120 protein-coding genes, 3 tRNA genes and 1 pseudogene (2 of these 124 running past the window's edge) are annotated in these 113,669 nt (G+C 57.3%); 56 read left to right on the top strand and 68 right to left on the bottom strand.

Annotation, left to right across the window (positions count from 1 at the left end):
- Nucleotides 1-85, bottom strand: partial view of a DUF1439 domain-containing protein gene (locus tag BLV81_RS12590; RefSeq protein ID WP_092356511.1) — the beginning only. Its footprint begins 479 nt before the window's first position; 85 of the gene's 564 nt are visible here — the first part of the coding sequence; the start codon lies at nt 83-85; the stop codon falls past the left edge of the window.
- Nucleotides 86-426: 341 nt separating this feature from the next.
- The gene (locus BLV81_RS12595; RefSeq protein WP_092356975.1) at nt 427-732 is read right to left on the bottom strand and encodes an ArsR/SmtB family transcription factor; all 306 of its coding nucleotides are present in this window, start codon (nt 730-732) and stop codon (nt 427-429) included.
- Nucleotides 733-824: 92 nt separating this feature from the next.
- Between BLV81_RS12595 and BLV81_RS12600 the strand changes: the two genes are divergently transcribed.
- The gene (locus BLV81_RS12600; protein WP_092356514.1) at nt 825-1,913 is read left to right on the top strand and encodes an NADH:flavin oxidoreductase/NADH oxidase; all 1,089 of its coding nucleotides are present in this window, start codon (nt 825-827) and stop codon (nt 1,911-1,913) included.
- A 69-nt stretch (nt 1,914-1,982) separates the two neighbouring features.
- Here BLV81_RS12600 and yfcF read toward each other — a convergent pair whose 3' ends face one another.
- A complete protein-coding gene (yfcF, locus tag BLV81_RS12605; RefSeq protein ID WP_092356517.1) occupies nt 1,983-2,615 on the bottom strand; it encodes a glutathione transferase in 633 nt (210 codons plus the stop codon).
- A gap of 703 nt (nt 2,616-3,318) precedes the next feature.
- Between yfcF and BLV81_RS12615 the strand changes: the two genes are divergently transcribed.
- The 4 genes from BLV81_RS12615 (at nt 3,319) to BLV81_RS12630 (ending at nt 7,148) form a co-directional block, all read left to right on the top strand.
- On the top strand, nt 3,319-3,921 hold the full coding sequence (locus BLV81_RS12615) for a DUF1326 domain-containing protein (protein WP_092356520.1): 603 nt from the start codon (nt 3,319-3,321) through the stop codon (nt 3,919-3,921).
- Complete coding sequence (locus BLV81_RS12620) at nt 3,918-4,733, top strand: DUF2182 domain-containing protein (protein ID WP_092356523.1); 816 nt, start codon at nt 3,918-3,920, stop codon at nt 4,731-4,733. The genes BLV81_RS12615 and BLV81_RS12620 overlap by 4 nt, the downstream gene beginning before the upstream one ends.
- Nucleotides 4,726-5,601, top strand: a complete 876-nt coding sequence (locus tag BLV81_RS12625; RefSeq protein WP_092356526.1) for a DMT family transporter — start codon at nt 4,726-4,728, stop codon at nt 5,599-5,601. The genes BLV81_RS12620 and BLV81_RS12625 overlap by 8 nt, the downstream gene beginning before the upstream one ends.
- 305 nt (nt 5,602-5,906) lie before the next feature.
- Entirely contained in the window at nt 5,907-7,148 is a 1,242-nt protein-coding gene (locus BLV81_RS12630; RefSeq protein WP_092356529.1) for a glutamate carboxypeptidase, read from the top strand.
- Here BLV81_RS12630 and BLV81_RS12635 read toward each other — a convergent pair.
- Together BLV81_RS12635 and BLV81_RS12640 are read right to left on the bottom strand one after the other, a co-directional pair.
- A pseudogene (locus BLV81_RS12635) lies at nt 7,101-7,367 on the bottom strand (GNAT family N-acetyltransferase); the annotation flags it as partial. The gene BLV81_RS12630 and the pseudogene BLV81_RS12635 sit on opposite strands and share 48 nt — an antisense overlap.
- 13 nt (nt 7,368-7,380) lie before the next feature.
- Entirely contained in the window at nt 7,381-9,162 is a 1,782-nt protein-coding gene (locus tag BLV81_RS12640; RefSeq protein WP_255365168.1) for a DUF885 domain-containing protein, read from the bottom strand.
- Nucleotides 9,163-9,769: 607 nt separating this feature from the next.
- Between BLV81_RS12640 and BLV81_RS12645 the strand changes: the two genes are divergently transcribed.
- The 10 genes from BLV81_RS12645 to ampC all read left to right on the top strand — a co-directional run bounded on the left by BLV81_RS12645 (nt 9,770) and on the right by ampC (nt 17,957).
- Nucleotides 9,770-11,215 carry a DHA2 family efflux MFS transporter permease subunit gene (locus BLV81_RS12645; protein ID WP_092356535.1) on the top strand — a complete coding sequence of 482 codons (1,446 nt, stop codon included), beginning with the start codon at nt 9,770-9,772 and terminating at the stop codon, nt 11,213-11,215.
- Between the two features lie 43 nt (nt 11,216-11,258).
- The gene (locus BLV81_RS12650) at nt 11,259-11,450 is read left to right on the top strand and encodes a hypothetical protein (protein WP_092356538.1); all 192 of its coding nucleotides are present in this window, start codon (nt 11,259-11,261) and stop codon (nt 11,448-11,450) included.
- Nucleotides 11,451-11,546: 96 nt separating this feature from the next.
- Nucleotides 11,547-12,473 (top strand): ABC transporter ATP-binding protein, encoded by a 927-nt coding sequence (locus tag BLV81_RS12655; RefSeq protein WP_092356541.1) that lies wholly within the window; start codon nt 11,547-11,549, stop codon nt 12,471-12,473.
- Entirely contained in the window at nt 12,470-13,231 is a 762-nt protein-coding gene (locus BLV81_RS12660) for an ABC transporter permease (RefSeq protein ID WP_092356544.1), read from the top strand. Before BLV81_RS12655 ends, BLV81_RS12660 begins: the two co-directional genes overlap by 4 nt.
- A gap of 60 nt (nt 13,232-13,291) precedes the next feature.
- Nucleotides 13,292-13,675, top strand: coding sequence for a nuclear transport factor 2 family protein (locus BLV81_RS12665; protein WP_092356547.1), 384 nt, complete (start codon nt 13,292-13,294; stop codon nt 13,673-13,675).
- An 18-nt stretch (nt 13,676-13,693) separates the two neighbouring features.
- Nucleotides 13,694-14,161 (top strand): hypothetical protein, encoded by a 468-nt coding sequence (locus BLV81_RS12670; RefSeq protein WP_143036327.1) that lies wholly within the window; start codon nt 13,694-13,696, stop codon nt 14,159-14,161.
- A gap of 271 nt (nt 14,162-14,432) precedes the next feature.
- Entirely contained in the window at nt 14,433-15,488 is a 1,056-nt protein-coding gene (locus BLV81_RS12675; protein ID WP_092356552.1) for a permease, read from the top strand.
- A gap of 9 nt (nt 15,489-15,497) precedes the next feature.
- On the top strand, nt 15,498-15,875 hold the full coding sequence (locus BLV81_RS12680) for a GNAT family protein (RefSeq protein ID WP_143036328.1): 378 nt from the start codon (nt 15,498-15,500) through the stop codon (nt 15,873-15,875).
- Between the two features lie 396 nt (nt 15,876-16,271).
- Nucleotides 16,272-16,673: a cupin domain-containing protein gene (locus BLV81_RS12685; RefSeq protein WP_092356558.1), complete on the top strand. Its 402-nt coding sequence runs from the start codon at nt 16,272-16,274 to the stop codon at nt 16,671-16,673.
- 114 nt (nt 16,674-16,787) lie between these two features.
- The gene (gene ampC, locus BLV81_RS12690) at nt 16,788-17,957 is read left to right on the top strand and encodes a class C beta-lactamase (protein WP_092356561.1); all 1,170 of its coding nucleotides are present in this window, start codon (nt 16,788-16,790) and stop codon (nt 17,955-17,957) included.
- Nucleotides 17,958-18,323: 366 nt separating this feature from the next.
- On the opposite strand, the gene panB is transcribed toward ampC, so the two are convergent.
- A complete protein-coding gene (gene panB, locus BLV81_RS12695) occupies nt 18,324-19,154 on the bottom strand; it encodes a 3-methyl-2-oxobutanoate hydroxymethyltransferase (RefSeq protein WP_092356564.1) in 831 nt (276 codons plus the stop codon).
- A gap of 262 nt (nt 19,155-19,416) precedes the next feature.
- Between panB and BLV81_RS12700 the strand changes: the two genes are divergently transcribed.
- From BLV81_RS12700 to BLV81_RS12720, 6 genes are all read left to right on the top strand, one after another.
- A complete protein-coding gene (locus BLV81_RS12700) occupies nt 19,417-19,833 on the top strand; it encodes a PaaI family thioesterase (RefSeq protein ID WP_092356567.1) in 417 nt (138 codons plus the stop codon).
- Nucleotides 19,834-19,869: 36 nt separating this feature from the next.
- On the top strand, nt 19,870-21,078 hold the full coding sequence (locus tag BLV81_RS12705) for an MFS transporter (RefSeq protein WP_092356570.1): 1,209 nt from the start codon (nt 19,870-19,872) through the stop codon (nt 21,076-21,078).
- Nucleotides 21,079-21,398: 320 nt separating this feature from the next.
- Entirely contained in the window at nt 21,399-21,848 is a 450-nt protein-coding gene (locus BLV81_RS12710) for an SRPBCC family protein (RefSeq protein ID WP_092356573.1), read from the top strand.
- A gap of 100 nt (nt 21,849-21,948) precedes the next feature.
- Nucleotides 21,949-22,308, top strand: a complete 360-nt coding sequence (locus tag BLV81_RS23645) for a dihydrofolate reductase family protein (protein ID WP_255365169.1) — start codon at nt 21,949-21,951, stop codon at nt 22,306-22,308.
- Between the two features lie 111 nt (nt 22,309-22,419).
- Nucleotides 22,420-23,064 carry a thiopurine S-methyltransferase gene (gene tmpT / locus BLV81_RS12715; RefSeq protein WP_092356576.1) on the top strand — a complete coding sequence of 215 codons (645 nt, stop codon included), beginning with the start codon at nt 22,420-22,422 and terminating at the stop codon, nt 23,062-23,064.
- Between the two features lie 191 nt (nt 23,065-23,255).
- Entirely contained in the window at nt 23,256-24,110 is an 855-nt protein-coding gene (locus BLV81_RS12720) for an NAD(P)-dependent oxidoreductase (protein ID WP_092356579.1), read from the top strand.
- Between the two features lie 35 nt (nt 24,111-24,145).
- Here the strand turns inward: BLV81_RS12720 and BLV81_RS12725 are convergent, their stop codons facing one another.
- Nucleotides 24,146-24,961: a ParB N-terminal domain-containing protein gene (locus BLV81_RS12725; RefSeq protein WP_092356582.1), complete on the bottom strand. Its 816-nt coding sequence runs from the start codon at nt 24,959-24,961 to the stop codon at nt 24,146-24,148.
- A gap of 198 nt (nt 24,962-25,159) precedes the next feature.
- Here BLV81_RS12725 and BLV81_RS12730 point away from each other — a divergent pair, with 198 nt between their 5' ends.
- Nucleotides 25,160-25,909, top strand: a complete 750-nt coding sequence (locus tag BLV81_RS12730; RefSeq protein WP_092356585.1) for an MgtC/SapB family protein — start codon at nt 25,160-25,162, stop codon at nt 25,907-25,909.
- A gap of 91 nt (nt 25,910-26,000) precedes the next feature.
- Here BLV81_RS12730 and BLV81_RS12735 read toward each other — a convergent pair whose 3' ends face one another.
- Entirely contained in the window at nt 26,001-26,423 is a 423-nt protein-coding gene (locus BLV81_RS12735) for a universal stress protein (protein WP_092356588.1), read from the bottom strand.
- A 209-nt stretch (nt 26,424-26,632) separates the two neighbouring features.
- Nucleotides 26,633-27,274: a methyltransferase family protein gene (locus tag BLV81_RS12740; protein WP_255365174.1), complete on the bottom strand. Its 642-nt coding sequence runs from the start codon at nt 27,272-27,274 to the stop codon at nt 26,633-26,635.
- Between the two features lie 376 nt (nt 27,275-27,650).
- On the opposite strand from BLV81_RS12740, the gene BLV81_RS12745 reads away from it, so the two are divergent.
- The 4 genes from BLV81_RS12745 (at nt 27,651) to BLV81_RS12760 (ending at nt 30,897) form a co-directional block, all read left to right on the top strand.
- On the top strand, nt 27,651-28,184 hold the full coding sequence (locus tag BLV81_RS12745) for a GNAT family N-acetyltransferase (protein WP_092356594.1): 534 nt from the start codon (nt 27,651-27,653) through the stop codon (nt 28,182-28,184).
- On the top strand, nt 28,171-29,073 hold the full coding sequence (locus BLV81_RS12750; RefSeq protein ID WP_092356597.1) for a LysR family transcriptional regulator: 903 nt from the start codon (nt 28,171-28,173) through the stop codon (nt 29,071-29,073). Before BLV81_RS12745 ends, BLV81_RS12750 begins: the two co-directional genes overlap by 14 nt.
- 57 nt (nt 29,074-29,130) lie before the next feature.
- Nucleotides 29,131-29,475: a zinc ribbon domain-containing protein YjdM gene (locus BLV81_RS12755; protein ID WP_092356600.1), complete on the top strand. Its 345-nt coding sequence runs from the start codon at nt 29,131-29,133 to the stop codon at nt 29,473-29,475.
- Between the two features lie 123 nt (nt 29,476-29,598).
- Nucleotides 29,599-30,897: a TAXI family TRAP transporter solute-binding subunit gene (locus tag BLV81_RS12760; RefSeq protein ID WP_092356603.1), complete on the top strand. Its 1,299-nt coding sequence runs from the start codon at nt 29,599-29,601 to the stop codon at nt 30,895-30,897.
- 68 nt (nt 30,898-30,965) lie between these two features.
- Here the strand turns inward: BLV81_RS12760 and BLV81_RS12765 are convergent, their stop codons facing one another.
- The 9 genes from BLV81_RS12765 to BLV81_RS12805 form a co-directional block, all read right to left on the bottom strand.
- Nucleotides 30,966-31,625 (bottom strand): energy transducer TonB, encoded by a 660-nt coding sequence (locus BLV81_RS12765; protein ID WP_092356606.1) that lies wholly within the window; start codon nt 31,623-31,625, stop codon nt 30,966-30,968.
- A gap of 173 nt (nt 31,626-31,798) precedes the next feature.
- A complete protein-coding gene (locus BLV81_RS12770; protein WP_092356609.1) occupies nt 31,799-32,128 on the bottom strand; it encodes a DHCW motif cupin fold protein in 330 nt (109 codons plus the stop codon).
- Between the two features lie 46 nt (nt 32,129-32,174).
- Entirely contained in the window at nt 32,175-33,194 is a 1,020-nt protein-coding gene (locus tag BLV81_RS12775; protein WP_092356612.1) for an XdhC family protein, read from the bottom strand.
- A 76-nt stretch (nt 33,195-33,270) separates the two neighbouring features.
- Entirely contained in the window at nt 33,271-34,122 is an 852-nt protein-coding gene (locus tag BLV81_RS12780; RefSeq protein WP_092356615.1) for an ABC transporter permease, read from the bottom strand.
- A gap of 45 nt (nt 34,123-34,167) precedes the next feature.
- Nucleotides 34,168-34,977: an ABC transporter ATP-binding protein gene (locus tag BLV81_RS12785; RefSeq protein WP_092356618.1), complete on the bottom strand. Its 810-nt coding sequence runs from the start codon at nt 34,975-34,977 to the stop codon at nt 34,168-34,170.
- 65 nt (nt 34,978-35,042) lie between these two features.
- Nucleotides 35,043-36,080, bottom strand: a complete 1,038-nt coding sequence (locus BLV81_RS12790) for an ABC transporter substrate-binding protein (protein WP_092356621.1) — start codon at nt 36,078-36,080, stop codon at nt 35,043-35,045.
- Nucleotides 36,081-36,311: 231 nt separating this feature from the next.
- A complete protein-coding gene (gene recR / locus BLV81_RS12795) occupies nt 36,312-36,908 on the bottom strand; it encodes a recombination mediator RecR (protein WP_176992832.1) in 597 nt (198 codons plus the stop codon).
- Between the two features lie 40 nt (nt 36,909-36,948).
- Nucleotides 36,949-37,269: a YbaB/EbfC family nucleoid-associated protein gene (locus BLV81_RS12800; protein ID WP_092356624.1), complete on the bottom strand. Its 321-nt coding sequence runs from the start codon at nt 37,267-37,269 to the stop codon at nt 36,949-36,951.
- Nucleotides 37,270-37,316: 47 nt separating this feature from the next.
- Nucleotides 37,317-39,443, bottom strand: coding sequence for a DNA polymerase III subunit gamma/tau (locus BLV81_RS12805; protein WP_092356627.1), 2,127 nt, complete (start codon nt 39,441-39,443; stop codon nt 37,317-37,319).
- 270 nt (nt 39,444-39,713) lie between these two features.
- Here BLV81_RS12805 and BLV81_RS12810 point away from each other — a divergent pair, with 270 nt between their 5' ends.
- A complete protein-coding gene (locus BLV81_RS12810; protein WP_092356630.1) occupies nt 39,714-41,360 on the top strand; it encodes an isovaleryl-CoA dehydrogenase in 1,647 nt (548 codons plus the stop codon).
- A 388-nt stretch (nt 41,361-41,748) separates the two neighbouring features.
- On the opposite strand, the gene BLV81_RS23650 is transcribed toward BLV81_RS12810, so the two are convergent.
- The 8 genes from BLV81_RS23650 to BLV81_RS12850 all read right to left on the bottom strand — a co-directional run bounded on the left by BLV81_RS23650 (nt 41,749) and on the right by BLV81_RS12850 (nt 50,585).
- A complete protein-coding gene (locus BLV81_RS23650; protein ID WP_143036329.1) occupies nt 41,749-42,039 on the bottom strand; it encodes a hypothetical protein in 291 nt (96 codons plus the stop codon).
- 24 nt (nt 42,040-42,063) lie between these two features.
- The gene (locus tag BLV81_RS12820) at nt 42,064-42,342 is read right to left on the bottom strand and encodes a hypothetical protein (protein WP_092356636.1); all 279 of its coding nucleotides are present in this window, start codon (nt 42,340-42,342) and stop codon (nt 42,064-42,066) included.
- A gap of 39 nt (nt 42,343-42,381) precedes the next feature.
- Nucleotides 42,382-42,834, bottom strand: a complete 453-nt coding sequence (locus BLV81_RS12825) for a hypothetical protein (protein WP_092356639.1) — start codon at nt 42,832-42,834, stop codon at nt 42,382-42,384.
- A gap of 457 nt (nt 42,835-43,291) precedes the next feature.
- Nucleotides 43,292-43,552 (bottom strand): hypothetical protein, encoded by a 261-nt coding sequence (locus tag BLV81_RS12830; RefSeq protein ID WP_143036330.1) that lies wholly within the window; start codon nt 43,550-43,552, stop codon nt 43,292-43,294.
- Between the two features lie 170 nt (nt 43,553-43,722).
- A complete protein-coding gene (locus BLV81_RS12835) occupies nt 43,723-46,155 on the bottom strand; it encodes a penicillin-binding protein 1A (protein WP_092356645.1) in 2,433 nt (810 codons plus the stop codon).
- A gap of 115 nt (nt 46,156-46,270) precedes the next feature.
- On the bottom strand, nt 46,271-47,074 hold the full coding sequence (locus BLV81_RS12840; RefSeq protein ID WP_092356648.1) for an alpha/beta fold hydrolase: 804 nt from the start codon (nt 47,072-47,074) through the stop codon (nt 46,271-46,273).
- A 222-nt stretch (nt 47,075-47,296) separates the two neighbouring features.
- The gene (locus tag BLV81_RS12845; RefSeq protein ID WP_092356651.1) at nt 47,297-49,768 is read right to left on the bottom strand and encodes a DNA internalization-related competence protein ComEC/Rec2; all 2,472 of its coding nucleotides are present in this window, start codon (nt 49,766-49,768) and stop codon (nt 47,297-47,299) included.
- A gap of 19 nt (nt 49,769-49,787) precedes the next feature.
- Nucleotides 49,788-50,585, bottom strand: a complete 798-nt coding sequence (locus BLV81_RS12850) for a TatD family hydrolase (protein ID WP_092356654.1) — start codon at nt 50,583-50,585, stop codon at nt 49,788-49,790.
- Between the two features lie 162 nt (nt 50,586-50,747).
- On the opposite strand from BLV81_RS12850, the gene BLV81_RS12855 reads away from it, so the two are divergent.
- The 5 genes from BLV81_RS12855 (at nt 50,748) to BLV81_RS12875 (ending at nt 56,497) form a co-directional block, all read left to right on the top strand.
- On the top strand, nt 50,748-51,746 hold the full coding sequence (locus tag BLV81_RS12855; protein ID WP_176992833.1) for a flavin reductase: 999 nt from the start codon (nt 50,748-50,750) through the stop codon (nt 51,744-51,746).
- An 82-nt stretch (nt 51,747-51,828) separates the two neighbouring features.
- A complete protein-coding gene (locus BLV81_RS12860) occupies nt 51,829-52,779 on the top strand; it encodes a LysR family transcriptional regulator (RefSeq protein ID WP_092356660.1) in 951 nt (316 codons plus the stop codon).
- Between the two features lie 243 nt (nt 52,780-53,022).
- Complete coding sequence (locus BLV81_RS12865; RefSeq protein ID WP_092356662.1) at nt 53,023-54,309, top strand: MFS transporter; 1,287 nt, start codon at nt 53,023-53,025, stop codon at nt 54,307-54,309.
- 99 nt (nt 54,310-54,408) lie between these two features.
- Nucleotides 54,409-55,092 carry a DUF2848 domain-containing protein gene (locus BLV81_RS12870; protein WP_092356664.1) on the top strand — a complete coding sequence of 228 codons (684 nt, stop codon included), beginning with the start codon at nt 54,409-54,411 and terminating at the stop codon, nt 55,090-55,092.
- A 43-nt stretch (nt 55,093-55,135) separates the two neighbouring features.
- Nucleotides 55,136-56,497, top strand: a complete 1,362-nt coding sequence (locus BLV81_RS12875) for an amidase (protein ID WP_092356666.1) — start codon at nt 55,136-55,138, stop codon at nt 56,495-56,497.
- A gap of 32 nt (nt 56,498-56,529) precedes the next feature.
- On the opposite strand, the gene BLV81_RS12880 is transcribed toward BLV81_RS12875, so the two are convergent.
- From BLV81_RS12880 to BLV81_RS12890, 3 genes are all read right to left on the bottom strand, one after another.
- Nucleotides 56,530-57,327, bottom strand: coding sequence for a DUF1223 domain-containing protein (locus BLV81_RS12880; protein WP_092356669.1), 798 nt, complete (start codon nt 57,325-57,327; stop codon nt 56,530-56,532).
- Between the two features lie 89 nt (nt 57,328-57,416).
- Nucleotides 57,417-58,199, bottom strand: coding sequence for an SDR family oxidoreductase (locus BLV81_RS12885; RefSeq protein ID WP_176992836.1), 783 nt, complete (start codon nt 58,197-58,199; stop codon nt 57,417-57,419).
- Between the two features lie 41 nt (nt 58,200-58,240).
- Entirely contained in the window at nt 58,241-58,576 is a 336-nt protein-coding gene (locus tag BLV81_RS12890) for a 4a-hydroxytetrahydrobiopterin dehydratase (RefSeq protein WP_369823879.1), read from the bottom strand.
- A gap of 333 nt (nt 58,577-58,909) precedes the next feature.
- Here BLV81_RS12890 and BLV81_RS12895 point away from each other — a divergent pair, with 333 nt between their 5' ends.
- Together BLV81_RS12895 and BLV81_RS12900 are read left to right on the top strand one after the other, a co-directional pair.
- Nucleotides 58,910-59,164 (top strand): hypothetical protein, encoded by a 255-nt coding sequence (locus tag BLV81_RS12895; protein WP_092356678.1) that lies wholly within the window; start codon nt 58,910-58,912, stop codon nt 59,162-59,164.
- Between the two features lie 78 nt (nt 59,165-59,242).
- Nucleotides 59,243-59,782, top strand: a complete 540-nt coding sequence (locus tag BLV81_RS12900) for an NADPH-dependent FMN reductase (RefSeq protein WP_092356681.1) — start codon at nt 59,243-59,245, stop codon at nt 59,780-59,782.
- A 19-nt stretch (nt 59,783-59,801) separates the two neighbouring features.
- On the opposite strand, the gene BLV81_RS12905 is transcribed toward BLV81_RS12900, so the two are convergent.
- Complete coding sequence (locus BLV81_RS12905; RefSeq protein WP_218134275.1) at nt 59,802-60,161, bottom strand: DUF1304 domain-containing protein; 360 nt, start codon at nt 60,159-60,161, stop codon at nt 59,802-59,804.
- 88 nt (nt 60,162-60,249) lie between these two features.
- Nucleotides 60,250-60,900: a glutathione S-transferase family protein gene (locus BLV81_RS12910; RefSeq protein WP_092356684.1), complete on the bottom strand. Its 651-nt coding sequence runs from the start codon at nt 60,898-60,900 to the stop codon at nt 60,250-60,252.
- A 381-nt stretch (nt 60,901-61,281) separates the two neighbouring features.
- On the opposite strand from BLV81_RS12910, the gene BLV81_RS12915 reads away from it, so the two are divergent.
- Entirely contained in the window at nt 61,282-61,683 is a 402-nt protein-coding gene (locus BLV81_RS12915) for a hypothetical protein (protein WP_143036331.1), read from the top strand.
- Here BLV81_RS12915 and BLV81_RS12920 read toward each other — a convergent pair.
- The 5 genes from BLV81_RS12920 to BLV81_RS12940 form a co-directional block, all read right to left on the bottom strand.
- Nucleotides 61,680-61,904: a hypothetical protein gene (locus BLV81_RS12920; protein ID WP_143036332.1), complete on the bottom strand. Its 225-nt coding sequence runs from the start codon at nt 61,902-61,904 to the stop codon at nt 61,680-61,682. The genes BLV81_RS12915 and BLV81_RS12920 overlap by 4 nt on opposite strands.
- 54 nt (nt 61,905-61,958) lie before the next feature.
- Nucleotides 61,959-62,204 (bottom strand): hypothetical protein, encoded by a 246-nt coding sequence (locus tag BLV81_RS12925; RefSeq protein ID WP_092356693.1) that lies wholly within the window; start codon nt 62,202-62,204, stop codon nt 61,959-61,961.
- A gap of 121 nt (nt 62,205-62,325) precedes the next feature.
- Nucleotides 62,326-63,330 (bottom strand): DMT family transporter, encoded by a 1,005-nt coding sequence (locus BLV81_RS12930; protein ID WP_255365178.1) that lies wholly within the window; start codon nt 63,328-63,330, stop codon nt 62,326-62,328.
- A gap of 120 nt (nt 63,331-63,450) precedes the next feature.
- The gene (locus BLV81_RS12935; protein ID WP_092356696.1) at nt 63,451-64,203 is read right to left on the bottom strand and encodes a 2OG-Fe dioxygenase family protein; all 753 of its coding nucleotides are present in this window, start codon (nt 64,201-64,203) and stop codon (nt 63,451-63,453) included.
- Complete coding sequence (locus BLV81_RS12940; protein WP_092356698.1) at nt 64,204-65,442, bottom strand: argininosuccinate synthase-related protein; 1,239 nt, start codon at nt 65,440-65,442, stop codon at nt 64,204-64,206.
- A gap of 166 nt (nt 65,443-65,608) precedes the next feature.
- Here BLV81_RS12940 and BLV81_RS12945 point away from each other — a divergent pair, with 166 nt between their 5' ends.
- From BLV81_RS12945 to BLV81_RS13035, 19 genes are all read left to right on the top strand, one after another.
- Nucleotides 65,609-66,562: a LysR family transcriptional regulator gene (locus BLV81_RS12945; RefSeq protein WP_092356701.1), complete on the top strand. Its 954-nt coding sequence runs from the start codon at nt 65,609-65,611 to the stop codon at nt 66,560-66,562.
- A 336-nt stretch (nt 66,563-66,898) separates the two neighbouring features.
- A complete protein-coding gene (locus BLV81_RS12950; RefSeq protein WP_092356703.1) occupies nt 66,899-67,129 on the top strand; it encodes a hypothetical protein in 231 nt (76 codons plus the stop codon).
- A gap of 54 nt (nt 67,130-67,183) precedes the next feature.
- Nucleotides 67,184-68,128, top strand: a complete 945-nt coding sequence (dapA, locus tag BLV81_RS12955) for a 4-hydroxy-tetrahydrodipicolinate synthase (protein WP_092356706.1) — start codon at nt 67,184-67,186, stop codon at nt 68,126-68,128.
- 7 nt (nt 68,129-68,135) lie between these two features.
- Complete coding sequence (locus tag BLV81_RS12960) at nt 68,136-68,714, top strand: hypothetical protein (RefSeq protein WP_092356709.1); 579 nt, start codon at nt 68,136-68,138, stop codon at nt 68,712-68,714.
- A 116-nt stretch (nt 68,715-68,830) separates the two neighbouring features.
- On the top strand, nt 68,831-69,913 hold the full coding sequence (locus BLV81_RS12965; RefSeq protein ID WP_092356712.1) for a calcium:cation antiporter: 1,083 nt from the start codon (nt 68,831-68,833) through the stop codon (nt 69,911-69,913).
- A gap of 383 nt (nt 69,914-70,296) precedes the next feature.
- The gene (urtA, locus tag BLV81_RS12970; protein ID WP_092356715.1) at nt 70,297-71,550 is read left to right on the top strand and encodes an urea ABC transporter substrate-binding protein; all 1,254 of its coding nucleotides are present in this window, start codon (nt 70,297-70,299) and stop codon (nt 71,548-71,550) included.
- Between the two features lie 200 nt (nt 71,551-71,750).
- Entirely contained in the window at nt 71,751-73,355 is a 1,605-nt protein-coding gene (urtB, locus tag BLV81_RS12975; RefSeq protein WP_092356718.1) for an urea ABC transporter permease subunit UrtB, read from the top strand.
- Complete coding sequence (urtC, locus tag BLV81_RS12980) at nt 73,352-74,491, top strand: urea ABC transporter permease subunit UrtC (RefSeq protein ID WP_092356721.1); 1,140 nt, start codon at nt 73,352-73,354, stop codon at nt 74,489-74,491. The genes urtB and urtC overlap by 4 nt, the downstream gene beginning before the upstream one ends.
- A 59-nt stretch (nt 74,492-74,550) precedes the next feature.
- Nucleotides 74,551-75,354 carry an urea ABC transporter ATP-binding protein UrtD gene (urtD, locus tag BLV81_RS12985; RefSeq protein ID WP_255365200.1) on the top strand — a complete coding sequence of 268 codons (804 nt, stop codon included), beginning with the start codon at nt 74,551-74,553 and terminating at the stop codon, nt 75,352-75,354.
- Between the two features lie 6 nt (nt 75,355-75,360).
- A complete protein-coding gene (gene urtE / locus BLV81_RS12990) occupies nt 75,361-76,059 on the top strand; it encodes an urea ABC transporter ATP-binding subunit UrtE (protein WP_092356724.1) in 699 nt (232 codons plus the stop codon).
- Nucleotides 76,060-76,065: 6 nt separating this feature from the next.
- Nucleotides 76,066-76,983 carry an urease accessory protein UreD gene (locus tag BLV81_RS12995; RefSeq protein ID WP_092356727.1) on the top strand — a complete coding sequence of 306 codons (918 nt, stop codon included), beginning with the start codon at nt 76,066-76,068 and terminating at the stop codon, nt 76,981-76,983.
- A 78-nt stretch (nt 76,984-77,061) separates the two neighbouring features.
- The gene (locus BLV81_RS13000) at nt 77,062-77,364 is read left to right on the top strand and encodes an urease subunit gamma (RefSeq protein ID WP_092356730.1); all 303 of its coding nucleotides are present in this window, start codon (nt 77,062-77,064) and stop codon (nt 77,362-77,364) included.
- 12 nt (nt 77,365-77,376) lie between these two features.
- Nucleotides 77,377-77,700 (top strand): urease subunit beta, encoded by a 324-nt coding sequence (locus BLV81_RS13005; RefSeq protein ID WP_092356733.1) that lies wholly within the window; start codon nt 77,377-77,379, stop codon nt 77,698-77,700.
- Nucleotides 77,697-79,397, top strand: coding sequence for an urease subunit alpha (gene ureC / locus BLV81_RS13010; RefSeq protein WP_092356736.1), 1,701 nt, complete (start codon nt 77,697-77,699; stop codon nt 79,395-79,397). Before BLV81_RS13005 ends, ureC begins: the two co-directional genes overlap by 4 nt.
- Nucleotides 79,398-79,443: 46 nt before the next feature.
- The gene (gene ureE / locus BLV81_RS13015) at nt 79,444-79,971 is read left to right on the top strand and encodes an urease accessory protein UreE (RefSeq protein WP_092356739.1); all 528 of its coding nucleotides are present in this window, start codon (nt 79,444-79,446) and stop codon (nt 79,969-79,971) included.
- 23 nt (nt 79,972-79,994) lie between these two features.
- The gene (locus BLV81_RS13020; protein ID WP_092356742.1) at nt 79,995-80,675 is read left to right on the top strand and encodes an urease accessory protein UreF; all 681 of its coding nucleotides are present in this window, start codon (nt 79,995-79,997) and stop codon (nt 80,673-80,675) included.
- A 36-nt stretch (nt 80,676-80,711) separates the two neighbouring features.
- Nucleotides 80,712-81,341 carry an urease accessory protein UreG gene (ureG, locus tag BLV81_RS13025; RefSeq protein ID WP_092356745.1) on the top strand — a complete coding sequence of 210 codons (630 nt, stop codon included), beginning with the start codon at nt 80,712-80,714 and terminating at the stop codon, nt 81,339-81,341.
- A 187-nt stretch (nt 81,342-81,528) separates the two neighbouring features.
- Nucleotides 81,529-82,401: a pirin family protein gene (locus BLV81_RS13030; RefSeq protein WP_369823880.1), complete on the top strand. Its 873-nt coding sequence runs from the start codon at nt 81,529-81,531 to the stop codon at nt 82,399-82,401.
- Nucleotides 82,402-82,568: 167 nt separating this feature from the next.
- Complete coding sequence (locus BLV81_RS13035) at nt 82,569-84,002, top strand: catalase (protein WP_092356751.1); 1,434 nt, start codon at nt 82,569-82,571, stop codon at nt 84,000-84,002.
- A gap of 117 nt (nt 84,003-84,119) precedes the next feature.
- Here BLV81_RS13035 and BLV81_RS13040 read toward each other — a convergent pair whose 3' ends face one another.
- Nucleotides 84,120-85,031 carry a DMT family transporter gene (locus BLV81_RS13040; protein ID WP_092356754.1) on the bottom strand — a complete coding sequence of 304 codons (912 nt, stop codon included), beginning with the start codon at nt 85,029-85,031 and terminating at the stop codon, nt 84,120-84,122.
- A gap of 132 nt (nt 85,032-85,163) precedes the next feature.
- Here BLV81_RS13040 and BLV81_RS13045 point away from each other — a divergent pair, with 132 nt between their 5' ends.
- Nucleotides 85,164-85,607 (top strand): Lrp/AsnC family transcriptional regulator, encoded by a 444-nt coding sequence (locus BLV81_RS13045; protein WP_092356757.1) that lies wholly within the window; start codon nt 85,164-85,166, stop codon nt 85,605-85,607.
- A 36-nt stretch (nt 85,608-85,643) separates the two neighbouring features.
- On the opposite strand, the gene BLV81_RS13050 is transcribed toward BLV81_RS13045, so the two are convergent.
- The 7 genes from BLV81_RS13050 to BLV81_RS13080 all read right to left on the bottom strand — a co-directional run bounded on the left by BLV81_RS13050 (nt 85,644) and on the right by BLV81_RS13080 (nt 92,419).
- Nucleotides 85,644-86,690 carry an ABC transporter substrate-binding protein gene (locus tag BLV81_RS13050; protein ID WP_092356760.1) on the bottom strand — a complete coding sequence of 349 codons (1,047 nt, stop codon included), beginning with the start codon at nt 86,688-86,690 and terminating at the stop codon, nt 85,644-85,646.
- Nucleotides 86,691-86,788: 98 nt separating this feature from the next.
- Nucleotides 86,789-87,904, bottom strand: coding sequence for an NAD(P)/FAD-dependent oxidoreductase (locus tag BLV81_RS13055; RefSeq protein WP_092356763.1), 1,116 nt, complete (start codon nt 87,902-87,904; stop codon nt 86,789-86,791).
- On the bottom strand, nt 87,901-89,343 hold the full coding sequence (locus BLV81_RS13060) for an NAD(P)/FAD-dependent oxidoreductase (RefSeq protein WP_092356766.1): 1,443 nt from the start codon (nt 89,341-89,343) through the stop codon (nt 87,901-87,903). Before BLV81_RS13060 ends, BLV81_RS13055 begins: the two co-directional genes overlap by 4 nt.
- The gene (locus tag BLV81_RS13065; RefSeq protein WP_092356769.1) at nt 89,336-89,632 is read right to left on the bottom strand and encodes a (2Fe-2S)-binding protein; all 297 of its coding nucleotides are present in this window, start codon (nt 89,630-89,632) and stop codon (nt 89,336-89,338) included. Before BLV81_RS13065 ends, BLV81_RS13060 begins: the two co-directional genes overlap by 8 nt.
- A 28-nt stretch (nt 89,633-89,660) precedes the next feature.
- Entirely contained in the window at nt 89,661-90,458 is a 798-nt protein-coding gene (locus BLV81_RS13070) for an ABC transporter permease (RefSeq protein WP_092356772.1), read from the bottom strand.
- A 25-nt stretch (nt 90,459-90,483) separates the two neighbouring features.
- Entirely contained in the window at nt 90,484-91,350 is an 867-nt protein-coding gene (locus BLV81_RS13075) for an ABC transporter permease (RefSeq protein WP_092356775.1), read from the bottom strand.
- Nucleotides 91,343-92,419 (bottom strand): ABC transporter ATP-binding protein, encoded by a 1,077-nt coding sequence (locus BLV81_RS13080; RefSeq protein ID WP_092356778.1) that lies wholly within the window; start codon nt 92,417-92,419, stop codon nt 91,343-91,345. The genes BLV81_RS13075 and BLV81_RS13080 overlap by 8 nt, the downstream gene beginning before the upstream one ends.
- Before the next feature lie 195 nt (nt 92,420-92,614).
- On the opposite strand from BLV81_RS13080, the gene BLV81_RS13085 reads away from it, so the two are divergent.
- Nucleotides 92,615-93,451, top strand: a complete 837-nt coding sequence (locus BLV81_RS13085; RefSeq protein WP_092356781.1) for an IclR family transcriptional regulator — start codon at nt 92,615-92,617, stop codon at nt 93,449-93,451.
- 373 nt (nt 93,452-93,824) lie between these two features.
- Here BLV81_RS13085 and BLV81_RS13090 read toward each other — a convergent pair.
- The 24 genes from BLV81_RS13090 to fabD all read right to left on the bottom strand — a co-directional run.
- A tRNA-Gly gene (locus BLV81_RS13090) sits at nt 93,825-93,900 on the bottom strand.
- Between the two features lie 10 nt (nt 93,901-93,910).
- Nucleotides 93,911-93,984: transfer RNA gene (locus tag BLV81_RS13095), tRNA-Cys, on the bottom strand.
- Nucleotides 93,985-94,105: 121 nt separating this feature from the next.
- Nucleotides 94,106-94,181: transfer RNA gene (locus tag BLV81_RS13100), tRNA-Gly, on the bottom strand.
- A gap of 113 nt (nt 94,182-94,294) precedes the next feature.
- Complete coding sequence (pgsA, locus tag BLV81_RS13105; protein WP_092356784.1) at nt 94,295-94,897, bottom strand: CDP-diacylglycerol--glycerol-3-phosphate 3-phosphatidyltransferase; 603 nt, start codon at nt 94,895-94,897, stop codon at nt 94,295-94,297.
- A gap of 124 nt (nt 94,898-95,021) precedes the next feature.
- The gene (uvrC, locus tag BLV81_RS13110) at nt 95,022-96,908 is read right to left on the bottom strand and encodes an excinuclease ABC subunit UvrC (RefSeq protein ID WP_092356787.1); all 1,887 of its coding nucleotides are present in this window, start codon (nt 96,906-96,908) and stop codon (nt 95,022-95,024) included.
- 35 nt (nt 96,909-96,943) lie between these two features.
- Complete coding sequence (nagZ, locus tag BLV81_RS13115) at nt 96,944-97,948, bottom strand: beta-N-acetylhexosaminidase (RefSeq protein WP_092356790.1); 1,005 nt, start codon at nt 97,946-97,948, stop codon at nt 96,944-96,946.
- Between the two features lie 89 nt (nt 97,949-98,037).
- Nucleotides 98,038-98,430, bottom strand: a complete 393-nt coding sequence (gene acpS, locus BLV81_RS13120; protein WP_092356793.1) for a holo-ACP synthase — start codon at nt 98,428-98,430, stop codon at nt 98,038-98,040.
- A 7-nt stretch (nt 98,431-98,437) separates the two neighbouring features.
- Complete coding sequence (pdxJ, locus tag BLV81_RS13125) at nt 98,438-99,205, bottom strand: pyridoxine 5'-phosphate synthase (RefSeq protein ID WP_092356796.1); 768 nt, start codon at nt 99,203-99,205, stop codon at nt 98,438-98,440.
- A 115-nt stretch (nt 99,206-99,320) separates the two neighbouring features.
- Entirely contained in the window at nt 99,321-100,193 is an 873-nt protein-coding gene (gene recO, locus BLV81_RS13130; RefSeq protein WP_092356799.1) for a DNA repair protein RecO, read from the bottom strand.
- A 24-nt stretch (nt 100,194-100,217) separates the two neighbouring features.
- Nucleotides 100,218-101,138: a GTPase Era gene (gene era, locus BLV81_RS13135; protein ID WP_092356802.1), complete on the bottom strand. Its 921-nt coding sequence runs from the start codon at nt 101,136-101,138 to the stop codon at nt 100,218-100,220.
- Nucleotides 101,135-102,163 carry a ribonuclease III gene (gene rnc / locus BLV81_RS13140; RefSeq protein WP_092356805.1) on the bottom strand — a complete coding sequence of 343 codons (1,029 nt, stop codon included), beginning with the start codon at nt 102,161-102,163 and terminating at the stop codon, nt 101,135-101,137. Before rnc ends, era begins: the two co-directional genes overlap by 4 nt.
- 86 nt (nt 102,164-102,249) lie before the next feature.
- The gene (locus tag BLV81_RS13145; RefSeq protein WP_092356808.1) at nt 102,250-102,618 is read right to left on the bottom strand and encodes a DUF4845 domain-containing protein; all 369 of its coding nucleotides are present in this window, start codon (nt 102,616-102,618) and stop codon (nt 102,250-102,252) included.
- A gap of 18 nt (nt 102,619-102,636) precedes the next feature.
- The gene (gene lepB, locus BLV81_RS13150; RefSeq protein WP_092356811.1) at nt 102,637-103,554 is read right to left on the bottom strand and encodes a signal peptidase I; all 918 of its coding nucleotides are present in this window, start codon (nt 103,552-103,554) and stop codon (nt 102,637-102,639) included.
- Entirely contained in the window at nt 103,551-105,344 is a 1,794-nt protein-coding gene (lepA, locus tag BLV81_RS13155; RefSeq protein ID WP_092356814.1) for a translation elongation factor 4, read from the bottom strand. The genes lepB and lepA overlap by 4 nt, the downstream gene beginning before the upstream one ends.
- A 488-nt stretch (nt 105,345-105,832) precedes the next feature.
- A complete protein-coding gene (locus BLV81_RS13160) occupies nt 105,833-106,207 on the bottom strand; it encodes a glutaredoxin family protein (protein WP_369823876.1) in 375 nt (124 codons plus the stop codon).
- A 12-nt stretch (nt 106,208-106,219) separates the two neighbouring features.
- Nucleotides 106,220-107,704, bottom strand: a complete 1,485-nt coding sequence (locus tag BLV81_RS13165; protein WP_092356820.1) for a DegQ family serine endoprotease — start codon at nt 107,702-107,704, stop codon at nt 106,220-106,222.
- Between the two features lie 52 nt (nt 107,705-107,756).
- Entirely contained in the window at nt 107,757-108,800 is a 1,044-nt protein-coding gene (locus BLV81_RS13170) for a MucB/RseB C-terminal domain-containing protein (protein WP_255365188.1), read from the bottom strand.
- The gene (locus BLV81_RS13175; RefSeq protein WP_092356826.1) at nt 108,787-109,419 is read right to left on the bottom strand and encodes a sigma-E factor negative regulatory protein; all 633 of its coding nucleotides are present in this window, start codon (nt 109,417-109,419) and stop codon (nt 108,787-108,789) included. Before BLV81_RS13175 ends, BLV81_RS13170 begins: the two co-directional genes overlap by 14 nt.
- Before the next feature lie 67 nt (nt 109,420-109,486).
- A complete protein-coding gene (rpoE, locus tag BLV81_RS13180; RefSeq protein ID WP_014006857.1) occupies nt 109,487-110,089 on the bottom strand; it encodes an RNA polymerase sigma factor RpoE in 603 nt (200 codons plus the stop codon).
- 81 nt (nt 110,090-110,170) lie between these two features.
- On the bottom strand, nt 110,171-110,671 hold the full coding sequence (locus BLV81_RS13185) for a protein YgfX (RefSeq protein ID WP_092356829.1): 501 nt from the start codon (nt 110,669-110,671) through the stop codon (nt 110,171-110,173).
- A 67-nt stretch (nt 110,672-110,738) separates the two neighbouring features.
- A complete protein-coding gene (fabF, locus tag BLV81_RS13190) occupies nt 110,739-111,980 on the bottom strand; it encodes a beta-ketoacyl-ACP synthase II (RefSeq protein ID WP_092356832.1) in 1,242 nt (413 codons plus the stop codon).
- Between the two features lie 30 nt (nt 111,981-112,010).
- A complete protein-coding gene (gene acpP / locus BLV81_RS13195; RefSeq protein WP_038487422.1) occupies nt 112,011-112,253 on the bottom strand; it encodes an acyl carrier protein in 243 nt (80 codons plus the stop codon).
- Nucleotides 112,254-112,421: 168 nt separating this feature from the next.
- Nucleotides 112,422-113,192 carry a 3-oxoacyl-ACP reductase FabG gene (gene fabG / locus BLV81_RS13200; RefSeq protein ID WP_092356835.1) on the bottom strand — a complete coding sequence of 257 codons (771 nt, stop codon included), beginning with the start codon at nt 113,190-113,192 and terminating at the stop codon, nt 112,422-112,424.
- Nucleotides 113,189-113,669, bottom strand: partial view of an ACP S-malonyltransferase gene (gene fabD, locus BLV81_RS13205; RefSeq protein WP_092356838.1) — the 3' portion only. 452 nt of this gene lie beyond the right edge of the window; the window shows 481 of its 933 coding nt (coding positions 453-933); its start codon lies beyond the right edge, outside the window — the gene reads right to left on this strand; its stop codon occupies nt 113,189-113,191. Before fabD ends, fabG begins: the two co-directional genes overlap by 4 nt.

Below are 113,669 nucleotides of genomic sequence, written 5' to 3' on the forward strand. Positions count from 1 at the left end.
AGATGTTGTAACCAGCCCAGGCGGTAGTGGCAACAAGCAGCGCGCCCATGGCCAATAGGGACTTCATCAGTTTGCGTCGTTCCATATGCTTTATTTCCTGTCGCTTGCAGGCTGCGGCGATTACAGTTGCCCACAGACCAACAGCTGTTGAATTACTCAAGCTTGTAGTATAGATGGATATCTTCAGGTTCAAGCCGAACCAGTTCAGGACCAGGTTTATGCAACAACTTGCAGCCAAGCCGCAAGTAGAGGAATCCATAGTGTTACGCGAGTGCGTGGCGGATAGTTGGATTTCTTCTGCGCCCATTTCCCTGGCACGCTCTTGAATGGCCGGTTTCCACACTTTGGAAGACCGGACTCCCCAAGCGGACATTCAACCATCTACTTCTCTCTTCAAGACATTAGCCTTTTGTACGGCAATGGCCGTCAAGAAGTTTGCTGTGCCAAGATCGCCGACAACAGGCCTGGAAAGCGACTTTCAATGTCCGCACGTCGCAGTGTGTTCATATGATTCGTGCCGCTGCTCTCCGTGAACACCAAGCCAGCTTCACGCAACACCTTGAAATGATGAGAGACAGTGGACTTGGGACGTCCTCCGTCCAGCTCACCGCAGGTGGCAGCCTCAACGCGAGCAAGATGCCGAACGATGTCGAGCCGAATAGAGTCGCTCAATGCGTACAGCACGCGTTCGAGGGAAAACTCACTAGCGGCAGGATGTTTGAATGGGCGCATGAGCAGCATCATACACTTTGGATTATAATTATTCCATTGTTCGTACATATTCGAACTAACGAATAAATACTCCACTTTCGTAAAGGTCATCCATGTCTGCCCTGTTTCAATCATTCAAGCTTAAAGGCGTTACCCTGCGCAATCGTATTGCTGTCCCGCCAATGTGCCAGTACATGGCGGTCGATGGACGAATCAATGACTGGCATCAGTCGCACTACGTAAATATGGCGCGTGGCGGTGCCGGACTTGTCATCGTTGAAGCAACTGCCGTTGCTCCCGAAGGACGCATCACACCGGGTTGTAGCGGCATCTGGAACGATGATTTGGCACAAGCGTTTGTTCCTGTTGTGCAGGCCATCAAGGCAGCGGGCTCAGTACCTGGAATTCAAATTGCTCACGCGGGCAGAAAGGCGAGCGCCAACCGCCCTTGGGAAGGAGACGACCATATCGCTGAGAACGATGAGCGTGGCTGGCAGACGATTGCTCCCTCAGCAATTGCGTACGGAAAAGGCTTGCCCAAGCTCCCCCGTGCGATGACATTGGATGACATCGCACGCGTGCGTCAGAACTTTGTCGACGCAGCCAAGCGGGCGCGTGATGTCGGGTTTGAATGGCTGGAACTCCATTTCGCGCATGGCTATCTGGCACAGAGCTTCTTTTCCGCACATTCGAATCATCGTGGCGACATCTATGGCGGAAGCGTCGAGAACCGCGCCCGCTTCCTGCTCGAGACATTGAAGGCAGTACGTGAAGTGTGGCCGGAAAATCTGCCGCTAACTGTACGCTTTGGTGTTATTGAATACGATGGACGCGACGAGGAAACACTGCTCGAGTCGATTGGCCTTGTGCGCGATTTCAAAGCTGCTGGCATGGACATGATTAGCGTCAGCATCGGTTTTACAATTGCTGAAACCTCGATTCCGTGGGGGCCGGCTTTCTTGGGAGCGATTACTGAACGCGTTCGTCGCGAAGCGGACGTGCCTGTATCTTCAGCATGGGGCTTCGGCACACCGGAGATTGCCGAGCGCGTCGTCAAAGAGCAGCAACTCGACGTCGTCATGGTGGGAAGAAGCCATTTGGCCAATCCCCATTGGACCTATTCCGCTGCAAAGGAGCTGGGCGTTGAGCGTGCATCGTGGACGCTGCCGGCACCATACGCGCACTGGCTCGAACGTTATTAAATGAAAATGGCGAACCAGGGTTCGCCATTTCCTTATCCACTGGTGGCGCATGATTTACTCGTCATACGTTCAAAGCGGAGGACGATTCAATCCAACCCATCGCTGCACGGAGGGTCTTTCCCACTGACGCGCAGCGTAATCGATTAACTTGGCCGGTACCCGATCGCCATTCAGAATGAGGCGATTTAGCATTAACGCCAGATCCAAATCGGCGATGCACCACGTCCCGCATAGATTTTCTGTGTCGCCAGAAAGCAAAGCCTCAGCCGCAGAAAACAACTTCTGGACCGCTGCATCGGCTGCAGGGCTGAGCACTGCTCCAGGCGATCGGTAGAATACGACCTCCGTCGAGCGCTCCTGCCTAATGGGCATCAGGTCACTGCGGAGCCAGGCTTGCACCTGGCGTGCCCTCGCTCGAAGATATCTATCTTGCGGATATACCGGCGTTTCCGGAAAGGCATCGTCGAGATATTCAGTTATTGCCGACGACTCCGACAAAGTAAAGTCCCCATGCGTCAGCGTGGGCACGCGCTGCGTCAACGACTTGGCTGCATAGCTTGCCTCACGATTAGCATTACTCCCGAGATCCACGGTCGAAAGGTCAAACGGCAATCGCTTTTCGTCAAGAGCGACAAAAACCGACATGGCGTAGGGGCTGGCAAACTGAGCATCGGTATAGAGACGAAGACGGCTTTCCTGCAAGGTATTCTCCTCGGTGGTTGGGTTCGTGCGGAACCTTGATGATATTTGGCGAGCGACCGCTTTCGGCGGTCAATGCGGAGGACTGCTTCTGGCCGAGTTCCGTCGGCCGAACAGATACAGTCACCGCCCACTAGAGACTAATTATAGATAAGCCATTCAGTAGCGTAGCTCGAATGGCAGAACCCGGCGAGCGTACTCATTTGAGAATGAAGGATGTTTTGAGTGGCAGCACCGTATTTCTGAGGTTGTCTTTAAATGAGGCGCGAACCGTCCACGTACCGGCAGGGAAGCGGCCGATGCACGATCCGGGCATGCCACCGTGCGTTGGGTCTTTCGCTGCACGACCATCGCCGGGGTAAAATCTGATTGCCATGCGTGACATCGCGAACACTTAAATCGACGAGATCGCAGCCGCGCAACTTGCTATCGATTGCGAGCTTGAACGTCGCCAGGTCCCGAATCTGCCGGCTGTTTCGAAGGTGAATTCGGATTGCCGGAATCAGCCATGCGCCTTCTTTCGATGCCGTTGCTTAATGCCCCCCCTCTCGACATCAGGTTAAATGCCCCAACGACCTCGCACGACGATCCGCCTGGCCGTCATCGAACTTGAATTGCCCCATCACGCAGCCTAGAATAATTTATCCCTTGCCGCTGCGAGCTGCGGTGACAAGCCCGTGTTCGTATAGCGGCAATGGAGGTTCGTATGAGCTATCACCTGGAAGGTCGCCTGCTCGAGGTTTGCAATTGCAATGTCCTGTGCCCCTGCTGGATCGGCGAGGACCCTGACAACGGCACCTGCGACACTATCGTCGCGTGGCGCATAGACAGGGGAACAGTCGACGGCGTCGATGTGGGCGGCAACACCATCGCCGCCGTGGCGCACGTACCCGGCAATATTCTGCTAGGCAACTGGACTGCGGCGATCTATGTCGACGACCAGGCCACCAAGGCGCAGGAAGAGGCACTGCTGAAGGTCTACACCGGCCAGGCCGGCGGGCCGGTCGCCGAACTCGCCAAGCTGATCGGCGAGGTCGTGTCGGTAGAGCGGGCGCCGATACGTTTCACCGTGATTGCCGGTAAGGGCGAACTTCAGATCGGCAAGGATTACTATGCCGAACTTGAGCCCTATCTAGGTGCGACTGGCGGCCAGACCACCCTCTCCGACACCGTGTTCTCGACGGTGCCGGGAGCGCCGGTGTTTGTCGGCAAGGCTCCGACCTATCGATCCAAGAACGCTGCCCTTGGTATCGATCTAAGCATCAAGAACCACAACGCCTTGCAGAGCACCTTCGTCTTCGACGCATGAGCGCTTCGGCTGGTTCGCTGCCGCCCAGTAACTCCCGCCGCCATCGCGTGTTCCTGCCGCTCCTGGCTGCATTGATTGCGCTCGCGTGGCTGTCGCTATGGGCATGGGGGCGCAGTCCGTACGGCCGCTATCTCGAACATGGCGACTGGACTGCATCAGGACCGGCGGCGTTTCTGTGCCGTATCGTTCCCGCCGGCGCAGTGGTCCTGCCCATGCTGCTATACGCCGCCGCGTGGATACTCATGACGGCGGCCATGATGCTGCCGACCACCTTGCCGTTGTTTAACACGTTCGACCGGCTGACGGCCCAGCGTCCGGACCATGGGCGTCTCCTGACGCTGCTCGGCCTGGGATACATGACGGTGTGGGGGGCATTCGGGCTCCTGGCGCACGCACTGCATGGCGCCATACTGTCGCTGCTTGCCAGTGTGCCCACCTTGGCTTGGCATGGCTGGATGATCGGCGCCGCGACAATTGCGTTGGCCGGCGCCTTTCAGTTCAGCAAGCTCAAGTACCGATGCCTGGAAAAATGCCGTACGCCCTTGAGTTTCGTTATCCAACATTGGCGCGGGCAGGCGCAGGCGCGGCACGCGTTTGCGCTTGGCGTGCAGCACGGCCTGTTCTGTGTCGGATGCTGCTGGGCGCTGATGCTGTTGATGTTTGCGTTCGGCGCTGGCAGCCTTGGCTGGATGCTCGTGCTTGCGGCCGTGATGGCGATCGAAAAGAATGTGCGCTGGGGGCAGCGTATCAGCACGCCGCTCGGCCTCGCGCTGCTGTCCTGGGCTGTGGTCCTGGTGGCGATCCATGCATAAGGAGCGCAACGGCCTGCCCGGCTTGCAGGCGATCTTCCTTACAGCGGCCGCGATGCTCGCCTTCGCGGCCAATTCTCTGTTATGCCGGCTAGCGCTGCAGCAAAGGGGCATCGATCCGGCCAGTTTCGCCAGCATCAGACTGGTTTCCGGAGCGATCACGCTCGCCGTCATCGTGCGCTTCAGGGCGGCACGGCTTGCGCCCGGCCGTGCCGACTGGCTCGCTGCGGCCATGCTGTTTGCTTATGTCGCGTTCTTCTCGTTCGCGTATCTAACCTTGCCCGCAGGCACTGGCGCATTGATACTGTTCGGTGCGGTTCAACTGACCATGTTCATCGCAGGCTTGCGCTCGGGCGAGATGTTCGGACCGATCGCATGGTTAGGTCTCGCACTGGCTGTCACGGGGCTGGTCTACCTTGTGTCGCCCGGTATCGCTGCGCCGCCGCCCATCGGTGCTGCGTTGATGGCGGCCGCAGGCCTGGCGTGGGGCGTGTACTCGCTGCGCGGCCGTGGCGTGCTCGACCCGCTGGCGGCCACCGCGGGCAACTTCGCGCGGGCGGCGCCATTGGCCCTCGTGTTGAGCTTGCTGTCCGTCGCCAATGCTTACGCGGATGCGGCGGGGGTTGCACTGGCCATCGCCTCTGGCGCACTCACGTCCGGCATCGGGTACGTCATCTGGTATGCCGCGCTGAGCAAGCTTTCCGCCATGCGCGCAGCCACGGTACAGTTGTCGGTGCCGCTCATCGCCGCATTTGGCGGCGTGGCGTTCCTATCGGAGGCGATCACACCGCGCCTGGCTGCTGCCTCCGTGGCGATCCTTGGCGGCATCGCGTTGGTGCTGAGCAGCAGGTCGCACAAGCCGCGCCCGTAGCGTCTATCGTGGATCTGGCGCACCGTGCTCTCAGCGCAAAGAATATGGCTTGTGCACCTAAGAACCCCAATCGGGGAGCGCCTGGTTGTGGAAAGATCGCGCGTCGCTTAAAAGGCGGGGATTCAAGCGGCCGATGCATACGGACCTGTGGCTGAGCAGATTCTGCAGGTCATTGCACCGTCGACGACGCCCGGGCGGTGGCTCTCAGCGCAGTATTTTCGTCCGTCAATTTACTGCTATAGTGCCATGTTGCCATCATCGACCTGCCCCCTCCCCCCTTCAATCGACAATTCCACGAGAGCCCCATGAAGAAAAAACACCTGATAATGCTGCTTGTCGCCTTGGGCTGCACCGCTTCCGCCGCTTCCTTTGCTCAGACCGCCCAGGCTGACCAGGCCCTGCTACAGGCCGCGCAAAAGCGCAAGGACGTCATGGTCAAGGACCTGGCTACGCTGGTCAACATCGATTCCGGCACCGACGACGCCAAGGGGCTGACGCAGGTCGAAACCGTGCTGGCCCAGCGCCTGAAGGAAGTCGGCGCCAGCGTCGAGATCGTCGCCGCGCCGCCGGCCGCAGGCAAGATGGTGATCGGCAAGTTGCAAGGCACAGGCACCAAGAACATCATGCTGATGATCCATTACGACACCGTGTTCGGCGTCGGCGAAGCTGCCAAGCGCCCGTTCAAGATCAGCGGCAACAAGGCCTTCGGTCCGGGCGTGGCCGATGCCAAGGGCGGTGCGCTGTTAATCGTCTATGCGCTGGATATCGCGCGCGAACGGGGCTTCAAGGATTACAAGACGCTCACCGTGCTGTTCAATCCGGACGAAGAAAAAAGCTCGCTCGGTTCGCGCGGCATGATCGGCAAACTATCTTCCGGCCAAGACTACGTGCTGGTGTTTGAACCGCCTGAAGCCGACGTGGTGACGGTGGCCACCAACGGCATCGCTTACGTCCATCTCGACGTCAAGGGCCGCGCATCGCACGCCGGCTCGGCGCCGGAAGCCGGCCGCAACGCCGCCGTCGAATTGTCCAACCAGATTATCCAGCTCAAGGACCTGGGCAGCACGGCCAAGGGCACGACCGTCAACTGGACCGTGATCCAGGCCGGCGACCGCGTCAATATCATTCCTGAAAAAGCCAGCGCCACGGCCGACATGCGCATGTCCGACGTCAGCGAGATCCAGCGCGTGCAGGCCGATGCCGACAAGATCATCCGGAACAAGCTGATCCCCGAAACCGAGGTCAGCGTCAAGGTGGAAAACCGCCGTCCGCCGTTCAGCAAGAACGCCGACAGCGATCATCTGGCCGCCACCGCCGACAGCATCTACAAGGAACTCGGCAAGTCGATCACACCGGTCTCCATGCGCTACGGCACCGACGCCGGCTTCGCCTACAATCCCAAGACCGGCAAACCGGTGGTGCTGGACGGCATGGGTATCGTCGGCGACCGCATCCACTCGTCGGACGAATGGGCCGATCTGGACAGCGTGGTGCCGCGCCTATACCTGACGGTGCGCATGATGGAAGCGATGGGCAAAGGGAAATAGACAGTCGGCAACCGGCCATTCGGAATCGATGATGCTGAAGCGTACCGAGTTACGCTTCCGTCCATCCGGCATGATGGGCTCGTGCCGGACAATGCCCTCTTGTTTTGCACCGATGCGTAGAATCGCGGCGCGCGATTTTTCGTTAAGTTCGTCCGTAGTGAATTGCACGCGGACGAACTGCATGAGCTCGAATGCGCAAGTCAAAAGAAGGTACTTCGCTTAGATCGCATCACTAACTCTTTTGCCTATCAACCCAAGCATTGACGACGCGCTCCAAAATAGTGAGCGGTAATGCGCCGTGCGACAGTATCTCATTGTGGAATTTCTTTAGATCGAAATTGGGACCCAAGGTCTGTTTTGCGTGTTCTCTTAGCGCAAGAATTTTCAACATGCCCGCCTTGTATGCGAGCGCCTGTCCCGGATTGACAAAATAGCGCTCAACCTCTGCCGTGACGTCGCCTTCGGACATGCCGGTATTGTCGACCATGTAGCGGATCGCTTGCTCGCGAGTCCAGTGCTTGTAGTGAATCCCGGTATCGACCACCAGGCGTGAGGCGCGCATCATTTCGTCCCGCAGGCGGCCAAGGTTGTCGAGCGGATCGCTTTCGAAGCCGAGTTCACCGGCCAACCGTTCCGCGTACAACGCCCATCCTTCGACGTAGGCCGTGAACGGGATTACCGTGCGGAAGAATGGAACATCCTGTAACTCTTGCGCAATCGAGATCTGGAAATGGTGGCCTGGAATTCCTTCGTGGTACGCCAGTGTGCGCATCGCGAATTTCGGTGTTTCGCCGGGAACGCGCATGTTGGCGTAGAACACGCCTGGGCGTGAACCGTCCAGGGAGCCCGGCTGATAATACGCGCCGGGCGCTGTCGCCTGCGAGAATTCCGGCACAGCCTTTACTTCAACCCCGAGTTTAGGCCGGATGTCGAATGCGGACCCCAGACCCTGGTTGACCTCGTCGAGTATCGCCTGATATCGCGCCAGCATCGCCAGCTTTCCTTCAGGACTATTGGCATATTGCTGTTGCGGGTCGCGCGCCAGGTGCTGCACGCGCGCACCTATGGTGCCGTCAGTTAGATTCTGACCCTTTAACAAGGTATCCATTTCCGCGCCGACGCGGGCGACTTCCGCCAGGCCAAGCCGGTGGACTTGCTGCGGCGTCATATCGGTAGTTGTATGCATGCGCACACACCACGCGTAGTAACTGTCGCCATCCGGCAAGTGCCACGCACCGTAATTACCCTGGGCCTTCGGCTCCAGAGCGGCGAAGTAATCGATTAGTTTTCGATAAGCAGGGTAGACGCTATGCTGGATTGCTTGGTCGGCCTGCGCCAATAATTGTGCGCGGGTCGCGGCATCAAGCCGCTCCGCAGGAATCTTGTCCAGCTTGTCCTTGAAGCTGACAAACAAGGTATTCTCCGCGGATGGTTTGGCGATGAATCCCTTCATTTGTACGATGACTTTGTCCACGGTGAATTGGGGCGGCACTATGCCTTTGCTCTCACGCAGCTTCAGGCTTTCCAGCAATTGATCGAACTTGCGCGGGAACTTGTTCAGGCGTGCGATGTAGCTGTCCGCCTCGCGTTTGCTCGTCACCTGATGAATCTGCACCATGAAATCCGGCAGCCCGCTTTGCATACCTTGCATCTGGTTGACCGGAAAATCGTAGTCGCGGAAGCGCTCGCCATCTACCTGTATTTGCAGGAAGTAAGCCAGAGTGTCGTATGACAATTGACCCTCGCGGTCCAAGCCGGACCTGTCGTAGCTCTTCAGCGTCGCCAGGCTGCTTTTCAATTCATCTAGACTTTTCGTTTCGTGTGCCGGCGACACATCATCCAGATCCGAGCTATAGAAATCCGCCCAGCCCGGCACGATGCGCAGCGACGACAGCAGCTCGGGACTGTCCAGTGCAAACGACGCAAACACGCGGCCGTAGAACCAATCGATTTTCAAGGGCTTAAAATACCAGGTTTGGAACAGCATGATTGCCGCCAACAGAAAAATAGACATCAACCCTGCAAATAGCCACTTTGCTGCACGCTTCATCTGGAGTCTCCGGAAGTGTTCTTCGATGGCGGACGAGGACAGCCGCTCATGCGGTCCTCGATATGTGAAAGTCATCTACAGCGCTGGGTTTTACTGTCGCTTTGGCCGCGCTGTGAATAGCGGTAAATATTGCCACAAAACAATTGTCTGAGCAATATCGAAGTCCCTGATTACCGCCGGCAGCAATGGTTTAGGCGTTGCCTTCGCCCGGGCCAAGCATTTACTATCCAAAACGGACTATCGATCAGCCATAAGGCCATCCAATGCCGTGTAGCGAGAATGGCGAAGTTTCGTTAGCCTAAGAGAGAACGACAAACTTGCCTAACGCCTCGTTGCGCTCCATCAACTGATGGGCCTGAGACACCTCGGAAAATGTGAAAATACGCGACGGGCGCCAGTGCTTCAGCCAACGCACAGTTTGATATCATCACCTGATGTGTGGTCTTTGGCGCAGTCTTTGGCGGCATGTCGATTTAGACTATTCCCGTTCGACTAGATATCAAGAAATCCCTGAATCCTGCGACTCGACGATCTCTTCTTGTGGAGTCCATCATCTTTGGAAAGACCTGATATGACTGAACATTCCATCTCTACCGCAAACGGGCATCCCGACCGGCGCGGGCTAGCGCTAATCGTGCTGTGCCTGGGAGTACTGATGATCGTGCTCGACACCACGATCGTCAATGTGGCGCTGCCATCGATCAAGACGGATTTGCGGTTTTCCGACACCTCGCTGGCCTGGGTAGTGAACGCCTATATGCTGACTTTCGGCGGCTTCTTGCTACTGGGCGGCCGGCTGGGGGATTTGTACGGGCACCGGCGGCTGTTCCTGCTGGGTATCGCGCTATTTACATTGGCGTCCCTGGCTTGCGGCCTCTCCACCACGCAAGGCTTCCTGCTGGCGGCACGCGCTGTACAGGGGCTGGCCGGGGCCGTGGTGACAGCGGTGGCGCTGTCGCTGATCATGGATCTTTTCACTGAGCCGGCCGAGCGCGCCAAGGCAATGGGTGTCTACGGTTTTGTCTGCGCCGGCGGCGGCAGTCTCGGCGCGATGCTGGGCGGGCTGCTGACTGACAGCCTGAGCTGGCATTGGATTTTTCTGGTCAATCTGCCGATCGGCGGCGCCGTGATCGCGCTCTCGTTGCGATTGCTGCCGGCGCTGCACAGCCAGAAGCAATCCCGGCATCTGGATGTGTTCGGCGCCATCACTGTTACCGCCGCGTTGATGCTCGCCGTGTATGCGATCGTGAATGGCAACGAAGCCGGCTGGGCCGCGCCGCGCACGCTGAGCCAACTCGCCGTTGCAGCCGCATTGCTGGCGGCGTTCCTGGTGATCGAGACGCGGGTGCGGGCGCCGCTGATGCCGTTGCGGCTGTTCCAGTTGCGTAATGTCGCCGTCGCCAATATGGTGGGCGTGCTGTGGGCTGCGGCGATGTTCGCCTGGTTCTTTCTCTCCGCGCTCTATCTGCAACTGGTACTCGGCTACACGCCGCTGCAAGTCGGCCTGGCTTTCCTCCCGGCCAATCTGATCATGGCGCTCTTTTCGCTGGGGATCTCGGCCAAGCTGGTGATGCGTTTCGGTATTCGGCGGCCGCTGGCGGCGGGCTTGTTGCTGGCGGTATGGGGGCTGCTGCTGTTTGCCCGCGCACCGGTCGACGGCCGTTTTGTTGCCGACGTATTGCCCGGCATGGTCCTGCTCGGCCTGGGCGCGGGAATTGCGTTCAATCCGGTGCTGCTGGCCGCAATGAGCGATGTCGCGCCATCCGAATCCGGACTCGCCTCGGGCGTGGTCAACACCTCTTTCATGATGGGCGGCGCGCTCGGCCTTGCGGTACTCGCCAGCCTGGCGGCGTTGCATACCGAAAATCTGCTGGCTGCCGGCACGCAGCCGCTGGCCGCGCTCAACAGCGGTTATCAGGCAGCTTTCCTGGCGGGAGCCTGCTTTGCCGGTTCGGGAGCCGTACTTGGCGCCCTGCTCTTGCGTACCAGGACAATGGAGGGCGCCGTACCTGCCTGATCCGCAATCTCCCTGGTGTTATCTATTCTGTCGGGACAAGCCTATGTTTGAGAAAGAAATAGAGGAAGAAGCAGACACAAAACTGATCAGCAAGGCCGAGTACGATGCGATCGTGGCTGAATTCGATCTCATGTGGAATCGCACAACGACGCCGCAGGAACAGTCGCGCATGGAACGCATGATCCGGTTGATCGATGCCTTCGAAAATAGCCGGAATAGCCGTCGCAAAAATTAATCTGCATTCGGGATTAGAATGCACGGCAAGACACCGACGTCGCGTACGCCACGTACGCCACATACGTCACCTGCACTCATACTGATCGGACGGCTCATGCAAAATGTCATTTCCATAGTGAATCTCTCCAAGATCTACGCCTCCGGCTTCCGGGCGCTCAACAACATCAATCTCGACATCCGCCGTGGCGAAATCCTGGCATTGCTAGGACCGAACGGCGCCGGCAAAACCACCCTGATCAGCTGCATCTGCGGGATCCTGAACATCTCCGAGGGATCGGTACGGGTGGATGGCCACGACATCGTCAAGAATTTCCGCCCTGCCCGATCGCTGATCGGCCTGGTGCCGCAAGAACTGACCACCGATGCCTTCGAAACGGTATGGGCTACTGTATCCTTCAGCCGCGGACTGTTCGGCAAGCCGGCCAATCCTGCCTACATCGAGAAAGTGCTCAGGGATTTATCGTTGTGGGACAAGAAGGACAACAAGATCATGACGCTGTCCGGCGGCATGAAGCGTCGCGTGCTGATCGCCAAGGCCTTGTCGCATGAGCCGCAGATCCTGTTTCTCGACGAGCCGACCGCAGGCGTCGACGTCAACTTGCGGCATGACATGTGGGAACTGGTCCGTTCGTTAAGGGACAGCGGCGTAACCATCATCCTGACCACCCACTACATCGACGAGGCCGAAGACATGGCCGACAGGATAGGCGTGATCAACAAGGGCGAGATCATCTTGATTGAGGAAAAAAAGGAACTCATGCGCAAGCTCGGCAAAAAATTGCTGACGCTGCAGCTGGAGCAACCGCTAGACTGTATTCCACCCGAGCTTGCGGCCTTCAGCCTGAGCTTGTCCAGCGACGGCAGCCAGCTGGTCTATACCTACGAAAACGACGGCGAACGCGTCACCATCATTTCGCTGTTGAATGCCCTCAGCGAAGAAGGCATCCAGTTCAAGGATATCCAGACCACCCAGAGTTCGCTTGAAAATATTTTCGTCAACCTGATCAAGGACGAGCAATGAATTTCCATGCAATCCGCGCAATATACATGTTCGAAATGGCGCGCACCGGGCGCACCCTGCTGCAAAGCATCGTCGCCCCGGTGATCTCGACCTCGCTGTATTTTGTCGTTTTCGGCGCCGCCATAGGTTCGCGCATCGCCCAGATCGACGGTGTCAGCTACGGCGCATTTATCGTCCCCGGACTGGTCATGCTGTCGCTGCTCACGCAAAGCATCTCGAATGCCTCTTTCGGCATCTATTTCCCCAAATTCACCGGCACCGTTTATGAACTGCTGTCGGCGCCGGTTTCGTACCGGGAGATCGTGATGAGTTATGTCGGCGCCGCCGCCACCAAATCGATACTGCTCGGCCTGATCATCCTGGCGACCGCGGGACTGTTCGTGCCGCTGCATATCGCGCATCCGTTCTGGATGATCCTGTTCCTGGTGCTGACGGCCGTGACCTTCAGCCTGTTCGGTTTCATCATCGGCATCTGGGCCGACAATTTCGAAAAGCTCCAGCTGGTGCCGTTGCTGATCATCACGCCGCTAACTTTTCTCGGCGGCAGCTTCTACTCGATCAAGATGCTGCCGCCGGTCTGGCACGCGATCAGCCTGTTCAACCCGGTGGTTTACCTGATCAGCGGCTTCCGCTGGAGCTTCTACGACAATGCCGATGTGAGCATCACGATCAGCCTGACGATGACCATCGTGTTTCTGGCGGTCTTCCTGGCGATCGTGGCCTGGATCTTCAAGACCGGGTATCGGCTCAAGTACTAGAAAATCAATCTCAATTCACATATCTATTCACAAAACGATCCATCGACTTTGAAAGCAACCATGCCTGCAGCAAGCCCTCTTTCCATAGTTCAAGCACAGCTTGACGCCTATAACGCCAAAGACATCGACGCCCTGCTGACGACCTACGCAACGGATGCCGAGCAGTACCAGCTGCATGGCGAGATGCTCGCACGCGGGCATGAACAAATGCGAGCCCGCTTCCTGGCCCGGTTCGCCGAACCGGATCTGCACGCCGCCCTGATTTCACGTACGATCATGGAAAACGTGGTGATTGACCATGAAGTCGTGACCCGCAATTTTGCTGAGGGCGTGGGCAGCGTCGACATGCTTTGTGTATACGAAATTGCGGATGGCCGCATCCAGAAAGCTTCGTTTGCAGTTGGCAAGACCAAATTGAATACGCTACCCCATGCCAAGGCTTAGGTGAATCTCGGTTAATGATTGACGATTGACGATTATTCAGGTGCCGGTGACGCGGATGGGGAAGAATATCCGGACCGAGGAAACACCTGCCCTATGAATCGACAGGATATGCGCAACAGATTTTCGAGCCTCCAGCTGTCCCTGTATCTGATCGCTGCGGCGGTCTTGCTGGTGGGATTATTATCCGCCGGCTTGATCTATCGTACGTCCGCGGAACAGGAGAACCGCGCCGCCAGCTACCAGATCATAGGCGGGAACGCCTATCCAGTCGCAGCAGACGATTCGAAGGCTTATCTTCGTGACATGGAACTGTATGGTGGAACAGCGGGAATATTGATCGCTGATTTCAATCGATGGCTGGGCAGCCTGTGGCATGGCAAGCGGCTGGCGTACGTGCTAGCCATCTTTTCAGTTGGCATAGCTTATATCTGCTTCTCTGTGGCGCGCGGCCAGATGCCCGATCAACCGGAAAACCCGGACAGATAAAGCGCAGGAGTGACGTTTCAGGCCATGTCCCGCGCCCTGCGATCCAGCTTATCGCCGAGCGGCTCGCCGCAACCGAGATCAACTACGCGCAGATCGATAAGGAGCGGCAACGGCTCGCAAAATGCTGCGTTTCAGCGTCCAATATTCGTTATCATGTTCAAAGGTTAGCAAAGCTTAGCTGGCAACCAACCCAATAATCAACCCCAAGAAAGAAATCACCCGGCTCCGCTGGGTTATGATGCGCAGTTATTTCCTACAGAGTGAGCCCTCCATGTACAGTCTATCCTCCCAATCGCCCGCGCGGGGCTGGTCGTTCTGGTGGAAACCAGCCTTGTTCGTACTGGTGGCCGTGGTTGGCCTGTATTACGTCAAATGGTCGCCCTACTACCTCAAATCGTTCCTGGCAGCGGACAAGCACAGCATAGGCGCGTCCATCCTCGACGATCAGCAGGGATCGCCCGTCACCGCGGCGCTGACCTATGCCAAGGTATATTTCCTGGCAATCTGGAAAGCCGCGGTACTGGCGGTGATCCTGGGCTCGCTGCTGCAAGTGCTGATCCCGCGCGACTGGCTGCTGCGCCTGTTCGGCCGTCCCGGCTTTAATTCGGTCTTGCGCGGCGGCTTGTTCGCTCTGCCTGGCATGATGTGTTCTTGCTGCGCCGCTCCGGTGGTCGCGGGGATGCGCCGCCAGCAAGTCTCGGTGGGTGCGGCGCTGGCCTTCTGGATCGCCAATCCGGTGCTTAACCCGGCCACGCTGGTATTCATGGGTTTCGTGCTGGGCTGGGGCTTCACCGCCCTGCGCCTGGTGGCAGGCCTGGTGCTGGTGTTGGGCGTCTCACTGATTGCGCAGCGCGTGTCCCGCCCCGAGCAAACGCCTGAACCCGCGCAGGAAGCAGTGGCCGAGGCCGCAGCGCCTGATTCGCAAAATTTCCTGGGACGTTGGTCGCGCAGTTTATGGCAGCTGTTCTGGAGCACCATCCCGGTGTATATCCTGGCGGTACTGGCGCTGGGTGCGGCCCGGGTCTGGCTGTTCCCCCATGTCGATGGCGCCATGGGCAGCAGCCTGCTCTGGCTGGTGCCGCTTGCCGTCGCTGGGACACTATTCGTGATTCCCACTGCAGCCGAAATTCCTATCGTGCAAACCATGATGTCGCTGGGCCTGGGCACGGCGCCGGCAGTGGCGTTGCTGATGACCTTGCCAAGCATCAGCCTGCCGTCGCTGCTGATGCTGCGTAAAAGTTTCGATGCCAGGGTATTGCTTACCGTCGCGTTGCTGACGATACTGGTCGGCGTGGTCAGCGGGCTGGTGGGCGCGTTGCTGCTTTAAGCGCCGGCCTTGCCGGCAATCGAAACCCAACGAACTTTGTTGACCGTGCTGCACCCCGACAATGCACACCTGCTGCTCGCCTACCAACTAGCGAACAAGGACCATTTGGCGCCATGGGAACCCGCGAAGGACAGCAACTTTTATACCCCGGAATCCTGCCGCGGGCGCGCTGAAAAGGCGCATCGTTCATTTCTGGACGGCACTTCCCTGAATTTCATTGCAGTTGACAGAAGCTCGCAAAAGATGGTTGCCGGTTGTAATTTTACGAATATCGTAAGAGGCCCTCTGCTGGGCGCCAACATGGGCTATTCAGTCGCCAAAGAATTTGAAGGCCGGGGCCAATGCGAGAGATTGCCGCGACGGGAATACGTTACATATTCGATGTGATTGGCCTGCATCGCATCATGGCAAACCATGTACCTGCTAACGTGAGAAGCGAGATTTCGCTTTTGATCGACGACGGTCTGTCGTGACCGGCTGCACCCAGCCAATAGTGGACATTCGCTAGATGCTTCGTTACAACCTTGCGGCGCACTTTATCCATAAGATTTTCTATGTTGCGACCAAAATTATTCTCGCTTGCCTACACTTCGCCAAAAGCGGATATTGTCGTTTTACAAAATTGCTAGTTGACCTGCCAAGGTTGCTCTTTGCAAAAAAAATAGCTATTGCACAGAGAGCCTCGGCCAACATTCCATTTCCTAAATAACGGCCTCTAGAATTCGGCGCTGTCGCTGGAATGAAAAGATCGTTGCCCTAGAAATATTAATTGGTAAAACATACATGAAGTTATATTTTTCTATTTCTATCATTCTCGCAACCATCATGTCCACCCACTCCGTATTGGCTGCCGATAAGGCACCTGCGAGCAAGGAGACGCAGGTTTTCCAAAGAATTGCGATTCAGGGAACAGATCGCGAAATGGGCCTGGGAATTTCCGAATTCCCTCCCAATGCTGAAAAGCCACGACACATGGCAACTGGCCCCGAAGTCTGCTACGTGCTTGAGGGTGACATAGTATTAAAAGTGAATGGCAAGCCTACGCAACACATTCACGCAGGCGGGACTTTTCAAATAGCAGCGAATGCGGTCCACGTCACCAAAGCCGGACCGATGGGGGCGAAAGTCATTGCAACCTGGGTCTACGTACCTGGAAAACAGTTCAACATTCCGGCTCCAAACTGATCTTGCATCCCTTGACTTCACTCTTGTGCCAAGCATCGAGAAACTTCTTGTGACGTGAAATTATTTCGGGGAACGGACAAGTGGAGAGTTATTGCTCAACGTGTCTAACAAATTATGAACACATTAAAACTACTATCTTTTTCAGTATATTTACTCGCTGCAAGCAGCAATGCAGCAAGCACTGTCGATCAATCCAAGATCACAGATACTGTAGATGCGGCTATCCAGCCACTGATGCAGAAGTATAGTATTCCCGGTATGGCAATCGCAGTGACCATCAATGGCCATAATTATTTCTACAACTATGGTGTAACGTCAAAAGAAACGCAGCAGCGCGTTACCAACAAGACGCTTTTTGAGATCGGGTCGTTCAGCAAAACATTTACGGCGACGCTGGCGTCTTACGCTCAAGTCAATGGAGATCTGTCACTCTCTGATAGCCCGAGCAAATATTTTCCTTTCTTGCGCGGCAGTAGCTTTGACAATATCAGCCTGCTGAATCTGGGTACGCATACTGCGGGTGGCCTTCCGCTGCAAGCTCCGGACAATATATATAATACCGATCAGTTAATGGATTATTTTAAGCATTGGGAACCTATCCACGTTGCTGGCACATACAGAAAGTATTCAAATCTAAGTATCGGGATGCTTGGCATGATTGCGGCCAAAAGTATGGATATGTCTTTTGAGGACGCGCTTGAAAAGAAATTATTTCCAGAACTTGGCATGACGCATAGTTACATCAATGTGCCAGCCGATCAGATGAAAGATTACGCGCAAGGTTACACCGCAAAGGATGTACCAGTCAGGTTGAATCCCGGGATTCTGGCGTCCGAAGCATACGGCGTGAAATCAGGCTCGGCGGACTTGATCCGATTTATTAACGATAACATCCAGGCGAGTAGGCTCGGTGAAAAATTTCAACGTGCGATCACGGACACTCACACAGGATATTTCAGGTCAGGCGAATTTACGCAAGATTTGATTTGGGAGCAATACCCTTATCCTGTAGAGTTGAAACAACTGCTGTCCGGTAACGATCCTAGTGTTATCTATCAAGAAGCCGTCGCAAGCAAACTAAGCCCGCCGCTGCCACCGCAAGCGGACGTTCTGATCAACAAAACCGGTTCAACGAACGGCTTTTCCACCTATGCAGCCTTTATTCCATCTAAAAAAATTGGCATTGTGATCCTGGCCAATAAATCCTATCCCATCGATCAAAGAGTGACTGCCGCGTATCAAATACTCACACAACTGGATAACCAGGGCGCATCAAAAAAATAGTCGTCAGCCGGAGAGTTTCACGCTTTCGTCAATTGGTGCGCCGAGCAAATTAGTGGTGCGATGGTCAGGCCAAGGTTCCTCACGAAACGCCTCGTCACCTGAGGCGTATGCCGGGGAAAAATTAAATGTTTACGGTAGGTGTTGAGCGTCCGGTTTGGAGCAACTCGAAGGCCAGCAAAGGGTCGCAACCTGTCTTTTACGAATGGATCAGTTTGGCCAAGACCTGTTATAGAACGCCGGAGCCAAACAAGGTGTTTAGCCATCCTGAATCACGGCAACGGCAACGATGGCAAAGCGGACACTCGTTCGCTTTGCCCATATTGCTCGGCTGTTTGAGACGTTTCCGGCAAGTCGCCTTGGCGATATCTAAAAACAATGTTCCGGGGCCGGAAAGGACTTGTCTTTCACTGCCTTGATATAGGCGCGGATCGCGCCTTCAATGCTCGACTGTCCTTCCATGAAATTACGCACGAAGCGAACCTTCTTGCCGGGAAAGACATCCAGCATGTCGTGCATCACAAGCACTTGTCCCGAGCAATCCGGGCCGGCGCCAATGCCGATGGTCGGAATGGCCAGCATCTCCGTCACTTCCTTGCCCAGCGCGGCCGGAATGGCTTCAAGCAAGAGCAACGTTGCGCCCGCCGCCTGGAGCGCCATCGCATCGGCTTTCAGCCGCTCCGCACTTTCTGCCGTTTTTCCCTGCACCTTGAATCCGCCCAGTTGATGCACGGCCTGCGGTGTCAGGCCGAGATGGGCGAATACCGGTATGCCACGCTCGGTGAGGAATGTCACGGTGTCGGCCAGCCAGGCGCCGCCTTCAAGCTTGACCATCTGCGCACCTGCCTGCATCAGTTTCACTGCATTGTCGAATGCCGACTGCGGTGTGGCATAGCTGCCAAATGGCATGTCCGCGGCCAGCAGCGCGCTCCGGTTTCCGCGCGCGGCACATGCGGTGTGATACATAATATCCGCAATCGTCACCGGCAATGTCGTGCTGTGTCCCTGCAAGACATTGCCGAGCGAGTCGCCCACCAGCAGCAAATCGACGCCGCGGTGGTCCATCAGTGACGCAAAGCTGGCGTCGTAGCAGGTCAGCGTCGCAATCTTTGCGCCGGCACCGCGCATGGCCGATAGTGATTGCACGGTGACCGCTTTGCTGCGCATGGCGCCTTCGCTTTCCTGCAGATATCCCGACATAGCCATTCCTTAATGTTCAATAATTCGTACTTGCCGCGTCTTGCCCGATGCTCAAGAGCGCAAAGGGGAATGATGATAACCGAAAAGGCCTGGGTTTTCGTAGGTCGCACGCAGCGCGGCGCTCGGAGTTATCATACCGGCTCAGCCGAATCCGCTTACTTGCCGGACATGGCTTTCCTTATGCATAATGGCTGCATGAATATTCGGTCCGCCTAATAACCGTTAAGCGTCATGCACGATCCCGTCAAGAGGCCATTTTCCGATGAGTGACATTCAAGAACGCATCGCAGTCAGCTTCAAATCGCAAGGCCTTATGGCGACCCTCGGTGCGAAGCTTGTCTCGGTCGCAGATGGCGAGGTGCAAATAGAATTGCCATTCTCCACGCAGCTTTCCCAACAGCACGGCTATGTTCACGCCGGCGCAATCACAAGTATTGTTGACAGCGCATGCGGGTACGCAGCGTTGACCAAGGCGCCGCTCGAGAGCGAGGTTGTCACAGCCGAGTTCAAGATCAACTTCGTGCGGCCTGCGATCGGCGAACGATTCTTAGCCGTCGGAAAAGTACAGACTTCAGGCAAGCTACTCACGGTCTGTACAGGAGAAGTCCGAGCCTTATCGGGAACCGTCTGGAAAGTGATTGCCATCATGCAGGCAACGATCGTCAACGTCCGTGCCTGACACCTGGCCGCATCTCAATTTCTCGCACACAGAATAATGAGCGATCTGAACGCTGTAGCAATTTCCTCTGATTCGGACGTCGACGGCACTGCCGTCCGTCGCCGCTCCCTGCTGGCGGCCTGCAGCGCCCATGCAGTACATGATGGCCTGACCGACCTCATCTACGTACTGCTGCCTATCTGGCAGGCGCAATTTTCCATCAGTTACGCGCTGGTGGGACTGCTGCGCGGATCCTATTCCGGCATGATGGCCGGCTGCCAGCTGCTAGCCAGCCGGCTGGCAAAACGCTGGGGGCGAGAACGCATGCTGGTGGGAGGAACGGCGCTGGCCGGCATCGCCTACCTGATTGCCGGTCAGGCCGGAAGTCTGACGGTACTGCTGATTGCGCTGTTGCTGGGTGGTCTGGGAGCCAGTACTCAGCACCCGCTGGCGTCCTCGTTGATCACCGATACGCATGAGGCCGGCGGCGGCGTCAAAGAGGCGCTGGCACAGTACAACTTTGCCGGCGACATCGGCAAGACGCTGATACCGGGTCTGGTGGGCCTGTTGCTGGTGGTCGCGAGCTGGCAGGCCAGCGTTACGCTGATGGGCTTGCTCGGACTGGCCGCAGCCGGTCTGCTGCGGTGGCTTATTCCGGTACGGGACGAACAGGTATCCAGCAAGGGGAAAGCCGCCAAGGTAATAACCGGCACCGGTTCGGCCAGCGGACTGCGTGCGCTGCTGCTGACCGGCACCCTCGACAGCGCGGTGCGGATGGGATTTCTCACCTTCCTGCCATTCTTATTGAAAAGCAAAGGCGCCGGCACGGCAGGCATCGGCCTCGCGCTGTCGCTCTTGTTTGTCGGCGGCGCGTTCGGCAAATTGTTTTGCGGTTATCTGGGGGCGCGCATCGGCATGATGAAAACGGTGTGGATCACGGAATCCGCCACATCTCTATTGATCTTGCTGGCGGTATGGTTACCGCTGTTCGGAATGATGGCGATGCTGCCGCTGCTGGGGCTGGCTTTGAACGGGACGTCTTCGGTACTGTACGGCGTGGTGCCGGAATTGGCCAAAGCGGGAAAACGCGAGCAAGCTTTTGCGCTGTTCTATACCTGCACCATAGGTGGTGGTGCGTTGTCACCGGTGCTGTTTGGTCGGCTGGGCGACATTGCAGGAGTCTCCACTGCGTTGATAACCCTGGCGGCGATCCTGCTGTTCACATTGCCGTTATCGTGGCGGGTACAGAAAGAGATCGGCGCCTGATTGCCGTGCATTCGCATCAAAGCGGGCACAAATCAAATGCCATAGGCTCCCATGCAAACACTAGTCATTCCGATATTGATGACGCAAACCAGCCGGTCAGGCGCCTCAGGTGTATGCTTATGAGGTAAATCCTGATTTGTTGCTTTTCACGGAAATCGAGTACGGTACAAAATGGTATCGAGACACCGGACACGCAGGCGGCATGCCGGTCCCCGAGCTTCAACCGGGGCGGAGTTATTCCGCAGTAGCCGGAGTTACCCAGCAAAACTGCGCCCCATATCAACATTAGTCATCGCATCGATGGGAAAGGCGAAGGAATTATGGCTGCGAACACAATTCGACTTCATCGCATACTCCGGGCAAGCCCCGAGAGAATCTACCGAGCGTTTCTCGATGCCGACGCGATGGCTAAATGGCTGCCGCCAAATGGTTTCACTGGCAAGGTCCACCATATTGATGCCAAAGTCGGCGGCACCTACAAAATGTCGTTTACGAACTTCGCCACGAGAGACAGTCATTCCTTTGGCGGAGAGTATCTCGAGCTGATACCCAACGAACGGATTCGGCATACGGATAAATTCGACGATCCTAATTTGCCGGGGGAAATGCAGACGACAGTTTCTTTACTGAAGGTCTCCTGCGGCACTGAGGTAAACATTGTGCAAGAAGGCATACCGGAAGCCATTCCACTTGAGGCTTGCTATCTCGGGTGGCAGCAATCGCTCACTCTTCTTGCGCAATTGGTTGAGGCTGAGATTGCCGAGCAATAAGTTGGCAAGCCAATGCCTGACCTTCAAGTGAACTGGACAGCCAAAAGCCGTTCAGCCCCGGCTGCCAGTTGCGCCCAACCGACGATAGCCGGAAAGGTTGATGGGGCGACGAGCCGCCGTAGCACACGTCCGTCTTCGTGCAGACGCATCACCCGCGGGCGGCGTATCTATTATTCGACAGTATCTGCGCGCCAGCCTGATTGACGAACTACATCTCGCCATCGGACCTGTCTTACCCGGATCAGGTGAGCATCTCTTGAATGGCATCGATATGCATGCCTTGGGCTATGACTGCACGAGCCACGTGGCGGGCGAACGTGCGGCTCACGTCTTTCTGCGCAAACGGCCGCGATTCGGTCGGGCATATCATCAGCAGCTTCTCAACTCACGTATCAGGCAGGTCTGTGTGAGGACAGCGTTGGCAACATCCATTATTTCACCTGTCGTAATTAAGGCTTGACCTCAAGTCCACTTCAACTTGTATTCTGGCGCGTAACCCAACTTGGCACATCGCTCAAGCCCTTACGTTGGCAGCATGTTAATTTACACATCAATAATTCAAGGAGCCGACATGGAAGCAAGTTTTTGGCATCAAAAATGGGAACGAGGCGATATTAAGTTTCATGAAAATGAGACAAACCCGTTACTAATACAACATTTCGGAAAATTGAATCTGGCCAATGGCAGTCGTGTATTCCTGCCGTTGTGTGGCAAGACACGCGATATCGCATGGCTGCTTGCCGGCGGTTATCGCATCGCTGGCGCAGAATTGAGCGAACTTGCCATTAGCGATTTATTTAAAGAACTTGGCTTGGAGCCGACCATATCCAAAGTCGGGAAATTGACACGCTACAGTGCTAAAGATATCGACATATTAGTTGGCGATATCTTTGATATATCAACAGAATACCTTGGCCCCGTCAGCGCGATATACGATCGCGCCGCTCTAGTCGCCCTGCCCGCTCGCACGCGGGAGCAATATACGTCGCACCTGATGAAAATAACCGGCGCAGCGCCGCAGTTGCTGATCTCTTATGAATACAGCCAACTGCTGATGGATGGCCCGCCGTTTTCAGTTACCGAGGACGAAGTAAAGCAACACTATGGCGCTGCTTACCAAGTGAAATCTGTCGAACGCAAGAATGTCGCGGGCGGATTGAAGGGGAAAGTTGCGTCGACGGAGTCCGCTTGGCTGCTCCAAAAAACCGGTAAATAATACGGTGGGGCGCAATCCATGGCGTGTTGCGTCCACCGGTTGCATCCCGGTCGAAAACCGACAGTCCGTAGTCGGCCACTACGGGTCAGATATACCGCCGCCAGAAAGCCAGCGGCCGCACTCGCCCGAATTGTTCCAGTGTTATATTTCAACATTCTGCTGTTCAAGCTAAATTCAAAAGGAATACGATCATGGCAAACATCGCTTTTCTCGGCACCGGATTGCTCGGAAGCGCATTCGCGGAAGCCGCCTCAAAACGAGGTGATTCGGTCACTGCATGGAATCGCTCCCAGGACAAGGTTCTGGCCCTCGCGCAGTTCGGCGTCAAGGCAGCGTCAACACCCGCCGAAGCGGTACGATCTGCTTCAAGAGTGCATATCGTGCTGAAAGACGACGCGGTGGTCGAGGAAGTTATTGCGGCGGCGCGTAGCGGGCTTTCCCCTGACGCGATCCTGATCGATCACACCACGACATTGCCGGCGCTCACTGCCGAACGTGCCGAACGCTTGCGCGCGGCCGGAGTGAAGTATCTGCACTGCCCTGTTTTTATGGGGCCGGCGGCCGCCCGCGGTGCCCAGGGCTCGATGATGGTCGCAGGACCGAAGGCGCTGTTTGAATCCGTCCAGGCGGATCTCGCCAAAATGACAGGGCGTCTCGAATACATGGGCGAGCGCGCCGACCTTGCCGCGGCCAACAAATTGTTTGGAAATGCCATGATCATCGGCCTCTCCGCGGTGATGGCTGACATCCTTACCCTGGCGCAGGCGAGCGGCGTTAACGGTGAGGACGCCGTCAAGTTGCTGGGGCTGTTTGATTTGAATACGATGGTGGCGGGCCGGGGGCTGAACATGGCAAAGGGTAACTTCACCCCGAGTTTCGAGTTGGCGATGGCGCGCAAGGATGTTCGGCTGATGCTTGAAACTGCAGCTAATCGGCCGCTGGCGGCATTGCCATCGATTGCAGCCAGGATGGACCAGCTGATTGCAGCAGGACATGGCGCCGAGGACGCCAGCATCATCGGTCTCGACGCGGTGCCGCGGCCTTGAGCGCTTAGGCCGCTCACGAAGATATGTGCGGCGAACTATTGTCCGCTGCGAGCCTCCGCCAGCGCAATGGCCAGGTGCTGCACCTTCTTTTTCAACTGATCGCGCTCTTCGCTGAGTTCTGCGACCAATGAGGTCAAACGATGAATTTCGATTTGATCGGGCGTGGCGTCGCTCGGCGGCGGATCCAGTTCCGGCTTGGGCGGCAGCCGGGCCTCGCGCACTTGCCTTGCTGCCTGGCGCAGCTCCTTCTTGCCGCCGGCAACAGCCGCTATCTGCTTCTCGCTAGGCAAGGAAGCTAAGGCGGCGGCCGCATTAATGGAAATGATGCCCGACTTTACGGCGCCAACCAGTTCAGGCGCAGCCGTCTTCTGGATTTTTTCGATTTGCCCCAGGGTCGCGCTGCTCATCCTGGCCGCACGCGCGACGACCTCCCGGGTCCATGGCGGCTCACTTTCGGCCTGAACGGCGGCATCGGCGCCGGCCGGCTCTGCGGGCGAACGCTGGGCTTGCGCCTGCGCCTGGCGCGCCGCTACGATCTCTTTCTTGCGCAGCGCCAGCACACCGCGCTGAAAATCCGACACGCTGCGCCGCCCGAGGTGATTGTCGATCATCCACAGATGCACATCTTCCATCGATTGAAACGTGGGGTTCTGCATGGTCTTGAAAGGGATTTCGTGTTTCTGGCAGATACCGTAGCGGTTGTGTCCATCCACCAGAAGGTCGCCCCACAACACCAATGCATCACGGCAGCCTTCGGACAGCAGGCTGCGCTCCAGAGCAATGAATTCGTCTTCGGTCAACGGGTCGATATAGGCGCGGAGGTCTTCGTTGATGGTAATGGTGGTGGTCATGGATCAGAAGAAATAAAATGAGAGCACAGGTAGTGTACGCACCGCTGCCGTTTTACGCTACGTGACAACCCTGCATTTTTAATAAATCGTGAGGCCCAGAAAAATCTCAATTGGGTCAAGTGAGGGCGCGCTTTCACAATGAGGTTTACTCTATAGCCAATTCCCGGGATACTGAAAAAACAAGCAAAAAGAAAAGGTATGGACATTCTTTCATTTGATTCGCTGACCGCCTATTGGTCCACCCCCGAGGTCGGGGCCAATATCCTCATATTTTTCAACTTGCTGGGGGCCTTGTTCCTCGGGGCGCTGGTCGGCTATGAACGCGCCTATCATGGCCGTGCCGCCGGCATGCGCACTTACGGCCTGGTATGCATGGCTTCTGCCGGACTGACTGTATTCGCCGGATATCCGGCGCTCTGGTATGGCGGCCATGCCGGCCTGCCGCTCAATCCGGATCCGACTCGGGTAGTGCAAGGCATAGTCACTGGCATCGGCTTTCTTGGCGCCGGCGTAATCATGAAAGAAGGCCTGAATATCAGGGGACTTACCACGGCGGCGTCGATCTGGGCGGCATCGGCGATTGGGGTCCTGGTGGGCGTCGGCTTTTACATAGCGGCGATATCCCTGACGCTGCTGTCTGCCATCTGCATGGTGTGGGTAGCCAAGCTTGAATATTGGCTGCCGTCGCGGGCGGGCGTTGCCATCCTGGTTGAGTTCGAAAAGGGTTTTGTCCCGCACGAGGACGCGCTGCGCAAGATCGCCTTGCAGCATGGCTACGAGATCGTCAAAGACTCCTTGTCCATCAGCTCGCACGACAAGCATGCAAAATGGCATTTCATCGCTTTCGCCATCGATAGCAAGAAAGGCTCGTCAGTTTCAGAACTGGCGCGCATGATGAATTCTTACGAAGGCGTGGAGAATTTTGATTTGACCCACTGCCGCAACTGAGTTGCGACTCCGGCCTCTGACCGATCATGAAGTGGGCCGATTACGCCGAACTTTGGGGCACGGATCACGACGAAGTGAAGCAGGCATGCAATTACCTGATCAGCGTCACCGGCACATGGGTGAGATGGATCACTTTGTTCATGATCGAACCCAGAATCAGGTTGCCCAAGGCCCCCCTGCCGTGGGTGCCCATGACAATACAGTCGCACTTCTCTTCCTGAGCATAAGCAACGATGCTTTTCGCAATGGAGCCAATACGGGTGCTAGCGATGTAAGGAACATCTGCCTCTTCGAGTATCCGTTTTACGGGCTGCAATACCTCATCGGCCGCCGCAGCTTCAATCTTCCTGATTTTTTCGAGAGGCAAATAAGCCTGGATTTTGCCATCAAGATGTTCTTGCACATTCAGCAAATGGATCTGTGCAGTAGCGCCGCTCTTGACCATTGAGCTTGCATACTGCACTGCCCGTAACGCATAGTCTGAGCCGTCAACCGGAATCAGTATTTTTTGCATTTCGCACCTCGGTCACAAAAATTTTGACGGTGTGATCACATCAACAATCGTGGCTACCGGCAAGCTGGGAAATACCCATGATTCATTTAGCCCATACTTCTATGGCTATCTTGTAAGGAAGATTAGCAGCTCCCAAGTAAATATTCCGTAAATAATTAAATTGATGGTGTAGACGAAACCTAAAAAAAGAGGATTTGCTATGTGGAACGCTACCAGACAAAAGGCAGCAAGCGGTAGCGAACCTTCCGGCAATAGTCTGCATACCCTGCCAAATTCTTTTGCAAGAATTTTTCCTCATCAAGAAGCCGCCATATAAGCGCCGGCAGGAACAACATCAGCCCGCACAAGCCCCACCACGAGCCGAGCGCAAGCGGCATGCCTGCAAGCAGAGGGAGCGCTCCGGCATACATGGGATGCCGTACCAGCGCGTACGGTCCCGTCGAAATGACCTTCTGGCCTGCGGCTATCTGAATCGTGGAGGCGGCGTAGGTATTTGCCTTGAGCACCAGGAAGATCAGGAGAAAGCTGAACAGGATGAGTGCGTCTGCCGCCAGCGATATATATGCCGGCACCGGCGACCATCCGAAGCGGTGATCGAATGCGGGAAAAACAAACAAGGCGATAAATCCTGTTATTGCAAACAACATCAGGATCTTTTGAAGCGGTTCTTTTTCTGCCGTCGGCCCCGCGCTCATGCGCCGTTCCAGGAGCTTTGGGTCGTTCATCGCCAGGTATACCGTGATGGCGGCCGAGGCTCCCACAAAGACGGCCATGAACAACCATCCCTGCCAGTAGTCGATAGTCCCGGCGGACATAAAAAGAAGTGCCGCCATGACGATGCTGCCAAGCAAGCTGGCTCGAAACGCGCGAAAGTTTAGCCTATTCATTCTGCAACAGTTCAATCCGGCCTGCCCCACTGGGCAGAAGTACTATCGTTATGGATTGCCCCGCAGTGATATTCAACATAAGAACTCACTACCGCAGCCACTATCAAGGCGACAGCTATGGCACTCCAAAGTGTAGATTTCATATCCGCCGCTCTTTCATCCGCTCGGATTTACCATATTACGCTTCCTGGCTAACTACGCGCTGCATGTCGCAGCAAACAGTCATGCCCCTATCCGGTCAATATCAAAATTGCTTTGCGAAGCTATCCGTGGCACGATCCAACACTATCGACTTTGTGTATTGATACCCTCCTCTACAATTGATAGCCTGGCAATCCATATGACCATACTGACCACGCAGCGCCTGCGCCTTGAACCATTCAACGACTCGCATCTGGCAGGGCTCAATGCGGTTAGCCGCGATCCGGAAGTGATGCGCTACATTACCGGAAAACCGGAGACGCTTGAGAACACTGCTGCGGCGATTGCGCGCGTCAAGACACGCTGGGCCGAATGGGGATTTTCATGGTGGAGTTTTATCGAGCTTGAGACTGAACAAATCATCGGCTCCGGTTGCATTCAATATTTAGGAGGAGATACTGCGAATTCATTGGAAATCGGCTGGCGTCTGCGGCAGGACAAATGGCGTCAAGGCCTTGCTTCCGAAGCGGCGCGCAGGATGGCGGCGTTCGCTTTTGAGACGGTTGGCGGCGATCGTTTATGCGCGGTGTGCCATCAGGAGAACGCCAGCTCGGCTCGCGTCATGCAACGCCTGGGGATGCGATTTCAAGGTATCGAAAGATGGAATGAAATGGATACCGCCGTCTACGCCATGACGCGCAGCGAATGGGAATCCGGCCATGGACAGGCTTGAAGCAATGCGCCTCTTCACCCAGATCGTTGATCTGGGCAGTTTCACCAAGGCCGCAGGATTGCTGGAAATGCCACGGGCAACCGCCACCCACGCCATGCAGGAGCTGGAACAGCGGCTGGGAGTACGGCTGTTGGAGCGGACCACGCGCAAGGTCAAGCCGACGCTCGATGGCCGCGGATTTTATGAGCGATGCTGCCGGATCCTGGCGGACGTGGAAGATGCCGAAGCCTCGCTCGACCTTGGCTCGGCGAATCCGACCGGCGTGCTGCGCCTGGGCTTGCACGGCACGCACGCAACCCAGATCATCCTGCCGCGTTTGGCTGAATTTCGGCAGCGTTATCCGCGCCTGGACATAGCGATCAGCAGCGGCGACCGGCTGGTCGATCTGGTCGGCGAAGGCATCGACTGCGTGGTGCGGATCGGCGTGCCGAAGGATTCCTCGCTGGTGGCGAAACGGCTCGCCTCGTTACCGGAAATCATCTGCGCCAGCCCGGAATACCTGGCGCGCTGCGGTACTCCCCTGGTCCCGGCAGACCTTGGCGCCCATCAAGCGGTCGGCTTTTTCACGCGCAATCATGATATTCAATACCCCTTCACTCTGCTGCAAGGCGGTCAGGTAAAGGAGTACAAAGCCGGCAGCTGGATAGCAGTCGACAGCGCCGATAGCTACACCCATTGCGCGTTACTGGGATTCGGTCTGATCCAGGTGCCGCGCTTCCGGGTAGAACAGTACTTGCAGACAGGCCAGCTGGTAGCGGTACTCAACGATCAAACCTGCCCCGAGCTGCCTGTGATGGCGCTATACCCATCCCACAACCAGCTGTCGCCCAGGGTCAAGGTGTTCGTCGAATGGGTGTCCAAAGTCTACGCCGAACATTTTGCCTGCTAGAGTCGGTGCAGTATACTGTCTTACTTTACGACTACTGCCATCCCGAAGGACGATATCATGAACGCTTTGCCACCATGCCCAAAATGCAATTCCGAATTTACCTATGAAGACGGCGGCCTCTTCATCTGCCCCGAGTGCGCCCATGAATGGCCGGCGCAGGCTGCTGCGGAATCAGGCGCAGACAGCGCCAAGGTTTATCGCGACGCAGTGGGTAACATATTGCAGGATGGCGATACCGTCACCGTGATCAAAGACCTGAAATTGAAAGGTTCCGGCGGCGTAGTCAAAGTGGGCACCAAGGTAAAGAATATCCGCCTGGTCGACAGCGATCACGATATCGACTGCAAAATCGATGGTTTCGGCGCCATGAGCCTGAAATCGGAGTTCGTCAAGAAGGTATAGCCGTGCGGGGGGCGGTAGCCCCGCCCCCAACAGATAACCGGGTTTTCGAGCCGTCCAACAAAGCGTCGCCTGCCCTCCATGCCCAGACACAATCCAGCACTGCATCGCATACGAAAAGCCCCCATGACCGCGCAGCGCCTGCGGCTTCTCATCCTCGGCGCAATCGTACTGGCAGCGGCACTGGGCTGGGCCCTGGTGATCATGCTCAAACCCGCGATCCAGCGCACGATTGTCATCACTGCCGGCGCCGACAAAGGCATCTATAACGGTTTTGCAGCGCGCTACGCGCCGCTCTTGAAGCGCGAAGGCATTACCCTGGACATCCGTGGTTCCTCCGGCTCGGTGGAAAACTATCAACGGCTGAAAGACCCCGACAGCGAATACGAAGTAGGTTTTATCCAGTCCGGCACCACGACCCCGACGGAAAACGACAGTCTGCAGACCATCGCGGCCGTTTCCTATGAACCGATCTGGGTGTTTTATCGCGGCGACGCCGTCATCACCCGGCTGGCGCAACTGAGCGGCAAGCGGATATCCATCGGCGTGCCGGGCAGCGGCCTGCTGAAAGTCGCGCGGGTTCTGCTGGGTCACAGCGGTATCAGCGCCGATAACGCTACGCTGCTGGAGATGGATGCTTACAAGGCTTATCAGAATCTGGAAAACGGCCAGCTGGACGCCGCATTTTTTATCGGCCGTCCGGATGCCGCCATGCAGCAGACCTTGCTCAACAGCGATTTGAAGTTAATGAGCTTTGCGCAGGCAGACGCGCTGGTGCTGAAGTTCCCTTCGCTCTCCAAGATTGTCTTCCCGCGCGCCTCGACCAGCGTCGCCAACGATTTACCGCAAGCCGACGTGACGCTGCTGGCCGCCACCGCACTGCTGGTTTCCAAGGATAGCCTGCACCCGGCCCTGACTTACCTGTTGCTGGAAGCGGCGAATTCGGCCCATGCCCGTGAAGATTACTTTACCCCGCGCGGTTCGTTCCCCAACCTGAATTCGGATGATTTTCCGATTTCCGACGAAAGCATACGTTACTTCAAATCCGGCCGCCCTTTCCTGCAGCGTTACCTGCCGTTCTGGCTGGCCAGCTTCATCGAAAGACGCTTGCTGATCCTGCTGCCCTTCATGGCCCTGTTGTTCGGCCTGCTGCAGGCGTTGCCGCGCATGGTGGCAGCGCGCATGAAAAACCGGCTGGTGGTCTGGTATCGCGAGATCAAATCGCTGGAAGATGAAATATGGGCGTCCAAAAACCCCACCAGGGAACAAGTTGCGCAATGGCGCGACGACATCGAGAACATTGACGCCAATGCCAGCCAGATACGCATCCCACAGCGTTATTTCCAGGATGTGTATGCGCTCAAGCAAGCTATCCGGGTGGTGCGGGAGCGTATTTTCCAGGTAGCTCAGCAGGTTGAGAAATAAATTGAAAAGCAACTTGAAAAGCAGGCCGGACATTGCCGAAGGATACTGCCGGCCATGGCTGATTTTGCTTACTCCAACTTCCACACATACTGCATTCTTGTCGTAGATTGCACCGGCTGGCCATCAGCCATGGCGGGTGTGAAATGACAGAGACTCCAGGCTTTCAACGTCGCTCTGTCAAGGTCTTTGAAACCGCTGCTTTTTTCAATTGTGGCATCCAGCACGCTGCCGTCGGCGCCTATGGTCAGCCTCAAATTCACGCTGCCCTGTTCTTCATTGTGCAAGGAAGTTCTCGGATATTCCGGCTTTTCGCAATTCCCGGTAACCCTGGCGCTGGTATGCGCCGGCGGGCCTGGCGCTGGCGTTGCGGCGGCAACCGGTTGCGCTACAGAGGTAGGCAGATCGTTGGTCGGCGGCTTGACATTGGTTACCGCCGCAATCACGTTTTCCGGGGCTTGCGGCTGTACCTTGACCTCCGGCGGCGGCACGTAGGCGGGCGGCGGCGCAGCGGTTTTCGGTGCTGGCGGGGTCGGCTTGTCTGGCGGCGGAGGTGGCGGCGGTTTGATTTCCGTGATGATCTTGGCGATCACCGGCTCCTGGATGACATCGACGACTTTGCGGGCCAAGCCGGTCACCAGTGCATACACAACTGCTATATGCATCAGAACAACAACACTGACGCCAACCCATTTTCGGCCGGGGTCGGCCTCATCAAACGTGAAATCCATTGAAGGACTCCTGTCTGCTCGCCTGCTTACCCGCGTTTGCGGCAATCATCTTATCGGCGGCAGCACACTACCCGCCGATATGCTAATTTCTTATCGGATTGCCTATTTTCATATTAGCAGCTTGGCGGCAACAGTAAAGGTATCCGCTAAAAACTTGCGGGCCGATGCATCGCTCAGTCGACCACGAACAGCTTCGCGCCGATGGTAGTAAAAGACCGGTGCGGCTCGGCGTTGTCTGCAACCTGGTAGCTCATCCCGGCTTGCAGAAAAAACCTGCGGCCATCTTCCAGTTCGGTGTGCAGTTCGCCTTCAAGGCAAAACAGGATATGCCCCTTGGTGCACCAATGGTCGGCCAGATAGCCCGGCGTGTAGTCGACCATGCGAACCCGAATCCCGCCGAAGTGACGGGTGCGCCAATACGCCATTCCGGTTTCGCCCTTGTGCTCGGTGCGCTCAACCGTCTCCCAGTCTGTGGTGCCGAACGGAATATCAGTCATCTTCATGTTTTTCCCCTTAGCCCCTGGCTAAATTATCCCGCTACCCTGCCAATCAAGGCCGCTCGACCATCCGCAGATCGCTGACGCCGTCGGCGCCGTTAGCACCAACTGCACAACTCGACGGCGTCACGGCCACACTGCCGCGATTGCGCAACATCACCAGCTCGGCCAGCACCGACACCGCAATCTCTGCCGGTGAACGGCTCAGGATAGACAAGCCGATCGGCGCATGCAAGCGTTCAATCTGCGCGCGGCTTAAATCCAGCATCAGCAACCGTTCCTTGCGCGCCTCGGTGCTTGCCATCGAGCCGATTGCGCCGACATAGAAAGCGTCCGTCCTGAGCGCCTCCATCAGCGCCATATCGTCGACTTTTGGATCGTGGCTGAGCGTGACGATCACGGTGCGGCGGTCAGGCTTGAAAGCCAGCACCGCATCGTCCGGCATGCCATCCAGCCAGATCACACCGTCGGCCTGCCAGTTGCGGCGCTGTTCTTCGCGTGGGTCGTTCAGATAGACTGAAAAATCCAGCGCAGGCGCCATCTGCGCCAGATATTCGGAGACCTGGCCGGCGCCGATGATCAGCAAACGCCAGCGCGGGCCGAATACCTGCACTAGTTCTTCCTCATCGAAACGCAGCGCGAAATCGGCATCGCTGGCTTCAATGCTGGCCTGGCCGCTGCGCATATTCAGGCGGCGCTGCACCAGGTGGCGGCCGGCTACCGCTTCAAGCAGCGGCGTCAGCGAGGCGGCATCGCTCAGTGGCTCGATCACCAGTTCCAGCGTACCGCCACAGGGCAGGCCAAAGCGGCGCATTTGCTCGGCGCTGATACCGTAGCGTACCAGTTCGATCTGATGCGGGAAGGCGGCGGAAAAACGCTGCATCAGGTCGTCTTCGATGCAGCCGCCCGAGACCGAGCCGGTAAAATCGCCGTCATCCGTTATCGCAAACAGTGAACCAAGCGGACGCGGCGCCGAACCCCAGTTGCGCACTACCGTCACCATGGCTACCCGCTTCCCCTGCTGCAGCCAGCTGACGGCGCTTTTCAATACTTGATAATCGACTGCGTTCATGGCTTACCTGATCATAATTGATACTTATCAGTGTAGTGAAAAACAGGATCGGCTGCGCGACAAGCCACAGCACTCTTCACAAACGCTCAGTCTCGCCGCTCTTGGGCTGCCACTTCATCAAGCGCTTTTCGATCATCCCCACCACCGTATCGAGCACCAGCGCAAAGGCGGTCAGCACCAGTATCCCGGCAAACACTGTATTGATGTCGAATGCACCTTCGGCTTGCAAGATCAGGTAGCCGACGCCGCGCGCCGAACCGAGGTATTCACCGACGATGACGCCGACGAAAGCCAGCCCGACCGAGGTATGCAGGCTGGAGAACACCCAGGAGGTAGCTGACGGCAGGTACACCGTGCGCAATAACTGACGCTGGTTGGCGCCTAGCATGCGGGCATTGGCGAGCACCACCGGGCTGACTTCCTTGACGCCTTGATAAACGTTGAAAAACACGATGAAAAATACCAGCGTCACTGCCAACGCCACCTTGGACCAGATGCCGAGTCCGAACCACATCGCAAAAATCGGCGCCAGGATCACCCGCGGCATCGCGTTGGAAGCTTTGATGTAAGGATCCAGAATGGCCGAGGTCAAAGGCGACAGGGCCAGCCACAAGCCGACGCCGAGACCGAACACCGTGCCTATGCCAAACGCCAGCATGGTCTCGCTCAGGGTGATCAGCAGGTGTGAATAAATCTCCGCCGGGAACGTCAGCGTAAACCAGGTGTGGTCGCCGAAACCGACTTCCAGCGAACCGCTGCCGACCGTAAACCACTGCCAGACACGTTGCAGCACCTTGATCGGCTCGCCGAAGAAAAACGCCGTTTGCGGATTGCGTGTCGCCAGGTGCCAGATGAAGAAAAATATCAGCAGCACCAATACTTGATATACCCGCAGATTCCTATAATTCGGCTTGATGGCTTTCCACATGATCCCGTTTTGTCCTTGTTATCCTGGTTATCCCGGATTGCGCTGCTAAGCGACTTTCTTTTGCTGCTGATAGCCCTTCAACACTTCGTCGCGCAGCACGCTCCAGATCTGCTGGTGCAGCTCGACAAAACGCGGATCGCTGCGGATTTCAGCTACGTCGCGCGGGCGCGGCAAATCAATCACGAACTCGCCGATCGGATGGGTTCCCGGCCCGGCCGACAGCACCACCACCCGGTCCGACATGGCGATCGCCTCATCCAGGTCGTGGGTGATGAACAGCACCGCCTTGCGTTTGGCGCTCCACAATTCCAGCACTTCGTTTTCCATCAGTTGCCGGGTCTGGATATCCAATGCCGAAAACGGCTCATCCATCAGGATGATGTCAGGATCCAGGATCAAGGTCTGCGCCAGCGCCACCCGCTTGCGCATGCCGCCCGAGAGCTGATGCGGATAACGGTCGCCGAAGCCTTGCAGGCCGACCCGCGCCAGCCATTCTTCACCCAGCTGGCGCGCCTTGGCTTCATCGGTTTCCCGATACTGCAAGCCGGCGATGACATTCTGCAGCGCGCTGCGCCAAGGCATCAGCGCTTCGGCCTGGAACATGTAACCGGCGCGGCGATTGATGCCAAGCAGCGGCTCGCCAAACACCTTGACGCTGCCGGATGAAGGCTGCAGCAAACCGGCGCCGACATTCAACAAGGTCGATTTGCCGCAGCCGGTCGGCCCGACCACGGAAACGAATTCGCCCGGCGCGATCGACAAATTGGTGTCAGCTACCGCAGTGTAGCGCTGGGAACGATCGTCTTTGGAGATGAAGGTGCAACTGACGTTGTCGAGAAAGAGGGCTGGAGTCATGGGAGTGTGGATTGGCTTGTTACGGCTGCCTGGCGGGGCGGGCAAATTTTTGCCCGCCCTGCTTGCTATTTGTACTTGGCGTTGGCTTTTTTTACAAACTCATTGGTATAAGTTTGCGACAAATCGATATTTTTGCCGGCCAGCTCAGGATCGAATGCTTCCAGTGTGTGCAGCGCGACTTTCGGGCCGGCGTCAGGAATCGTACCGTCCGGTGACAGCGCCTCGCGCACTTTCATGAAAGCTTCGATGTACAAGGCACGGTCGCCCAGCTGATAGCTCTCCGGCACCGCCTTGACAATATCCGACGGGCCGGCTTTCTGCAACCACTTCAGGGCGCGCACCATGGCGTTGGTCAAGGCTTGCGTGGTATTCGGGTATTTCTTGATGAAATCGGCGGAGGCGTACAAGGTGGCTGCCGGCATCGGGCCGCCAAACACGGTGTTGGTGTCTTTCAAGGTGCGCGTATCGGCAATGATCCTGATCTCATTATTCTGCTGCATCATGGTGATCAGCGGATCGAGATTGACGATCACGTCGATAGAACCGGAGCGCAGCGCCGACAATGCGCCGGCCGAGGCGCCCACGCCGATGTAGGAGACGTCGGTCGGTTTCAGGCCGCCCTTGGCCAAGACGAAATTGGACATCATGCTGGTCGAGGAACCCGGCGCGGTAACGCCGATCTTCTTGCCTTTCAGATCCGCAATCGACTTATAGTTAGGCATGGTCTTGTTGGACACGCCCATGACGATTTGCGGCGCCCGGCCCTGCAGCACGAATGCGGTGATATGCTGATTCTTGGCCTGCATGCTGATGGTGTGCTCGAACGCACCGGAGACCACATCGGCGCTGCCGCCGATCAGCGCCTGCAGCGCTTTGGCGCCGCCGGCGAAATCGGAAATCGTTACATCCAGACCTTCATCCTTGAAATAACCGAGCTGTTCGGCAATCGTCAGCGGCAGGTAATAGAACAGGTTTTTGCCGCCCACCGCGATAGCCACTTTGGTTTTCTCAGGTGTCTGCGCAAACAATTTGCCATTGAATGTCAGGTACCCCGCCAAGAACAGGCAAAGGGCGATGCCAAACTGCTTCCAGCTGAATTTCATTTTGTCTCCTCGTATATCCAGGGTTATTTCACTACTGCTTAGTTTTGTTTATGTCAGTAATGGTGCTTTTCTTTGCCATCTTGATGTGGCTATTCGGAAACTGAGTTACTAGCGGGCTCTATGATAATACTGTCTTTCTGGAAATAAATAGCCGCCTGTCATTATGTTTTTTTAGCATGGCAGCTCGGCCTCGCCATCGGCTTCGCCACCGGCCTCGCCAGACGCTAGATGTCAGGTCGCACGCCGGTCCAGCATCGCACGGGCGATGGTGCCGGCATCGACATATTCCAGCTCCCCACCCACCGGCACCCCACGCGCCAGGCGGCTGACTTGCAGGCCGCGGGCTTTCATGGTTTCGCTGATGTAGTGGGCAGTGGCCTCGCCTTCGTTGGTGAAATTGGTCGCCAGCACGACTTCCGTCACCACGCCGTCGGTGGCGCGGCCTATCAGTTTTTCCAACTGGATGTCTTTCGGACCGATGCCGTCCAGCGGCGACAAGCGGCCCATCAGGACAAAATACAAGCCCTTGAAAGTCAGGGTCTGTTCAATCATCAGCTGGTCTGTCGGCGTCTCCACCACGCACAGCAAGGTGGGATCGCGCTCAGGATCGAGGCAGGTTTCGCAGACCTCGTTCTCGGTGAAGGTATTGCATAGCGCGCAGTGGCGGATCTGATCGACCGCCTGGGTCAGCGCCCGCCCCAGCAGCGCCGCACCGTCACGGTCATGCTGCAACAAATGATAAGCCATGCGCTGAGCCGATTTTGGACCGACACCGGGCAGATGACGCAAGGCTTCGGTGAGTAAGGTAAGACTGGAAGGAATTTTCACGTCAAGCCTTGAATCATGCGACGCTCAAAAATGAGCTTGGTCAGAATGGCAATTTGAAACCGGCTGGCATGCCGGCAGTCAGGCCGGACATTTTTTCCGCCGACAGCGCTTCAGCTTTACGCACCGCATCGTTGAAAGCGGCAGCTACCAGGTCTTCCAGCATGTCCTTGTCGTCGGCCAGCAAGGAAGCGTCGATCGCTACCCGCTTGACGGCGTTCTTGCAAGTCATCACGACTTTCACCAGGCCGGCGCCCGATTCGCCTTCGACTTCGATCAAGGCCAATTGGTCTTGCATCTTCTTCATGTTGTCTTGCATTGCCTGGGCTTGTTTCATCAGCCCTGCTATTTGGCCCTTCATCATGGTGTTTCTCCTATAAAAACAAAAAAATTCATTACAAAAAAAATTGATTACCCCAGAGGCTTGATCGATCCAGGCACAATCGAAGCGCCGAATTCGCGCATCATGCTCTGAATGAAAGGGTCGTTTTGCGCAGTCTGTTCCGCCAGCCGCTGCCGTTCTGCCTGCGCCGCCATTGCCTGGGCGTTAGCGGTATGGCGGACCGGGCCGAGCTCGGTTTCCACTTTTACATTACGGCCGAAATGCTCGGTCAGCGCTACTTCCAACTTATCAACGCTGCCGGCCGAGCGCAAGGTATCGAAAGGAATCCGCAGATGGAATTGGACTGCCGCGCCGCTGCTGTCGGATTTGATCAGTTCGCTCTGCTGCGCCAGCTGATGCGCTACGCCGCGTACCGCCAGGTTGGCGGCCAGCAACGGCCAGTTGCCGTCCCAGTTCAGGTTCGGATCGGGCTGCAGGACCAGTGGCGGCAACGGTTCTAGCGGAGCCGCAGGCTGCGGGACAACAGCTTCGGGGCGCGCAGTCTGACGGTTATTGTTTGCCGCCCCGTTTGCCGCCCCGTTCACTCCGCCGGCGGCTGCAGAGGCGCGCGGAGCTGCGAATTGTGCGTACGATTCAGTTTTTTTTTCAGCCGCCGAACTGGAAAATTCGGTATCTGGCAAATCCATGGGCAGAGGGATCTCTTCTTCCCAAGGCGGCACGGAAGAATTTTGCGCTGCCTGCTGCACATAAGCCGGCGCTGCAGGCTTGGCTTGCACCTCGGCTGGCTGGCTGGCCGGCGCCGCCTGCGCCTGGCTTGGCTGCGGTCGCGCGGCGGCGCCGCCCTTGCGGGAAGATGCAGCAGCGCGCGCCGCTTCCAGCGCAGCTCTTGCCGGACTCATGGCGCTCGTATCCGGACGCGCTACCGGCGCGCTGGTGCTGACTGTCTGCGGAGCGCTGCTCAAGCGCGCGGCCGTGGGTGCTGCCGCAGCTTGCGCCGCGGCCGGCCTGGATGCAGGAGCCGGCTGCGGCGCCGGCGCGGTGCTCACCTGAGGCCGTGGCCGGCCGACTGGCGGCGGCGCTACCGTGCTGCCGTCGGCTTGCGGCCGGAATGCCAGCATGCGCAGCAAGGTCATCGAAAAACCGGCATATTCGTCCGGCGCCAATCCCAGTTCATTACGGCCATGTACGGCGATCTGGTAAAACAGTTGTACTTCCTCGGCATCGAACAAGGCCGCCAGCCGTATCACTTCTTCGCGTTCCGGCAAATCGTCGGCCAAGGCGGCGGGAACGCTTTGCGCCAAGGCTACCCGATGCAGCAAAGTGCCCAGGTCCTGCAGCGCAGCGTTATATGACAGGCTGCGGCTGGCCATGTCGTCGGCGACCGCCAGCAAACCGGGACCGTCCTTTTGCGCCAGCGCATCGAGCACGCGGATCAGATACGACTGATCGAGCGCGCCCAGCATGCCTTGCACTGCTTCCAAGGTCACTTTGCCGGCAGCATAGGCGATCGCCTGATCGGTCAGCGACAGCGCATCGCGCATCGAGCCGTGCGCGCCTTGCGCCAGCAAACGTAAAGCCGGCGTTTCGAATTCGATTTGTTCCTGGCCCAGGATATTATCCAGATGGCCGATGATATGGCCAGGCGGCATCTGCTTCAGGTTGAACTGCAAGCAGCGCGACAGCACCGTTACCGGAATTTTTTGCGGATCGGTGGTAGCCAGGATGAATTTGACATGTTCCGGCGGCTCTTCCAGCGTCTTCAGCATCGAGTTGAAGGCATGGTTGGTCAGCATGTGCACTTCATCGATCATGTAGACCTTGAAGCGCGCATTCGACGGTGCATAGACAGCTTGTTCCAGCAGCTGCGCCATTTCGTCGACGCCGCGGTTCGACGCCGCATCCATCTCGATATAATCGACGAAACGCCCGGCATCGATCGCCACGCATGCTTCGCACACACCGCACGGTGCGGCGGTGATGCCGCCGTTGCCGTCGGCCCCGATGCAATTCAGCGATTTCGCCAGGATCCGCGACAAAGTAGTCTTGCCGACACCGCGGGTGCCGGTGAACAGATAGGCGTGGTGCAAACGCTGCTGCTCCAAGGCATGCGTCAAGGCCCTAACGACGTGTTCCTGGCCGACCAGCGTATCGAAACTTCTGGGGCGATATTTACGGGCGAGAACTTGGTAGGACATAGGCGACGAATATGGGCTGCAGGTTGTGAAATACAAACAGCATTTTACCTGACAGACGCAATTAGCACGGTTTTTAAACTTGGCGGCCGATTCCGCCTTATCGCCACCCGGCGTTCCGGGCTTAATCGGGGAGGAAAGCAGGGGAACGATGAGATTGAGTATGGTCTCTAAATAAATGCGGGGCAGCATTGCCCTGAGAACCGGGACAAGAGGTAAAGTCGAAAGAGGTAAAGTCGAACCATCCGGCACAACAATCTCAGGAGACCAATCATGCCAGGGCAAATCCATGAAGTGACAAATCAGGTGCCTGAGCTGTATGGCAACAATCTGTTTCTGGACGACACCATCCTGCAGGCTGGCGTCAAGCGCCTGCATGGGCAGTGGCACGCCGGCCAGCTGGCACGCTACGGCGCCGAACTGGGCAGCAAGGAAACCTGGCAACTGGCTGAGCTGGCGAACCGCCACCAGCCCGAACTGAATACCTTCGACCGCCTCGGCAACCGCATCGATGTGGTCGATTTCCATCCGGCCTGGCATGCCTTGCTGGGCTTGCTGCGGCGGGAGGGCTTGCACGCCCTGCCCTGGATCAAGCCGCAAAGCGGCAGCCATGTGGCGCGGGCGGCTGGCTATTTCCTGCACGCCCAGGTCGAAGCCGGATCGCTTTGCCCAACCACCATGACATTTGCCTCGATCCCGGTATTGCAGCAAGAACCGGCGCTGTTTGCCGCTTTGCAGGCGAAACTGTTGTCATGTGAACATGATAGCCGCGACCTGCCTCTGGATCACAAAAACTCTATCCTGATCGGCATGGGCATGACGGAAAAACAAGGCGGCTCCGATGTGCGCAGCAACACGACCGCAGCGACACCGCTGGCAGGCGGTAGCGGCCGCGGCGCCGGTTACCTGCTGACCGGCCACAAATGGTTTTTCTCCGCGCCCATGTGCGATGCGCACATGATGCTGGCGCGCACAGAAATGGGCTTGAGCTGCTTTTTCGTACCGCGCTGGCGGCCGGATGGCAGTAAGAATCCGGTGCAGATCCAGCGTTTGAAAAACAAACTCGGCAATCGCTCCAATTCCAGCAGCGAGGTGGAATTCCGGAATGCCTTCGGCATCATGGTCGGCGACGAAGGCCGCGGCATCCCGACCATTATCGAAATGGCCAACCACACGCGCCTCGATTGCGTCATCGGTGCCGCCGGCCTGATGCGCCAGGCACTGGTGCAAGCGCTGCACCACGCGCGCCACCGCAGCGCTTTCGGCCGCCTCCTGGCGGAACAGCCGCTGATGCAAAACGTGTTGTCCGACCTGGCGCTGGAAAGTGAAGCGGCAACGCTGCTGATGCTGCAGCTGGCGAGCGCTTTCGAACAAGCCGACGATCCGCTGCAACGCGCCTGGCGCCGCATCGTCACACCCGCCGCCAAATTCTGGATTTGCAAACGGGCGCTGGAATTCACCGGCGAATGCATGGAAGTCTGGGGCGGCAACGGCTACGTCGAAGCCGCACCGATGGCGCGCTTTTACCGGGAGGCGCCGGTCAATTCGATCTGGGAAGGTTCCGGCAACGTGATGTGCCTGGACGTGCTGCGCGCGATTGAACGCGAGCCGGCCGGCTTCGGCTTGCTGCTGGAGCAACTGGCTGAGGTGGCGCACGATCATCCCGGCTTGCGCAGCATGCTGGACGATTTGCTGAAGGATCTGGCGACTCCGCCTGAACAGCGCGAGATGCTGGGACGCCGCTTTGTGCAGCGCCTGGTGCTGACGGTCCAGGGCGCCTTGATGTTGCAGCATGCGCCGGCGGCAATCGCGGAAGCGTTTATCGCCAGCCGCAGCGAGGCGATGGGCGGGCGCGTCTACGGCACCTTGGCGGCGGTGCATCTGCAGCAGCAGATTTTGCAGCGCACCTGGGCGCAATGAATGCGCGGTTTGCGCAGAAATCGTAATTTTCAGGTTTGCGACCTAAGATTCAAGGAGGCAAATTACGCAACGATTGCAGTGATGGGTAATCCCCCCACAGAAGAATCGTCCAACCAGACAGTATCGGCGCTGAGCCGCAGGAGTGATCAAAATTTTTCTTGACGATGCGAGCGTCGCGTAAAGTCTTTCAGCTGTGAATTGGGATTGCGCCGTTTGTACTTGTGGTGTGAATACGAATAGCTTCTGCTGCGAAAACTGAACTGGTGTACATCAGCAGCGAAATCACCTCAATACTAGTCCAGTTCTTTGCCTCTTCCATTTAAAGGTGGATTGAAAAGTGGAATGGGATATTTTGTCGAAGGCATCCAGAAAAGCCGGATATGAAATATCATTTTTTTCGGTATGGATCATTTTGCAGTTTCTTTTTTTCCGATTTCTCTTTAGAGAACGCAACAAATATGCCAAAAACAATAACCACCAATCCATATCCAAAACCACGCAGCATCCGTTCGGATGTTTCAAATGGACTTGGGTTAAAAAAATGAAAAATTGTAAAAAACAAAATTATCGCCAACAATAATTCCGAGGAATATTTTTTCCCTATGAACTTTGGAATTACATTTATTGCAAGCCAGAACATAAAAAAGGCGTTCAAGATTATGAATAAGTTGGCGTTCATAATTCCCCCCCAAGAAAAATAATATTAGTCCGGTCTCTTTTCGGCCTTCTTCTTTTTTCTTATTTCCAGCATCTCATCGAGCATCAGGACAGCGACCATTAGTGTTGCCACAGCTAGACTCAGAGCGATTGCAAGCATCAAGTTAAAAAACTTTTCATCAGGTCGAACCCAAAGACCCACCATGGTTAGCACACTTGTAGACAAAAAAAAGAAAACAATAAATACCTTCTTCTTTGAAGTTCTACGGGACCGAAAATATTCCGCTAATGCGCCACCAACAAAGCCGCTTATTAGTTCAAGCATAAAAATTGATTTTCCAATTATTTAGGCAAGTAGCGAAGACTACTCATACATCCGATAACGAGTTTTTTCAATTGCGCCATTGCCTATTATTTGCAAGCTATAGTTTGCTGCCATCATAGCTGGCCGCCATGCTATATTTGCAGCCCATCCCCCACCGGACGCCGCCATTAAAGCCCCGCCACCGGATCCTATCAATGCCCCCGTTCCGGCCGCAATCCCCGCACCTGCCCATGTCAGATTTCCCCAATTACCGGCGACATATACAGCGCTACTAAATGCAGCGCCACCAATGGCGCCAACCACCGCCACAGGAAACACCGCCCCTTCAGTCTCCTTCATTTCTTGATGAGACAGCAGCGCCAATTCCAATGGCAGACTATCTGTTCGAAATATCTGTTGTACGTCATCAAGACGTGCTTCATTTTCCTGCATCGCCATCACCGGCGAGATGACAACAACGCTAAAACTCATTGCGAGTACAAGTTTCTTCATGGTGAGTTCCCCTTTTTAAAGGTGGGTTGAGAAGCGAAACTGGATACTTTGTCGAAAGTGCGGAGAAAATTAGTGCGAATGCTGGAACCTCTATTGCCCGATGCATTGGTAGATCCCGGGGGACTCAAGGTGCTTGCTGCTGACAACCCATAGGCAAGACCGAAAGTCAGGTCAGTGGTGGCGCGCCGCCGGTGAGGGTTACCCGGTCATTGACGGCAAAGGCAAGCGATGGATTAAGCAGGAAAAATTTCCTGGCTTATCGCGCTGCCGGCCATCCATGACTTGCGGCAGCGCTGTTTTCCTTCAATCGTTCTGTCAACGCCATCTCAACAAAGCCAAGCAAAGCGGGTGTTTCACCTTCTTTCAAAAAGCGATAATTCAAACTGAGCCATGCGTCCGAGAAGCGATTGCTATTTTCATTGGATATGCCCGAAAAACTGGATGCACGGCTGTTATTTCACACATAGCTGCCACGCCCATATAGCTCGGCATTCTTGCTCAATCCGTAGCGCAGCCCTAAGGTGGCGATGCGCGTGGACAGCGCAATAAACGATGTCGGGCCAGCTTCGACAATGATCGGCTCGCCGGCGGCGATGCCTTCCTGATTGCTGTTGGCATAGGAAAACGCAGCATCCGGCGTCACTTTGCCTTTGTCGGTAAGCAAGTCTTCGATGGTGAGCGGAAGCTCTTCCATGGCATCGAATGATGCGATGGCCACGAACGCTGAAACGCAGAAATGTCTGTAATTTATTTGCATGTCGACTTTCATGCTACAAGACCGACAATGTAAAAAATATTGGCAAAGTGCTTAAAACGACTTAAAGCAAAAAGGCCGGGAATACTCTCAACGAGTAGTCCCGGCCTCTTGCATCTCGGTTCCCAGCAGACTTAATGACCGCCAAATAGCTTGAGAATATTCTGCTTCTCATCCTCTTGCGGCGTGATCGGCGTCACAGGCCCCGGTACCGGCAAGCCATCAGGGCCGATTTCGACAGGGGCCGCAGCACCGGCGCCCAGTCCAAGCGTAGCGATGAAGCCGTTGCCCGGCGTGAAATTATCGAAGTAAAACTCGTTGTTGATGGTGGTGACGCCGTCCGGCATAGGCATTTGATAGCTCGGCACGCCGCGCAACGCGCGCCCCATGTACTCGGTCCAGATTGGCAACGCCAGCTGCGCGCCGAACTCGCGGCTGCCCAAACTCTTAGGCTGGTCGTAACCCATCCAGGCCACCGCCACCAGGCTGTTCTGATACCCGGCAAACCAGCCGTCGAAAGCATCGTTGGTGGTGCCGGTCTTGCCGGCCAGGTCGGTACGGTGCAGCACATTGGTGCCGGCGCCGGTGCCGCGTTGCGCCACCGATTGCAGCAGGCTGGTCATGATGTAGCTGTTGCGCGCGTCCAGCACCCGCGTCGCATTCTGGCCTGCGATCTGCGGCTCGACCTTGGTCAATACGGCGCCGCGTGAGTCGGTGACTTGCGCGATCAAATAAGGATTGACCTTGTAACCGCCGTTCGCCAGCACCGCATAGGCGCCCACCAGTTGCAGCGGCGTGACTTGTCCCGCGCCCAAAGCCAACGGCAGATAAGGCGGGGTTTTGTCGATATCGAAACCGAAATGGCTGGTGACGAATTCCTGCGCGTATTTGACGCCGATCGCATCCAGCAAACGGATCGATATCAGATTCTTCGAGCGTTGCAAGCCGGTACGCAGCGGCATCGGGCCGTCTGGCTGATCGTCGTCTTTCGGTTCCCAGGCGTCCTGGCCCGGTCCGCCGGGAAAGGATACCGGCGCGTCGTTAATGATAGACGCCGGTCCGAAGCCCTTTTCCAGCGCCGCCGAATAGATGAATGGCTTGAACGTCGAGCCGGGCTGGCGCCAGGCCTGGGTCACATGGTTGAATTTATTCTGGTTGAAGTCAAAGCCGCCTACCAGTGCGCGGATAGCGCCGCTTTGCGGCGTCAGCGACACCAAGGTGGCTTCGACCTGCGGCAGCTGCGTGATTTGCCAGCCTTTGGCAGTATTGATGACGCGGATCACGGAGCCTGGCTGAATCCGCAGATTCTTGCCGGCTTTCGGGCTCAAGGCAGCTGCGGCAAGACGCAAGCCCTCGCCGCTGATGGTGACAGCACTATCGTTGCGCAACATCACTTGCACCTGCTTGGCGTCGGCACGCAACACCACGGCCGGCAGGATATCGTCATTATCCGGCTTGTCCTGCAAGGCATCTTCAATCGCCTGGTCACGCTCGTCGCCGGCGGCCGGCAACTCGATGGTGGCCTCCGGACCGCGATAGCCGTGGCGCCGGTCGTAATCCATGACGCCCTTGCGCACCGCGTCATACGCCGCCTGCTGGTCGGCTGCATTGAGGGTGGTGACGACGCTCAGGCCACGGGTGTAGGTGTCTTCCTTGAATTGCGCGTACAACATCTGGCGCACCATTTCGATGGCGTATTCGGCATGCACGCTGTAGTTGTTACCCTTGGTCTTGACCTGGATGTCTTCCGCCGCCGCCTGATCGTATTGTTCCTGGGTGATGAACTTGAGGTCGAGCATGCGCTTCAGGATATATTGCTGGCGCACGTGCGCGCGCTTCGGATTGACCACCGGATTGTAGGCCGAAGGCGCTTTCGGCAGCCCGGCCAGCATCGCTGCCTGGGCCAGGGTGATGTCTTTCAAGTCCTTGCCGAAATAGGTACGTGCGGCAGCGGCGAAACCGAAGGAACGCTGGCCCAGGTAGATTTGATTCATGTAGACCTCAAGAATCTGATCCTTGCTCAGCGCTGTCTCGATCTTGTAGGCCAGCAGAATTTCATAGATCTTGCGGGAATAGGTTTTTTCGCTCGACAAGAAAACGTTGCGGGCTACCTGCATGGTGATGGTGCTGGCGCCCTGCGAAGCGCCGCCATGCATGATATCGGTCAGTCCGGCACGCAGAATGCCGATGACGTCGATGCCGCCATGCTGATAAAAGCGCGCATCTTCAATCGCCAGCACCGCATTCTTCATGTCCGCCGGAATGTCGTCCAGCTTGACCAGGCTGCGCCGTTCCTCGCCGAACTCGCCGATCAAGACATGGTCGGCGGTGTAGATGCGCAGCGGCACTTTGGGCCGATAGTCGGTGATCGCGTCGAGCGCCGGCAATTGCGGCGTCATGACTACCAGCGCATACGCCAGCAACAGGCCGCCGATGACCACGCCGGCCGCAAACAGGCCGCCAATCGTGAGCAATAGCGCATGCGCCACGCCGCCCTTGCCGTTTTTCCCGGTCTGGCCAGAGCGGGACTTATTTGTATCTTGCTTGGTTTTCTGTGTTGATGACATAGCAATATTCGATGGAGATAGCCCTGTATCCTACAACATGCCGGGCATGGGACCTCGAATGGCTACTAATTGTTACCAACTAATCAGCGGCCCGGCTACCCGGAAGCCCTCCGGCCTAAGCCGTACGGGAAGCCAGCAGCGATTGAATCATCTGACGCGTGGTAGCCGCAGCCAGTTCCGGCGTTTCCATTGGAAACAGGTGGCCGCCAGGGATCTGCCTGAAATATTTCCCCACCAGGCGCTTGGTCGCAGCCAGGCCGGCTTGCCGGCATTCGACCGAGTCGACGCCGCCGACAAAGCCGATAGGCACCGGGAACCCGCTCTTCAGCACGTTGCCCATATCGTGCGGCAAGGTCCGGTAGACCGCGGTTTCAATGTCGCGCCGAAAGCGCAGGACCATATTGCCCTGCTCCTCTTCCAGCCCGTAAGTAATGTAATCGCGCAACACTTCCGGCGCCCAGCTGGCAAACACCTGCTTGCCGGCGAAGTGCTGATAGGCAGCCTCGGCGCTCGGCCACAGATTGCGCCGTTTGGCCGAGAACCTGGCTTGCGATACCCGCTTATCCAGTCCCAAAGCTTTCGCGCCGCGCAACAAGCTCGCGCGCCAGCCGACCACTACCGGCGTATCGAGCATCACCACGCAACTGACCAGGTCGGGACGCTGGTGCGCCGCCAGCAAGGCCAGGCCGCCGCCCATCGAATGGCCGACCAGGATCACCGGCTGCGAATAACGCGCCGCCAGTTCATCAATCAATTCCTGCACCAGCGCCGGCCAGCCGTCGGTGACGGGATACTTTGGATTATGGGCATGGATGTCGAGCGAGCGCACGTCGTAATCGTGGCCCAGGTACTCCAGGAACTGACGATATGTTCCTGCCGGAAAACTGTTACCGTGAATGAAGTGCAAAATCGGGTGCATAAGCCTATTTCATGTATTTCATAAATAAAACAGCGAAGCTGTCTTGATGGGGTCTCATTTAAAACCTAAAACAACGATGTTCCAAAGGGAATTTTAGAGCTGGCGCTCAGAACCGGGACAGAGTTTCAGCATTTGGATTTCCGCATATTTTCATTTGTTTCCATCTATTGCCGTTTATACGCCTCCGGCCGGCATATCCCCTCACATTGCTGCAGCTCGCTGTCAACGGCCATACCAATAGCGACGGTGCTGCTCACGATACGTGCCGGCGGTGATGGAAGCACCGAATTTCAGCATGATTGCGCCGTCCTGGTCATTGCGTAAGGTCTCAATGCCCAGAGCCTGGTAACGCTCCAGCACTTGCCGCTGCGGGTGGCGGAAGCGGTTGCGATAGCCGACCTGGAACATGGCGATTTGCGGATCGACTTCCGCCAAGAAAGCAGCGGTAGACGAAGTACCGCTGCCGTGATGAGGTGCTAACAACACATCGGCCTTCAGCTGTCCGGCATGACTGGCAATCAGTTTCATTTCCTGTGCCGTTTCCACATCTCCCGGCAATAGAATGGCGTGCTCCCCATAAGTGATCTTGAGCGTGCAGCTGTCCGTATTTGGATTGTGCGAATTGCGCGCATCGTGTTTTCTCGACGCGGCCAGCGCCGCTTCGCGTGCCGAATAGTGATCGAGATCCGGATACAGCATGTTAAATTTCATGCCTCCCCACTGCCAGTCTTGCCCGTCAAGGCAACGCCGGTGATCTGCTGCAGCCCTGACAATCGGGTGCTCCAGCGGCAGCGATGAATACACGGCGTTCACCTTGACGCTATTCATGATCGACAACGCGCCGCCGGAATGATCATCGTGGTTATGCGACACCACCAGCGCGTCCAGCCCGGTGATGCCGCGCGCCCTCAGGTAAGGAATAATGACCCGGCTGCCGGCATCCGATTCGGGCGAATAAGCGGGACCGCTGTCGTACAACAAACGGTGATCGGCGGTTTCTATCAATACCGCCATTCCTTGGCCGACATCCAGCGCCGTGACCCACATTTCACCGGCGCCGGGACGACTGCCGTTATCCAGCAGCAATGGCAGCCAGCCGGCCAGCGCCAGCCAGCGCAGCGGCCAGCCGCGCGGCGCCAGCAACCATATGGTTGCCAGCAGCGCCAATCCGAAAGTCCATGCCTGCGGCAACGCCGCTTGCCATACGGCAAACGGCAAGGCGCTTAACCAGTTCAGGAACACTGCCAGCTGCTCAATCAGCGCATGCGCGCCACGCCACAGCCAGGTCGACAGCGGCGCCGGCAACACGCTGGCAAACAGCGTCAGCGGCGTAACCACCTGTCCGACCAGCGGAATCGCCAAGGCGTTGGCAAGCGGGCCGATCAACGACACCTGGCCAAACAATAACGCCGTCAACGGCAGCAAGCCGATGGTCACCGCGTATTGGGTCGCGCCGGCCATTTTCAATACGCCCAGGGAGCGCGCGACGCGTGATTTTCCTTCTGCAGCCACGGCCAGGCTACGGCCGACGCTGGCGTACAGGATCACGCCGACGGCGCAGAACGACAGCCAGAATCCGGGCCATAGCAAGGCCCAGGGATCGACCAGCAAGACCACCGCCAGCGCTGCGCACAACACATGCGAAACGCTGGTGATGCGCCCGCTCCACAAAGCCAGCGCGACAGTCAGCAGCATGTACAAGGTGCGTTGCGCGGGTATGCCGAATCCCGCCAGCAGTACGTAGCACAGAGCCGCCAGCGCCCCGCTCAATGCGGCGACCTTTTGCGCCGGCAGCAGCAAGGGCAAGGCTGCTTTGGTGAAGAAGGAGCGGCGCCACAACGCCGCCATGATTGCCGCGAACATGCCGGCAATCATCGTGATATGCAGACCGGAAATAGCGACCAGGTGGCTGATGCCGGTGCGATTGAACACTTCCCAGTCGGATTGATCGATGGCATTCTGGTCGCCGACCGCCAGCGCCACCAGCACGCCGGCATAACGATGCTCGGGCAAGGCTTGTAAGATCCGTTCGCGCAGGCGGCTGCGCAGCACTTCAATCAGGTTACCCGGGCTGAATACGAACGCCTGCAGCTGCCGGTTCTGTAATTCCGGTTTCTGATCAGAACGCACGTAGCCGGTGGCGCGCAGATTGCGCTCCAGCAGCCAGGCTTCATAGTCGAAGCCATGCGGATTCGCATTGCCGTGCGGACGCTTCAAGCGCACGCTCAGTTGCCAGCGCGCGCCAGGCTGAACTTGAACCGGCAGCGCCTGACCCGCGGTCTGGTCCCAGAACAGCGCCAGGCGTTTTGGAACGATCGGTGAAACGCCGTCCTGATCCAGAACTTTCTCCACAGCAAAAATAAAGCGGGCACCTGACTCGGAATGCGACGGCAAGCTGTCAATCGTGCCAATCACGGTGATGTCGCGCCCTTCCCATGCCGCCGGCAATTCATGCCGCAGATAGTATTGGGCAAACAGTGCCGCCCAGGCCATACCGAACAAGGCGCCGGCCAGCATGTTCGCGGCTGATTTGAAACATGCATATTTGAGACATGGATCAGGGATTTTGTAAGCCGCCACGGCCGGCAATAGCGCCAGCAGCAGCAAGCCGCACAATTGCCAGACGGCTGGCAATGACGCTCTTGTTTGCAAAAAAGCAACGCCAAGCACGAAGCCGATGACGGCGCTGCGCAAACCGGCCGCCTTGCGTTACTTAAGCCAGAGCCGCCAGACGCGGCAATGCAGCGCGGGCGTTGGCGGCAGTTGCCTGCGCAAGTTCCGGTACGGCCATTCCGCGCAGCTCGGCCAGCACTGCGCCGATACGGGGAATCTGTTGCGGCTGGTTGATGTCGGGATGGAGCCAGGCAGGCGCCATGTCGGGCGCATCGGTCTCCAGCACCAGCGCGTCCAATGGCAATTCGGCCGCCAGCCGCCGGATTTGCAGCGCACGCGTAAATGTCATCGCGCCGCCAAAACCGAGCCGGAAGCCCAAGCCGATGAAAGCCTCGGCTTGCTGGAAACTGCCGTTGAATGCATGGGCAATGCCGCCCTGCACTTTGATCCGGCGCAAATGCTTGAGAAGAATATCTTGCGAGCGGCGCACATGCAGCAAGACCGGCAAATCGAATTCACGCGCCAGTTTCAGCTGTTCGACGTAAAAATGCTCCTGCTTGTCACGCAGAGGGCCGCTTTCCATGCCGGGGACAAAAAAATCGAGGCCGATTTCGCCGATCGCGACAAAGCGCGGGTCTGCCAACGCCGCAGCGATCGTATTGCGCAATGCCAGCAAATCGGCTTCCTCGGCTTGCGGCACATACAAGGGATGTATGCCCAGCGCATAGGTACAATTAGGCAGTTGCGCAGCCAGTGCGGCAACCGTAGCGAAATTGGCGCGCGCCACTGCCGGGATCACAATCCAGCTGACGTCCTGCTGCTGCGCCGCCGCCGCGACCAGCGTCTGTTCGCCGGCAAATTCGGCGGCGTCGAGATGACAGTGGGTATCTATCCACATCGGATGATCTTTTCAAAAATGGGGAGAACAAGGCTTGATAGATTGTTATCGTAGCATGCGCTGATAGCCGGCTTACATAAGCATCTACATAAACAATCCCCTCGCTCCGCCTCAGAGCCTGATAACATGATGCCAAAAAGTATTTGTTAGAAAGCAATGCAGATGTCCACAGCACACCAGCCGTCCTCTCCGTTCGACCAGCGCGAATTCCGCAATGCACTGGGTACCTTCACCACCGGCGTCACCATCGTTACCGCTTGCTCGTCCGACGGCAAGCTGGTTGGCGTCACCGCCAACAGCTTTAATTCGGTCTCGCTCGATCCGCCGCTGGTATTGTGGAGCTTGTCAAAATCGTCGAACAGCCTGGCGGCTTTCGAAGCCGCCGAATATTGGGCGGTGCATATCCTGTCGCATGACCAGGACCAGCTGGCCACCCATTTCAGCAAGCGCGCGCACGACAAATTCGCCGGCCTCGATCTCGAAACCGGTTTGGGCGGCGCGCCGCTGCTGGACGGCTGCACTACCCGCATGCAATGCAAAACCGCCTATCGCTACGACGGCGGCGACCATATCATCATGGTCGGCGAAGTCATGCATTTTGAGCATTCCGACATCGCCCCCTTGGTTTACCAGCGCGGCAATTACGCTATCGCCACCCGCAAGGAACTGGCCGATGAAGCAGAAGCCTTGATCAAGGCGACTTCCGCTTCCGGCAGCTTCGATGAAAATTCGATGAGCTACCTGCTCGGCAGCGCCTATTTCCATTTATATGGCAAGCTGCGCGAATTCGGCGCTCTGAAAGGCTTGAACGATGCCGAATTTTTCGTGCTGAACACGCTGGCCGCACGTAACGGCCGCAGCCTGGCAGAGTTGAACCGCCTGTTTGTCCATGCCGGCCATACGCCGCTGCTCAATGTCCTGGACGACATGACGGCGCGCGGCTTGTTGCAAGTGGTGGTGGATCAGGGCGAACGCAATGAACGCGGCCAGTTTTACCTGACCGCCATCGGCCACGACCTGGCGCAAGAAATTGCCGATGCCGGCAAGCAAACCGAGCTCGCATTGCTGAGCAACCTGGGCGCAGTCGATACCATCGCCTTGCGCACGCTGCTGCGGCGTTTCATTACGCTGACCGACGAAGGCAAGTTGCCGGGCGAGTGAGCAAGAAGTATTAGCAAACACCTGCAGCAACGGCAATGCGCTACACTGAATTCCTACCCATGATCGACTCTCGACAGCGCCGATGAACATCCGCTTCCTCGAAACCTTCGTCTGGCTGGCGAAATTGAAGAATTTCCGGCTGACGGCGGAAAAACTGCACACCACCCAGGCCGCGGTATCTAGCCGCATCGCCACGCTGGAGCAGGATTTCGGCGTGCGCCTGTTCGACCGCGGCGCGCGCGAAGTCGCATTAACCACCGATGGCAGCAAGGCGCTGGGGTATGCCGAACGCATCGTCAAGCTGATGCGCGAAATGAAGGAAGGCATGTCGGCCCGCGACAACTATTCGGGCGTGCTGCGGATAGGCGTGATCGAATCGATCGTGCATAGCTGGTTCCCGGATTTGATCGGCCGTATCCACAAACTGTTTCCGCAACTGGAAATCGAAATCGCCAGCGACACCACCATTCACTTGCGCGAGCAGTTCAGCAAGGGCGACCTCGATCTGGTGCTGCAGGCGGAACCGGTGATCGCGCCGAATATCCGCAATCTCAAGCTGTGCGAACTGCCGATGCGCTGGGTTGGCAGCAGCAAGCTGGAGATCGGCAACGAAACCCTGAGCCTGTCCGATCTGGCGGCCTTCCCGCTGGTCAGCTTTGCCCGCAATTCCGGGCCGCATACCATCATCGAGCAACTGTTTTCCAACAGCGAACGCGGCTCGCTGCACATCAATTGCATTACTTCGGTGGCGACCATGATACGGCTGGTCAGCGATGGCTTCGGCGTCGCCGCGGTGCCGCCGGCGATCATCCAGCGCGAGCTCAACGACGGCAGCCTGCAGCTGCTGCGGGTCGACGCCGATTTTCCGGCGTTGTTGCTGATGGCCTCATTTCGCAACGATCCGGAAAATGCCCTGACCGAAACGATTGCCAGCATCGCCCAGGAAACCACCTCCGAATTCGCACTGAATTGGGGACCTGAAATCGCCAGGCTGCCGTCCGGCCCGCTGGAACTGCCCTTTCCGCCGGTCTAAGCCGGCACGGCAGCAAGTGCGCGCGCATCTCTCCCAAACGCCCCACTTTTGCTCATAAGATTTTCCATTCATTCGCGCTGACAATTTCTTGTTGGACAGCGGCTGATCGACTGCGCATACTCGATTCATCCGGTAGCCAAGACTGTCAGCAATGACTTTGGCCGCCGGTGACGGTCGTCAAAGAAATGCCGCGCCATCCTTCGCCAACCGCTGCGGAGCAAATCCATTTTCGGGTGACATCAAATGAGCAACAACATCAATAATGCGGCGATTGCGCTGCAAGATACCTACAGGAAAATCGCCTGGCGCCTGATTCCTTTCCTGGTATTCCTGTTCGTGCTGGCCTGGATAGACCGGGTCAATGTCGGCTTTGCCAAGCTGCAAATGTTGCAGGACCTGCAATTCAGCGAAGCCATCTACGGTCTCGGCGCCGGCATCTTTTTCATCGGCTACTTCCTGTTTGAAGTACCGAGCAACCTGCTGCTGGAGAAAATCGGCGCCCGCAAAACCCTGGCCCGCATCACCATCCTCTGGGGCCTGACCTCGATGGCGATGGTGTACGTTAAAACACCGGCCACGTTTTATATCATCCGCTTCTTCCTGGGCGTGTTCGAAGCCGGCTTTTTCCCCGGCGTGGTGCTCTACCTGACCTACTGGTTCCCGGCCGCACGGCGGGCTCGCGTCAACGGCTTGTTCATGACCTCGTTCGCAATCGCCGGCGTAGTGGGCGGACCGATTGCCGGTTTCATCATGAGCCGCATGGATGGCGTCGGCCATTTCGCCAACTGGCAATGGCTGTTCCTGCTGGAAGGCATGCCGTCGGTCCTGGCCGGCATCCTGGTGCTGCTTTACCTGCCGGAAAAACCGCTCAACGCCAAATGGCTGAGCCAGACAGAGCAGCAAGCAGTAACCCGCGCATTGGCTGCCGAAAACCACGATCATAAGCATGCTTCGCTGCGCGACGCTTGCCGCAATTACCGGGTCTGGATTTGCGCTGCGGTGTATTTCTGCGTGGTCAGCGGCAATGCCACGATTGCGTTCTGGTCGCCATCCATCATCAAGGAAATCGGCATCGTCGGCAACCTGCAGATCGGCCTGATCTCGGCCATCCCCTTCCTTGCCGGCACCATCGCCATGATCTGGAACGGCATTCACTCTGACCGCAGCGGCGAACGTCGCCTGCACTGCGCACTGGCGACACTGGTGGCCAGCATCGGCCTGATACTGACCGGATTCTTCATCGGCAATGCAGTGCTGGCGCTGTGTGCGCTGACACTGGCTGCGATCGGGATCCTGGCTGCATTCCCGGTGTTCTGGTCGATTCCCGCCGCCTTCCTGACCGGCACCGCAGCCGCCGGCGGTATTGCGCTGATCAATTCGATCGGCAACCTGGCCGGCTTCGCTGCTCCGTATCTGATCGGCTCGCTGAAAACCACCACCGGCAGCGTGGCTTCCGGCCTCTATTTCGTAGCGGCGCTGGAGTTCTGCGCGACGATATTGGTTTTGCTGTTCATCAAAAAAGTGCGGTAGTTACAAACCCGTTTCTCATTCCTCGTTCTTCATTCATTCTAAACCCGCGCGGCCTGGCTTAAACCCCAGGCCGGTCGCCTCCGTATAGCTGGAATCATCATGCACATCTCCTTTCAAATCGATACCAAACAAGGCCCGCGCCGGCTCGACACCGACATCCACACCCTGATCGTAGCCGGCTGGGCCGGGCGCGACCACGCCGCCATCGAACACCACATCGAAGAACTCGCCGCACTCGGCATCTCGCGTCCGAGCGCCGTCCCCTTGTATTACCGCATCGCCAGCAACCAGCTGACCCAGGCGCGGCAGGTGCAGGTAGTCGGCCCCGATTCATCGGGCGAAGTGGAAACCTTTGTCTTCGCCGTGGACGGCGAACTGTACGTCAGCATCGCTTCCGACCACACCGACCGCAAGCTGGAGGCGCATAGCGTAGCGCTGTCGAAACAGGCATGCGTGAAACCGGTCGCCACCGGCGCCTGGCGTCTGGCCGAGGTAGCCGACTATTGGGACGAACTGGTAATCCGTTCCTACATCGAAGAAAACGGTGAACAGCTGCTGTATCAGGAAGGCCCGCTGGCGTCGCTGCGCACCCCGCAGGATCTGATCGCCGGCTACACCGGCGGCGGCATGCTGCCTGCGGGCAGCGGCATGACCTGCGGCACCGTCGCCGCAATCGGCGGCATCCGTCCGGCGCAGTCATTTACAATGGAACTGTTCGATCCGCGCCGGCAACGCAGCTTGCGCCATCATTACCAGGTTGAAGTATTGCCGGAAGTTGCCTAAGCCAGATTTCAGATATCAGATTTCATTCATTTCCCGAGGCCGCATGACTACCACGCCCCCCCCTACCCTGCACACCCTGTCTGAAGCCTTGCGCAAGAATAGCGTCAGTTCGGCGGCTCTCACCGAAGCGGCACTCGAACGGGCGCTCGCACCGTCCGGCGAAGGCAGCCGGGTGTTCACCGAAATTTATGCCACGGCAGCGCGTGCCGCGGCGCAAGCATCCGATCTGCTACGCGCCAGCGGCCAGGTACGCTCGCCGATAGACGGCTTGCCGATTTCGGTCAAGGATTTGTTCGATGTCGCCGGCAGCACCACGCGCGCCGGCTCGGTGGCCTTGCGCGATGCAGCGCCGGCCGCCGCCAGCGCACTGGTGGTGCAGCGCCTGACGGCAGCCGGCGCAGTCATCGTCGGCCGCACTAACATGACCGAATTTGCCTATTCCGGCCTCGGCATCAATCCCCATTACGGCACCCCGCGCAATCCCTGGGACAGAGCCAACGGCCGCATCCCGGGCGGCTCCTCGTCCGGCGCCGCAGTCTCGGTCAGCGACGCCATGGCGGTCGCCGCCATCGGTTCCGATACCGGCGGCTCGGTGCGGATTCCGGCCGCACTGTGCGGACTGACCGGTTTCAAGCCGACTGCGCGCCGGGTTTCGTTGCAGGGAGTATTGCCGCTGTCGACGCAATTGGATTCGATTGGCCCTATCGCTAACAGCGTCGCCTGCTGCGCCACCCTCGATGCAATCCTGGCCGGCGAACCGGCGCCAGAGCTGACGCCATTTTCCCTGCATGGTTTGCGTCTTGCGCTGCCGACCACGCTGGTGCTGGACGGAGTTGACAGTCAAGTAGCAGCAGCATTCGCCAACGCACGGCGGCGACTGCAGGCAGCCGGCGCGCTGATTGAAGAAATCGAGATACCCGAATTTGCCGCACTGGCTGCAATCAATGCGAAAGGCGGATTTTCCGGCGCCGAAGCCTATGCCTGGCATCGGACGCTGATTGCCGAGCGCGCCGCCGCCTACGATCCACGCGTGATTTCACGCATCTTGCGCGGCAAGGATATCAGCGCGGCCGACCTGATCGACCTGTTCGCGTCACGCAAGCAATGGATAGCGGCCGTCGAACGCAGGATCTCCGGCTACGATGCGCTGCTGATGCCAACCGTGCCGGTCGTGGCGCCTGCCATCGCCGCCCTGGAAGCCAGCGACGACGCGTATTACGCTGCCAACGGCCTGATCTTGCGCAATCCGTCCGTGATCAATTTTCTCGATGGCTGTGCGCTGTCGCTGCCCTGCCATGCCGCTGGCGAGGCGCCGGTCGGATTGATGCTGGCTGGTGCAGGCGGCAACGATAGGAAGATCCTGGAAATCGGGCTGGCGGTGGAGGCCGCGCTGGCAATTTCCTGAACCAGGTTTTTTGTCACCCTTCAACGGTGCAATCAGTGATCAAGCGCCAGCCTTGCCACCTGCAACACTTCGCCACTGCTCGCATTCTGGACGAAGGCAACAATGCCGAAACGATCCGCGCGAACGTCGGCGCCGATGCCGTCAAGCGCGATTTTTTGATTGATCTGCACCGCGCCGTCTTTCAGCGCAAACGGGCCCAGCCAACGCCGCACAACATAGTCGTGATGCAGTGTCACGCCACCGTTCTCACCCGCCGCAATGTTGGATACCAGCTGGTTTTCGTAGACGGCAATGTAAGCATTGTGCCCATCCTTGGAGGGCTGCCGCAACTTGACCTTGGCCGACAAAGCAAACGTGCGCGCTGCCGTACCTGTCAATTTGATGGCAATGTCGGCCGGCGACGGTTGCTCTGCAATTTTTCCGGCCGCAGCGTCAAAGTCGCTTTTCGCACTCCAGTGCCGTAATTCGCGGCCGCCAACAAATATTTCCGGCGTATACACCACGCGGTTTTTGGTAAATGCCGCCAATTCCTGCTGCCGCACGGTAAAGCGGTGATCGCCGAAACTATCCTTCCAGCCGAGATTATCCCAATAATCGACATGCAGGGCGAGTGGCACAACCTTGTCCGGCCTGGCTTGGGCGCCAAGCCTGGCCAGCCATTGGTCGGCCGGCGGACAACTATTGCAGCCCTCGCTGGAATACAGTTCGACCAGCGCCACCCGGTAGGCCGGACTTTGCGCCGTATAGTCCTGCGCCTGGGCAAGGGAAGAAATACCGAGTGCAAGCGCAGTCAGCGCGAGCTTGTTTGTCACATTATTAAGGATTTGCACTTGAGTCTCCTGGCTGATCGTGTTCCATGGTGCTTGGTCGCGCTGCCGGCGATTTCCTTACAAATCAACTTAAAATCTAGTCAAACTTCTTATGGAGCCCGATATAAATTAATCACGTCGCGCTCTACCCGCACCAGGTTTTGTCCCGCATCCACGACAAATTCAGCGCCGTTAAAAGATGGCCTGGTCAGCAACAATATGGCGTCGGCTATTTCCGTAATCGGGGCGATGTAACCGAGCGGTGTTGAGCGAACCGAAGAATATTCGAAATCGGCCTGGCTCTGATCGCCGCTGGTCGTCATCAAACCGGGGTACAGCGCATTGACGCGCAGCACCGGCGCGGCCGACATGGCCAGCATCGCGGTCAGGTTCCCCAACGCAGCTTTAGCCACGGTGTAACTGAAATCCTCGGGATGAAAATTGGCGTGCACCTTCTGGTCCACCACGTTGATCACCACTCCCTGCTGCGAGCGTTCCCTGGCATGCTGGTGAAACGCCTGGGTCAGCAGCAGCGGCGCGCGGCAATTCACCTGCCACGAGCGCTCCAGATCTTCCAGCGCAAAATCGGCCAGCGTATCCGGGAAAAAAATCGCAGCGCAATTGACCAGTACATCCAGCCGGCCGAACCTGGCATAGATGGCGGCCATCATTGCCGTCAGTTGATCCGGCGACTGCAGGTCCGCTTGCTGGGCGACGGCAATGCCGCCCCCGGCTTCGATCGCCTGCACCGTATCCAGCGCCTCCTGTTGCGAGCTGCCGTAATGCACCACCACAGCATAACCCGCTTGCGCAAACCGTTCGGCAATCACGCGCCCGACCCGCTTGGCGGCGCCGGTAATCAACACGACGGCCGGAGCTGCGCCATCTGTCATGCCGGTCCCGGGCGGCTTCGCATGCTCATTCAATTTTTGACTCAATTTTTGACGGCAGCGCCGGCGTGACGGTCCATGAATTGCGCCAGATGTACATCAAGGTCGGTGACGCCGTTCGCATCATGGGTAGTCAGCACCACCGCCACGCGATTATAGACATTCGACCACTCCGGATGATGGTCCATTTTTTCTGCCAGCAAGGCCACCTGGGTCATGAAACCAAAGGCGGCATTGAAATCGGCAAACTTGAAAGTCTTTTGAATCGCGTCGCGGCCATCCACCGCAGTCCAGGTAGTGAGGCTTTGAATGGCGGCTGCAGCGCCGATATGGGTGGAGCTTGGCATTGAAGTATCCGTTCGTGAAAACTTCAATTCTATAACCGGAAGCGTCGGAACGAGTAAAAGATGCGCTGCGAAAGCTCGCTCAGTCCGGTTTGGGCAATTTTCGGTCAAAGAAATCGACAATTTCAGCATTTAATTTGGCGTGTACAGCGGTCCTGTCCATCCCTGATACGTCGGTGCACAAACCACTTGCCAAGGCATCTGCCAGATCGGCTCGGCCGGATTCGGCACTTGATCTATCCATTTGAAAGGTGAACAATTACGTCGCCAGCGTCTTTCCGTCAGGCCTTGTCAACCGCTTGCCCAGCCCAGTGCGTTAATGATCGGTATGATCCGCCACAGGCCTCTTCATCTCTCAAAGGAAAAACCATGAACTCGAAAATCCTAGCAGTAACCTTATGCGCGCTGGCACTGGCTGGTACGGCCGGCGGCGCCAGCGCCAAGGGTTGCCTGAAGGGTGCTGCGGTGGGCGCGGTAGCCGGCCATTACGCTGGCCATCACGCGGTGATCGGCGCGGTTGGCGGTTGTGTCGCGGGACGCCACCTGGCTAACAAGAAAGCCGCTGACCAGGCTGCTGCAGAGCACGCTGCCGACCCGGCAACACAAGCTGCTCCCGCGAAATAGACAAGAAAATCCTTGGCCGGCAGCAATTCATCATGCATGCCGGCATAATGGACGCCCTTGCACATTTCCCTGGGCACCATGAAATTCCTCGCAATCTCGGGCAGCCTACGCGCGGCCTCTCATAACTCTGCCCTGCTCCGTGCCATGGCGCGTCTGGCGCCGGCCGGCGTCAGCGTAACGCTGTACCGCGGCCTGGGCGATTTACCGTTGTTCAATCCCGATATCGAAGCCAGCGACCCGGCTGCCGTAGCGGACTTGCGTACTCAGATCGTTGCCGCCGACGCCTTGCTGATCGCCAGCCCGGAGTATGCGCACGGCATCACTGGCGTCATGAAGAACGCGCTCGACTGGATGGTGGGTTGCGAGGCTTTTGTTCTCAAGCCGGTGGCATTGCTGAACGCCTCGCCAAGGGCGGTGCACGCTCACGCCTCTTTAACAGAAATCGTGACGATGATGTCGGCTCGGATTGTCGATGCAGCGTCGGTCACGGTACCCATCCTCGGTTCGCATCTCGGCGAAGATGAGATAGTCCGGCATCCGGATATTTCCGCAGTACTGCAAAGTGCACTGCACGCATTGCGTGCCGCCGTGCTGGCGACACGCCTGGAGCGTCAATAATTCCCGGGTAAAAGCAGCGTTATCGGCTGACCGCCAGCAGAGCCAGCGCGACGGCTGCCGGCACGGCTTGAATGTACAGGATCTTGCGGCTGACGGTAACTGCGCCGAAGATGCCGGCAACGATCACGCATGCCAGGAAAAAGACCTTGATTGCAAACCCTGGCGCCCCCATGCACAGGCCCCAAGCCAGGCCTGCAGCCAGGAAGCCGTTATACAAACCCTGATTGGCGGCCAGCGCTTTCGAGGCGGCGGCGAATTCCGGCGTAAGCCTGAAAGTCTTGATGCCGAAAGGTTTATCCCACAAGAACATTTCGAGAACCAGAAAATAAACGTGCAATAAGGCGACCAAAGCAATCAGCAGGCTGGTGACAATATTCAAGGCAAACTCCGTTTTCTTAAAATTTTTGGGTGGAACAGGCAATCCCTGTTTCAGCGGGATAGCAAGCGCTATAAGCGCGATTCGCTTTTCACGCTTTTGATTCAAGCTGTTTTGCTTGCTGTGCGGCCAGTTCAGCCTCAAGCGCGGCGACGCGCCGCACTGCCGGCCGGGCATTGATCCTGTCGATGTAGGCCTGGATCACCGGCGACATCGGCACCAGCTGGAAACCCGTAGTCCACTTTAATGCCGTGCCCCATAAAATATCGGCGGCGCTGAATTTCTCTCCCAGGATATACGGTCCCTTCTCAAGCTGATCGGTCAAGGTCTTCAGCATGGTCTCGAAATCGCCATAGGGACAGGTCGATGGCGCCGCAGGCGGATGCTTTTGCGCACGGTCGACCACGGCCGGCTCGAAGCAAGAGCCGTAGTACACCATCCAGCGCAGATACGGGCCGCGCAGCGGATCGCCCAGGGCCGGCGCCAATCCGGCGTCCTGATACAAATCGGCCAGGTACAGGAAGACCGCGACCTGCTCGGTGATCAACGCCTCGCCGTGCCGTACCGCAGGCACTTTACCCATGGGATTGATCGCCAGATATGCCTGCCCGCGCTGCTCTCCTGCTTTCAGGTTGAGGGCATGCAGCTCGTAGTCGGCTCCCAGTTCTTCGAGCAGGATGCGGGCGCCCGTGGAACGCGTATTCGGCGAATGGAAAAATGTTACGCGGCGGCTCAGTGCCATGACGTCTCCTTGTTTTGAAATTGGCGGCGCTTCGATTCAGTAAGGTTTCAGTAATATAGCCCAAGCGCTGCCGACACACTGTGAAACAAACAGACAATATTTTGCGCTTGCAATCCTCGAAATCCACTACTCCGGCTGTGCAAAAACATGTTGCATTGATTTATTAGCAATATTTTTTCTGTTGGCGCGACCCTGCCGGAAACCTTATTAAACCACGATGTTCCATAGGAGAATTCCACCGTGGCGGCGCTTGGCACCTGGCCGATATAGCGCAACTAGGCTGTAAGACAAATGTGAAAAGTGTAAGCAAATGCACGGGACACAATTTTGCCGGCTTCGCTTCGTACAATCGATAGCACTGAACCCATTCAGGAGCGCAAATTGAAATATCCTCTCAGCATCGCAGCAATCATTGCCGGCCGATTTTCAGCTTTTATCCATCCGCCGCAAAAAATCCAGGTCGTAAGCAATGTAACGCTCAGAAATGCGCCGCCGGCGCCGAAAGATGAATTTGAACCCAGTCCGCGCGCCGGCCTGGTCTGGAGCCCTGGATTCTGGAATTATGTAGGCGGCTGGTATGTATGGGAAGCCGGTCATTGGGAGCTGGAGCGGAGCAACCAGCTTTACCTGAAACCCGGCTGGCAAAAAGTCATACACGGCTGGCAGCTGCAGCGCGGCGAATGGCGTGTCACCTCGGTCAACTTTAACAAGAAGGGAGCCGCCGGCAAAAATCAGGATAGCAGCCTGGAATCGCATTACGATCCGCTCGCGGCGTTTCGCTAAAGTCGATTATCCGACCCTTTTTCAATTGCATCGCGGCGCAGCTGGCTGCGCTCCTGGCAGCGAAAACAGATCCAGCGCCTGGATTTGTTGCGCAACACGAAATCGCCATCCGCGACGGCAACTTCGCCCTGATGATGTGAACAGAATCGTTTGCCGGTAACGTTTGCCGTGGCCCGGGTCACCAGCGCCAGCCGGTCTTGTCGCTGCAGATATGCGGTCATTGCTGATTCTTCTTTCATTGCCTGGCCGGTTCAAAGCAGTTGAACCTGCGGTGGCTATTTTCCGAACGGATTGATATTGACAGCATCTTGCACTTTGCTCGACGACGCCGGTGATGAAATCGCCGATGTGGCAGAACTGGTCGCCATCGGGCTGGATAAAAAGATGCTGCCGTCCTGCGCCGCAAGCACATTCCGTGTCTTGGCTTGCGCTATCGAATCGTCGGCCGAGCAAGCGGCGTATATGCCGCCGGCGCCCAAAGCAAGCGCTGCAGCAATCCAGGCTAAATTCGTTTTATTCATGTCAGGTTCTCCGTACGCAGGCACCATCCCGTCAACACATTCACTGCCGCCTCATCGTCGCCAAATAGAACAGATGAAAGACGACGCCGCCCGCACTGCGCTATCGATAAAACCTGCATGCTTACTGATTCGAATCGGCGCCGATGCCGATGACAGGCGCACTTTCCTGCTTGATACTGCGCGTCGAAAAAAACGCGGCAAAATTAAACACCGAACGCGGCAAGGTCGCCCACAAAGTTGCGCCGACAATCAGCGCGCCGCCGATCCAGGACAGCGTACCGAGTTTTTCGCCCAGCCAAAAAGAAGCGAATAGCGCACCGAAAACCGGCTCGCTTCCCATCAACAGAGAAACCCGGGTGGGGTTGCTGCGCCGGACGCCATAGTTCTGTGCAAAAAAAGCAAATATCGTGCAAAACAACACCAGGTAAACCGTACTCACCCAGAAGCTGGGTTCGCTGGGCAGGGGCGGCAGGCCGCCCTGCATGAACAAGCCGGCAACCAGCAAACAGCCAAACCCCACCACCCCGGACTGCACCGCGGTCAAGGTCAGGTTGGACATGTTTTTATTGACCGTCAGGCGCTTGGTCATGACCATCATGAAGGCGCGCATCAAGGCCGCCGCCAGCATCAGGCCGTCTCCCGGATTGAAAGTCAGATCGCTGCCAATGGTCAGCAGCCAGGTGCCGAAGAGCGAGATGAAAGCCACCACGAACGCGCTGGCCTTAGGGCGCTGCGCCATCACCAGCCACTCCACGAACGGGGTAAAGACCACGCACAGGCTGATCAGGAAAGCGGCATTCGAGGCCTGGGTCAAGGCCACGCCGAAGGTCTCGCAAATGAAGATGGCAAGCAGAATCAGACCCAGCGGCAATCCCGCCCGCAACGCGGCCCTGCCTTCCGGCCTGGCCAGTTGACGCAAACTAGGTAGCAACAATACGAAAGTCATGCAAAACCGAATCGCCACAAAACCCAGTACCGGGTAAAACACCAACGCATCCTTGGCCACACCATAGCTGGTACCCCACACTATCGCGACCAGCAATAACAGCAAATCGGCGATCCAGAGGCCTTTGGCGGAAGAATTGGCAGAGGATTTGGCAGAATCGCCGGCAGATAAATTTGTCACTTCGCTTTACTCCAGATAGCGCTAACAGCGCTATCAGTTAAGAAAAAAACGTTCCGCTTAGGTGGAGGCTGAGCGGAACAAACGGCGGGAGCACCGAGGATATTGGTCAGGCCTGTTGCGCTAGGATATTCTGGTGTAGGCAATCACCAGTACATCTCTGAATGCCTCGCGTTTTTCTTCAAACGGCAACACCTTGGTCACCCCGTGCATGGTGCGGGCATCGTCAGCCAGCACCAAGTCCATAGGATCGGTCAAGGTATAACGGCACATCAGTTTGCCGGCAACATCGGTAATATAGGTTTCACCGCCGGCCACGTTGTGACGGCGCACCATCATGGTGACGATGTAATCGACGCCGTCGCGATGCAATCCTTCCGGCGTCGGATTGCCGGGCGCATGGGAACTGGCGCGTATCCGGTAAGGATGCAGGCGGATATCCCATTTGCCGCTGCCGCCCTCGACCTGGTCAAACACCAGCGCCAGAGACAGCAGCAAGCCGGACAGGAAAGGGTTATCGACAAAGTGCCGCTCCAGCGGCTCGAAATGACGCGCGACGTCACCATTGAGTTTATTGATGTAGCTCGGCTGTACGTAAGGTCCATGCGGCAGTTGCTGCAGCACGCCGTCGGCCGCGTCCAGCTCGAATGCACCGTAACGGCGGAATCGATAACTGCCGTTGTCGCCCATGTATTTATCTTGCGGCAGGTTGTTCCAGCAAGCCGCGAACTGGTTCCAGGCCGCAAGATCGACATCGCAGGCAGCTTGCACGGCGCGGCCGGGGAGCACGGTGAACAGCCGGCTGCGCAGCTCGCCGCTGAGATGATTAATGATGAGCGGCGCAATCTTGATTGGCGCCGAGGCCTCGATTTCCATTTAATTTTCCTCGGCCAGCAGCTTGCTCGCGTCCAATACAGAATGGGAAGACAACGACAAGTGACGGCTGGAACGTTGCGCGGCAATTTCTTTTTCCCAGCTATCGCGGTCGGTCAGGTACAGCGGCGCATCGGCCCGGATCGCGCAGACATCGGCGGCGCCGGCACGCAAACGGTAATTGACAGTGCCGCTGACATGCTGCGCGGTTTCGAGGATGAAGCGGTCTGTCGCTGCGCGCAACGGTGTGAACCAGCGGCCTTCGATCGCTTCGCGCACCCACAGCTGTTCCATCTTGAGTTTTTCGCGCAGCAGTTCGGCGTCCAGCACTGCCGTTTCCAGGTGTCGATACGCTTCCAGCAAAGCCATCGCGGCCGGCGCTTCGCGCACTTCCAGCACCTTCTCGCCCTGCTCCAGGTGTTCCAGGCCGCAATAACGGCCTATGCCAAACGCACCGACGCGCTGGTTAAGACGCGCGATCAATTCCAGCAACGGCAAAGCCTCGCCATCGATGGCAACCGGACAGCCTGCATCAAACCTGAGCGAGATTTCTACGCTGGCAGGCGCCGGATCGAGCGCGGCGGTCCAATCAAACAGCGATTCCGGCACCCAGAACGATTCCGGATTATCGAGCGAACCGGATTCGAATTCACGGCACCACAGATTGGCGTCGCCGCTGATGCCGCGTGCCTGGAAGTGCGGCAGGCCGGCAGCGCGCAAGGCTTCGATTTTCTCTTCGCGCGAAATCGCGGTGTATTCATATGGCGTGCCGTAATAACCGGCATAGCCGAGTTGGGCGATCGCGCCATTCAAACGACGCAGCGTGTTCTGCGACTGATTGGCGGTATGGACGATGGCGTTGCAGCCCAGGCGCAACGCGGTTTCAACCGCGAAGCGGGCGATGATAGGACGCGACAGCGACGAACTGATCGGATAGATGCCCATATACTTGGCATTGGCGCGAATCGCCGGCAGCACGGCATCCTCGGCAAACGCTTGCCGGCCATCGATCACCAGCAATTCGGCGCCAAAATGCGAGGTGATCTGTTGCAGGTCCGCGGCGTCGACGCCCTCGCCCAGATCGACAGTCAGCGCCGTGACGCGGCAACCGCTGTCGACCAGGCATTTCAAGGCGTAAGTGCTATCCAGTCCGCCACTGAATAAAGTCAGGACATGCTCGCACTGGCCGGCGACCAGTTTCAGGTCGTCGATACTGCGTATTCTTTTTAGCGGCTGAATCATAGGCGCTCCGGTACTGGATGGCATGAGTGAATTAATAAGGACAAAATAATGACGAATACCTCGACAAATACGAATAAAGACATCGTTATCGATAGTTATTATGTTTTATTCCGGCAAATACGATAATCTATCAATTCAGAACAACACTTATGCGCGACGGGAATAAATGGGAGCTAACCGATATATCAAGCTGATGCCTGACATGGCGGTGTTTGTGCGGGTGGTGGAAACCGGCAGCTTTTCGACGGCGGCCCTCGAGCTGGGCATGACGCCCTCGGCTGTCAGCCGCCAGGTATCGCGTCTCGAACAGGCATTATCGGTCAGATTACTAGAGCGCACCACGCGCAAGCTGCGCCTGAGCGAATCCGGCAGCGAGGCTTATCAGCGCTGCCTGGAAATGGTGAACGCGGCCAAGGCGGCGATGGACGTCGCCGATAAATTCGTGGCGGTGCCGCAGGGCCTGCTGCGGGTCGGCATGCCGAAAGCCTTCGGCAAATCGGTGGTTACTCCCCTGATACCAGGTTTCCTGGAAAAATATCCGCAAGTCGATGTGCAACTTATTCTGACCGATCGCCACGTCGACTTGATCAATGACGATGCCGACCTGGTGATCCGCATCACCAGCCAGCCAGCCGACGGCCTGGTGGCGCGGCCGCTGATGTCGATCGACCAGGTGCTGTGCGCTACCCCCAGCTATCTGGCCCAGCACGGCACACCCAAACAGCCGCAAGACCTGTGCGGCCACAGCTGCCTTTACCTCGGCGAAACCGCGGGAGATTCCGACTGGCGCTTCATGCGCCAGGGTGAAACCACCATCATCAAGGTCAGCGGACGCTATGTCGTCAATCACAGTGAAGCGCGGCTGGAAGGCGTGCTGCAAAATCTGGGTATCGGCTGCCTGCCCTATTTCATCGTGCGCAACGCCCTTGAGCAAGGCCTGGTAAAAGCCGTGCTCACCGATTGGGAATTCGTCGCCGCCTATCAGGGCACAGCCTTCATACAATACCTGCCGACCCGTTATCTGGCGCCCAAAATGCGGGTATTCATCGATCATCTGGCCAGCCATATGGAGGCCGACCTGAAACCCCTGGACCGGCGGCGGCTGGCGGCCGGCAAATGAAACATCTGGTCCGCAGCAAACAGATGCTGGCATTGACCAGCCTGGTTTGCCTGTATGGCCTGCCGAAGGCCGGCCCATAGCAATTTTTACGCGACGTTTTTACGTAATGTTTACAAGCCCGTCATCCCTTTTTAGAGAATCTTTACGCCCCCCCTGCTAATCTGTAATCACCAAAACGACCAGTAGACATCCTCTATGAATCAGGTAATTTCAGCATCGTCGGCATGGCGCTTTTCTTCGCTTCCCGCGGCCGTTTCAAAAAAAACCCAGGCTCCCGCCTTGCCCATCCCGCTAAGCTCCAATCGCAAGCAAACGCTCCCCAGCCAAAAAGATCTCATGATGTGCATCACGGTGGATGCCGCTTCCGTGGCTGAGCTGCGGCGCGTCATCGTCAGTACCTGCGGCGACCTGATGGTCTATATGCGGATCAAGCCGGTCGACCACGCCAGCAAGATGAAATTCTGGCTGTGCCTGAGCAAGACCTCGGTTGACGCTGTCATCGGCAACATCATGCGGGCCTTGCCGCAGGCAGAATTTGGCCGCATTACGCCGCTGACGCCGGCATGAACGTCACCATCTGCATCGAAACTTTCACTCACCTACTGAAAACAAAACATCATCATGTCCACCTTTGAAGGCATCTGGGTTCCCCTCGTCACGCCTTTCCGACAAGGCAAACTCGATCTTTACAGTGCGCAGCAACTAGCCCTGAGCTTGTCCGCTGCCGGCGTGCACGGCCTGGTGGCCTGCGGCACTACCGGCGAAGCGGCGACATTGAACGAGCATGAGCAAGACAGGATGTTGTGCGGCGTGATGGAAGCCGTGCAACACCGTTGCCCCGTTGTGATGGGCGTCAGCGGCAGCGACACACGGGTAGTCGCGGAAAAAATCGCGCGCCTGAACGCACTGCGGCCAGCCGGTTTCCTGGTCTCGGCGCCGTCTTATGTGCGCCCCTCGCAAGAAGGCATACGCTTGCACTTCGAGGCGGTGGCGAACGCGGCCGAGAGTCCGGTCATCCTGTACAACATTCCGGCCAGGACCGGCGTCAATATTGATGTCGCCACCGTGATCGCACTGGAACGCCACGCGAATATCGCGGCAGTCAAGGAGTGCGGCGGCAATCTGGCGCAGACCATGGAATTGATCAACCACACGGATCTGAACATCTTGTGCGGCGATGACGCCTTGTTGTTCAACACGCTCTGCCTGGGTGGGCATGGCGCCATTTCCGCCGCCGCGCATATACGGCCGGACTTGTTTGTGCATCTGTTTGAACTGGTGCGCGCCGGACAAATCGGCCCGGCGCGGACCCTGTTCAGGCAGCTGTTGCCGATGATACAGCTGCTGTTTTCGGAGCCGAATCCCGGCCCCGTGAAAGCTGCCCTGGCCATGCAAGGGCAGATGCTGGACGAACTGCGCCTGCCAATGACGCCTATGTCCGCGCCGGGTCGCCTCAAACTGGCCAAGGCGCTGGAAAAACTGAAAGCGATCCCGATTGCCGGGAAAGCTGCGAAGTCCGCATTCTCCGTCGCCGGCGAATCCAGGCTGCTCGGTCTTGTGCGATGACGCTCTCATGATACTGACTATCGCATCGCAAGAGCTGTCCGCCACATCCGACCTTGCCGATTCAATGGCGGCAGCGATCGCGCGGCGCCGGGCGCGCGCCGGCCGCAATGTACTGCTTATCTACAAGACGACGGTTGCCACTGATGGCTGGCTGGCGACGGCAATCAAATCGGGGGCGGAAACACGCGAAATTCCCGCCATGAACATTGCCAATGAACTGGTGTCGGCAAAAATGGAGTATCACGATATCGTCATCAGCATGCCGCAGCTGGAAGACGCGGGTTCACTGTACGCACTGGCGACGGCAGAGTTGGCCGTATTTGCGATACAAGCAGATCAATGGCGGTCAGACAGGAATCTGATTTCAAGCATTCATGCAGCCCGAACCAGGAATCCCGAATTGCCGGTGCTGCTACTGATCGACAATCTTCAAGGCACTGCAGGGCGCGCCATCATGGCGGCACTGTCGGCGCAAATCGCCAATGTCCGCTTCCTGCATCTCTCCGCGAAGAAACGGGATGAGACTAGCGTCGGCGCCTTGTACCAGGCGATCTACGCGCACTGCGCAGCTGCCTGCCAGGCCTGAGCGGCATTCTCTGGAAATGACCGGGCCGGGATTCTGGCGCGTCCTGGATGCTCGCCTGCATGGATGGCAATCAATCAACACTTGCCAAAAATGTCTGATACGTGTCAAATCGGCATATGAAAATTTCCCCGGCACTCCCCATATGGTCCATTGCGACTCCGCTCGCCGGTTGGCTCTTTCTTGGCGGCGCGAGTTTTAATCTCGGCAGCAGTTATACAATATTACTCGTGGCCGGCTTGCTCGGCAGCGTGCTGGCAGCGGTATATCACGCCGAGGTAGTGGCGCATCGGGTGGGCGAACCTTACGGCACCCTGGTGCTGGCGCTGGCGGTGACATTGATTGAAGTGGCGCTGATCGTATCGCTGATGCTGGCCGGCGGCGAAGAAACCACGGGGCTGGCACGCGATACGGTGTTTGCCGCCATCATGATAATTCTCAACGGTATCGTCGGCATCTGCCTGCTGGTCGGCGCCAGCCGCCATAAGGAACAAAGCTTCGGCTTGCTGGGCGTCAGCGCCTCGCTCGCCACGCTGGCGGCAATTGCGGTGCTGACACTGGTACTGCCTAACTACACCTCGACCGCGGCGGGGCCGTTCTACAGTCCTAGCCAGCTGGCGTTCATCGCCATCATCTCGTTGATACTCTACGGCACCTTCGTACTGGTGCAAACCGTGCGCCACCGCGACTACTTCCTGCCGGAGGAAGCGGTCAACGATGAAGATGTCCATGCGGCGCCGCCGTCGAACAAGGTAGCGGCTATCAGCGCTGCCCTGCTGCTGGTTTGCCTGGGCGCGGTGGTTCTGCTGGCGAAGGCGCTGGCGCCGCCCCTGGAAACCGCCGTGGCAAGCGTCGGCGCGCCCAAGACCCTGGTCGGCATCATCATTGCCGCCGTAGTGCTGCTGCCGGAAGCCTTGGCCGCCGTGCATGCAGCGCGCGCCAATCGCCTCCAGACCAGCCTCAACCTGGCGCTGGGCTCGGCGCTAGCCAGTATCGGCCTGACCATTCCGGCGGTGGCTATCGTCTCGCTGTCTACCGGCTGGACCTTGTCGCTGGGCCTGGATATCAAATCCACCGTGCTGTTGCTGCTGTCGTTTATCGTCGCCACTTTGTCACTCGGCACCGGACGCACCACAGTCATGCAAGGTACTGTCCATCTGGTGATTTTTGCCGTCTATTTGTTTACTACTATCGTTCCCTGAACCAAGCGCGCCGTCCAATCGACGACGCGGAAAAAATCCGGGGCGACCTGAGTTGCTCCGGATTTTTGCACTAATCGAGTTCATTTTTACAACGGCACCGCGCCATCGCATTAGCCGGCACCACACTGGTGCACTCAAGCAACGCCAACATCTCACCTCACCAAATTCGGGCGCCGGCAATCTCGTTTGCGCCAGCACTGCTCAAAATTCAAGTAAGCCCTCCTGGAACCGGCGCATCGCGCCGCCCTCTTCACTGGCATGCATTCTGCTAAAGCTATTACGCAATCAGCGCATTCCCAGCATCTGATTTGCCCCCCTTACCTGCTTTCTTAGTCCGTGCTTATTTTTGTGTTTCTGTTTTTATCGCTCACCAGGAGAAATTCATGTCACGTCGCACCCTTTTGAAAGCTACCGCACTCGGTGCTTTCGCACTTGCCGCCAGCGCATGGCTACCATCCGCATTTGCTGCGGACACCATCAAGGTAGGTGTTCTGCACTCCTTGTCCGGCACCATGGCCATCTCGGAAACGTCGCTGAAAGATGTGGCCCTGATGGCGATCGAAGAGATCAATGCCAACGGCGGCGTATTAGGCAAGAAGCTGGAACCGGTAGTGGTCGATCCCGCCTCCAACTGGCCGCTGTTTGCCGAGAAGGCGCGCCAGCTGATTTCTCAAGACAAGGTATCGGTGGTATTCGGCTGCTGGACTTCGGTATCGCGCAAATCGGTGCTGCCGGTATTCAAGGAACTCAACAGCCTGCTGTTTTATCCGGTGCAATATGAAGGTGAAGAGCTGGAGAAAAACGTCTTCTACACCGGCGCTGCGCCAAATCAGCAAGCGATCCCGGCGACTGAATATCTGATGTCGAAAGAAGGCGGCGGCGCCAAGCGCTTCGTGCTGCTCGGCACCGATTACGTGTATCCGCGCACCACCAACAAGATCCTGCGCGCCTTCCTGCATAGCAAAGGCGTGAAGGATACGGATATCGACGAAGTCTACACACCGTTCGGCCACTCCGATTACCAAACCATCGTCGCCAACATCAAGAAATTCTCCGCCGGCGGCAAAACCGCTGTGATCTCGACCATCAACGGCGACTCCAACGTGCCGTTCTACAAAGAACTGGGCAATGCCGGCCTGAAAGCCACGGACGTCCCGGTAGTAGCGTTCTCGGTCGGTGAAGAAGAGCTGCGCGGCGTCGATGCCAAGCCGCTGGTAGGCCACCTGGCGGCATGGAATTATTTTGAATCGGTGAAAAATCCCGTCAACACCGCCTTCATCAAGAAATGGAAAGCCTACGCACTCGCCAAGAACCTGCCGAACGCCAGCACCGTAGTCACCAACGATCCGATGGAAGCAACCTATGTCGGCATCTACATGTGGAAACAAGCCGTAGAAAAAGCGAAGTCCACGGATACGGACAAAGTCATCGCCGCCATGTCCGGCCAGAAATTCAAAGCCCCGTCTGGTTATGAATTGGAAATGGACGCTACGAATCATCACCTGCACAAACCGGTAATGATTGGTGAAATCAAGGCTGACGGTCAGTTTAATGTGGTGAACAAAACAAAGACAACGATCCGCGCCCAGCCTTGGAGTCCGTATATCGCTGGTAATGAAAGCAAGCAAAAGCTCTGACGCCAGCGCATCAAAAATGTGACCACTGCCGGGCTAGCCCCGGCATGTATCCACGGAGTAGCGAACGTTTAAGTACCCGTCGAATGCAACGATACGTACTCCGTAGCCCGTTAAATGGGGTCAGAGTAATTTTCGCAAAGGACGCGAAAAAAAAACTCTGACCCCATTTAACTGCTTTTCTGGTGGCGCTAAATAGACTGATGAAAATCTCAAGAAAAATCCTTATCATTGCTGGTCTGTGCCTGCACATCGCGCTGGCGCACGCCAAGATCGACCCGGCGCTGCTCAAGCCGCTGGCCGGCGACGATCCTGACGCACGCATTGTCGCGGTCAACCAGATAGCTGCGCTGGCCAATGACGACGCATTAAAAATCCTCAACGCCCTGAACACCGATGCGCTGTATGCCCAGCCCGACGGCACGGTATTGATCGTCGACGACGCCAAGGCATTCAACCCCGCCACCGACCAAACCCTGAGCACCCCCGACGACGCCGAAGCCGTCAGCGTCAACAACCGCCTGCGCGGCACAGTAGAAGGCGCCCTATCCGGCCTGAAATTATTTTCATCCAACCGCAAACTGCGCATGGCCGCCGCCACCGAGCTGATGAAAACCGCCGATCCAGCCCAAATCCCGCTGATCAGCAAAGCTCTCCACAAAGAAAACGACCCAGAGATCCAGGCCGCCCTGCAACAGGTGATCGCCACCGCCAACCTGCACTCGCCCGATGCCGCCATCCGCAAGGCCGCTGTGCAAACCCTGGCCGGCAGCACCAACGCCAACCTGCGCCCCGCCCTGCAAAACCTGCTTAACAAGAATCCGGACGGCAGCTACATCGAAACCGATGAAGCAGTCCGCATCGAAGCGGTACGCACCCTGGGTGTGCTGGACCGGCATCTGGCCACCGTCGACTTCATCGGCAAGGTGTTCTACGGCATCTCGCTCGGCAGCGTACTGCTGCTGGCCGCACTCGGACTGGCGATTACTTTCGGCCTGATGGGCATCATCAACATGGCGCATGGCGAATTGCTGATGATCGGCGCCTACACTACCTATGTCTGCCAACTGCTGTTCCGCCAATACTTCCCGGCAGCGCTGGACGGCTACCTGCTGGTAGCGCTGCCGGCCGCCTTCATCGTCACTGCCGCCGTCGGCATCGTGCTGGAGCGGCTGGTGCTGCGCTGGCTATACGGCCGGCCGCTGGAAACCCTGCTCTGCACCTGGGGTATCAGCCTGATGCTGATGCAGCTGGTGCGTTCGATTTTCGGTGCGCAAAACGTCGAAGTCGCCAATCCCGGCTGGATGTCGGGCGGCGTCACCGTGCTTGGCTCGCTGGTGCTTTCGTACAACCGCATCGTGATCATTTTCTTCGCGCTGTTCGTGGTGCTGGCAGTGTGGCTGATCCTGAACAAAACCCGGCTTGGCCTGTTTGTACGGGCTGTCATGCAAAACCGCCGCATGGCGTCTTGCGTCGGCGTCTCGACCGGCAAGATCGACATGATGACCTTCGGCCTCGGCTGCGGCATCGCCGGACTGGGCGGCGTAGCGCTGTCGCAACTGGGCAATGTCGGGCCGGATCTCGGCCAGGGCTATATCGTCGACTCGTTCATGGTGGTGGTGCTGGGCGGCGTCGGCCAGCTGGCGGGCACCGTCATCGCCGCCTTCGGCCTGGGCGAAGTCAACAAGTTCCTGGAACCGGTGGCAGGCGCGGTGCTGGCCAAAATCGCGATCCTGGTATTCATCATCGTCTTCATTCAAAAACGTCCGCAAGGCCTGTTTGCACTGAAAGGCAGGAGCGTAGAATGACTTCCGCAACCCTATCCGCATCGCACAACATCGCTGCCGCCAAAACCCCTCTGTTCTCGCGCCCGGCATGGAGCGGAATCATCTTCTGCAGCGTGATCCTGGCGCTGCTGCCGATACTCAACCTGGCATTCCCTGCCGGCCACGGATTGCACATCTCCAGCTATACCGTGGCGCTGGTCGGCAAGTTCATGTGCTACGCCATGGCTGCGCTGGCGCTGGACCTGGTGTGGGGTTACACCGGCATCCTTTCGCTCGGCCACGGCGTCTTCTTTGCGCTGGGCGGCTACGCCCACGGCATGTACCTGATGCGGGCGATCGGCCGCGATGGCGTCTATCAGAGCAACCTGCCCGATTTCATGGTGTTCCTCGACTGGAAAACCTATCCCTGGTTCTGGTCCCTGACCGACAACTTCTGGTACTGCATGGCGCTGGTGGTGCTGGTGCCGGGTGTGCTGGCCTTTGTGTTCGGCTACTTTGCCTTCCGCTCGCGTATCAAAGGCGTGTATTTCTCGATCATCACGCAAGCCATGACCTTCGCCTTCATGCTGCTGTTCTTCCGCAACAATACCGGCTTTGGCGGCAACAACGGCTTCACCGACTTCAAGCGCATCCTGGGGTATTCGATCACCGCGCCATCGACCAAGGCGGTACTGTACCTGATCACGCTGGCCTTCCTGCTCGGCGCCCTGCTGCTGTGCCGCTGGATCGTCACCTCCAAGCTGGGACGGGTGCTGCAGGCGGTGCGCGATTCCGAATCGCGCCTGATGTTCATCGGCTATAACCCGCTCTGGTTCAAGTTGTTTGTGTGGACCTTGTCGGCGGTGTTGTGCGGCATTGCCGGCGCCTTGTACGTGCCGCAGGTCGGCATCATCAATCCATCCGAGATGTCGCCGGCCAATTCGATTGAAATGGTGATCTGGGCAGCCGTCGGCGGCCGCGGCTCGCTGCTGGGACCGATCATCGGCGCCTTCTCTGTCAACGGTTTGAAGAGCTGGTTTACCGGCGCCTTCCCCGATTTGTGGCTGTATGCACTGGGCTTGATTTTCATCCTGGTGACGCTATTCATGCCGCAAGGAATCCTGGGCCTGGCGCAGAAATTGAAAAGCAAATCCAGGAACAGCAAGGAGGCCGCGTGAGCCAGCCTATCAGTCCGATCTATAATCCGGCGCAGCCATCCGACAAAGTCGATAACGCCCTGCATGCCGACTACGGCACCTCGTATGCGCGGATCAAGCCGGAAGGTGTCGACACCACCCACGGCGCCATCCTCTACCTGGAAAACATCACGGTCTCGTTCGACGGCTTCAAGGCGCTGAATAATCTGAACCTCGATATTTCGGTAGGCGAACTGCGTTGCATCATCGGCCCCAACGGCGCCGGCAAAACCACCATGATGGATGTCATCACCGGCAAGACCCGCCCCAGCGCCGGCACCGCCTTCTTCGGCCAAAGCATAGACCTGACAAAATTGACCGAATACGACATCGCCCACGCCGGCATCGGCCGCAAATTCCAGCGGCCGACGGTATTCGAACAGCACACGGTGTTCGAGAATCTCGAGCTGGCCATGAAGATGGACAAGCGCGTCAAGACCACCTTGTTTTCCAGGCTGAGCTCGGAGCAGATCGACAAGATAGCCGCCTGCCTCAAGCTGATCCGCCTCAATGGCAACGAGCGGCGGCTAGCCGGCTTGCTGTCGCACGGCCAGAAGCAATGGCTGGAAATCGGCATGCTGCTGATGCAGGAACCGCAGCTGCTGTTGCTGGATGAACCGGTGGCCGGCATGTCAGATGCGGAAACTGCGCGCACCGCCGAGCTGCTCAATGAACTGCGCGGCAAGCACTCGATCATGGTGGTCGAGCATGACATGGGATTCGTCGCCGAAATCGCCCAGCAGGGCAAGGTCACGGTCTTGCACGAAGGTTCGGTGCTGGCGGCCGGCAAGATGTCCGACGTGCAAGCCGACGAGCGTGTGATCGAAGTCTATCTCGGGCGCTAGAAGAATATGTTAAACGTTGAACAACTGAATCAATACTACGGCTCCTCGCACACGCTACGTGGCGTATCGCTGTCCCTGGAAAAGGGAAAATGCCTGGCTCTGCTGGGCCGCAACGGCGTCGGCAAAACCACCTTGCTGAAATGCCTGATGGGCGTGCTGCCCAGTGCCAGCGGCAAAGTCATGCTGGAAGGCCGCGACATCACCAGCCTGAAGCCGCACCAGCGCGCCGCACTGGGGATTGCCTATGTTCCGCAGGGACGTGAAATCTTCGCCCGCCTGTCGGTGCAAGAAAACCTGTTGATGGGCATGGCCGCCAAGTCGGGAAAAAAGGCATTGCTGATCAAGGATGAAGTCTACGAACTGTTCCCGGTGCTGAAGGAAATGCTGCAACGGCGCGGCGGCGACCTGTCCGGCGGCCAGCAACAGCAGCTGGCGATAGCGCGGGCCCTGCTGGCGGAACCCAAGCTGATCATCCTGGATGAGCCGACCGAAGGCATCCAGCCATCGATCATCAAGGATATCGGCCGCGTGATCCGCCTGCTGCGCGAGCGCGGCGACATCGGCATCCTGCTGTGCGAACAGTACTTCGATTTTGCCCGTGACCTGGCAGACAATTTTGTGGTGCTGTCGCGCGGTGAAGTGGTTGCCGCCGGCAGCCAGGAAAACATGGATGATGACAGCGTAAAACGACACTTGGCGGTATAGTGCCGCATGGACAATTTGATTACCCAGCCATCGTTGCCGACGGCCGGACTTGCTCCGGCCGTGCCGACTGTGCCTTCCCCCGAGCCAACCCGGCGCAGCGGCGACCAGGCCTGGCTGTCTTTGGCATTTGCCGACGACCGAGGCACCACGCGCTTGCTGGATCGCGCCCACTACGGCCCCTTGCGCGTGCAAAAAGCGCTCTATCCGGAACACCCGTCGATCTGCCATGCCATCATCGTCCACCCGCCCGGCGGCGTGGTTGGCGGCGATCAGCTAAGCATCAAAGCCGGTGTCGGCGAACGCGCGCATGCCTTCCTCACCACGCCCGGCGCCGCCAAGTGGTACCAGGCCAACGGCAAGATTTCGCAACAGCAGGTAACGCTGCAGGTGGCCGATGCCGCCACGCTGGAATGGCTGCCGCAGGAAAGCATTTTTTTCGACCAGGCCCATGTCGCGCTGGAACACAAGGTCGAGCTGCAAGGCGACGCCCGCTATATCGGCGGCGAAATCCTGTGCTTCGGCCGCACCGCGTCGGGAGAAACCTTCGACAGCGGCCGTGTTTCGCAGCAGACCAGTATCCGTCGCGATGGCAAATTATTATATTTCGAACAAGGCATGCTGAACGGCGGCAGCGATGCCATGCACAGCCGCCTGGGATTGGCGGCATGTACCGTCTGCGCCACCCTGATTGTGGTCGGCAAGCCATTCCCCGGCAGCTTGCTACAGCAGCTGCGCGAACTCGCCAGCCAGCTGACCGGAGACCGGGCCAGCGTCGGCGCAACCCAGATGAAGTCGGTCCTGGTGCTGCGCCACCTGGGACATTCCAGCGAACTTGCGCGGCGCTGGATGATGCAGACATGGCAACTGATCCGCCCGCAATTGCTAGGACACGAAGCACTGGTGCCGCGGATCTGGAACACCTGATCGTCGTCAAAAATCCGCGGCAATCCGCAACGTCGGAAAATGCAAGAACCAACGTCATCTGAAAGAAAGAATAGAACCATGGACCTGACGCCAAGAGAGAAAGACAAGCTGCTGATTTTCACCGCCGCATTGCTGGCAGAGCGCCGCCTGGCGCGCGGCTTGAAGCTGAATTATCCGGAAGCGGTCGCCTTGATCAGCGCCGCCATCATGGAAGGCGCACGCGACGGCAAGAGCGTCGCCGAGCTGATGTCCTACGGCAGCAAGATCTTGACGCGGGCCGACGTCATGGACGGCATCGCCGAAATGATTCCCGATATTCAGGTTGAAGCCACCTTCCCCGACGGCAGCAAGCTGGTCACCGTGCACCACCCTATTCCCTAGACTGGAGCAGCCATGATCCCAGGAGAAATGTTCATCCAGCCAGGCGACATCGAACTCAATGCCGGCCGCAGGTGCAGTACTGTCAGCGTCGCCAACAGCGGCGACCGGCCGATCCAGATCGGTTCGCACTTTCATTTTTATGAAGTCAATCCGGCCCTGCTGTTCGAGCGCGAAGAAGCCTACGGCATGCGGCTCAACATTGCAGCCGGCACCGCCGTGCGCTTCGAGCCGGGACAGAAACGCACGGTGGAACTGGTCGAGCTGGCCGGCGACCGCATCGTCTACGGATTCAACGGCAAGGTCATGGGTGCATTGACGAAACGAGTAAAATCATGAGCAAAATCACAAGACACGCCTACGCCGAAATGTACGGTCCAACCGTCGGCGACCGCATTCGCCTGGCTGACACCGAGCTCTTCATCGAAATCGAAAAGGATTACGCCACCTACGGCGAAGAAGTGAAGTTCGGCGGCGGCAAGGTGATCCGCGACGGCATGGGCCAGTCGCAGCGCCTGCACCGCGACGTCATGGACACCGTGATCACCAATGCCGTGATCATCGACCACTGGGGTATCGTCAAGGCCGACATCGGTATCAAGGGCGGCAAGATAGCCGCCATCGGCAAGGCCGGCAATCCGGATATCCAGCCGGATGTCAGCATGGTGATCGGCGGCGCCACCGAGATTATCGCCGGCGAAGGCAAGATCGTGACTGCCGGCGGCATCGATTCGCACATCCATTTCATCTGCCCGCAGCAAATCGAAGAAGCCTTGATGAGCGGCGTCACCACCATGCTGGGCGGCGGCACCGGCCCCGCTGCCGGCACTGCCGCCACCACTTGCACCCCCGGCCCCTGGCATCTGCATGCGATGCTGTCGGCAGCCGATGCGTTCCCGATGAACCTGGGTTTCCTGGGCAAGGGCAATATCAGCCTGCCGGGGCCGCTGGAAGAACAGGTGCGCGCCGGCGCCATCGGCCTCAAATTGCATGAGGACTGGGGTTCGACCCCGGCCGCCATCGACAATTGCCTGAGCGTCGCCGACCGCATGGATGTGCAGGTCGCTATCCATAGCGACACCCTGAACGAAGGCGGCTTCCTGGAACACACGCTGGCGGCGTTCAAGGATCGCACCATCCACACCTTCCATACCGAAGGCGCGGGCGGCGGCCATGCGCCGGATATCATCGCCGCAGTCGGCAACAGTAATGTACTACCCTCCTCGACCAATCCGACCCGGCCGTTTACCGTCAACACGCTGGATGAACATCTGGACATGCTGATGGTCTGCCATCATCTTGATGCGGCGATTGCGGAAGATGTGGCGTTCGCCGAATCGCGCATCCGGCGCGAGACGATCGCCGCTGAAGATATCTTGCATGACATCGGCGCCATCAGCATGATGTCTTCCGATTCGCAAGCCATGGGCCGGGTCGGCGAGGTCATCATGCGTACCTGGCAAACCGCCCACAAGATGAAAGTCCAGCGCGGCACGCTGGCCGAGGACAGCAGTAAGTCGGATAATTTCCGGGTCAAGCGCTACATTTCCAAATACACGATCAATCCTGCCATCACCCATGGCATCGCACATGTGGTCGGCTCCATCGAAGTCGGCAAGATTGCCGACCTGGTGTTGTGGAAACCGGCTTTCTTCGGCGTCAAGCCATCCACCATTTTGAAGAGCGGCATGATTGCAGCCGCACAGATGGGCGATCCGAATGCGTCCATCCCGACACCGCAACCGGTGCATTACCGGATGATGTTCGGCGCCTACGGCGGCGGCCTCAAGACTTCGCTGACCTTCGTTTCGCAAGCCGCGTATGACGACGGCATCGGCGAACGCTTGAAGCTGAACAAGCCGGTGCTGGCGATCAAGGACGTGCGCCATCTGCGCAAGCACCACATGATACACAACGGCGCCACGCCGCACATGGAAGTCAATCCGGAAACCTATGAAGTGCGTGCCGACGGCGAACTGCTGATATGCGAGCCGGCCAGCATATTGCCGATGGCGCAGCGCTACTTCTTGTTTTGATTTTATTTCTGGCCATATTTTTTGATCGCATTTTAACGAGAGCAAGATGTTAATTCTCAACACAAAAGTAGAACATGCCGATTTGGTGCAAGGCGAACTGATCTTGCCCTATGAGCTACGCGAAAAAAGCCGCCTGCGCGCGACGCTGACCAGTGGCGAGGAAGTCGGCGTGTTCACAGTACGCGGCACGGTGCTGCGCCACGGCGATCTGATCAAGGGCAGCGACGATGCAGGCCAGGAGCGCGTGGTCAGGATACTGGCTGCCGCCGAAGCCACTTACCGTATCGAATGCGCCAGTCCGCACGCCCTGTTGCGCTGTGCTTTTCATCTTGGAAACCGGCACACGCAAGCCCATGTCGGCGACGGCTTTCTGCGCATACGTAACGATCCGGTACTGAAAGAAATGCTGGAAGGATTGAACGCCACGGTTACCGAAGAGCTGGCGGCATTCGAACCGGAATCCGGCGCGTATGGTCACGGCAGCGGCGGCCATCACCATCATCACGACGGCTTGCTGGCGCCGGTGCCGTTGCGCCAGAAAATCCATAGGCCCGGCGACGAACCCGCGGCTTAATCTTGGCAAACCCGGCAAACACCATGCATGCAACTGCGCTGCTCCATTTGCTGCAACTAGCCAGTCCGTCGCTGCCTATCGGCGCCTATAGCTATTCGCAAGGGCTGGAAACGGCGATCGACAAAGGCTGGGTCAAGGATACGGAATCTGCGCGCAACTGGATCTGCGGCAATTTGCAGCAAGTCGTTGCGCAATTTGAAGCGCCGATCTTGTGGCGTCTGCTGCAGGCGTTCGAGCGGCGTGACGGCGCCGCGGTCGAACTTTGGACTGAACGCTTCATCGCCGCCCGCGATACCGCCGAGTTTCGCGCCGAAACCATACAGATGGGATTTTCCCTGGGTAAGCTGGCGATCGAATTGCAGATAGGCGACGCCGAGCTGCTAGCCATCTTGCAAGCCCGGCCGGAACTGCCTCTACCTACCGCTTACGCCTACGCCGCTGTGGCGCTGCAGGTACCGCATGAAGCAGCGCTGCTGGGCATGCTGTTTTCCTGGGCGGAAAACCAGGTGCTGGTGTGCGTCAAAACGATACCCCTGGGCCAGGTTGCCGGCCAGCGTCTGCTGCTGTCCTTGCAAGCTGAACTGCGGCTGGCGGCCGATAAGGCACAAAGCCTGGCCGACCATGAACTCTGCAACTGGTCGCCCGGATTGTCGCTGCTGTCAATGCAGCATGAAGAACAGTACAGCCGTCTCTATCGCTCCTGAAATCAAACATTCAATATTCTTTAAGCGAACCTGAAAATGAGCACTTCCTCAACCTCCAATCCACTCCGCGTCGGCATCGGCGGCCCGGTCGGTTCCGGTAAAACCGCCTTGTGCGAAATGCTGTGCAAAGGCATGCGCGACCACTACGATATGGCGGTCATCACCAACGATATCTACACCAAAGAAGATATGGAAATCCTGCTGCGTGCCGATGCCTTGCCGGCCGAGCGGCTGATGGGCGTTGAAACCGGCGGCTGCCCGCACACGGCGATACGCGAAGACGCATCGATCAACCTGGAAGCGATTTCCCGCATGAGCGCCGATTTTCCCGACCTCGACCTGATCCTGCTGGAATCCGGCGGCGACAATCTGGCGGCGACCTTCAGCCCGGAACTCTCCGACCTGACCATTTACGTGATCGACGTTGCCGGCGGCGAAAAAATTCCGCGCAAGGGCGGCCCCGGCATCACCCGCTCCGACCTGCTGATCATCAACAAGACCGATCTCGCGCCGTACGTCGGCGCCAATCTCGACGTGATGGCGCATGACGCAAAAAAAATGCGCGGCGAGCGACCGTTCATCTTCACCAATTTGCGCAGCGGCGACGGGGTTGAGCAAGTGATCGCTTTCATCCGCAAGCAGGGCTTGCTTGATCAGCCTAAATAAGCAAGCAATCAGAACAGGAATCAGAGCCAGGTTCTTCCGCAGTATTGCTGCGGAAGAACCTGGCTCTTTTTTTGCACTCCGCCCGGAACAATCAAATATGCTAAGGTCTCCAACCTGCGCAAGTCGTTTTGTTGCAGCGCCCTTGTTTTTTTGTTTATCTAAGCCAGGACACACTATGACAACCCCGATAACTACCTCGATTGCATATCGCATCCCGGGCCGCGCCCGCGACCTCGGCGAACTGGTGGTGCGCCGCGTACTGCCTGCGGGCCGCCATCAAAGCGTTGGCCCTTTCCTGTTTTTCGACCACATGGGACCGGTCGATTTTGCCAGCGGCCAGGGCATCGATGTCCGGCCTCATCCGCATATCGGCCTGGCGACCGTCACTTATCTGTTCGAAGGCGCAATCCGCCACCATGACAGCCTGGGCAACGATCAGGAAATCATTCCCGGCGACGTCAACTGGATGACAGCCGGACGCGGCATCGTCCACGCCGAACGCACGCCCGCTGCGCAACGCGCCAGCGGCTGGCGCCTGCATGGCATCCAGACCTGGGTGGCGCTGCCGTTGGCAGATGAAGAATGTGCGCCGGCCTTCGCCCACCACCCGGCCGCAAGCTTGCCGCTGATACAAGGCGACGGTTACCGGCTGCGCATCGTCGCCGGCCGCGCCTTTGGCCGGGAAGCGCCAGTCAAAATCAATTCGCCGACCCTGTATGTCGCCGCCGAAATGCAGGCGGGAGCGCAGTTCACGCTTGAAGCGGAATATCCGCAGCAAGCCGTGTATGTCGCCAGCGGCAGCGTGACTATCGACGGCGAAGCGTTGGAAATGGGCGTGCTGGCGGTGCTGCAAGCGGACCGGGCGGTAAAGATTGCCGCCAGCGAAGCAGCCCAGGTCATGCTGCTGGGCGGCGCCCCTATCGACGGCCCGCGCACCATCTGGTGGAATTTCGTTGCCAGCGATCCGCAGCTGATTGAAACCGCCAAAAACAATTGGCGCGAACAACGCTTTGAGCGGGTGCCGGGCGACGACGAGTGGATTCCATTGCCAGAAGCATGAGCGTAGACCTTATTGGCAGCAAACAGGCATTTAAATTGACATCAAAGCAACTACAGTATCAGTAGTTAATTACTATTGATAATTTAATTAAAATTAATTTTATCTATTTAACGATATCGAGAATAATACAGACCAGACCCTCCCTCCCGTTCACTGAAAGGAATAGCATGAAAAAGCTGACTACCGCCGCCGGCGCACCTGTCGTCGACAACCAGAACATCCAGACCGCCGGCCCACGCGGCCCGGCCTTGCTGCAGGATGTCTGGTTCCTCGAAAAGCTGGCGCACTTCGACCGCGAAGTGATTCCTGAACGCCGCATGCACGCCAAGGGCTCCGGCGCGCACGGCACCTTTACCGTCACGCACGACATCAGCCAATACACCAAGGCCAGGATTTTTTCTGAAATCGGCAAGAAAACCGATCTGTTCGTACGTTTCTCCACCGTCGCCGGTGAACGCGGCGCGGCCGATGCCGAACGCGATATCCGTGGCTTCGCCATCAAGTTCTATACCGAGGAAGGCAACTGGGATCTGGTCGGCAACAATACGCCGGTATTTTTCCTGCGCGATCCGCTCAAATTCCCTGACCTGAATCGCGCAGTCAAGCGCGATCCGAAAACCAATCTGCGCAGCGCCGACAATAACTGGGACTTCTGGACCTTGCTGCCGGAAGCGCTGCATCAAGTCACCATCGTGATGAGCGACCGCGGTCTGCCGCGCTCCTATCGCCACATGCATGGTTTCGGCAGCCATACATTCAGCTTCATCAACGCCAAAAACGAGCGCAACTGGGTCAAATTCACCTTCAAGACCGAGCAAGGCATTGAAAACATGAGCGATGCCGAAGCTGCAGCACTGGTCGGCAATGATCGTGAAAGCGCCCAGCGCGATCTGTTCGAGAGTATCGAGAAGAAGGATTTCCCGCGCTGGAAACTGTTCATCCAGATCATGCCGGAAAAAGATGCCGGCTCTTACCACATCAACCCTTTCGATCTGACCAAGGTCTGGCCGCACAAGGACTATCCGCTGATCGAAGTCGGCGTGATGGAACTGAACCGCAATCCGGAAAATTACTTCGCCGAAGTCGAACAGGTGGCCTTCTCGCCGGCCAACGTGGTGCCGGGCATCAGCTTCTCGCCAGACAAGATGCTGCAAGGACGTTTGTTCTCATACGGCGATGCGCAACGCTACCGGCTGGGCGTAAATCACCACCAGATCCCGGTGAATGCGCCGAAGTGCCCATTCCACAGCTACCATCGGGACGGCAGCATGCGCGTCGACAGCAATGCCGGCGCTACGGTCGGCTATGAGCCGAACAGCAAGGGTGAATGGCAGGAACAGCCGGACTTTGCGGAACCGCCGTTGGCGCTGGAAGGCATGGCGGATCACTGGAATCACCGGGTCGATGATGATTACTACTCGCAGCCGGGCGCGCTGTTCCGCTTGATGACGCCGGCGCAGCAGCAAGTATTGTTCGACAATACGGCACGTGCAGTCGGCGGCGCTGCCAGGGAAATCCAGGAACGCCACATCGCCAACTGCAGCAAGGCCGATCCGGCGTATGGCGCCGGCGTCGCCAAGGCCTTGAGTTTGCTGCGCTAAAATAATCTTTGGCAAGCAGGACGCTTAGCAGCAGCCAACCTTCCCGCCCCGTCCGCAAATGCGCACGGGGCGTTTCCCATTTACAGCCAAAAATGCGGGAAAGGCGCACACTGATTCTTAACTTGTACCAACGCACTCTTTCGGTTTCCACAATGACCAGCCGAGATTCATGCCGGCAGCGGCGATCAGAATCGCGGCCGCCCCGATCAATTGACTTATTTGCAGCCGATGGCCAAAGGCCAGGAAATCGACCATGATCGCCACGATGGGATAGATGAAGGACAGCGATCCCGTCAGATGCGTCGGCAACTTCTGGATCGCGCCGTAGAGCAGGATATACATCAGTCCGGTATGAACCACGCCGACCGTGACCAGAATGCTCCAGGTGCCGATAGCGGTCGGCAGTTGCGACAAGTGTGCAAAAGGCGCCAGCATCGCCATGCCGACGCAGACCTGGATCAGCGCAATCAGATGCGGCGGCATGCTGAACCTGGCCAGTTTTTTAGTGATGATGGCGGCGACGGCATAGAAAAAGGCCGCGCCGAGCGCCATCAGAATTCCGGCGAGATAATCGCTGCCGCCATATGCACCGGAATCGGCGCCGCCAGGTTGCGCCAGCACGATCAGCAACATGCCGGCAAAGGCAATCGCAAGCCAGGTCAGCTTGTTGATGGTCAGCCGCTCGGAAAAAAAGACTGCGCCGAGGCCTACCAGCATGAAGGGCTGGGTGTTGTAGACCGCCGTGCTGATCGAAATGGACGCGTGCGAGTAGGAGACGAACAGCAGCAGCCAGTTCAAGACGATCGCGACGCCGCCGAGCGCGGCCAGGGCCAGCAGGCGCCAGGTGATGGCAGCGCGCAGCAGGCCCATTCCGGCGCAAACCACCAGCAGGGTTGCCGCGCCGAAGACACAGCGCCAGAACACCACGTCCAGAACCGGCTGCCCGGAGACCAGGACGAACCAGCCTATGGTTCCCGAAATCACCATGGCGGCAGTCATTTCAAGCGAACCGCTTACCTTGTTAGTCATCAATCACTCCTGAAACTGTCAGGAACTGATAATCTCACCTTGCAATGCGATTTTCCATGCCTTATAAAAGGAAATATGCGAATACTCCCTAATTAAATAAGGCAACACTACGAATATCCGGAGAAATATAAAATGCTGAACAATGTCGACCAGCGCATCCTCGAAGTCCTGCTGAAAGATGCGCGCATTTCGCTGAAAGACCTGGGGCAGCAGGTCGGCCTTTCCTCGCCAAGCATTTCTGAACGCTTGCATCGTCTTGAAGAACGCGGTGTCATTCGCGGCTTCACGGTAGACATCGACCCGCAGGCGCTCGGCTACCAGTTGCAGGCTATCGTCCGCATCCGTCCTTTGCCGGGTAAGCTGCTGATCGTCCAGAAGCTGATCGAGCAAACGCCCGAGTTTTGCGAGTGCGACAAAGTAACCGGGGAGGATTGTTATATCGCCCGTCTGTATGTGCGTTCGATCGCGCAACTGGACCAGATTATCGATCGCATTGCCGACAAGGCCGAGACCAACACCGCGATCGTCAAGGCGCAGCCGATCAAACGGCGGCCGCCGCCGTTCGGGATCGCATAGTCAATCTCCGGCCTACCGCAGTTGCAGTAGAAAATCTCAGCGTTCGATCATGCGGCTCCAGCGGTCGTTCCAGGCGGCACGTTCTTTGTTGATGACATCCCAGTCGACCGTGTTGATGTTTTTCATCAGCTTGTCGATATTGCCGATCTTGGCTTGCACCGATTCCGGGATTTTGACATTCTTGTTGATCGGAATTGCGTTGGCATATTCCACCGCCTTGGCCTGCGAGTCGGCGCTCAGCAGGTACTCCGCCAATTTTTGCGAGAGCTCCGGTTCGGAATTATTTTTCAGCGCACAAGCGCCGACCATCAACATCACCGCACCCTCTTTCGGCGTGGCGAATTCGGCGGGAATGCCCTTGGCTTTCAAATTCGCAATTGCTGTCGGCGTCAGCGGGAAAATGGCGGCTTCGCCGGTTTGCACCATTTCCGATATTTTCGCCGAGCTGGACAGATATTCAAGAACGTTAGGGCCGACGGTGCTGCCCCATTTTTGAAAACCCGGTTCGACATTCTTGTCGGTGCCGCCGACCAAACGGTTAAACATCAGGAAACTGTGCAGTCCGAAGGTGCTGCTCTGAATCGACTGGAACACCACTTTTCCCTTGTATTTCGGATCGGCGAAATCCATCCAGGAAGTCGGCGCGGCCCACCCTTTTTCATCAAACATTTTTTTGTTGTAGCCGATGCCTACCGTGCCGAGTTCTATCCCTACTGCCTGGTCGTTCGCCATGCGGGCAAAAGGATAAATTTCCTTGAATACCGGAGCGTCTTTCAGTTTCTGGCACAAACCCATGCCGACCGCGCGGTACATGACGCCATCGTCGAGAAACACCAGATGCATTTGCGGCTTGTCTTTTTGTGCGGACATCTTGGCCATGATGTCTGCGGAAGTACCTGGAACCACCACTATCTTGACGTTATTGGCTTTCTCGAATTCCGGAAATATATAGCTGGTGTAGTTCTTTTCCATGCTGCCGCCATTCATGCCGACATACAGCGTACGTGTCTCCGCGTTGCCGGCCGCAGCGACGCCCAATGCCGAAATGAATCCTGTCGCCAGGATAATGTGCTTGAATTTCATGCTTCTCTCTCCTCAAGAATTAAACGCCCCGATGTTCCCGATAGATGCAACCGCCTACGTAACTACGAACACATTGATGTCAGCCGCTACTGCTCAATCTATCCGCTGAATCTATCAATCCTGAAAGCCTGGATCGGGGTTGCCGTCGCCCCATGGACCACCAGGTCTGCCAGCACTTCTCCTACCGCCGGGGCCAGCTGAAAACCAGCGCCGGAAAAACCAAAAGCATGAAACAGGCCAGGAGTTGTCGCGCTGGCCCCGAGTACTGGCTGATGATCCGGCAACGAGCCCTCGACGCCAGTCCAGCTGCGGATCACCAAAGCGTTTTGTAAAGCCGGAATGCATTCGCACGCCATTTTCATCGAGGCGAACATGGCGGCGCTGGTGGGACGCGTGGAGGCAAGCGCCAGTTGCCCTGTGCCGCGGCCGCCACCCAGGACGAAATTTCCGCGCGCCACCTGGCGCACATAGAAACCGCCGCCGACGATGCCGACATTGGGTTCGACCAGTTTCGGCATCGGCTCAGTCACCCACATATTCGGAAAAATAGGAAATTCCGGCACATGTTCGCCAAACTGCTCGGCAAACGTGGCGCCCCATGCGCCGGCGCAGTTCAGCAGGAATTTTGCTTTTACTTCAAGTCCGTTGCTAGCGCGAACCGTAAACTGCCTGCCATCGAAGGCGGCGGTTTCTACCGTCGCGCCTTCGCGCAGGTCGGCGCCTTGGCGTTTTGCCGCCTGTGCAAAAGCAGCGGCCACCAGCCGCGGATTGGCGTGGCCGTCGCTTGCGCACAGAGAGCCGCCGGCAACCTTGTCGCCCAGCCACGGATAACGCTGACGCAGCGCTGCCCGTCCCAGTATCTCAAGCTGCAGGCCAAATTTTTCAGCTTGCTCACGGTACTCCTCAAGCGCTGCCATTTCGGCGTCGCTACGCGCCAGCTTCAGGTGACCCGAGATTGTATATTCGCAGTTGCTACCCACCAGTTCCGGCAAGCTCTGCCAGATCGCATGCGAACGCTGGGCCAGCGGCAGCTGTATCTCAGGCCGGCCCTGGCGCCGCACCCCGCCATAATTGACGCCGCTGGCTTGCGCACCGCACCAGCCCTGTTCCAGCAGCAGCACCGAGCGATTCATGCGGCGCAGGGCCAGCGCCGCCGAGCAACCCATCAAGCCGCCGCCGATGATGGCAACGTCTGCCGTCAGTCGCTCGCTCATGCAGCCTCCTGCCCGGCATTCTCCGCCGCACTCGCCGCCACCTGCGCCGCCACCCCGACCGCCACCGGAAACGGTTTGACCGGCGGCTGTCCGCGCAACCGTCCGACTTCCGCCAGCGACTTGCCGGCGCTGCAAGCCAGTATTTCGGCGGCAGCGGCGCTGCAGACCCGCCCCTGGCACCGCCCCATGCCAACCCGGGTCAATGCTTTGAGGCGGTTAATTTCAACCGTGCCGGCATGAGTCACGGAATGGCGCAATTCGCCAGCCGTAATCTCTTCGCAACGGCAAATAATCTCTTCATCCGCACACGCACGCGCCCATTCGACAGGCAGCGGGAACGCGCGCTCCAAGCCGCGACGAAACCCTTGAACACGTTGCAGCGCACGATCCAGTCGCCGGCATTCGCGCATGTCAACCGTCTTTCCCAAATCTTCGAGCAAGGCCAGCGCAGCGCGCTTTCCCGCCATTTCGGCCGCATCTGCGCCGGCGATGCCAGCACCGTCGCCGGCAAGGTATACGCCTTTGACGCTACTGCGTCCGGCGGAGTCGCGCTGCGGCAGCCATTGTTGATTGATTTGATTGAATTCGAATGCGCAACCGGCCAGATCGGCCAATTGGGTTTCCGAGCGCAAGCCGAAACCGCTAGCCACGGCATCGCACTCTAGCGTCTCTTCAGCGCCGTTTTCACGCCATGAGATTGCCTGTACTTTTCGCTCGCCGGCGACGGCAATCTTTTGCACGCCCTCAACCACCTTGACGCCGTGGCAGCGCAGCCACGCGAGAAAATACAAGCCTTTGCCCAAGGTGAGCGGCTGCTTGGCCAGATCAAACGCCGCCCGCAACTTGCCGGAAAAAGATGCGGTATCCAGCACCGCCGCAATCTTGGCCCCGGCCTTCGCATATTGATAGGCAAGCAGATAGAGCAAGGGGCCGCTGCCAACCAACACGATGCGGCCGCCAATCACGCAACCCTGCGCTTTCAGTGCGACCTGCGCTGCACCCAGGGTATACACGCCGGGCAACAGCCAGCCGGGAAACGGCAAAATGCGATCGATGGCGCCGGTGCACAGCAGCAGATGCGAATAGGGCAGCGACCGATGCTGAGCGCGTCCCAGCAGATCCAGTTGCCGGCCATCGCAATTCCACACCAGGGTTTCAGGAAGATAGTCGATATGGCTGCGCAATTTATCAAATGTGCGATGCAGCGCATCCGCCTTGGCCGACTCGAAACCGTATAGCTGTTTTTTGGAACGCACCGAACCGCCAAACGCGGCAGGCGGCTGGCGGTATATCTGGCCGCCGGCGCGCTGGTTCTCGTCGACAATCACGGGCCGCAAGCCAGCTGCCACCAGAATCTCGGCAGCACGCACGCCAGCCGGGCCGGCGCCGACAATGACAATCCGGGGCTCGCTCTGCAGTTCGCTCTGCCGCTCACTCATCCGTGCCTCCTGGAACCGAGCTAAGCAGCCGCATGCCGCTTTGAATTTCAGTACTGCAGGCGCGCACCGGCTGTCCATCCTCGGTGTGCATCCAGCAATCCTGGCAAGCGCCGATCAGGCAAAAGCCGGCGCGCGGCCGACCGCTGAATTCGGACCGGCGCAAGCTGTCCGCCTGCGTCAGGACCGCAGTCAATATGGTATCGCCCGCCAGCGCGGTCACGACACGGCCGTCAAGCGAGAAAGCAAGCGACTCGCGTTGCGTTTCGGCGACTCTGGTAAATAAGGTCATTGCTTGGTTTCCAATTCCTGGCATGGGCTCATCCCTGATGACCGATCAATACTTTGTCCAGTCCGTAGACCCGATCCAGTATCAGCATCGCCACCCCCGTAATCAGGATCATCAATGCGGACACAGACGCCATCATCGGATCGATGGATTCAGTGGCATACATGTACATGCGCACCGGCAGGGTGACCGTAGCCGGCGTGGTCACGAAAATCGACATGGTCAACTCATCGAAACTATTGATAAATGCGAGCAGCCAGCCGCCGGTAATGCCGGGCAATATCATGGGCAGCGTGACGCGCCGAAATACGGTCCACGATCCGGCGCCCAGAGACTGCGCCGCCTGTTCTGCGCTTTTATCCATACCCACCACAGCGGCCAGCACCAGCCGCAATACATAGGGGCTGATCACCACCACATGGGCGACCACCAGCCAAGCGAACGAACCGCTAACGCCCATGCTGGCGAACAAACGCATGAGCGCTACCCCCAACACCAGGGTGGGAATAATCAGCGGCGACAGGAACAAGGCATTCAGGAAATCCCGGCCGGCGAAGCTCAGCCGCCCGATCGCCAAGCCGGCGGGCAAGGCCACGCACAGCGAGAGCGTGGCCGACAGCAAGGCCAGCAATAAACTGTTATAGAACGATTGCACGAAATCGGGATGTTCAAAGATAGCCTTGAACCAGCGCAATGAAACACCGTGGGTAGGCAGGGACAGCGTGTCTTCCGGCGTAAACGCGACCAGGCACACGACCAGCAGCGGCGCCAGTACAAACGCCACTATCAGCGCATGGAAGATCAGAGAAATAGGACCATTGTTGCGCATGCTATCTATTCTCCAATTAACCCGGTTAACCCAGCGTCCTGGAATATTTACGTTCCAGGACCCGGTTGTAACTCAACATGATGAGCAGATTCGCAAGCAGCAGAATGATGGCGATCGATGCTCCCAGCGGCCAATTCAGGGAGCCGAGGAATTCGTCATAGACAGTGGTCGCCACCACTTTCAGGCGGCGTCCGCCAAGCAGCCCGGGAATCGCAAAGGCGCTGGCACTGAGGCCGAACACGATCAGGCTGCCAGACAGAATTCCGGGCAAGACCTGCGGCAATACAATCCGCCGCAGCACGGTTGCCGGCGATGCATTCAGCGACAACGCTGCTTGTGCGACGGTAGGATCGAGTCTTTGCAATGAGGTCCACACCGGGATCACCATGAACGGCAGCATCACGTGCACCAGGGCGACCACGATTGCCCCCGTGGTGTAGAGCAGTTTGAGCGGTGCGAAACCAAGCCAGACGAGAGTCGAATTGACTAGCCCATTGGCGCTGAGCAGCATGCTCCAGCCGAAAGCGCGCACCACCACCGACACCAGCAAGGGACCGAGAATGATGATCAGGAAAATCGACCGCCACGGCTTCGCCATGCGGCTCAGCACATAGGCCTCCGGCGCGCCAAGCAATATGCAGATGAGAGTGGTTAGGCCCGCCACCCAAAATGTACGCAGGAAAATGGCATGAAAATATTCATCGCTAAAAACCAGCCGGTAATTGCTCAGGCTAAAACCAGCCTTGATGCCGGTAATGGCATCGAAGCCGTAGAAGGACAAGAGCAAGGTTAACAACAATGGCAAGAGCACCATCGCAAAAAAAAGAATCACGCCCGGCGCGGTCAGCAGATACGGCAGCGATGCCGAAGATAACGCATTCGGCTTAGCCATGCTGCGCCTCGCGATGTTCGCGTTTGACTATGTGCAGCGCGTCGGCCGGCCAACGCAATGAAACTTCTTCACCGTCACTGCACGCGGCGTTGCCGCAGTTCTGCCAGGTAGCCAGCAAATCTCCCAGGCCGGTGTCGATGTGATACAGCCATTGGTTGCCGAGAAACATACCCGAACGCACGCGACCGCGGATGATTTCATCTTGCGGACCGCAGCGCTCCAATTTTTCCGGGCGCAAGCAAAGTGTGACCCGTTCGCCGATCTGCAGCGTTGCGTCGCAGGTAGTCAGCAACTGTCCATGCACGCTCAGCGCCGACCCTTGCTGATTGACGGATGCGACCAGCCCTTCAAACAAGTTGGCCTTGCCGACGAATTGCGATACGAACTGGTTCACCGGATTTTCATAGGCATCGAAAGGTTTGGCGATCTGTATCGCACAGCCGGCATCCATGACGACCACGCGATCGCTCATCGATAGCGCTTCCGACTGGTCATGCGTGACCATGATGGTGGTGGTGCCGACCTTGCGCTGGATCTCGCGCAATTCAACCTGCATGTCTTCGCGCAATTTGGCATCGAGATTCGACATCGGCTCATCCAGCAGCAAGACCGGCGGTTCAATCACCAAGGCGCGCGCCAGCGCCACACGCTGGCGCTGACCGCCGGACAACTCGCGCGGATAGCGATGGCCGAATTTATCCAGATGCACCAGCGCGAGCGCCTTACGCACTCGTTCCACGCGTTCGGCTGGCGCAATCTGCCGCATTTCCAGGCCGAAGCTGACATTAGCACTCACTGTCATGTGCGGAAACAAGGCATAGCTCTGGAACACGATGCCCAGGCCGCGCCGGTTGGGTTGCTCGCGGGTGATGTCGCGCCCGTCCAGGATCACACGTCCCGCGCTCGCCTCGACAAAGCCGGCAATCATTTGCAGCGTAGTGGTCTTGCCGCAGCCTGAAGGTCCGAGCAGGGAAACGAATTCACCCTTCTCAACCGTCAAGTTCAGTTTTTCAACCGCGGCGAAGTCACCGTAGTGTTTGGACAGGTTTTCCAGCTGTAGAAACGACATCGACTTGTCTCCTATGACGGTCGGTTTTGATCCCAATATGCTTACCGCAACACTACCAAGCTATTTCCGCAATATAGTGAAAAGAAAAATCAGGGTCAATGCAATATTCCATATAGCAGACTAATTATTTGATATATTCCATTTAATGGACCATTATTAGATATATAGATAAATTAATTTCATTTGGAGGAAATAGTGAAAGATCAAGATGCCTCGGCGGGAACCAGTCTTCAGCGCGGCTTTGCGATTATTCGGGCGTTGGCGACAACCAATGGCGATGGCGCCAAGCTGACGCATATTGCCAGTGCAACCGGCCTGGCCCAGCCCACGGCTCACCGCATTCTGCGCGCGCTGACAGGTGAAGGCATCGTGGAGCAGGACGAACGCAGCAAGGCTTATCGCCTGAGCGTGGAGTTTTTTGCCTTGGCCGCACGCGCCGGCCATCGCGGCAATTTGCGCGATATCTGCCGGCCGATCTTGTTGCGCCTGTCGGCGGCGCTGGGCGACACCATGTTCTTGCTGGTGCGCAGCGGCTACGACGCCATGTGCCTGGACCGTAGCGAGGGACCGTTCCCGATCCGCTCGTTCACGGGCGATATTGGCGGCAGAGTCGCGCTCGGGGTTGGCCAGGGGGCGCTGGTGATTCTGGCATTCTTGCCCGAAGCAGAGCGCGAAGAAATCATCCGCTTCAACCTGCCGCGTTTGCTGGATCTGGGTTTATACGACGAAGTGTATTTGCGGACTGAAATCAAACGCTCGCTCGAACTTGGCTACGCAGCCAGTCATGGCGTGGGCCTGTTGCCCGGCATGGCCGGCATTGCGGTGCCGGTGCTAGACCGGCAGGGCCGTGCGGTGGCAGCCTTGAGCGTCGCCACGCTGGCGGAAAGATTGAACGCAGACCGTCTGCCGACTGTCGTGCAGATACTCAAGAAAGAAGCTGCGAGCGTCGGCGCACAGATCAACCCTTTCGATCCGGTTTTACGCCGGCCGGCGCAAATACTCGGCGGCCTGCCGATTGAAGCACCCAAATGACCCCTCCCTTTGCTTTACCCTGGCGAATGGCAAAACGACCCGGCCGCAAGATGCGGACGAGTCGTTGACTAAAGCCTGGCGCATATAAGATGATGCGGCGATGGATTCTAAACATGCGCTCGATGACAGCGTGTTTACCGATAAAGGAGAAGACTCCCGAAACCCAGTCCTATCTGGAAAGTGGCTCCGGCGAAAGGTGAATCAACTCTTGTATCGGTTCTTTGAAGAAGAATGATAAAGAAAGCCCGAAATCCCCGAAACTCCTGGAAAACCATGCACGCAGAGACGCTGCGAGGCAAATCAGGAGAAAATCAAGGCAGGATTTTTTACTGAAACGGCAAGGAAGATAAGGTCATCTTCCTTGCCTGGAATATGGAGCGGGAGAAGAGTCTCGAACTCTCGACCTCAACCTTGGCAAGGTTGCGCTCTACCAACTGAGCTACTCCCGCGTATGGAGTCTGGAGGCGGGGGTCGGGATCGAACCGGCGTAAACGGCTTTGCAGGCCGCTGCATAACCACTTTGCTACCCCGCCAGGGGTGTACCTACTGCAAAATCAAAGCAATATCGGCTGAATCAACATTGTTCAGCCAACACGATCGGCTACAGATTTCACATAAAAAAAGGAAGCTTTTTCCAGCTTCCTTTTTTGAATCTGGAGCGGGAGAAGAGTCTCGAACTCTCGACCTCAACCTTGGCAAGGTTGCGCTCTACCAACTGAGCTACTCCCGCATTTGTTTCTTTTTCCGTATCAACTACAGAGACGACATTATAGTTGATCTACAGAGCTTGTCAATGATTTCGAAAAATTTTCATCACGTATTTTCAAAACACCGACTTTCACTTCACGGCCTGTTGTTTTCTTTTGCAGCGGTACTTTCCTTGATCAGCGGCCAGGCCTTACGCAAATAGTAAAACATGGACCATACCGTCAACACCGCTGCTATCAACAATAACACTTGTCCCCAGAAACGGGTATCAATGCCAAGCAGGTCGCCATAATACAACAACATAGGGATGGCGACCATCTGTGCGGTGGTTTTTATTTTGCCGATCGAACTGACCGCCACCGATTTCGAGGCGCCGATCTGCGCCATCCATTCGCGCAAGGCGCTGATGGCGATCTCGCGGCCGATGATGACAAACGCGATGATAGGATCGACCCGCTGCAGATGCACCAGCATCAGCAAGGCGCCGGCGACCATCAGCTTGTCTGCGACCGGATCCAGGAAAGCGCCGAAAGCCGAAGTCTGGTTCCAGCGCCGCGCCAGAAAGCCGTCGAACCAGTCGGTCACCGCAGCGACGATAAAAATGATGGTCGAAGCCAGGCCCAATTGCAATATTGAAAAACCATGAAAACCTAGATCGGGAAGGTAGAAAACACCGACCACCAGCGGGATCAAGGCAACCCGCAGCCAGGTCAGTAAAATCGGAAAATTAAATGGCATAAATAGTTTTATAAGTAAGGAGCCAGCTGTTCGTGTTCTAATTATCTAGGAGTATGCAGCAGTTGGGAAACAAAACCTGCAAAAGCAACAAGCAACAACCCAACATGCAACAATGGAACGCATTTCAATGGAGCTGCTTGTAGATTTCCTCGGCCAGCACGCGCGAAATACCCTCGACCGACGCAATATCTTCAATGCTGGCATCCGCCACGCCGCGCAGGCCGCCAAAGCGCGCCAGCAGTTTCTGGCGGCGTTTGGCGCCGATCCCTTCGATCTCTTCCAGCCGCGAACTCTGGCGCGCCTTGGCCCGCTTGGCGCGCATGCCGGTGATGGCGAAGCGATGTGCCTCGTCGCGAATCTGGGCAATCAGCATCAGGGCGGCAGATTCCTTGCCTAACTCGCGCGCGGCGCGGCCGTCGGCGAAGATCAGCGTTTCCAGTCCGACCTTGCGCCCTTCGCCTTTGGCGACGCCGACAATCAGGCCGATATCCAGACCCAGTTCGGCCAGCACCTGGCGCGCCATTTCAACCTGGCCCTTGCCGCCGTCGATCAGCACGATATCGGGCATGACGCCGTCGCCGTTTGCCACCTTCTCGTAACGCCGCATCAGCACCTGGCGCATCGCGGCATAGTCGTCGCCAGGCGTGATGTCCTTGATGTTATAGCGTCGGTATTCGCCGTTTTGCATGGTGTGATGATGGAACACCACGCAAGATGCCTGGGTCGCCTCGCCCGAGGTATGACTGATGTCGAAACACTCGGCGCGCAAGCTATCGATATCGTCGACTTCAAGACCGAGCACTTCGACCAGCGCCCGCGTCCGGGACTGTTGCGAGCCCTGCTCCGACAACAATCTGGCGAGGGAAATTTCAGCGCCCTTTTGCGCCATCTCCAGCCATTGGCGGCGCTGTCCTTGCGGCTGGAACAGCAGGTTGATGCGATGGCCGCATTGCTCCATCAGCGCCACCATCAGCGCCGGTTCGTCGAACTCGATATTCAGGATCAAAGTGCCGGGAATAAAAGTATCGATATAGTGCTGCGCAAGAAAAGCCTTGAGCACGGCAATTTCCATGGTTTCGCCCTGCACTTCTTCCGGGTTCGACAATGCACCGTCGACATGGCTGGGGAAATACGCGCGATCGCCCAAATGGCGGCCGCCGCGCACCATCGCCAGATTGACGCAGGCACGTCCGCCCTGGACGATGACGGCAACGATATCGATATCGCTGTCACCCACGGTTTCCATGCTTTGCTGATGCAGCACGCGCGACAGCGCGGTGATCTGGTTGCGCACCACCGCGGCCTGTTCGAATTTCAGCTCGGCGGCGTAGGCATGCATCTTTTGCTCCAGCGCCGTCAATACTTCGGTTTGCCGTCCGCGCAAAAACTTGGCGGCGTTATCGACGTCGGTCAGGTAATCCTCATGGCTGATCAGATTCACGCAGGGCGCGCTGCAGCGCTGGATCTGATGCAACAAACAAGGCCTGGTGCGATTCGCGAAGACGCTGTCTTCACAAGTGCGCAGCAAGAACACCTTCTGCAAGATCTGCATCGATTCCTTGACTGCCCAGGCATTCGGAAACGGGCCGAAATACTGGTTTTTTTTATCGACGGCGCCGCGATAATAGGCCATGCGCGGGTATTCCTGGCCGCTGATCTTCAGGTAGGGATAGGATTTATCGTCACGGAAAAGAATGTTGTAACGCGGCTGCAAGGACTTGATCAGATTGCTTTCCAGGATCAAGGCTTCGGCTTCGCTGCGCGTCACCGTCGTCTCCAGCCGGGCGATGCGCTCGACCATCATGGCGGTGCGCGGACTGGCAAGATTTTTCTGGAAGTAGCTCGAGACCCGCTTCTTCAGATCGCGTGCCTTGCCGACATACAGAATATTGTCGGCTGCATCGAAATAACGATACACGCCGGGCAGATTCGGCAATTTGGCGACGGTTTCCAGCACCACTGCACGCGCATCGGGGATCTGGGGAATTTCGGGATTTTCAGCTTCAGTCATGATGCAGGGCTCTCAATGATCCATCATCGCTGTGATTACACCAGCGATTGCACCAGCGACCTGGCAGCCAAGTAATCCGCGTCGGTTTGCAGCGCATCCCAATCCAATGCCGCTGTTTGCGGCGCCAAGGCTGTCAGGCGTGCACGGGATGCGGCCGGCTCGCCGTCAGCCGCGCTTAGCCCAGCCAGCAGTTGATCAGCCTTGTCCGGCGAATTGCAAATCAGGACCACGTCGCAACCGGCCGCCAAAGCCGCCTTGGCGCCATCCAGCACGCCGCCGGCAGAACTGGCTGCTTCCATGCTCAGATCATCGCTGAAGATCACGCCGTTGAAACCGATATCCTTGCGCAAGATGGTCAGCCATTTTTTGGAAAAGCCGGCCGAGTGCTTATCCACCTTCGAATAAATCACGTGCGCCGGCATCACGGCCGCCAGGCTCATGCCGAGCCAGTCGTAGGGTTTGACGTCTTCTTCCATGATCTGCGCCAAACTGCGATCGTCGACCGGCAGCGACAGGTGCGAGTCGCCCTGCACGTAGCCATGGCCGGGGAAATGCTTGCCGCAGTTAGCCATGCCGGCCAGCGCCAGGCCGTGATTCAAACTCTTCGCCAATAAGGTGACCACGCGCGGATCGCGGTGGAAAGCGCGTTCGCCGATCACGCTGGACTCGCCGAAATCGAGATCGAGCACCGGTGTAAACGACAGGTCGACGCCACAGGCGCGCAACTCGCTGGCCAACACAAAACCTAGCGCGGTCGCTGCCTTGGTCGCGCCCAGTACATCGCGATCCCATTGCTGTCCGAGCAGGCGCATCGCCGGCAAACGGGTAAAACCGTCGGTCCTGAAACGCTGCACCCGGCCGCCTTCGTGGTCGACCGCAATCAATATGCCTGGGCGCGCCGCATGAATCGCCGCCGTCAGGGCGGTAAGCTGGGCACGGTCCTGGTAATTACGCGTGAACAGAATTACGCCGCCGGTGAGCGGATGCCTGATGCGCCGAATATCATCGGCGCTCAGGCTAGTGCCAAGCACGTCCAGCATGACCGGGCCGAGCGCCGCTGGATTTACAGTACGATCATTGACTGCAACACCAGCAAAGCCACTACCTGCGCTACTACCTGAACTACTACTCATCTCTTCTCCACGATAACGAAGGCGACCGCGTATTCCACCTCATCGGTAATCGATACCTGAGCGGTCAAGCCGTTCTTTTGCATGTATTCTTCCAGCGCCGGATTGACGACAACGATCGGCTTGCCGCTGGGCGCGTTCAAGGTTTGCATGGCGCGCCAGGTCATCGGCATCTTCATGCCTAGCCCGAGGGCTTTGGAAAAAGCTTCTTTGGCGGCAAAACGCGTCGCCAGGAAACGGATGCCGCGCGCCTCCACCCTGGCTTTGCGAGACAGGTATTTTTCCATTTCTTGCGGACCAAGAATTTTTTCCGCAAAACGGTCGCCGTTACGCTGCAGCGCAGCCGCTATCCGGGGAATCTGGATGATGTCGGTGCCGATGCCATAAATCATGGTTAGCCTACTTAGCCGAATTCGCCAGGCGTGCTTTCACCATCAAGGCCTTCATTTCGCTGACCGCGGCTTTCCAGCCTACAAATACGGCATGCGCCACGATGGCATGGCCGATGTTCAGCTCGGCGATATCGGGAATGGCGGCAATCGCCTGGGCATTGGTGTAATGCAGGCCATGCCCGGCGTTGACCTTGAGGCCGCGCCTGACGCCTTCCTGCACCGCTATTTGCACTCGTTCCAGCTCGCTACGCTGTTCAGCTTCGTCATGCGCTTCGGCATAACGCCCGGTGTGCAGTTCGATCACCGGTGCGCCAACTTCCGCAGCGGCTTGAATCTGATCGGCTTCAGGATCGATGAACAGGCTGACGCGGATGCCTTCCCCCTGCAATTGACGCACCGCCGCCTGCACCTGGGTGAAATACTTGACGACATCCAGGCCGCCTTCAGTGGTCAGCTCATGCCTGCGCTCCGGCACCAGGCAAGAATCCTGCGGCTTGATCTTGCAGGAAAAATCGATCATTTCCTGAGTCACCGCCGCTTCCAGGTTCATCCGCGTGCGCAATTGCGGCCGGATGATTTCAACGTCGGCATCCTTGATGTGGCGCCGGTCTTCGCGCAAATGCAAAGTGATGACATCGGCGCCCGCTTCCTCCGCCTGCAGTGCCGCTTGCAGCGGATCAGGATAGGGAGTGCCGCGCGCATTGCGCAAGGTGGCGACGTGATCGATGTTGATGCCAAGGTCGATGATCGACGATGTGGGGTTGAGATAGCTCATCGTATGCTCAGGTAATGGTGTGGTTGTGTCGGATATCAAGATTGCACTAAATCTGCCGCGACGGCAACGCTGACATGGTTGGGCCAGGGGAAAATTTGATCAATAATCAATACCCTTACAGCTGCATCAGGTCGATCAGAATCTGCCGCGTATTCAAGGGCGCGCCACCCAGATGATGGGCTAGCAAAAAGCGCATCAGCACCTTGCTCTGGGCCTGGGTGACGACGTCGCTGTAATCTTCCCGTTCCATATCCAGCAAGGTCTTGCCGCTGACGCGCGGCCAGGAATCGGCCGCCCGCGCAAGGCGCGGACCGCGTTCGGGATCGACGACATAGTTTTGTGCAGGATCGACCGGCTGGCGGCTGCTGGTGCAGCGGGTGAAATCGCCGGCCACTCCGGTCTGCTTGAGCAGCGCTCTTTCGAATTGGCGCAGGACGATAGGCGCCGGTTCCTGATGCGCCAGCTGATTCAGGGTGGTGACGTAGTGGTCGAACAATATCGCATGCGGATCGTCGCGCGCCACCAGTTTGACCAGCAGTTCATTCAGGTAAAAACCGCATAGCAGTGCCGATTTTTCCAGCGGCAGCATGCCGCCTACCCACTCGGCGGCAATCAAGGTGCGAACTTCGGATTTGCCGCTCCAGCTCAGCGACAAGGGCTGGAAGGTTTGCAGCACGCCGCGCAATTTTGACAAAGGACGTTTGGCGCCCTTGGCAACCAGGGCGATACGGCCGTAATCGCGGCTGAAGACATCGATGATCAGGCTGGTTTCGCGGTGCGGATAACTGTGCAGCACGAAGCCGGGTTGGGCGGTGACGCGGGTATCGAGCGGCTTGGCCCGCCGTTTCGGCGGGCTGGCGGAAGTGGATGCCGGGCTTGGGGTAGAAACAGGGACAGCGCCGCTGCTGACCGCGATCAACTGTTCTTCAGCCGCGGTCGGCGGCAGGGCTGCTGCTCCGGTGCTATCGTCAGCGATGATGGCGCTCATGCTCGGTGGAGTACAGATTCAGGCTTATTCGTAGCCGTAGGCGCGCAATCCGGCTTCGTTGTCGGCCCAGCCGGATTTGACCTTGACCCAGATTTCCAGATACACCGGGCCGCCGAACAGGCGTTCCATATCCAGCCGCGCCTGCGTTGAAATATCCTTGAGGCGGACGCCCTTCTGGCCGATCACCATCGATTTGTGCGTATCGCGCTCAACCAGGATCGCCGCGAACACACGGCGCAGCTTGCCTTCAAGTTCGAATTTTTCGATCAGGACGGTGCTGGTATAAGGCAATTCATCGCCGACGAACCGGAATACTTTCTCGCGCACGATCTCGGCGGCGAGAAATTTTTCGCTGCGATCGGTAATATCGTCTTCACCGAACATCGGCGGATTTGCCGGCAGATGTTTGCGGATTTCACCTTGCAGATTATCCAGCTGGAAGCGCAGCTTGGCCGACACCGGCACCACCGCGGCGAAATCGCGCATGGCGGCGATTTTTTGCGCGAATGGCAGCAGCACGGCCTTGTCTTTGACGCGATCCGACTTGTTGATGACCAGGATGCAAGGCACGTTAGCCGGCAGCAAAGCCATCACTTGCTGATCGGCCGGACCAAAAGTGCCGGCTTCGATGATGTACAAAATGACGTCGGCCGCGGTCAGCGTCGTAGTCACGGTGCGATTCAGTGTTTTATTCAGCGCATTCGAGTGACGCGTCTGGAAGCCTGGCGTATCGACATACACAAACTGCGTGTCGGCCACGGTTTGAATCCCGGTAATCCGATGCCGGGTGGTCTGCGCCTTGCGCGACGTAATGCTGACCTTGGCGCCGATCAGCTCGTTCATCAGGGTCGACTTGCCTACGTTGGGGCGACCGACAATAGCTATGTAGCCACAACGGAAATCAGTTGCGGCGTTAGTCGATGCCTGGGGTGTAGAGTCTGTCATGCGGTTTTCGATTTACTCGTAGTATGGGGTGTTGCATTGGAAGGGCTTGCTACCGAGGCCACGCTACTTGCGGCGACGGTTTCAGTAGCGGAATTGGCCGCATTGCCTGTTTTTGATGAGACGGCGGCTTCAGCGCTGCCGTGGACGGCCGGCGCTTGCGCCTTGGCTGACGCCTTTACCGCCGCCACTGCCGTGGTTACTTCCACCGGACCTTTGTCCTTGAGCGATGCGGCAGATTTGCCGGCTACATCCGGTGGCGCTTCCGGTGCATCCGGCTGTATCGTCGCAATACCGCTCAGCTTCAATTGCGCCGTACGCGGCTTGGCTTTGCGTGGCGCCGCAGGGGTTTTCACAAATGCTTTTTGCACCGCTTCCAGCGCCAGTTTGGCGGCGGCCTGTTCGCCGGCGCGGCGGCTGCCGCCATTGCCGAATACTTGAATATCCAGTTTAGGCACCAGACATTCAATTTCAAATTCCTGATTGTGCGCAGCGCCGTGGGTAGCCACAACATTGTATTGCGGCAAGGCGATTTTTTTCCCTTGCAGGTATTCCTGCAGCAGGGTCTTTGCATCTTTACCCAAGGTCTTGGGATCGACGGTATCCAGGATCGGGATATACAGAGCACGGATCACATCGCGTGCCGCATCGAAACCGGCGTCCAGGAAAATCGCACCGAACAACGCTTCCAGCGTATCGGCCAAAATCGAAGGCCGGCGAAACCCACCGGATTTCAATTCGCCTTCACCCAAGCGCAAGAATTGCGACAACTCCAGCCGTTGGGCGATTTCATACAACGATTGCTGCTTGACCAGATTGGCGCGCACCCGCGACAAATCGCCTTCGTCTATCTTGGTATAACGGTCGAACAATAATGAGGCGACAACGCAATTCAGAATCGAATCGCCGAGGAACTCCAACCGCTCGTTATGCAAGGTGCTATGGCTGCGATGCGTCAAGGCCTGCTGCAATAAAGTAGCATCCTTAAAAGTGTGGCCTAGCCGATTCTGCAATAACATGAGGTCCATTTTCTTCTTCGACGTTTACGGTTGTCGTCCGCTTTGATTTTTCAGCGCAGTGTTCAACCCTGCGTTCAACACTGCGTCAACACCTATCAAGACTTTGCCGTGCTGCCCGCATAATCGATCAGCAAGCTGACAGGCCCGACCAGCGGGATTTTTTTCTGGTACGAAAAACTGATTTGGATATTGTCGCCATCCTTCGTGATCTCCAGGTCTTTGCCTGAAATCGTATCGATATAGCCAGCCTCGGCTTGCTTGTTAAACGCGTTCTGGATTTCCTGCACCGTGGTGCCGGCCGTCCTGGCGCTGGCTATCGCTTTTTTGATAGAGAAATATTCGATCGTGGTCGGCGTCACCTTGGCCACCAGCACGCCGATACAGCCGAGAACCGCCAACACAACTATCAAGCCGAATAAAGTTATGCCCTGCTGCTTCCGTGTAGATCCGGAAATTCTTGTCATCCCTGACTCCGCAATGGTTTATTTAAAGAAAGTGCCGATACGTTTGAAATTACCCAAATTCATCCAGACCAAAAATGCTTTTCCGACAATATTCTGATCCGGTACAAATCCCCAGTAGCGACTGTCTTCGCTGTTATCCCGATTATCCCCCATCATGAAATAATTGCCAGCAGGAACGGTACAGGTAAACCCTTGCGGATTATAGGAACAGGCGTCCTTGTCAGGGAAATCCATCACACCTTCCAGCGCAATCGGCGGCCGGCCATTACGCACAGCGATCGTATGTTGCACGTTTGACAGGTTTTCCGTGAATTGCTGGGAGTAATCCAAGCTGTCTTCATTCAGGTAATCCGGCAACGGCGCATAAGAAAGAGCTTTACCGTTAATTGTTAAACGCTTGTTTTGGTACGTTATTTTATCACCGGGCACCCCAACCACGCGCTTGATGTAATCAAGCGACATATCCTTCGGATATTTGAACACCATCACGTCGCCGCGCTGCGGATGATTCATCTCGATCACTTTTTTATTCAGGATCGGCAAACGGATACCATAAGTGAATTTATTGACCAGGATCAGGTCGCCTACCAGCAGCGTCGGCACCATCGAACTGGACGGAATCTTGAACGGCTCATACAAGAACGAGCGCAAGAAGAACACCATCGCGATGACCGGAAAAAAGCTGCCGGAGTATTCAACCCAGGTCGGCTGACGCAACAGATCGGCTTCCAGCGCAGCGCGGCCGCTGGCCTCGAGCTTGATGCCGTCGGCATTCAGCTTGGCGTTGCGGGCATCGAACTCGGCCAGGGCGGCATCGGCCTTGGCGCGCCGTTGTTTGCTCAGATAGAAGCGATCAAAAAACCAGATGATGCCGGTGACAACGGTCAAGACAAACAGAATTAATGCGAAATTTCCTAAAATTGATTGCAATGTCATTTTTCATCCACTTGTAAGATTGCCAGGAATGCTTCTTGCGGGATCTCAACCGAACCCACCTGTTTCATCCGTTTTTTACCGGCCTTCTGCTTTTCCAGCAATTTGCGCTTACGGCTGATATCGCCGCCGTAGCATTTTGCCAGCACGTTCTTGCGCAAGGCCTTGACGTTTTCACGCGAAATGATATTGGCGCCGATCGCCGCTTGAATCGCGACGTCGAACATCTGGCGCGGGATCAGCTCACGCATCTTGGCGGCGACTGCACGGCCGCGGTACTGGCTGTTGGCGCGATGCACGATGATCGCCAGCGCGTCGACTTTTTCGCTGTTGATCAGCATGTCCACCTTGACCACGTCGGCCGAACGGTATTCCTTGAATTCGTAGTCCATCGAGGCATAACCGCGCGAGGTCGATTTCAGGCGATCGAAGAAATCGAGCACCACCTCGGCCATCGGAATTTCATAGGTCAGCTTGACTTGCTTGCCGTGATAACTCATGTCGATCTGCTGGCCGCGCTTCTGGGTGCACAGTGTGATCACCGAGCCCACATACTCTTGCGGCATGTACAAATTGACCGTGACGATCGGCTCGCGCACTTCTTCGATATTGGACGGATCGGGCATCTTCGATGGATTGTCCACCAGCATGATGGTGCCGTCGCGCTTCACCACTTCGTAGATCACGGTGGGCGCGGTGGTGATCAGGTCCATGTCGAACTCGCGCTCGAGCCGTTCCTGGACGATTTCCATGTGCAGCAAACCGAGGAAGCCGCAGCGGAAGCCGAAGCCCAGCGCTTGCGACACCTCAGGTTCGTATTGCAGGGCAGCGTCGTTCAGCTTGAGCTTTTCCAGCGAGTCGCGCAGCGCATCGTACTGATTCGCCTCGACCGGGAATAAGCCGGCAAACACCTGCGGCTGCACTTCTTTAAAGCCGGGCAACGCTTCGGCGGCAGGCTTCGACGCCAGCGTTACCGTATCGCCGACCTTGGCCGCTTTCAATTCTTTGATGCCGGCGATGATGAAGCCCACCTGGCCGGCGGACAGCGATTCGCGCGACTGCGATTTAGGCGTGAATACGCCGACGCTTTCGGTCAGATGCTGGGAGCCGGTGGCCATCAGCAGGATCTTGTCCTTAGGACGCAAGGTACCGTTCTTGATACGCACCAGCATCACGACGCCGACATAGTTATCGAACCAGGAATCGACTATCAGGGCTTGCAAAGGAGCGTCCGGATCGCCTTTCGGCGGCGGCACTTTGACAATCAGCGATTCCAGCACTTCGCGCACGCCTAGCCCGGTCTTGGCCGAACAATGGACGGCATCATGGGCATCGATCCCGATCACGTCTTCGATTTCAGCAATCGCGTTATCCGGATCGGCCGACGGCAGGTCGATCTTGTTCAATACCGGCACTACTTCCACGCCGAGATCCAGCGCGGTATAGCAGTTGGCCACGGTCTGGGCTTCCACGCCTTGCGAAGCATCGACCACCAGCAGCGCGCCTTCGCAGGCCGACAGCGAGCGGCTGACTTCGTAGCTGAAGTCGACGTGGCCAGGCGTATCGATCAGGTTCAAATTGTAAATCTGGCCATCCAGCGCTTTGTAGGACAGCGCCGCGGTCTGGGCCTTGATCGTAATGCCGCGCTCGCGCTCAATATCCATTGAGTCGAGTACCTGCGCCTCCATCTCGCGATCGGACAAGCCGCCGCAAGATTGGATGATACGGTCTGCCAGGGTAGATTTACCGTGGTCGATGTGGGCGATGATGGAGAAATTACGGATGTTGTTCATTGACAGACGCGATTACAAAAAAGGCGCTCTGAGCCGGGCTCAGTGCAGTGTTTCGCACCTGTCGGCACAAATAAAAGTGAAGGATTTTTGTTCCAGACTAGGCGCGCGCCGGAGCGATAGTGAACTATCGCGAGGATGCGCAACGACGTATGGGGCAAAAAGACGAACTTTTATGTGCCGACAGGTGCGAAACACTGCACTAGTGTCCCAGGCAAGCGCCTTTTATGACAGGTTATTCAGTGCCGCCATTTTACCGGATTTCAGAGGGGAAAACCGACAAATCAAAGGGCTGAAGATATTGCCTTCCAGTATAACAAGGAAAGCGATTCATCTACATACTCCTATAAGTATCTTAAAAGCACCTTAAAACAAGCGCTGCAAGAGTCTCTTTTTATCTTTCCTGGCGGGGGTATGTGAAATTTTATTGCCATTTGATAAATATAAATGCCATATTTGCATTCCTATATTGATACCTGGCTGAGAGCAATTCAATCGCCTTCATTTAAAAATTTCCTTACCGATCCAGCATCAAGAAAATAATGGCAAAGTTGTATCGGCGCCCTGCCATCCTTGCTTCCCGAAAGTACGGGCACCAGCTCATCGTACTTGGCCACCAGCTCGGGATGATCATCGACATCGATCACCTCCACGGCAAACCAGCCCGCGTCATTTTCATCAGGCGCCCGCAAAGCCAGCAGCGCCTGCAGCATGTCTTCGCAAAGATGGCAGTAAGAGCGGCTATACAGCGTGAAGTGAATTTTTGACATGAGTGCTCCGGAACCGCTGAAGACAAAGCCTGGCAAGCCAGGACCGGCAAAAACAAAAAGCTGCAGGCCTCGACGGCCTGCAGCTCCGGATAACAACGAACAGCGCGATCAGTTACCTGGACGCAGCGGCACGAATTGCGACGACTCGCCGCGACGCACCAGCAGCACGGCCATTTTCTTCGGCTCCAGCTTGGCAACCAGGGCATTGAACTGCTTGGCATCCTTGATATCGGTATTGTTCAGGCGCTGCACCACGTCGCCGGCACGCAAACCGACCCGACCCGCGCTACCCTCAGCCGTCTCGATCAAGACGCCGCCATCGATGCCCAACTCTTTCTTTTTGGCTTCGCTCAAATCGCTGACCGTCAGGCCAAGCGCATTGGCAACCTGCAGCTCCTTCTTCGGCTTCGGATTGTCATCCGAGGCGACTTTGTCGGCCGCCAGTTCCGTGATCACGATCGGGAAGTCGCGGCTGCTGCCCTTGCGCCAGACACTGATCGTACCGCGCGCGCCTGGCTTGGTATTGCCGACCAGGCGCGGCAAGTCGTTCGCTTTCTCAATTGCCACACCGTTGAATTTCAAGATGATGTCGCCAGCTTGCAAGCCGGCCTTGGCTGCCGGGCCATCAGCCTCGACTCTGGCGACCAGCGCGCCTTCAGCCTTGGGCAAGCCCAACGACTCAGCCACATCCTTGGTCACGTCACCGATCTGTACGCCAATCCGGCCGCGAGTAACCTTACCCGATGCTTTCAACTGGTCCGACACGCGCATTGCCTCATCAATCGGCACCGCAAACGAAATTCCCATGAAGCCGCCGGAGCGGCTGTAGATTTGCGAATTGATGCCAACCACTTCGCCACGCATATTGATCAACGGGCCGCCGGAATTACCGGGATTGACGGCGACATCGGTCTGGATCAAAGGCAGGTAGTCGCCGGTGTCGCGCGCTTTCGCCGAAATGATGCCGGCGGTCACAGTATTTTCCAGGCCGAACGGCGAACCGATCGCCAGCACCCATTCACCGGCCCTGATCTTGTCGGAATCGCCTATCGTCAGGCGCGGCAAATTAGCGCCGTCGATTTTCAACAAGGCGACGTCGCTACGTGTATCAGCGCCGATCACCCTGGCTTTGAATTCGCGCTTGTCGGTCAGCGTTACATATACTTCGCTGGCGCCGTCGATCACGTGCGCATTGGTCATGACATAGCCGTCGGCCGAAATCACGAAACCGGAACCTACGCCGCGCGGCACTTCTTCCTGCGGCTTGGGATCAGCTTTGCGACCGCGTGGCGCCGGGGCTTGCGGGCGTGGCGTATTGGGAACAGGGACACCGAAGAAACGACGGAAGAAATCTTGCATCTCGGCGTCGCTAGGATCGTCTGAATCACCCTGAGCGGAACCTGATTTGATCTTTTCCGTGGTGCGGATATTGACCACCGCCGGGCCGGTCTTTTCAACGATATCGGTAAAGTCCGGCAATCCGGATACCGGCGCGGCGATCGCCTGAGGGGCGGCGCCAACCATGGCTGGAACAAAAAAAGCGGCGGTAAGAGGCGCTGCAATACCAACAACACCCGCGACACTGACAGCCATTGCAGACAAAACGTAACGAACCGGACCAGGCTTTTTCATAGTCATATAAGTTTTATTTGTTTTTGAGTTCAATCGAATTCGCCACCTGCCGCATCGCCGCCGGAGGCACATCGCCAACAATCGTCAACCAGTATTCCCCCTGGCGCTTACCCACGATATTTAATGCTCCCTGCTGCAAGGATCCTTCGGTACGGCTTTGACTGCCCGGTTCGATAAATATGGAAATCGCCACCAGCCCGTCTGAAAAAATCAGCTGCGAAACCTCGCGCCGCGCTGCCGGCGCACCGGGGGCGCTCTTCGCGGCCGGCGCATCTGCCACCATGCGCTTGAGCTCGCGTACTTTCTTGAAACCCGGAGGCATGCCGGTAACCGTCCACTCGTTCAGATTGGACGGATTGATTACGCTGCTTTCGGCATGCCAGGAACTGGTGTTGCCAAAGCTCGGCTTCAATTGATTATGGTCGATATTGCCTATGGCAATTTGGGTAAATGAAATCTGCTCGATGATTTCATTCTTGCCGTTCAGCGTTTGCGCCCGTAATAACAAGCCGGATTTTTTTTCTGCCCAGAGCTTATAGCCATAGCGCATGTTGTCTCTTGGTTCGAGCAGCACAGCCTGGCAATCAAAACCGGCAACACGCCCGGTCTCACCCATTTTCACATTGTAATAATCGGTCAGATCAGCCGGCAGCCCCGCCAAGATGGCCGGGAAACCGTCTTGGGTGACGCGCCTCTCGACTATCTTGGTTTTGATCTCCGGCATATAGCAGGTGACATCCTCGTTACGCCGGATATATTCACGCGGCTGGCCATCGAGAATTTCCAATTTTTCTATTTCATTCCGGCCATCCAGCACATGCGTGATACGCGACGTGCGTATCTGGTTCGCCTGCTGATAGATGAAAGTGCCGGAATAATTCAGTCTTTGCGCCGCCGACTGGATTTTTTTCAGCAGCGTCTGCGCCTCCTGCTTGTCGGCTGCATTTGCAGCCGCATTTGCGCCATCGATGCCTTCCGCTTGCGCGGAAAGCATCATGACCAGCGACAGAACAACTCCTAGCAAGACCCGCGTCTGCCGCATGTTAGTTATTAGCATCAGGTGCGTATGTAGCCGGCCGTGCGTATTGCGCAGCGCTATAGAGGGAAGGAGAGAAACGTTGATGCGCCACCAGATATTCATCCATCTGTGGATCCCGTAACACTTCTCCGTTACGCGCGACGGCATGATCGTCGCCGACAGCCGATGCCGAGGCCAGGGCCAGTTGCGATGTTGCCGCCCCATTGGATGCAGGGCCGCCGACCACCGCCGTATGCGGCGTGATAATGAAAGCCGCAGCCGCTACAGCCGCAGCAGCCATACCCGGCAAGGCAAAGCGCTTGAAGGAACGTCCGACGCTGCCTGTCATGCCGAAGCGCATAGACTGGCCGCCACCTGCAGCGAGATGCTCGGTCGGCTGCAAAGTGACGGCCAAAGGCGCCGCAATAATTGCAGGCTCAGCCTCTAACCGCGCCGACATGCGGCTGAAAAAATCCGGACTCATGGTCAACGCCATATCATCCGAACGCATGATGTCGCCTATCTGGTGATAGACGTCCCATGTGTCGCGACCTTCCGTTTGACGCAAAGCAGCCATTGCCATATCCACATAGGCATTGGACAACTCCCCGTCAGCCAAGGCAGAAATCTGCTCTTGGGTTATATCTTTGGTATTCATATGTCACCTTAAAACCAGGCCAACCCCTTCGTTCCCGAAAAACCACTATCATTTTTTTAACAACGTCTTACCAACGTTTGTCGATGGCCGTATCCAGCAACGGCCTCAACTTATCTGCGATAGCTTCCCGTGCCCTAAATATCCGACTGCGCACCGTTCCTATCGGACATCCCATTGCTTCAGCAATTTCGTCATAACTCAAACCCTCTATCTCGCGTAAGGTAATCGCCGTACGCAACTCTGCCGGCAAAGCCTCCATCGCAGTATTCACGGTTTGCGCTATCTGCTTGGTGGCCAGCAAAGATTCCGGAGTGTTTATATCCCTTAGTTGCTCGCCATCGTCAAAAGTTTCTGCTTCTTCAGAATTTGCTTCAGTTGAGGTGGGAGCTCTGCGCCCCTGGGTCACCAAATAATTCTTGGCCGTGTTTATGCCTATCCGATACAGCCAGGTATAAAAGGCCGAGTCGCCCCTAAACTGAGGCAGCGCCCGGTAGGCCTTGATAAAGGCTTCCTGCACAACATCCTCAGCTTCTGCCTGATCGCGTACCAGCCGCGACACAAGACGCATCAGCTTGCGTTGGTATTTAATAACCAAGAGCTCGAACGCCTTCTTATCGCCACGCTGTACGCGCTCGACAAGCAGTTGATCAATTTCGCGTTCTGTCGTCAATCCCCGTTCCCTTGTTTTGTTGCGACCTGCATGAGGGCGTTGCAATAGATAGTAAGCAATGATAAAAATTCAAGAAAATGCTTATTCATTATCTAAGCCAACAGGCCCCGTTTTATCCGTACGCGACGCAATCCAGCGACATGCCACGGATAATCTTCTGAAAGCATCGTTAGAAACACTATCAGGCAGTATAGCGATTGTTCGGACCGAGCCGCTATCCAATCGAAGGCGCAGCAGCAGTAAATGTGGCCAGAGAGTAGTGCCTTCAAGCAATTTCACTGGCATAGGTATTTGTTTCGCGGCGGGTGCGGCCTTTGCTGTTGCCATATCAACAAGTCTGATATGACCGCTTCCGGAAATATTGATTTGAACTGCTTTCCTGCTACGAGTGTAGCGCGTTATTCCGTAAATGGCCGCCGACAAACACAGCGCGGCCAGGGCAAGGCGCTCGGATAACGGTAAATCGCCGGCCACACCGACGGCAATCAGGATGCCGACGGAGCCGGCCAGCAGACACTGCAAGCCTACCATTGCAGACATCACCTTGGATGGCCGGACTACGGCGGACAGGGCGATCGACATCAGGAGAAGTTAAAGCGAATTTCGAACCGGTCTCCGCGGAGACCGGTTCGAAGCCTGCAGCAAAAATTTAAATCTTGCCAAAAACCAGGGTGCCATTCGTGCCGCCAAAGCCGAATGAATTTTTGACTGCGATGTCTATTTTCATATCCCTTGCCGTGTTGGCGCAGTAATCGAGATCACATTCAGGATCTTGATTGAAAATATTGGTCGTCGGCGGCGAGATTTGATTATGCAAAGCCAACACCGTGAATACCGACTCCAGGCCACCGGCGCCGCCCAACAGATGTCCGGTCATCGACTTGGTCGAATTCACCACCAGCTTATAAGCGTGATCGCCGAAAGCCGCCTTGATCGCTTCCGTTTCATTCTTATCGCCCAACGGCGTCGAAGTACCATGCGCGTTCAAATATTGCACCTGATCGGCGTTGACGCCAGCGTCGCGCAAGGCATTGCCGACGCAACGACGCGGGCCATCAAGGCTAGGCGCCGTCATGTGATAGGCGTCGCCGCTCATGCCGAAGCCGAGCAGTTCCGCATAAATCTTGGCGCCGCGCGCCTTGGCGTGTTCGTATTCTTCGAGCACCAGCACACCGGCGCCCTCGCCTAATACGAAACCGTCCCGGTCCTTGTCCCACGGACGCGAAGCCGTGGCGGGATCGTCATTACGCGCTGACAATGCCCGCGCAGACGCAAAACCGCCGACGCCCAAGGGCGACACGCTGGACTCCGCACCGCCGGCAATCATCACATCGGCATCGCCGTACTGAATCATGCGGCCGGCAGCGCCGATACAATGCAAGCCGGTGGTACAGGCAGTCACGATCGCCAGATTCGGCCCTCTAAGACCGTATTTGATCGACAGATTGCCTGAAATCATGTTGATGATCGATGCCGGGATGAAGAACGGGCTAATCCGGCGCGGACCGCGGGCGGTCAGTTCGGCATGCGTTTCTTCGATCAAAGGCAAGCCGCCAATGCCGGAGCCGATGATGACGCCTATCCGCTCAGCATTAGTTTCAGTTACTTCCAGGCCACTGTCTTGCATCGCCTGCATCCCTGCCGCCATGCCATAGTGGATAAAAGTATCCATATGCCGTGCTTCTTTGGCAGGAATGTAATCTTCGATATTGAAACCCTTCACTTCTCCCGCAAAACGCGTGGAAAAAGCGGTGGCATCAAACTTGGTGATGGCTGCGATCCCTGATTTGCCTGAAATAATCGCACTCCACGCATCGGCAATCGTATTGCCGACCGGTGAAATGCAACCCAGGCCAGTTATCACAACGCGGCGTTCACGTGTGCGGCTCAAGCGGTTCTCCTGGATACATTCAAAGCTTGCTTAGGCAGCCTTAACGTGGGCCTTAGCGTAATCGATAGCTTGTTGCACTGTAGTGATCTTTTCAGCTTGTTCGTCAGGGATTTCCATTTCGAACTCATCTTCCAGTGCCATCACCAGTTCAACTGTGTCGAGTGAGTCGGCACCCAGATCGTTAACAAATGACGATTCGATCTTGATGTCAGCTTCTGCGACGCCCAGTTGCTCAGCGACGATTTTTTTAACGCGTTGTTCGATATCGGACATGTGATGCCTCCATTAGGTTACAGAAAGTGCGCGCATTTTAGCAGGTTTGCGCATTGAAAATTTACTTTCGACATTAGTCTTTAATATTTAGCAAAACCATGTCAAAAGCTTCTAAATTGGTACTACTTACATTTAACTTTGAAATAAGCCCGGGACTGCCGGCCTGTTTCAGCTCATGTACATGCCGCCATTCACGTGCAAAGTGGTGCCCGTAATGTAGCCGGCTTGCGGCGATGCCAGGAAAACCACTGCCGCCGCCACATCATCTGCAGCACCCAGCCGCCCCAGCGGAATCTGTTGCAGCAATGTGGCGTGCTGCTGCTCGCCCAGGCCCTTGGTCATATCGGTATCGATAAAACCCGGCGCAACGCAATTGACCGTAATGTTGCGGCTGCCGATCTCGCGCGCCAGCGCCCGGCTCATGCCGGATACGCCGGCCTTGGCCGCAGCATAGTTCATTTGCCCCGGATTGCCAGCCGAGCCGACTACCGAGGTGATGTTGATGATGCGGCCGTGCTTGGCTTTCATCATGCCACGCAAGACAGCGCGCGACAAACGCGCTACGGCGGTCAGATTGGTGGCGATGACGGCGTCCCATTCTTCGTCCTTCATGCGCATTGCCAGTTGATCCTGGGTAATACCTGCATTATTGACAAGGATAGACAGGCCGCCAAACTCCTTCTGCGCCAGCTCGACTGCCGCCGCACAGCCGGCAGCGTCATTCACATCCAACACAATACCGCGACCCTGGCCCGGCTGGCTAGCTGCCATATATTCGGTGATCGCCGCTGCGCCCGCCTCGGAGGTTGCGGTGCCGATCACTTTGGCGCCGCGCTGGAGCAATTGCAATGCGATAGCCCGGCCGATTCCGCGCGAGGCGCCGGTGACCAGAGCCACCTGCCCAGCCAAATTCTGTGAGTCTGTATTTTGTAAAGTCACTTCAACACCTCCAACATCTTATCCAGCGATGCCTGATCGACGATCACGTCGCTGATCAGGGTATCGTTAATACGCTTGGTCAATCCAGCAAGAACCTTGCCCGGACCGCATTCAACCACATGCGCGACACCTTCGGCAGCAATTTTTTGCACGGTTTCCACCCAACGCACCGGGCTGGCCGCTTGCCGCACCAGCGCATTCTTGATGGCTTCCGGATCGCTGACGATGGCCACATCGACGTTATTGATCAACGCGATCTGCGGCGCTGCGAAACTCAGGCCTTGCATGTATTCACGCAAACGATCCGATGCAGGCTTTAACAACGAGGAATGAAATGGGGCCGATACCGGCAATGGCAAGGCACGTTTTGCACCTTTTTCTTTCGCTGCGATACAAGCGCGCTCAATCGCCGCTTTATGACCGGCGATTACCACCTGTGCCGGCGCGTTGAAATTCACCGCTTCGACGACTTCACCC

Origin of the sequence: Collimonas sp. OK242, from assembly GCF_900107095.1 — a bacterium.
GTDB lineage: Bacteria > Pseudomonadota > Gammaproteobacteria > Burkholderiales > Burkholderiaceae_D > Collimonas.

Coding starts and splice junctions, on each gene's coding strand:
- BLV81_RS12895 (WP_092356678.1), top strand. CDS start 58,910: ATGAACTCGAAAATCCTAGCAGTAACCTTATGCGCGCTGGCACTGGCT.
- BLV81_RS13050 (WP_092356760.1), bottom strand. CDS start 86,690: ATGAAATTCAAGCACATTATCCTGGCGACAGGATTCATTTCGGCATTG.
- panB (WP_092356564.1), bottom strand. CDS start 19,154: ATGTCGGGATATCTGCAGGAAAGCGAAGGCGCCATGCGCAGCAAAGCG.
- BLV81_RS13145 (WP_092356808.1), bottom strand. CDS start 102,618: ATGACAAGAATTTCCGGATCTACACGGAAGCAGCAGGGCATAACTTTA.
- BLV81_RS12705 (WP_092356570.1), top strand. CDS start 19,870: ATGAGCGATCTGAACGCTGTAGCAATTTCCTCTGATTCGGACGTCGAC.
- BLV81_RS13185 (WP_092356829.1), bottom strand. CDS start 110,671: ATGTCGATCGCCCTGTCCGCCGTAGTCCGGCCATCCAAGGTGATGTCT.
- BLV81_RS12790 (WP_092356621.1), bottom strand. CDS start 36,080: ATGAAATTCAGCTGGAAGCAGTTTGGCATCGCCCTTTGCCTGTTCTTG.
- urtB (WP_092356718.1), top strand. CDS start 71,751: ATGAAAATCTCAAGAAAAATCCTTATCATTGCTGGTCTGTGCCTGCAC.
- BLV81_RS13075 (WP_092356775.1), bottom strand. CDS start 91,350: ATGGCTAAGCCGAATGCGTTATCTTCGGCATCGCTGCCGTATCTGCTG.
- BLV81_RS12870 (WP_092356664.1), top strand. CDS start 54,409: ATGCACATCTCCTTTCAAATCGATACCAAACAAGGCCCGCGCCGGCTC.
- BLV81_RS13020 (WP_092356742.1), top strand. CDS start 79,995: ATGCATGCAACTGCGCTGCTCCATTTGCTGCAACTAGCCAGTCCGTCG.
- BLV81_RS12625 (WP_092356526.1), top strand. CDS start 4,726: ATGCATAAGGAGCGCAACGGCCTGCCCGGCTTGCAGGCGATCTTCCTT.
- BLV81_RS12685 (WP_092356558.1), top strand. CDS start 16,272: ATGAAGTTATATTTTTCTATTTCTATCATTCTCGCAACCATCATGTCC.
- BLV81_RS12910 (WP_092356684.1), bottom strand. CDS start 60,900: ATGGCACTGAGCCGCCGCGTAACATTTTTCCATTCGCCGAATACGCGT.
- BLV81_RS13065 (WP_092356769.1), bottom strand. CDS start 89,632: ATGACCTTATTTACCAGAGTCGCCGAAACGCAACGCGAGTCGCTTGCT.
- BLV81_RS12810 (WP_092356630.1), top strand. CDS start 39,714: ATGCCAGGGCAAATCCATGAAGTGACAAATCAGGTGCCTGAGCTGTAT.
- BLV81_RS13070 (WP_092356772.1), bottom strand. CDS start 90,458: ATGCGCAACAATGGTCCTATTTCTCTGATCTTCCATGCGCTGATAGTG.
- BLV81_RS12730 (WP_092356585.1), top strand. CDS start 25,160: ATGGACATTCTTTCATTTGATTCGCTGACCGCCTATTGGTCCACCCCC.
- BLV81_RS12600 (WP_092356514.1), top strand. CDS start 825: ATGTCTGCCCTGTTTCAATCATTCAAGCTTAAAGGCGTTACCCTGCGC.
- BLV81_RS12950 (WP_092356703.1), top strand. CDS start 66,899: ATGATGTGCATCACGGTGGATGCCGCTTCCGTGGCTGAGCTGCGGCGC.
- BLV81_RS12835 (WP_092356645.1), bottom strand. CDS start 46,155: ATGTCATCAACACAGAAAACCAAGCAAGATACAAATAAGTCCCGCTCT.
- tmpT (WP_092356576.1), top strand. CDS start 22,420: ATGGAAGCAAGTTTTTGGCATCAAAAATGGGAACGAGGCGATATTAAG.
- acpS (WP_092356793.1), bottom strand. CDS start 98,430: ATGATTTATGGCATCGGCACCGACATCATCCAGATTCCCCGGATAGCG.
- BLV81_RS12800 (WP_092356624.1), bottom strand. CDS start 37,269: ATGATGAAGGGCCAAATAGCAGGGCTGATGAAACAAGCCCAGGCAATG.
- acpP (WP_038487422.1), bottom strand. CDS start 112,253: ATGTCCGATATCGAACAACGCGTTAAAAAAATCGTCGCTGAGCAACTG.
- urtA (WP_092356715.1), top strand. CDS start 70,297: ATGTCACGTCGCACCCTTTTGAAAGCTACCGCACTCGGTGCTTTCGCA.
- BLV81_RS12650 (WP_092356538.1), top strand. CDS start 11,259: ATGTTTGAGAAAGAAATAGAGGAAGAAGCAGACACAAAACTGATCAGC.
- ureG (WP_092356745.1), top strand. CDS start 80,712: ATGAGCACTTCCTCAACCTCCAATCCACTCCGCGTCGGCATCGGCGGC.
- BLV81_RS12725 (WP_092356582.1), bottom strand. CDS start 24,961: ATGACCACCACCATTACCATCAACGAAGACCTCCGCGCCTATATCGAC.
- uvrC (WP_092356787.1), bottom strand. CDS start 96,908: ATGACTGAAGCTGAAAATCCCGAAATTCCCCAGATCCCCGATGCGCGT.
- BLV81_RS12965 (WP_092356712.1), top strand. CDS start 68,831: ATGAAAATTTCCCCGGCACTCCCCATATGGTCCATTGCGACTCCGCTC.
- BLV81_RS12840 (WP_092356648.1), bottom strand. CDS start 47,074: ATGCACCCGATTTTGCACTTCATTCACGGTAACAGTTTTCCGGCAGGA.
- BLV81_RS23645 (WP_255365169.1), top strand. CDS start 21,949: ATGGGGCGACGAGCCGCCGTAGCACACGTCCGTCTTCGTGCAGACGCA.
- BLV81_RS12825 (WP_092356639.1), bottom strand. CDS start 42,834: ATGAAGAAACTTGTACTCGCAATGAGTTTTAGCGTTGTTGTCATCTCG.
- era (WP_092356802.1), bottom strand. CDS start 101,138: ATGACAGACTCTACACCCCAGGCATCGACTAACGCCGCAACTGATTTC.
- ureC (WP_092356736.1), top strand. CDS start 77,697: ATGAGCAAAATCACAAGACACGCCTACGCCGAAATGTACGGTCCAACC.
- BLV81_RS12925 (WP_092356693.1), bottom strand. CDS start 62,204: ATGAATAAAACGAATTTAGCCTGGATTGCTGCAGCGCTTGCTTTGGGC.
- BLV81_RS12865 (WP_092356662.1), top strand. CDS start 53,023: ATGAGCAACAACATCAATAATGCGGCGATTGCGCTGCAAGATACCTAC.
- BLV81_RS12720 (WP_092356579.1), top strand. CDS start 23,256: ATGGCAAACATCGCTTTTCTCGGCACCGGATTGCTCGGAAGCGCATTC.
- pgsA (WP_092356784.1), bottom strand. CDS start 94,897: ATGCCATTTAATTTTCCGATTTTACTGACCTGGCTGCGGGTTGCCTTG.
- BLV81_RS12655 (WP_092356541.1), top strand. CDS start 11,547: ATGCAAAATGTCATTTCCATAGTGAATCTCTCCAAGATCTACGCCTCC.
- BLV81_RS12945 (WP_092356701.1), top strand. CDS start 65,609: ATGGGAGCTAACCGATATATCAAGCTGATGCCTGACATGGCGGTGTTT.
- BLV81_RS13165 (WP_092356820.1), bottom strand. CDS start 107,704: ATGGCTGTCAGTGTCGCGGGTGTTGTTGGTATTGCAGCGCCTCTTACC.
- BLV81_RS12645 (WP_092356535.1), top strand. CDS start 9,770: ATGACTGAACATTCCATCTCTACCGCAAACGGGCATCCCGACCGGCGC.
- BLV81_RS12630 (WP_092356529.1), top strand. CDS start 5,907: ATGAAGAAAAAACACCTGATAATGCTGCTTGTCGCCTTGGGCTGCACC.
- BLV81_RS13175 (WP_092356826.1), bottom strand. CDS start 109,419: ATGAATACCAAAGATATAACCCAAGAGCAGATTTCTGCCTTGGCTGAC.
- lepB (WP_092356811.1), bottom strand. CDS start 103,554: ATGACATTGCAATCAATTTTAGGAAATTTCGCATTAATTCTGTTTGTC.
- BLV81_RS13055 (WP_092356763.1), bottom strand. CDS start 87,904: ATGAGCGAGCGACTGACGGCAGACGTTGCCATCATCGGCGGCGGCTTG.
- BLV81_RS12710 (WP_092356573.1), top strand. CDS start 21,399: ATGGCTGCGAACACAATTCGACTTCATCGCATACTCCGGGCAAGCCCC.
- BLV81_RS12620 (WP_092356523.1), top strand. CDS start 3,918: ATGAGCGCTTCGGCTGGTTCGCTGCCGCCCAGTAACTCCCGCCGCCAT.
- BLV81_RS12920 (WP_143036332.1), bottom strand. CDS start 61,904: ATGACCGCATATCTGCAGCGACAAGACCGGCTGGCGCTGGTGACCCGG.
- BLV81_RS12805 (WP_092356627.1), bottom strand. CDS start 39,443: ATGTCCTACCAAGTTCTCGCCCGTAAATATCGCCCCAGAAGTTTCGAT.
- BLV81_RS12935 (WP_092356696.1), bottom strand. CDS start 64,203: ATGGAAATCGAGGCCTCGGCGCCAATCAAGATTGCGCCGCTCATCATT.
- BLV81_RS12820 (WP_092356636.1), bottom strand. CDS start 42,342: ATGCTTGAACTAATAAGCGGCTTTGTTGGTGGCGCATTAGCGGAATAT.
- BLV81_RS12700 (WP_092356567.1), top strand. CDS start 19,417: ATGAGTGACATTCAAGAACGCATCGCAGTCAGCTTCAAATCGCAAGGC.
- BLV81_RS12850 (WP_092356654.1), bottom strand. CDS start 50,585: ATGTGGATAGATACCCACTGTCATCTCGACGCCGCCGAATTTGCCGGC.
- BLV81_RS12750 (WP_092356597.1), top strand. CDS start 28,171: ATGGACAGGCTTGAAGCAATGCGCCTCTTCACCCAGATCGTTGATCTG.
- BLV81_RS12745 (WP_092356594.1), top strand. CDS start 27,651: ATGACCATACTGACCACGCAGCGCCTGCGCCTTGAACCATTCAACGAC.
- dapA (WP_092356706.1), top strand. CDS start 67,184: ATGTCCACCTTTGAAGGCATCTGGGTTCCCCTCGTCACGCCTTTCCGA.
- BLV81_RS12770 (WP_092356609.1), bottom strand. CDS start 32,128: ATGAAGATGACTGATATTCCGTTCGGCACCACAGACTGGGAGACGGTT.
- BLV81_RS12775 (WP_092356612.1), bottom strand. CDS start 33,194: ATGAACGCAGTCGATTATCAAGTATTGAAAAGCGCCGTCAGCTGGCTG.
- BLV81_RS13035 (WP_092356751.1), top strand. CDS start 82,569: ATGAAAAAGCTGACTACCGCCGCCGGCGCACCTGTCGTCGACAACCAG.
- BLV81_RS13040 (WP_092356754.1), bottom strand. CDS start 85,031: ATGACTAACAAGGTAAGCGGTTCGCTTGAAATGACTGCCGCCATGGTG.
- urtE (WP_092356724.1), top strand. CDS start 75,361: ATGTTAAACGTTGAACAACTGAATCAATACTACGGCTCCTCGCACACG.
- BLV81_RS12855 (WP_176992833.1), top strand. CDS start 50,748: ATGTCCACAGCACACCAGCCGTCCTCTCCGTTCGACCAGCGCGAATTC.
- pdxJ (WP_092356796.1), bottom strand. CDS start 99,205: ATGAGCTATCTCAACCCCACATCGTCGATCATCGACCTTGGCATCAAC.
- nagZ (WP_092356790.1), bottom strand. CDS start 97,948: ATGCTGGACGTGCTTGGCACTAGCCTGAGCGCCGATGATATTCGGCGC.
- BLV81_RS12675 (WP_092356552.1), top strand. CDS start 14,433: ATGTACAGTCTATCCTCCCAATCGCCCGCGCGGGGCTGGTCGTTCTGG.
- BLV81_RS12640 (WP_255365168.1), bottom strand. CDS start 9,162: ATGTCTATTTTTCTGTTGGCGGCAATCATGCTGTTCCAAACCTGGTAT.
- BLV81_RS12940 (WP_092356698.1), bottom strand. CDS start 65,442: ATGATTCAGCCGCTAAAAAGAATACGCAGTATCGACGACCTGAAACTG.
- BLV81_RS13000 (WP_092356730.1), top strand. CDS start 77,062: ATGGACCTGACGCCAAGAGAGAAAGACAAGCTGCTGATTTTCACCGCC.
- BLV81_RS12995 (WP_092356727.1), top strand. CDS start 76,066: ATGGACAATTTGATTACCCAGCCATCGTTGCCGACGGCCGGACTTGCT.
- rnc (WP_092356805.1), bottom strand. CDS start 102,163: ATGGACCTCATGTTATTGCAGAATCGGCTAGGCCACACTTTTAAGGAT.
- BLV81_RS13060 (WP_092356766.1), bottom strand. CDS start 89,343: ATGAGTGAGCGGCAGAGCGAACTGCAGAGCGAGCCCCGGATTGTCATT.
- ampC (WP_092356561.1), top strand. CDS start 16,788: ATGAACACATTAAAACTACTATCTTTTTCAGTATATTTACTCGCTGCA.
- BLV81_RS12885 (WP_176992836.1), bottom strand. CDS start 58,199: ATGACAGATGGCGCAGCTCCGGCCGTCGTGTTGATTACCGGCGCCGCC.
- urtC (WP_092356721.1), top strand. CDS start 73,352: ATGACTTCCGCAACCCTATCCGCATCGCACAACATCGCTGCCGCCAAA.
- BLV81_RS12785 (WP_092356618.1), bottom strand. CDS start 34,977: ATGACTCCAGCCCTCTTTCTCGACAACGTCAGTTGCACCTTCATCTCC.
- BLV81_RS12615 (WP_092356520.1), top strand. CDS start 3,319: ATGAGCTATCACCTGGAAGGTCGCCTGCTCGAGGTTTGCAATTGCAAT.
- BLV81_RS12760 (WP_092356603.1), top strand. CDS start 29,599: ATGACCGCGCAGCGCCTGCGGCTTCTCATCCTCGGCGCAATCGTACTG.
- BLV81_RS23650 (WP_143036329.1), bottom strand. CDS start 42,039: ATGAACGCCAACTTATTCATAATCTTGAACGCCTTTTTTATGTTCTGG.
- BLV81_RS12860 (WP_092356660.1), top strand. CDS start 51,829: ATGAACATCCGCTTCCTCGAAACCTTCGTCTGGCTGGCGAAATTGAAG.
- BLV81_RS12780 (WP_092356615.1), bottom strand. CDS start 34,122: ATGTGGAAAGCCATCAAGCCGAATTATAGGAATCTGCGGGTATATCAA.
- BLV81_RS12595 (WP_092356975.1), bottom strand. CDS start 732: ATGCGCCCATTCAAACATCCTGCCGCTAGTGAGTTTTCCCTCGAACGC.
- BLV81_RS12765 (WP_092356606.1), bottom strand. CDS start 31,625: ATGGATTTCACGTTTGATGAGGCCGACCCCGGCCGAAAATGGGTTGGC.
- BLV81_RS13045 (WP_092356757.1), top strand. CDS start 85,164: ATGCTGAACAATGTCGACCAGCGCATCCTCGAAGTCCTGCTGAAAGAT.
- BLV81_RS12735 (WP_092356588.1), bottom strand. CDS start 26,423: ATGCAAAAAATACTGATTCCGGTTGACGGCTCAGACTATGCGTTACGG.
- recO (WP_092356799.1), bottom strand. CDS start 100,193: ATGAGCGCCATCATCGCTGACGATAGCACCGGAGCAGCAGCCCTGCCG.
- lepA (WP_092356814.1), bottom strand. CDS start 105,344: ATGAACAACATCCGTAATTTCTCCATCATCGCCCACATCGACCACGGT.
- ureE (WP_092356739.1), top strand. CDS start 79,444: ATGTTAATTCTCAACACAAAAGTAGAACATGCCGATTTGGTGCAAGGC.
- BLV81_RS13080 (WP_092356778.1), bottom strand. CDS start 92,419: ATGTCGTTTCTACAGCTGGAAAACCTGTCCAAACACTACGGTGACTTC.
- BLV81_RS12660 (WP_092356544.1), top strand. CDS start 12,470: ATGAATTTCCATGCAATCCGCGCAATATACATGTTCGAAATGGCGCGC.
- BLV81_RS13170 (WP_255365188.1), bottom strand. CDS start 108,800: ATGCTAATAACTAACATGCGGCAGACGCGGGTCTTGCTAGGAGTTGTT.
- BLV81_RS12665 (WP_092356547.1), top strand. CDS start 13,292: ATGCCTGCAGCAAGCCCTCTTTCCATAGTTCAAGCACAGCTTGACGCC.
- BLV81_RS12900 (WP_092356681.1), top strand. CDS start 59,243: ATGAAATTCCTCGCAATCTCGGGCAGCCTACGCGCGGCCTCTCATAAC.
- BLV81_RS12755 (WP_092356600.1), top strand. CDS start 29,131: ATGAACGCTTTGCCACCATGCCCAAAATGCAATTCCGAATTTACCTAT.
- BLV81_RS12960 (WP_092356709.1), top strand. CDS start 68,136: ATGATACTGACTATCGCATCGCAAGAGCTGTCCGCCACATCCGACCTT.
- BLV81_RS12875 (WP_092356666.1), top strand. CDS start 55,136: ATGACTACCACGCCCCCCCCTACCCTGCACACCCTGTCTGAAGCCTTG.
- BLV81_RS13005 (WP_092356733.1), top strand. CDS start 77,377: ATGATCCCAGGAGAAATGTTCATCCAGCCAGGCGACATCGAACTCAAT.